General features: G+C 57.6%; 96 protein-coding genes and 1 tRNA gene (1 of these 97 running past the window's edge). 51 read left to right on the forward strand and 46 right to left on the reverse strand.

The window, feature by feature from the left end; all coding sequences use genetic code 11:
- Positions 1–262: 262 nt before the first annotated feature.
- The 5 genes from GAO09_RS07400 to GAO09_RS07420 all read left to right on the forward strand — a co-directional run bounded on the left by GAO09_RS07400 (position 263) and on the right by GAO09_RS07420 (position 7,932).
- A complete protein-coding gene (locus GAO09_RS07400; protein WP_324184975.1) occupies positions 263–1,216 on the forward strand; it encodes a phosphoribosylaminoimidazolesuccinocarboxamide synthase in 954 nt (317 codons plus the stop codon).
- 83 nt (positions 1,217–1,299) lie between these two features.
- Positions 1,300–1,857, forward strand: a complete 558-nt coding sequence (locus tag GAO09_RS07405; RefSeq protein ID WP_153353398.1) for a TetR/AcrR family transcriptional regulator — start codon at positions 1,300–1,302, stop codon at positions 1,855–1,857.
- Between the two features lie 165 nt (positions 1,858–2,022).
- Complete coding sequence (locus GAO09_RS07410) at positions 2,023–3,207, forward strand: efflux RND transporter periplasmic adaptor subunit (RefSeq protein ID WP_153353399.1); 1,185 nt, start codon at positions 2,023–2,025, stop codon at positions 3,205–3,207.
- A gap of 50 nt (positions 3,208–3,257) precedes the next feature.
- A complete protein-coding gene (locus tag GAO09_RS07415; protein ID WP_153353400.1) occupies positions 3,258–6,362 on the forward strand; it encodes an efflux RND transporter permease subunit in 3,105 nt (1,034 codons plus the stop codon).
- Positions 6,363–6,477: 115 nt separating this feature from the next.
- Positions 6,478–7,932 carry an efflux transporter outer membrane subunit gene (locus GAO09_RS07420; RefSeq protein WP_153353401.1) on the forward strand — a complete coding sequence of 485 codons (1,455 nt, stop codon included), beginning with the start codon at positions 6,478–6,480 and terminating at the stop codon, positions 7,930–7,932.
- A gap of 97 nt (positions 7,933–8,029) precedes the next feature.
- Here GAO09_RS07420 and efp read toward each other — a convergent pair whose 3' ends face one another.
- Positions 8,030–8,599, reverse strand: a complete 570-nt coding sequence (gene efp, locus GAO09_RS07425) for an elongation factor P (protein ID WP_153353402.1) — start codon at positions 8,597–8,599, stop codon at positions 8,030–8,032.
- A gap of 152 nt (positions 8,600–8,751) precedes the next feature.
- Here efp and epmA point away from each other — a divergent pair, with 152 nt between their 5' ends.
- The 7 genes from epmA to GAO09_RS07460 all read left to right on the forward strand — a co-directional run bounded on the left by epmA (position 8,752) and on the right by GAO09_RS07460 (position 17,467).
- Positions 8,752–9,816: an EF-P lysine aminoacylase EpmA gene (gene epmA, locus GAO09_RS07430; RefSeq protein WP_153353403.1), complete on the forward strand. Its 1,065-nt coding sequence runs from the start codon at positions 8,752–8,754 to the stop codon at positions 9,814–9,816.
- Positions 9,813–10,859 (forward strand): lysine-2,3-aminomutase-like protein, encoded by a 1,047-nt coding sequence (locus GAO09_RS07435; protein ID WP_324184977.1) that lies wholly within the window; start codon positions 9,813–9,815, stop codon positions 10,857–10,859. Before epmA ends, GAO09_RS07435 begins: the two co-directional genes overlap by 4 nt.
- A gap of 762 nt (positions 10,860–11,621) precedes the next feature.
- Complete coding sequence (locus tag GAO09_RS07440; protein ID WP_153353404.1) at positions 11,622–11,873, forward strand: acyl carrier protein; 252 nt, start codon at positions 11,622–11,624, stop codon at positions 11,871–11,873.
- On the forward strand, positions 11,873–13,054 hold the full coding sequence (locus GAO09_RS07445) for an acyl-CoA dehydrogenase family protein (RefSeq protein ID WP_153353405.1): 1,182 nt from the start codon (positions 11,873–11,875) through the stop codon (positions 13,052–13,054). Before GAO09_RS07440 ends, GAO09_RS07445 begins: the two co-directional genes overlap by 1 nt.
- A 41-nt stretch (positions 13,055–13,095) precedes the next feature.
- Positions 13,096–14,007, forward strand: coding sequence for an amino acid--[acyl-carrier-protein] ligase (locus tag GAO09_RS07450; RefSeq protein WP_153353406.1), 912 nt, complete (start codon positions 13,096–13,098; stop codon positions 14,005–14,007).
- A gap of 1 nt (position 14,008) precedes the next feature.
- Entirely contained in the window at positions 14,009–14,983 is a 975-nt protein-coding gene (locus GAO09_RS07455) for a DUF1839 family protein (protein WP_153353407.1), read from the forward strand.
- Positions 14,984–15,022: 39 nt separating this feature from the next.
- Entirely contained in the window at positions 15,023–17,467 is a 2,445-nt protein-coding gene (locus tag GAO09_RS07460) for a glycosyl hydrolase 2 galactose-binding domain-containing protein (RefSeq protein ID WP_153353408.1), read from the forward strand.
- A gap of 27 nt (positions 17,468–17,494) precedes the next feature.
- Here GAO09_RS07460 and GAO09_RS07465 read toward each other — a convergent pair whose 3' ends face one another.
- On the reverse strand, positions 17,495–19,315 hold the full coding sequence (locus GAO09_RS07465) for an alpha/beta fold hydrolase (protein WP_209018639.1): 1,821 nt from the start codon (positions 19,313–19,315) through the stop codon (positions 17,495–17,497).
- A 286-nt stretch (positions 19,316–19,601) separates the two neighbouring features.
- On the opposite strand from GAO09_RS07465, the gene GAO09_RS07470 reads away from it, so the two are divergent.
- Both GAO09_RS07470 and GAO09_RS07475 read left to right on the forward strand, forming a co-directional pair.
- Positions 19,602–22,229 (forward strand): aminotransferase class III-fold pyridoxal phosphate-dependent enzyme, encoded by a 2,628-nt coding sequence (locus GAO09_RS07470; RefSeq protein ID WP_153353409.1) that lies wholly within the window; start codon positions 19,602–19,604, stop codon positions 22,227–22,229.
- Positions 22,230–22,615: 386 nt separating this feature from the next.
- Positions 22,616–22,813 carry a hypothetical protein gene (locus GAO09_RS07475; RefSeq protein ID WP_153353410.1) on the forward strand — a complete coding sequence of 66 codons (198 nt, stop codon included), beginning with the start codon at positions 22,616–22,618 and terminating at the stop codon, positions 22,811–22,813.
- 116 nt (positions 22,814–22,929) lie between these two features.
- On the opposite strand, the gene GAO09_RS07480 is transcribed toward GAO09_RS07475, so the two are convergent.
- Together GAO09_RS07480 and GAO09_RS07485 are read right to left on the reverse strand one after the other, a co-directional pair.
- A complete protein-coding gene (locus GAO09_RS07480; protein WP_153353411.1) occupies positions 22,930–23,166 on the reverse strand; it encodes an Lrp/AsnC ligand binding domain-containing protein in 237 nt (78 codons plus the stop codon).
- Between the two features lie 66 nt (positions 23,167–23,232).
- Positions 23,233–24,159 (reverse strand): LysR family transcriptional regulator, encoded by a 927-nt coding sequence (locus GAO09_RS07485; protein WP_153353412.1) that lies wholly within the window; start codon positions 24,157–24,159, stop codon positions 23,233–23,235.
- Between the two features lie 99 nt (positions 24,160–24,258).
- On the opposite strand from GAO09_RS07485, the gene GAO09_RS07490 reads away from it, so the two are divergent.
- The 3 genes from GAO09_RS07490 (at position 24,259) to GAO09_RS07500 (ending at position 28,200) form a co-directional block, all read left to right on the forward strand.
- The gene (locus tag GAO09_RS07490; protein WP_153353413.1) at positions 24,259–25,542 is read left to right on the forward strand and encodes an NAD(P)/FAD-dependent oxidoreductase; all 1,284 of its coding nucleotides are present in this window, start codon (positions 24,259–24,261) and stop codon (positions 25,540–25,542) included.
- 112 nt (positions 25,543–25,654) lie between these two features.
- Positions 25,655–27,196, forward strand: a complete 1,542-nt coding sequence (gene amaB, locus GAO09_RS07495) for an L-piperidine-6-carboxylate dehydrogenase (RefSeq protein ID WP_153353414.1) — start codon at positions 25,655–25,657, stop codon at positions 27,194–27,196.
- An 8-nt stretch (positions 27,197–27,204) separates the two neighbouring features.
- Complete coding sequence (locus GAO09_RS07500) at positions 27,205–28,200, forward strand: P1 family peptidase (protein ID WP_153353415.1); 996 nt, start codon at positions 27,205–27,207, stop codon at positions 28,198–28,200.
- Positions 28,201–28,314: 114 nt separating this feature from the next.
- On the opposite strand, the gene GAO09_RS07505 is transcribed toward GAO09_RS07500, so the two are convergent.
- The 9 genes from GAO09_RS07505 to GAO09_RS07545 form a co-directional block, all read right to left on the reverse strand.
- The gene (locus GAO09_RS07505; protein ID WP_153353416.1) at positions 28,315–29,544 is read right to left on the reverse strand and encodes a sensor histidine kinase; all 1,230 of its coding nucleotides are present in this window, start codon (positions 29,542–29,544) and stop codon (positions 28,315–28,317) included.
- Positions 29,545–29,695: 151 nt separating this feature from the next.
- Complete coding sequence (locus tag GAO09_RS07510) at positions 29,696–31,066, reverse strand: APC family permease (RefSeq protein WP_153353417.1); 1,371 nt, start codon at positions 31,064–31,066, stop codon at positions 29,696–29,698.
- Between the two features lie 180 nt (positions 31,067–31,246).
- Positions 31,247–32,401: a glycosyltransferase family protein gene (locus tag GAO09_RS07515; RefSeq protein WP_153353418.1), complete on the reverse strand. Its 1,155-nt coding sequence runs from the start codon at positions 32,399–32,401 to the stop codon at positions 31,247–31,249.
- 1 nt (position 32,402) lies between these two features.
- On the reverse strand, positions 32,403–33,647 hold the full coding sequence (locus tag GAO09_RS07520; RefSeq protein WP_153353419.1) for a glycosyltransferase: 1,245 nt from the start codon (positions 33,645–33,647) through the stop codon (positions 32,403–32,405).
- Positions 33,648–33,655: 8 nt separating this feature from the next.
- Positions 33,656–34,864, reverse strand: coding sequence for a glycosyltransferase family protein (locus GAO09_RS07525; protein WP_153353420.1), 1,209 nt, complete (start codon positions 34,862–34,864; stop codon positions 33,656–33,658).
- A 39-nt stretch (positions 34,865–34,903) separates the two neighbouring features.
- Positions 34,904–36,064: an ABC transporter permease gene (locus GAO09_RS07530; protein ID WP_153353539.1), complete on the reverse strand. Its 1,161-nt coding sequence runs from the start codon at positions 36,062–36,064 to the stop codon at positions 34,904–34,906.
- Between the two features lie 5 nt (positions 36,065–36,069).
- The gene (locus tag GAO09_RS07535) at positions 36,070–37,068 is read right to left on the reverse strand and encodes an ABC transporter permease (RefSeq protein WP_153353421.1); all 999 of its coding nucleotides are present in this window, start codon (positions 37,066–37,068) and stop codon (positions 36,070–36,072) included.
- A complete protein-coding gene (locus GAO09_RS07540) occupies positions 37,068–38,945 on the reverse strand; it encodes an ABC transporter substrate-binding protein (RefSeq protein WP_153353422.1) in 1,878 nt (625 codons plus the stop codon). The genes GAO09_RS07535 and GAO09_RS07540 overlap by 1 nt, the downstream gene beginning before the upstream one ends.
- Positions 38,942–40,873: an ABC transporter ATP-binding protein gene (locus GAO09_RS07545; protein WP_324184980.1), complete on the reverse strand. Its 1,932-nt coding sequence runs from the start codon at positions 40,871–40,873 to the stop codon at positions 38,942–38,944. The genes GAO09_RS07540 and GAO09_RS07545 overlap by 4 nt, the downstream gene beginning before the upstream one ends.
- Positions 40,874–41,082: 209 nt before the next feature.
- Between GAO09_RS07545 and GAO09_RS30330 the strand changes: the two genes are divergently transcribed.
- Positions 41,083–42,054: a glycosyltransferase family 32 protein gene (locus tag GAO09_RS30330; protein WP_153353424.1), complete on the forward strand. Its 972-nt coding sequence runs from the start codon at positions 41,083–41,085 to the stop codon at positions 42,052–42,054.
- On the opposite strand, the gene GAO09_RS07555 is transcribed toward GAO09_RS30330, so the two are convergent.
- Together GAO09_RS07555 and GAO09_RS07560 are read right to left on the reverse strand one after the other, a co-directional pair.
- A complete protein-coding gene (locus GAO09_RS07555; RefSeq protein WP_153353425.1) occupies positions 42,022–42,771 on the reverse strand; it encodes a polysaccharide deacetylase family protein in 750 nt (249 codons plus the stop codon). The two genes, GAO09_RS30330 and GAO09_RS07555, sit on opposite strands and share 33 nt — an antisense overlap.
- Positions 42,768–43,856, reverse strand: a complete 1,089-nt coding sequence (locus tag GAO09_RS07560; protein ID WP_153353426.1) for a glycosyltransferase family 4 protein — start codon at positions 43,854–43,856, stop codon at positions 42,768–42,770. Before GAO09_RS07560 ends, GAO09_RS07555 begins: the two co-directional genes overlap by 4 nt.
- A gap of 198 nt (positions 43,857–44,054) precedes the next feature.
- Between GAO09_RS07560 and GAO09_RS07565 the strand changes: the two genes are divergently transcribed.
- Both GAO09_RS07565 and GAO09_RS07570 read left to right on the forward strand, forming a co-directional pair.
- On the forward strand, positions 44,055–45,365 hold the full coding sequence (locus GAO09_RS07565; protein ID WP_235937981.1) for a nucleotide sugar dehydrogenase: 1,311 nt from the start codon (positions 44,055–44,057) through the stop codon (positions 45,363–45,365).
- Between the two features lie 9 nt (positions 45,366–45,374).
- Positions 45,375–45,857, forward strand: a complete 483-nt coding sequence (locus GAO09_RS07570) for a class I SAM-dependent methyltransferase (protein ID WP_153353428.1) — start codon at positions 45,375–45,377, stop codon at positions 45,855–45,857.
- A 3-nt stretch (positions 45,858–45,860) separates the two neighbouring features.
- Here GAO09_RS07570 and GAO09_RS07575 read toward each other — a convergent pair whose 3' ends face one another.
- The 9 genes from GAO09_RS07575 to GAO09_RS07615 all read right to left on the reverse strand — a co-directional run bounded on the left by GAO09_RS07575 (position 45,861) and on the right by GAO09_RS07615 (position 61,043).
- Positions 45,861–46,322 carry a cyclic nucleotide-binding domain-containing protein gene (locus tag GAO09_RS07575; RefSeq protein ID WP_153353429.1) on the reverse strand — a complete coding sequence of 154 codons (462 nt, stop codon included), beginning with the start codon at positions 46,320–46,322 and terminating at the stop codon, positions 45,861–45,863.
- A 39-nt stretch (positions 46,323–46,361) separates the two neighbouring features.
- Positions 46,362–49,085: an ABC transporter transmembrane domain-containing protein gene (locus GAO09_RS07580; RefSeq protein WP_153353430.1), complete on the reverse strand. Its 2,724-nt coding sequence runs from the start codon at positions 49,083–49,085 to the stop codon at positions 46,362–46,364.
- Positions 49,086–49,252: 167 nt separating this feature from the next.
- A complete protein-coding gene (gene htpG, locus GAO09_RS07585) occupies positions 49,253–51,154 on the reverse strand; it encodes a molecular chaperone HtpG (RefSeq protein WP_153353431.1) in 1,902 nt (633 codons plus the stop codon).
- Between the two features lie 147 nt (positions 51,155–51,301).
- Positions 51,302–53,644 (reverse strand): cellulose synthase, encoded by a 2,343-nt coding sequence (locus tag GAO09_RS07590; protein ID WP_153353540.1) that lies wholly within the window; start codon positions 53,642–53,644, stop codon positions 51,302–51,304.
- Positions 53,641–54,651: a family 8 glycosyl hydrolase gene (locus GAO09_RS07595; RefSeq protein WP_153353541.1), complete on the reverse strand. Its 1,011-nt coding sequence runs from the start codon at positions 54,649–54,651 to the stop codon at positions 53,641–53,643. Before GAO09_RS07595 ends, GAO09_RS07590 begins: the two co-directional genes overlap by 4 nt.
- Positions 54,652–54,701: 50 nt before the next feature.
- The gene (locus GAO09_RS07600) at positions 54,702–57,143 is read right to left on the reverse strand and encodes a cellulose biosynthesis cyclic di-GMP-binding regulatory protein BcsB (RefSeq protein WP_153353542.1); all 2,442 of its coding nucleotides are present in this window, start codon (positions 57,141–57,143) and stop codon (positions 54,702–54,704) included.
- A complete protein-coding gene (gene bcsA, locus GAO09_RS07605; protein WP_153353432.1) occupies positions 57,143–59,344 on the reverse strand; it encodes a UDP-forming cellulose synthase catalytic subunit in 2,202 nt (733 codons plus the stop codon). The genes GAO09_RS07600 and bcsA overlap by 1 nt, the downstream gene beginning before the upstream one ends.
- 66 nt (positions 59,345–59,410) lie before the next feature.
- Complete coding sequence (gene bcsN, locus GAO09_RS07610; protein WP_209018640.1) at positions 59,411–60,370, reverse strand: cellulose biosynthesis protein BcsN; 960 nt, start codon at positions 60,368–60,370, stop codon at positions 59,411–59,413.
- A gap of 166 nt (positions 60,371–60,536) precedes the next feature.
- Positions 60,537–61,043: a TIGR02281 family clan AA aspartic protease gene (locus GAO09_RS07615; protein WP_209018641.1), complete on the reverse strand. Its 507-nt coding sequence runs from the start codon at positions 61,041–61,043 to the stop codon at positions 60,537–60,539.
- A 195-nt stretch (positions 61,044–61,238) separates the two neighbouring features.
- Between GAO09_RS07615 and GAO09_RS07620 the strand changes: the two genes are divergently transcribed.
- Positions 61,239–61,721, forward strand: a complete 483-nt coding sequence (locus tag GAO09_RS07620; protein WP_153353435.1) for a hypothetical protein — start codon at positions 61,239–61,241, stop codon at positions 61,719–61,721.
- Between the two features lie 5 nt (positions 61,722–61,726).
- Here the strand turns inward: GAO09_RS07620 and GAO09_RS07625 are convergent, their stop codons facing one another.
- Both GAO09_RS07625 and GAO09_RS07630 read right to left on the reverse strand, forming a co-directional pair.
- A complete protein-coding gene (locus GAO09_RS07625; RefSeq protein ID WP_235937970.1) occupies positions 61,727–62,914 on the reverse strand; it encodes an aminotransferase in 1,188 nt (395 codons plus the stop codon).
- 93 nt (positions 62,915–63,007) lie between these two features.
- Positions 63,008–64,240: an ROK family transcriptional regulator gene (locus GAO09_RS07630; RefSeq protein ID WP_153353436.1), complete on the reverse strand. Its 1,233-nt coding sequence runs from the start codon at positions 64,238–64,240 to the stop codon at positions 63,008–63,010.
- Between the two features lie 217 nt (positions 64,241–64,457).
- On the opposite strand from GAO09_RS07630, the gene GAO09_RS07635 reads away from it, so the two are divergent.
- The 5 genes from GAO09_RS07635 (at position 64,458) to GAO09_RS07655 (ending at position 69,711) form a co-directional block, all read left to right on the forward strand.
- Positions 64,458–65,483 (forward strand): sugar ABC transporter substrate-binding protein, encoded by a 1,026-nt coding sequence (locus GAO09_RS07635; RefSeq protein ID WP_153353437.1) that lies wholly within the window; start codon positions 64,458–64,460, stop codon positions 65,481–65,483.
- A 96-nt stretch (positions 65,484–65,579) separates the two neighbouring features.
- Entirely contained in the window at positions 65,580–66,659 is a 1,080-nt protein-coding gene (locus tag GAO09_RS07640; RefSeq protein ID WP_153353438.1) for an ABC transporter permease, read from the forward strand.
- A complete protein-coding gene (locus GAO09_RS07645) occupies positions 66,635–67,453 on the forward strand; it encodes an ATP-binding cassette domain-containing protein (RefSeq protein WP_153353439.1) in 819 nt (272 codons plus the stop codon). The genes GAO09_RS07640 and GAO09_RS07645 overlap by 25 nt, the downstream gene beginning before the upstream one ends.
- Complete coding sequence (locus GAO09_RS07650; RefSeq protein ID WP_153353440.1) at positions 67,450–68,073, forward strand: nucleoside triphosphate hydrolase; 624 nt, start codon at positions 67,450–67,452, stop codon at positions 68,071–68,073. The genes GAO09_RS07645 and GAO09_RS07650 overlap by 4 nt, the downstream gene beginning before the upstream one ends.
- Before the next feature lie 132 nt (positions 68,074–68,205).
- On the forward strand, positions 68,206–69,711 hold the full coding sequence (locus GAO09_RS07655) for a DASS family sodium-coupled anion symporter (RefSeq protein ID WP_153353441.1): 1,506 nt from the start codon (positions 68,206–68,208) through the stop codon (positions 69,709–69,711).
- A gap of 97 nt (positions 69,712–69,808) precedes the next feature.
- Here the strand turns inward: GAO09_RS07655 and adhE are convergent, their stop codons facing one another.
- From adhE to GAO09_RS07675, 4 genes are all read right to left on the reverse strand, one after another.
- Entirely contained in the window at positions 69,809–72,463 is a 2,655-nt protein-coding gene (adhE, locus tag GAO09_RS07660) for a bifunctional acetaldehyde-CoA/alcohol dehydrogenase (RefSeq protein WP_153353442.1), read from the reverse strand.
- A gap of 192 nt (positions 72,464–72,655) precedes the next feature.
- A complete protein-coding gene (locus GAO09_RS07665) occupies positions 72,656–73,291 on the reverse strand; it encodes a class I SAM-dependent methyltransferase (protein WP_153353443.1) in 636 nt (211 codons plus the stop codon).
- Between the two features lie 9 nt (positions 73,292–73,300).
- Complete coding sequence (locus GAO09_RS07670; RefSeq protein ID WP_153353444.1) at positions 73,301–73,969, reverse strand: pseudouridine synthase; 669 nt, start codon at positions 73,967–73,969, stop codon at positions 73,301–73,303.
- Between the two features lie 73 nt (positions 73,970–74,042).
- Positions 74,043–74,798: an IclR family transcriptional regulator domain-containing protein gene (locus GAO09_RS07675; RefSeq protein ID WP_324184982.1), complete on the reverse strand. Its 756-nt coding sequence runs from the start codon at positions 74,796–74,798 to the stop codon at positions 74,043–74,045.
- A gap of 146 nt (positions 74,799–74,944) precedes the next feature.
- Between GAO09_RS07675 and GAO09_RS07680 the strand changes: the two genes are divergently transcribed.
- The 4 genes from GAO09_RS07680 (at position 74,945) to GAO09_RS07695 (ending at position 78,218) form a co-directional block, all read left to right on the forward strand.
- Positions 74,945–75,667 carry a 3-oxoacid CoA-transferase subunit A gene (locus GAO09_RS07680; RefSeq protein WP_153353446.1) on the forward strand — a complete coding sequence of 241 codons (723 nt, stop codon included), beginning with the start codon at positions 74,945–74,947 and terminating at the stop codon, positions 75,665–75,667.
- Positions 75,668–75,684: 17 nt separating this feature from the next.
- Positions 75,685–76,362 carry a CoA transferase subunit B gene (locus GAO09_RS07685; protein WP_153353544.1) on the forward strand — a complete coding sequence of 226 codons (678 nt, stop codon included), beginning with the start codon at positions 75,685–75,687 and terminating at the stop codon, positions 76,360–76,362.
- A 57-nt stretch (positions 76,363–76,419) separates the two neighbouring features.
- A complete protein-coding gene (pcaF, locus tag GAO09_RS07690) occupies positions 76,420–77,625 on the forward strand; it encodes a 3-oxoadipyl-CoA thiolase (RefSeq protein ID WP_153353447.1) in 1,206 nt (401 codons plus the stop codon).
- 176 nt (positions 77,626–77,801) lie between these two features.
- On the forward strand, positions 77,802–78,218 hold the full coding sequence (locus tag GAO09_RS07695; RefSeq protein WP_153353448.1) for a MerR family transcriptional regulator: 417 nt from the start codon (positions 77,802–77,804) through the stop codon (positions 78,216–78,218).
- Between the two features lie 57 nt (positions 78,219–78,275).
- Here the strand turns inward: GAO09_RS07695 and GAO09_RS07700 are convergent, their stop codons facing one another.
- From GAO09_RS07700 to GAO09_RS07730, 7 genes are all read right to left on the reverse strand, one after another.
- Positions 78,276–80,561, reverse strand: a complete 2,286-nt coding sequence (locus tag GAO09_RS07700) for a heavy metal translocating P-type ATPase (RefSeq protein WP_153353449.1) — start codon at positions 80,559–80,561, stop codon at positions 78,276–78,278.
- 124 nt (positions 80,562–80,685) lie between these two features.
- Complete coding sequence (locus tag GAO09_RS07705; RefSeq protein ID WP_153353450.1) at positions 80,686–81,495, reverse strand: inositol monophosphatase family protein; 810 nt, start codon at positions 81,493–81,495, stop codon at positions 80,686–80,688.
- A complete protein-coding gene (locus tag GAO09_RS07710; protein ID WP_235937971.1) occupies positions 81,492–82,328 on the reverse strand; it encodes a glycerophosphodiester phosphodiesterase in 837 nt (278 codons plus the stop codon). Before GAO09_RS07710 ends, GAO09_RS07705 begins: the two co-directional genes overlap by 4 nt.
- A 1-nt stretch (position 82,329) precedes the next feature.
- A complete protein-coding gene (locus tag GAO09_RS07715; RefSeq protein ID WP_153353452.1) occupies positions 82,330–83,364 on the reverse strand; it encodes an ABC transporter ATP-binding protein in 1,035 nt (344 codons plus the stop codon).
- Between the two features lie 8 nt (positions 83,365–83,372).
- Positions 83,373–84,197, reverse strand: coding sequence for an ABC transporter permease (locus GAO09_RS07720; protein ID WP_153353453.1), 825 nt, complete (start codon positions 84,195–84,197; stop codon positions 83,373–83,375).
- A 1-nt stretch (position 84,198) separates the two neighbouring features.
- Positions 84,199–85,083, reverse strand: coding sequence for an ABC transporter permease (locus tag GAO09_RS07725; protein WP_324185003.1), 885 nt, complete (start codon positions 85,081–85,083; stop codon positions 84,199–84,201).
- Positions 85,080–86,231 carry an extracellular solute-binding protein gene (locus GAO09_RS07730; RefSeq protein ID WP_153353454.1) on the reverse strand — a complete coding sequence of 384 codons (1,152 nt, stop codon included), beginning with the start codon at positions 86,229–86,231 and terminating at the stop codon, positions 85,080–85,082. Before GAO09_RS07730 ends, GAO09_RS07725 begins: the two co-directional genes overlap by 4 nt.
- Positions 86,232–86,985: 754 nt before the next feature.
- Here GAO09_RS07730 and GAO09_RS07735 point away from each other — a divergent pair.
- The 7 genes from GAO09_RS07735 to GAO09_RS07765 all read left to right on the forward strand — a co-directional run bounded on the left by GAO09_RS07735 (position 86,986) and on the right by GAO09_RS07765 (position 94,385).
- Positions 86,986–88,161: a tyrosine-type recombinase/integrase gene (locus tag GAO09_RS07735; RefSeq protein ID WP_338015055.1), complete on the forward strand. Its 1,176-nt coding sequence runs from the start codon at positions 86,986–86,988 to the stop codon at positions 88,159–88,161.
- Positions 88,124–88,432 (forward strand): hypothetical protein, encoded by a 309-nt coding sequence (locus GAO09_RS07740; protein ID WP_153353456.1) that lies wholly within the window; start codon positions 88,124–88,126, stop codon positions 88,430–88,432. The genes GAO09_RS07735 and GAO09_RS07740 overlap by 38 nt, the downstream gene beginning before the upstream one ends.
- Positions 88,433–88,583: 151 nt before the next feature.
- The gene (locus GAO09_RS07745) at positions 88,584–88,784 is read left to right on the forward strand and encodes a helix-turn-helix transcriptional regulator (protein ID WP_153353457.1); all 201 of its coding nucleotides are present in this window, start codon (positions 88,584–88,586) and stop codon (positions 88,782–88,784) included.
- A gap of 496 nt (positions 88,785–89,280) precedes the next feature.
- Positions 89,281–90,114, forward strand: coding sequence for a bifunctional DNA primase/polymerase (locus GAO09_RS07750; RefSeq protein WP_153353458.1), 834 nt, complete (start codon positions 89,281–89,283; stop codon positions 90,112–90,114).
- The gene (locus tag GAO09_RS07755) at positions 90,111–91,604 is read left to right on the forward strand and encodes a YfjI family protein (protein ID WP_153353459.1); all 1,494 of its coding nucleotides are present in this window, start codon (positions 90,111–90,113) and stop codon (positions 91,602–91,604) included. Before GAO09_RS07750 ends, GAO09_RS07755 begins: the two co-directional genes overlap by 4 nt.
- A gap of 665 nt (positions 91,605–92,269) precedes the next feature.
- Positions 92,270–93,385 (forward strand): DNA cytosine methyltransferase, encoded by a 1,116-nt coding sequence (locus tag GAO09_RS07760; protein WP_153353460.1) that lies wholly within the window; start codon positions 92,270–92,272, stop codon positions 93,383–93,385.
- 202 nt (positions 93,386–93,587) lie between these two features.
- Positions 93,588–94,385 (forward strand): HNH endonuclease, encoded by a 798-nt coding sequence (locus GAO09_RS07765; RefSeq protein WP_235937972.1) that lies wholly within the window; start codon positions 93,588–93,590, stop codon positions 94,383–94,385.
- On the opposite strand, the gene GAO09_RS07770 is transcribed toward GAO09_RS07765, so the two are convergent.
- The 4 genes from GAO09_RS07770 to GAO09_RS07785 form a co-directional block, all read right to left on the reverse strand.
- On the reverse strand, positions 94,331–94,783 hold the full coding sequence (locus GAO09_RS07770; RefSeq protein ID WP_153353462.1) for a DNA mismatch endonuclease Vsr: 453 nt from the start codon (positions 94,781–94,783) through the stop codon (positions 94,331–94,333). The genes GAO09_RS07765 and GAO09_RS07770 overlap by 55 nt on opposite strands.
- Positions 94,762–95,913, reverse strand: a complete 1,152-nt coding sequence (locus tag GAO09_RS07775) for a HEPN domain-containing protein (RefSeq protein ID WP_153353463.1) — start codon at positions 95,911–95,913, stop codon at positions 94,762–94,764. The genes GAO09_RS07770 and GAO09_RS07775 overlap by 22 nt, the downstream gene beginning before the upstream one ends.
- A gap of 2 nt (positions 95,914–95,915) precedes the next feature.
- Entirely contained in the window at positions 95,916–97,100 is a 1,185-nt protein-coding gene (locus tag GAO09_RS07780) for a DUF262 domain-containing protein (RefSeq protein WP_153353464.1), read from the reverse strand.
- Between the two features lie 279 nt (positions 97,101–97,379).
- Positions 97,380–97,469, reverse strand: a tRNA-Ser gene (locus tag GAO09_RS07785).
- A gap of 309 nt (positions 97,470–97,778) precedes the next feature.
- Between GAO09_RS07785 and rplU the strand changes: the two genes are divergently transcribed.
- The 4 genes from rplU (at position 97,779) to GAO09_RS07805 (ending at position 99,732) form a co-directional block, all read left to right on the forward strand.
- Positions 97,779–98,090, forward strand: a complete 312-nt coding sequence (rplU, locus tag GAO09_RS07790; protein ID WP_112730658.1) for a 50S ribosomal protein L21 — start codon at positions 97,779–97,781, stop codon at positions 98,088–98,090.
- A 31-nt stretch (positions 98,091–98,121) separates the two neighbouring features.
- A complete protein-coding gene (rpmA, locus tag GAO09_RS07795) occupies positions 98,122–98,391 on the forward strand; it encodes a 50S ribosomal protein L27 (RefSeq protein ID WP_132278681.1) in 270 nt (89 codons plus the stop codon).
- Between the two features lie 127 nt (positions 98,392–98,518).
- Positions 98,519–99,151: a GNAT family N-acetyltransferase gene (locus GAO09_RS07800; RefSeq protein WP_153353465.1), complete on the forward strand. Its 633-nt coding sequence runs from the start codon at positions 98,519–98,521 to the stop codon at positions 99,149–99,151.
- Positions 99,148–99,732 carry a GNAT family N-acetyltransferase gene (locus GAO09_RS07805; protein WP_153353466.1) on the forward strand — a complete coding sequence of 195 codons (585 nt, stop codon included), beginning with the start codon at positions 99,148–99,150 and terminating at the stop codon, positions 99,730–99,732. The genes GAO09_RS07800 and GAO09_RS07805 overlap by 4 nt, the downstream gene beginning before the upstream one ends.
- Before the next feature lie 31 nt (positions 99,733–99,763).
- Here GAO09_RS07805 and GAO09_RS07810 read toward each other — a convergent pair whose 3' ends face one another.
- Positions 99,764–100,624, reverse strand: a complete 861-nt coding sequence (locus GAO09_RS07810) for an endonuclease/exonuclease/phosphatase family protein (RefSeq protein ID WP_153353467.1) — start codon at positions 100,622–100,624, stop codon at positions 99,764–99,766.
- 75 nt (positions 100,625–100,699) lie between these two features.
- Between GAO09_RS07810 and obgE the strand changes: the two genes are divergently transcribed.
- From obgE to GAO09_RS07860, 10 genes are all read left to right on the forward strand, one after another.
- A complete protein-coding gene (gene obgE / locus GAO09_RS07815) occupies positions 100,700–101,764 on the forward strand; it encodes a GTPase ObgE (RefSeq protein WP_153353468.1) in 1,065 nt (354 codons plus the stop codon).
- Positions 101,761–102,933 (forward strand): glutamate 5-kinase, encoded by a 1,173-nt coding sequence (proB, locus tag GAO09_RS07820; RefSeq protein WP_153353469.1) that lies wholly within the window; start codon positions 101,761–101,763, stop codon positions 102,931–102,933. Before obgE ends, proB begins: the two co-directional genes overlap by 4 nt.
- Positions 102,923–104,206, forward strand: coding sequence for a glutamate-5-semialdehyde dehydrogenase (locus tag GAO09_RS07825; protein ID WP_153353470.1), 1,284 nt, complete (start codon positions 102,923–102,925; stop codon positions 104,204–104,206). The genes proB and GAO09_RS07825 overlap by 11 nt, the downstream gene beginning before the upstream one ends.
- A gap of 42 nt (positions 104,207–104,248) precedes the next feature.
- Positions 104,249–104,842, forward strand: coding sequence for a nicotinate-nucleotide adenylyltransferase (locus GAO09_RS07830; protein WP_209018646.1), 594 nt, complete (start codon positions 104,249–104,251; stop codon positions 104,840–104,842).
- Positions 104,843–104,948: 106 nt separating this feature from the next.
- Positions 104,949–105,395: a ribosome silencing factor gene (rsfS, locus tag GAO09_RS07835; RefSeq protein WP_410768099.1), complete on the forward strand. Its 447-nt coding sequence runs from the start codon at positions 104,949–104,951 to the stop codon at positions 105,393–105,395.
- A gap of 101 nt (positions 105,396–105,496) precedes the next feature.
- Entirely contained in the window at positions 105,497–105,979 is a 483-nt protein-coding gene (gene rlmH / locus GAO09_RS07840) for a 23S rRNA (pseudouridine(1915)-N(3))-methyltransferase RlmH (RefSeq protein ID WP_153353473.1), read from the forward strand.
- 98 nt (positions 105,980–106,077) lie between these two features.
- Positions 106,078–107,508, forward strand: coding sequence for a murein hydrolase activator EnvC family protein (locus tag GAO09_RS07845; protein ID WP_153353474.1), 1,431 nt, complete (start codon positions 106,078–106,080; stop codon positions 107,506–107,508).
- Entirely contained in the window at positions 107,498–108,826 is a 1,329-nt protein-coding gene (locus GAO09_RS07850) for a S41 family peptidase (RefSeq protein WP_153353475.1), read from the forward strand. Before GAO09_RS07845 ends, GAO09_RS07850 begins: the two co-directional genes overlap by 11 nt.
- A gap of 78 nt (positions 108,827–108,904) precedes the next feature.
- Entirely contained in the window at positions 108,905–110,095 is a 1,191-nt protein-coding gene (locus tag GAO09_RS07855) for a divergent polysaccharide deacetylase family protein (protein ID WP_153353476.1), read from the forward strand.
- 11 nt (positions 110,096–110,106) lie between these two features.
- Positions 110,107–110,640 (forward strand): RNA pyrophosphohydrolase, encoded by a 534-nt coding sequence (locus GAO09_RS07860; protein ID WP_153353477.1) that lies wholly within the window; start codon positions 110,107–110,109, stop codon positions 110,638–110,640.
- Between the two features lie 75 nt (positions 110,641–110,715).
- Here the strand turns inward: GAO09_RS07860 and bfr are convergent, their stop codons facing one another.
- The 4 genes from bfr to GAO09_RS07880 form a co-directional block, all read right to left on the reverse strand.
- Positions 110,716–111,201 (reverse strand): bacterioferritin, encoded by a 486-nt coding sequence (gene bfr, locus GAO09_RS07865; RefSeq protein ID WP_112730631.1) that lies wholly within the window; start codon positions 111,199–111,201, stop codon positions 110,716–110,718.
- A complete protein-coding gene (locus GAO09_RS29935; RefSeq protein ID WP_153353478.1) occupies positions 111,167–111,478 on the reverse strand; it encodes a (2Fe-2S)-binding protein in 312 nt (103 codons plus the stop codon). Before GAO09_RS29935 ends, bfr begins: the two co-directional genes overlap by 35 nt.
- Positions 111,479–111,628: 150 nt before the next feature.
- Positions 111,629–115,051: an error-prone DNA polymerase gene (locus GAO09_RS07875; RefSeq protein WP_153353479.1), complete on the reverse strand. Its 3,423-nt coding sequence runs from the start codon at positions 115,049–115,051 to the stop codon at positions 111,629–111,631.
- Positions 115,048–115,343: the final stretch of a Y-family DNA polymerase gene (locus tag GAO09_RS07880; RefSeq protein WP_338015056.1), read on the reverse strand. Its footprint extends 1,204 nt past the window's final position; 296 of the gene's 1,500 nt are visible here — the last part of the coding sequence; its start codon lies beyond the right edge, outside the window; its stop codon occupies positions 115,048–115,050. The genes GAO09_RS07875 and GAO09_RS07880 overlap by 4 nt, the downstream gene beginning before the upstream one ends.

Raw genomic sequence — 115,343 nt, forward strand, 5'->3', positions numbered from 1 at the left:
TCAGTGACCGGGTTATAGTCCCACACACCCGAAAACGTCAATGCCACAATTTCATAAAAATGCAAAAATCAAACAAGTATTTGGATTTAAACGATATAATCGAATTTTTTGGCTTCTGTGATCTGTTGCCATACAATATGTACATATAGGCACCTGTGGTCGTCCCGGCATAGCGAAAATGAGGTACATCGCAGCGTCCTTGTCTCCCGGCGCCAAAACATGCGATAGCGGGCCATCATCATCCTGCAGAAGGTTCTTGCCCGTGCGCGTTCTCAGTGAAGCTCTCATCCCCGAATTGCCGAACCATTATCATGGCAAGGTACGTGAGAATTACGATCTCCCGGATGGCAGCCGCATCATCATCGCCACCGACCGCCTCAGCGCCTTCGATCGCATCATCACCTCCATCCCCGACAAGGGCCACGTGCTGACCCAGACAGCACGTTACTGGTTCGAGGCGACAGCCGATATCTGCCCAAATCACGTGATCGCCTATCCCGACCCGAATGTGGTGGTGGGCAAACGTCTCGACATCCTGCCGGTCGAGATCGTCGTACGTGGTTACCTTGCTGGGACGACCGGTACATCGCTGCTGACACTCTACAAGAAGGGTGAGCGGCAGATGTACGGCCTCGACCTGCCGGACGGACTGCGCGACAACGAAATCCTGCCGACACCGGTCATCACCCCTACCAGCAAGGCTTTTGATGGCGGCCATGACGAACCGCTCACTCCGACAGAAATCGTTGAACGCGGGCTGTTGACGACGCAGCAGTGGCAGACGCTTTCGGACTACGCGCTCGCCCTTTTTGCACGCGGCCAGAAGCTCGCGGCTGAGCGTGGCCTGATCCTGGTCGATACCAAATACGAATTCGGCACCGATGAGAACGGCACGATCATTCTGGCCGACGAAATCCATACACCGGACAGCAGTCGCTATTGGATTGCCGACAGTTACGACGAGGCGTTTCGCAGCGGTACGCGGCCGAAAAGTTTTGACAAGGATTTTGTCCGTGCCTGGGTGGTGGAACGCTGTGATCCCTACAAGGACGACTTGCCTCCGATCCCGACGGAATTGATCGAAGAGACTGCTACGGTCTATCGCATGGCCTATGAAATGATTGCCGGGCAGGCCTTCGTACCGGACACCACAGACGGTCCGGTTCTCGATCGTGTGCGGGAAAATCTGAAAGGTTATTTTCCGAGCGGGTCGTGAACCCTTCGGCGAAAACGAAGACTGAAGAAGGAAATGCCGTGCGCAGGCCAAGGCGGAAGGCAGAGGAAACCCGGGAAGATATCTTGCAGGCGGCCGAAACCCTGTTTCGAGAGCGTGGCATTGCCGGATGCTCGATTGCTGACATCGCCCAGGCACTATCGATGTCGCCTGCCAATATCTTCAAGCATTTCCACTCCAAGCCGGCCTTGGTCGACGCAATCTGCGAGCGCCATATACGCCATCTCGTGGACCGACTGGCGACACTTGACGAACAGGCGCCTGCACCGACCCGCATGGCGCGCGTTGCATGCAACATCATGGAAGCACATCTTCAGGACCTTCGCGAAAATCCGCACCTGTTCGAAATGATCCTGATGGTTTCAAAGGCGAACCTGCCGAGCGCCCTGGTCTATCGCCAGAAGATCGAAGCTCTTTTTGCCGACCTGATTGCTCAAGGCATGGCGGCAGGCACCTATCACTGCAAGAATGCTGATGCCGCAAGCCAAAGTGCTTCGGCAGCCTTTGCCAGCGTTCTTCACCCGGCGATGCTGGCCAATGCCGACCTGAGCGAACTGCATCAACGATGTGACGGCCTTGCCGAACTCGTGAACGCTGCACTGCAAAATCCGTTTGCAAAGTGACGTTTTCTGAATTACGTCACTTTGCAAACGGCAGACAGACAATTTGTTAAAATAATTTAACATTTGGACGAGCGAAACTCGCTTCCGCAGCTCTTTTTGCCGTGCCATCATCGTTTTCCCGCTATCAACGCGGGCTTTGAAAATCATGTCGCCCGGATAAACCCAATGAACCGTCGCAGTCTCTTGCTCCTCACTCTTCCACTGGTCATCGCCGGCTGCAGCGATGCTGGAAACTCGACCGGTCAGGCAGGAAGCACAGCCGAAAAACCGCCATCGCCCGTCAGTATAGTGATCATGAAAAAGCAGGAACAGCCTATCACCCGCGTCCTGCCGGGACGCGCCGTCGCTTTCCAGACCGCTGAAGTGCGCCCGCAGGTGGCTGGCATGATCAAACAGGTCGTTTTCAACGAGGGCAACGAGGTTAAGGCCGGCGATCTGCTCTACAAGATCGAGGACAGCAGCTATGCCGCATCGCTGGCAGAGGCCAATGCGAGCCTTGCAAAGGCCGAAGCAAGTGTGCCGAACGCGCAGGCCAATGTCGTGCGTTATGAAAAACTGGTCAATAGCGGTGCCACCCAGATCGAATTCGACAATGCCAAGGTAACGCTTCTTCAGGCAAAGGCGGATGTCGAACAGGCAAAGGCAGCGCTACAATCCGCCCAGATCAATCTCAGCTATACCGAAATTCGGGCCCCCTTCGACAGCGTGACCGATATTTCCAAGGTCGATGTCGGAAACATCGCCACCGCCAACCAGACGACGGCGCTGACGACACTGCGCCAACTCGACCCGATCTATATCGACCTGACCGAATCCAGCACCAATCTTCTGGAATTGCGCGCAGCAATTGCCGCAGGACGCCTGAAGGGCAATCCCGACCAGGCCGACATGCGCCTGAAGCTGGAGGACGGAACGGATTACAACAAGACCGGCCGACTGGACATGTCGGAACTCGCCGTCAGCGAGACGACCGGTACCTACCAGATCCGCGCCCAGTTCGATAATCCGGACAACCTTATCCTTCCCGGCATGTATGTTCGCGCGACGGTGACGCTGGGTATGGAATCCGGCTACCTTCTTCCGCAGCGCGCTGCGACCCGCAACGCCCGTGGCGAGCTCTCGGCAAAATTCGTGACGGCCGAAAACAAGGTCGAGACCCGACTTTTCCAAAACGCTCAGGTCTCTGGCAATAACTGGCTTGTCGATACCGGCATCAATGAGGGTGACAAGCTGATCGTCGATGGCTTTCAATGGATCGCCGATGGCGCTGCGGTCAAGCCTGTCGAGGCAACAGTGGGTGAGGATGGCCTGGTTGTCGAAGCCGACGCGGCAAAACAGCCGACGCAATAACACGACCGCACCGACTGCATCCGACGATATCGGCTTCCGAGGTTTTCTGAATGGCCAAGTTTTTCATCCGGCGACCGGTTTTCGCCTGGGCAATCGCAATCGTGATCATGCTGGGCGGTGCGCTCGCGATCACCACATTGTCGATCTCGCAATATCCGGACATTGCGCCGACAACGGTGCGCATCAGTTCCAGCTATAACGGCGCGAGCGCGGAAACCGTCGAAAAGTCGGTGACCAGCATCATCGAGGACGGCATGACCGGGCTCGACGATCTCACCTACATGACGTCGTCGTCCTCGACCGGCCGCTCGACGGTGACGTTGACATTCGGCAACTCGATCCTGCCGGATATCGCGCAGGTTCAGGTGCAGAACAAGCTGCAGCTCGTTCAGTCGCAGCTGCCGGATGTCGTTCAGAGCCAAGGCATTTCCGTTTCCCGCTCCACCTCCAGCATCCTTATGGTCGGTGCACTGGTGTCGCGTGACGGCAAGCGCAGTTCCGTCGATCTCGGTGACCTTTTCGCCACCTCGATCGAGGATCAGGTACAGCGCCTGGAAGGTGTCGGCAGCATCAACGTTTTCGGCTCCGGTTACGCCATGCGCGTCTGGCTGGATCCGTTCAAGCTCAACAAATACCAGTTGACTGCCGCCGACGTCACGTCTGCCATCGAGGCGCAGAACACGCAGGTATCGGTCGGCTCGCTCGGCGCGCAGCCTGTGGCCCAAGGCCAGCAGTTGACCGTGACCATGACGGCACAAAGCCAGCTGACCACGGTGGACGATTTCGAACGGATCATTCTGAAAGTCGAGCAGACTGGCGCAAATGTTCGCCTGAGCGATGTCGCGCGTGTCGAGATCGGTCAGGAAAGTTACGGCGGCAGCTCGCGTTACGACGGTTTGCCGTCTGCCGGTTTTGCCGTGAACCTCGCAACCGGCGCCAACGCCATCGATACGGCCGCCCTCGTGAAGGGAGAGCTGACACGCGCCGCGGCAGGCCTGCCAGACGGCGTAGAGATCCAGTATCCGTATGACACGACACCCTTCGTCCAGCTATCGATTGAAAAGGTGGTTCACACGCTGATCGAGGCAATCGTCCTTGTTTTCGTGGTTCTTCTCGTCTTCCTTCAGAATTTCCGCGCCACGCTGATCCCGATGATCGCCGTGCCAGTGGTTCTGCTCGGAACATTCGGCATTCTGGCGCTCACCGGTTATTCCATCAACACGCTGACCATGTTCGCCATGGTACTCGCCATCGGTCTTCTGGTCGATGACGCGATTGTTGTGGTGGAAAATGTCGAGCGCATCATGGACGAGGAAGGACTGTCGCCGCTCGAAGCGACCGAAAAATCGATGGGCGAGATCACCGGTGCTATTATCGGCATCGCGCTGGTCCTGACGGCCGTGTTCATTCCGATGGCGTTTTTCGGTGGTTCGACCGGTGTCATCTATCGCCAGTTTTCAATCACTATCGTATCGGCCATGCTGCTTTCAGCCGTGGTCGCCATCGTGCTGACGCCAGCGCTTTGCGCGACGATGCTGAAGCCGGTCGATCACCATAAAAAACAGCGTGGCATCGGCGCATGGTTCAACCGCAATTTTGACCGCGCCACCAATGGTTACGTCGGCAGTGTCGGTTATCTTCTGAAACGCCCGCTGCGCATGGTGGTGATGTTCGCGCTCGTTGTTGCCGGCTGCGCCTTCCTGTTCGCCCGCATGCCGAGCTCCTTTCTGCCGCAGGAAGATCAGGGCGTGCTGATGACCATCATCCAGACACCGGTCGGCGCGACCACGGAACGCACCGAAGCGGTCGTCAAGCAGGTCGAGCAGTTCTATCTGGGACAGGAAAAGGACAATGTCGAAGCGGTCTTCGGCGCGCTCGGATTCTCTTTCAACGGGACCGGACAAAACAACGCGATCGTCTTCACAAAGCTCAAGGATTTCGATCTGCGCACCGGCACCGGCCAATCGGCCGCCGAGATCATGCACCGTGCCCAGGCGCATTTCCTGACACTGCGGGACGCGCAGGTTTTTGCACTCCTGCCACCGGCCATCCAGGGCCTCGGCAACTCGGCCGGTTTCTCCATGTATCTGGTCGACAGCGGCAATAACGGCAATGAAGCGCTTACTCGCGTTTCGCAGCAGTTGATCCAGGAAACCGGAACCAACGCCTATATCAGCTCGCTTCGCTCCAACAGCCAGCGATCCGAAACACAGCTGAAAATCCTGCTCGATCAGGAAAAGCTTGGCGCCATGGGCGTCGATCTGTCGGCCGTCAACGCCATGCTGGCGACGATCTTTGCCGGGCGTGACGTCAACGATTTCACGCTGAACAACGAGCTGAAACCGGTTTATGTGCAAGGTGACACACCCTACCGCATGCAGCCCACGGATCTCAAATACTGGTATGCCCGCAACACCAATGGCGAGATGGTGCCCTTCTCCACCTTCAGCAAGTTGGACTGGGTGAGCGGTACGCCACAGCTTGCCCGTTACAACGGCACCAGCGCGATTTCGCTCGACGGCGCCTCCAAGCCGGGCGTCAGTACCGGTGAGGCGATGGATGAGATGGAACGCATGGTGGAAGCGCTGCCGGGCGGCTATACCGTGGCGTGGCAGGGCATTTCTTATCAGGAGCGTCTTTCCGGTTCTCAGGCGCCCATGCTTTATGCGCTGTCAATCCTGATCGTTTTCCTGTGCCTTGCAGCACTTTACGAAAGCTGGTCGATCCCGTTCTCGGTTATCCTCGCAGTGCCCGTCGGTGTTCTCGGTGCCGTCGGAGCCGCCGATCTTCTTGGTCAATCGAATGATGTCTATTTCAAGGTTGGTCTTTTGACGACGATCGGCCTGGCAGCCAAAAATGCCATCCTCATTGTCGAGTTTGCAAAAGACCGACAGGAGACGGGCATGGGCCTGTTTGAGTCCACGCTCGAGGCCGCGAAACTGCGTCTGCGGCCAATCATCATGACCTCTCTGGCCTTCATTCTGGGCGTCGTACCCTTGGCAATTGCCACCGGTGCAGGCTCCGCAGCACAGAACGCGATCGGTATTGGCGTGCTCGGGGGTATGCTTTCTGCAACACTCCTCGGAATTTTCTTCGTGCCATCGCTTTTTGTGATCGTCCGGCGGTTATCAAGAGGTAAAAAAACCGTCAATTAACGCAGTGATTTTGAATCGGCGAAGAGTTGTTGCGTCTCGCGCGCTTGCAAGGTTGGCAGGCGAGGCAGGATGGATCGGCAGGAAGCCCCAAGGTTCGTTAGATTAGGAAAAACACATGGTTTCCATTCGCGCAGCAGCTCCCCTGGTCATGCTTCTGCTGTCCGGTTGTGTCGTCGGCCCCGACCACACCGCACCTGAGATAACGCTTCCGTCGAAATTTGCCGAAGGCAAAGCCAAGAGCAATGGCGACGTTTCCACCGACCAGTGGTGGACGGCATTCAACGACACCCGCCTGAACAGCTATGTCAAACAGGGTCTCGACCAGAACCTCGACATCCTGCAGGCCATGGAACGAATCAACCAGGCGGAAGCAGCCGTGGTCAACGCCGGCGCCGGCGGCCTGCCATCGCTCGCGCTCGGCACCAGTGCTGCCCGCGCAGGTTCCAAGGGTTATCGCGGCACGGTACCGCAATCCGTGCCAACCACAACCGTCAATGGCGGACTTGAAGCAGGCTGGCTGCTTGACTTCTTCGGTCTCTATCGTCGCTCGAAGGAAGCAGCAATTGCCCAGCTCGGCGCCGCCGATGCTGCTGTCGACACTGCGCGCCTCTCGCTGCTGTCGCAGGTTGCCGCCGCTTATATCGATGTTCGTTATTATCAGGAAAGCATCGCGCTTGCCCGCGCAAACCTGAAGTCGCGTAACGAGACACTCTCGCTGACCAAGCTTCAGCTGGACGCCGGTGCCGCTTCGCGCCTCGACGTCGTGCAGTCGGAAAGCCAGGTCAACCTGACGCTTGCGACCATTCCAGGTCTTGAAACCCAGTACCGCCAGGCAGCTCACCGCGTTGCAACCCTGCTTGGCATGCCGGCATCCTCGCTGCTCAACGAGCTGCAAAAGGGTGCACGCCAGCCGGTGGCACGCTTCAATGCCCGCGCCGGCGTTCCTGCCGATCTCGTGCGCAACCGTCCGGACATCCGCGCCGCCGAGCGTGAACTCGCTGCTGCTGTCGCCAATATCGGCGTGGCGGAAGCTAATCTTTACCCGAGCATCAGCCTCAGCGGCTCGATCTCGCCGTCATATGTTCGTCGCAATGGCGGATCGGACAGCCATCTTCTGTCCTGGTCGTTCGGACCGACCCTCAATCTGCCGATCTTCGACGGCGGCCAGCTGAGAGCAAACCTCTCGGCCAGCGAATCGTCTGCCCGCGAAGCATACCTCGCCTGGAAGCAGGCAGTTCTCAATGCTGTCGAAGAAGTTGAAAACGCGCTTGCAGCCGTCAGCCGCGCCAGCCGCACGGTTGCCGCCAACCGTGCAACGGTTGCTTCCAGCCAGGAAGCTCTGACGCTTGCCACCGCAAGCTATCGCGATGGCGCGTCTTCGCTGCTCGACGTTCTGGACGCCCAGCGCAACGTTTCCGACGCCCAGACGAGCCTCGCGCAGGCCATTCGCCAGATGGCACAGGATTACGTATCGCTGAGCGTTGCCATGGGTGGCGGTTATGCCTACGGCAAGGCTCCGGTAGATGCCAAGGGCCCGACCATTTACGCGGCCAAGTCGCTCAAGAAATAAGGGTGGTGCGGTTTTCCGCGCCTTTCCTTCAGCCCAAACAAAAAGCCCCGCAACTAGGTTGCGGGGCTTTTTTCATGTCCGTTACGGAAAGCGCCAATCAGTTCTTGGCGCGCTCGACGTAGGAATTGTCTTCAGTTGCGATGACAACGCGGGTGCCGGCATCGATATGCGGCGGAACAGCGGTGCGGATGCCGTTGGAGAGCATGGCCGGCTTGTAGGAAGACGAAGCCGTCTGGCCCTTCACGACCGGTTCGGTCTCGGTGATTTCCAGGATCACGTGCCGTGGCAGCTGCAGTGCAAGCGCGACGCCCTCATGCATGGACAGGATGCAGACCATGCCTTCCTGAAGGTAGGCCTTCTGCTCGCCCATCGTGTCGACATCGACGACGATCTGGTCGTAGTTTTCCGGGTTCATGAAGTGGAAACCTTCACCGTCCTCGTAGAGGAACTGGTGGTTGACGTCTTCGACGAAGGCGCGCTCGACCTGCTCTGTCGTGCGCCAGCGTTCCGACACCTTCACGCCGTCAACGATGCGGCGCATGTTGACCTGGGTAACCGGCGTACCCTTGCCCGGGTGAAAGTTTTCAGCCGTGAGAACGACGTAAAGCTTGCCGTCGACGTCGATGACGTTGCCCTTGCGGACCGATGAGGCGATGACCTTGACCATAAGACTTCCTTGTAACTCGGCCAGCCACGTCGTAGAGGACTGGCGAAATGGCCGTAGTGATGCTTTTCAGGTTTCCTTGGCCGCGCAACTAACGCAAAATCCGCCAAATAGCCAGCCCTTCGTGGAGTGAGCCGCGGCGAAGAGAAACAACCATGACCCGCAATGCAGCCTCCACGTCTCCCTGGTGGACAAAAAGCATCCATGCCGACCGCCGCCCCTTCCTGATCGGACGCAACCGGGTGCAGACGGCGTTGCGCCAGTTTTTCGGCATGCGGGACTTTGTCGAGGTCGATACCGCGACGCTGCAGGTCTCTCCCGGCAACGAGGCGCATCTGCATGCCTTTGCCACGCAGGCACTGACAATCGATGGCAAGGCCAGTTCGCTTTACCTGCACACATCGCCCGAATTTGCCGCCAAAAAGCTGCTTTCCGCCGGCGAGGAGCGCATTTTTACCTTCGCACATGTCTATCGCAACCGCGAACGTGGCCCCCTTCACCACCCCGAATTCACCATGCTGGAATGGTATCGCGTCGGCGAGGCCTATGAGCAGCTGATGGCCGATTGCGCCGACATGCTGAGACTGGCGGCGGAAACGACAGGCACCAGAAAATTTGTTTTTCGTGGCATGGAGTGCGATCCCTTTGCCGAGCCGGAACGGGTGACGCTGGCTGAAGCTTTCCAGCGCTTCGCAGGCATCGATCTGCTCTCTTCCACATCGGCGAGCGGTGAAAACAACCGCGACACGCTGGCGGTGGAATTGCTGCGCGTCGGTTTGCGCGTATCCGAAGACGACAGCTGGGCCGATCTGTTCAGCAAGGTTTTGGTGGAAAAGATCGAGCCGCATCTGGGCAATGGCCGCGCCACCATTCTGTGCGAATACCCGGTTTCCGAGGCCGCCCTTGCTCGTCCCTCGCCGCGCGATCCGCGCGTGGCCGAACGGTTCGAACTATATGCCTGCGGCGTGGAACTGGCCAATGCATTCGGCGAACTGACCGATGCCAGCGAACAGCGCCGCCGTTTCGAGATCGAGATGGCGGAAAAAGCCCGTATTTACGGCGAAACCTACCCGATCGACGAGGATTTTCTCAGCGCGCTTTCTGTCATGCCGGATGCCAGCGGCGCGGCCCTCGGGTTCGACCGGCTGGCCATGCTGGCGACTGGTGCAACGCGTGTGGATCAGGTGATGTGGGCACCGGTTGCGGAGACTTTAGGGTGACCGCCGCACGTTCAATAAAAACGCCCGAGGAACTGGTTGCCGCAGGCCTGATCGAGGCTGACAAGCTCGAGGATGTTCGCGCGGTTGCGAAAGACTATGCGATCGCGCTAACGCCGACCGTGGTGTCGCTGATCGATCGGTCCGACGACAACGATCCGATCGCCCGCCAATACGTGCCAAGTGCAGCGGAATTGGTGACGACACCGGAAGAACGCGAAGACCCGATCGGTGATGCGACCCACAGCCCGGTGAAGGGCATCGTGCATCGCTACCCGGACCGCGTTTTGTTGAAGGCCGTGCATGTCTGCCCGGTCTATTGTCGTTTCTGCTTTCGCCGCGAGATGGTGGGGCCGCAGGGCGACGGCACGCTGGCACCGGACGAACTGGAGGCGGCGCTCGGTTATATCCGAGCCAACACACAGATCTGGGAGGTGATTCTCACCGGCGGCGACCCGCTTGTTCTGTCTCCGCGCCGGCTGGCGGTAATCATGCGCGGGCTGGCGGATATCGAACATGTAAAAATCCTGCGATTTCATACGCGTGTACCCGTTGTCGAGCCGGATCGGATCGACACGGCGCTGATCGAGGCGCTGAAGGAAAGCGGCAAGGTGGTTTATGTGGCCCTGCATGCCAACCATGCGCGAGAAATGACGCCGGAAGCGCGTGCCGCCTGCGCCCGGCTGGTGGATGCCGGTTTTCCGATGGTGAGCCAGACCGTGCTTCTGAAGGGCGTCAACGACGACCCGGTGATGCTTGGCGACCTGATGAAGGCTTTTGTCGAGACGCGGATCAAACCCTATTACCTGCACCATCCTGACCTTGCGCCCGGCACCGGCCATTTCCGCCTCGACATCGAGGAGGGCCAGCGGATCGTTTCGGCCCTGCGTGGAAATATTTCCGGCCTGTGCCAGCCGACTTACGTGCTGGATATTCCCGGCGGCCACGGCAAGGCGGTGATTGGCGAGAATGCGGCAAGGCGTGACGGCGTCTGTTATACGGTGAGCGATTTTCGTGGCGAGACGCATGCTTATCCTCCGAAGTGACAGTTTTGCCTGAAAATACAGGTCTGCGTTCACGCGGCGGCACCCGCCCGTGGCTTGATCCTTCCTGCAATGGCCCGGCTTGACCGGGGGTATTCACTCGGAGAGCCCACGCGAACGCGGAACTTCACTTTAGTTTTAGTCTGTGGCTCCGCGTTCGCGTGGCCTTCGGCGTCTTTTCGGGGCTTCCGGCCCCTACAGGTGCTTCCCTCGCCTCACTGCGTGACTTTGTTCGCGCCCGCCCTTCGGGCGGACCTGCCACTTGCACAGCTAAACCGAACCCGGCATGGCTGCCGGGAGAAGGCTTGATAAGGTCTTGGCATTTTCGCCGCCACCCATGGGTTTCACCTCCCCTGATTTCCCCGCACGTTACGGTTCGACCAAGAGCGCCGGCCCCCGCCTGCCCGCGAACGTCTCGCGAAACACTCCGGCAACGAAGGCAGGTGAAGTATCGCACAGGCTGGAAGTACGGGGATGAACTCGGAGTCAACGTGTTGATATCGTTCAATCGAGGTCTTCAAACGTCCACCGGGTTTGGGGGAGTTCGGCGGATGGTGCTGTTAACGTTGAAGGGCTTGGGTTTGGATCCTCGGGTCATCCTCGGGTTTAACCCGAGGATCCAAACACAAGCAGACGACATTCCCTCAAATTCTACAGAATCCCGCATCCAAGATTTCACCAAAATACTTCGGCGTTCCTTAGTCTTTTTTCTTTAAGTCTCCGAGTATCAATCGATGAACAATTGAATGCGTGGGAGATGTCGAGATGAACGAGACGATTCGCGAACTATTGGGTCGTGTTGGCGGCCTGCCCGTACCGGTGACGGAACTCACTGATGAGGCTGATCTTTATGCCGCCGGCCTTTCTTCTTTCGCGTCCGTGCAGGTCATGCTGGCGATCGAGGAAGCTTTCGATATCGAATTTCCTGACAGCCTGTTGAACCGCAAATCCTTCGCCAGCATCAAGGCGATCGAAGAGACGGTGGCGCAGATCATCAAGAGCCGCGAGGCAGCCTGATGTCTCTCGCTGCACTCGCCACCGACAATACGCTTGCCACCCGCGCGCAACGCGTGGCGGCAGTCGCAGCGGAATTTTCAGACAATGTCGATGCGGAAGGTCGCTTTCCGAAAGAGGCCGTCGATGCCATGAAGGCCGAGCGACTGCTCGGCATTCAGGTGCCGGCTGCCCATGGCGGCGAAAGCGCTTCGCTTCTGGAAATCGCCGAGGTCTGCTCGATCATCGGCCAGGCCTGCGCCTCGAGCGCGATGATTTTTGCCATGCATCACATCAAGCTTTCGAGCTTGGTGGAACATGGCGAGGAAAGCCAGTGGCATCTGGGTTTTATGCAGGAAGTGGCGGGACGCCAGCTGCTTTTGGGATCAGCCACGACTGAAGGCGGGATCGGCGGTAACCTGCGCAATTCGATCTGCGCGATCGAGATCGACGGGGACACCTGCCGCCTGACCAAGGATGCCACCGTGATTTCCTACGGTGCGCAGGCCGACGCCATTCTGATCACCTCGCGCGCCAATGCGGATGCCGCCCCGAGCGATCAGGTGATGACCGTTTTTCGAAAGGGCCAGTATACGCTGGAACAGACCCATGTCTGGGATACGCTCGGAATGCGCGGCACCTGCTCCGACGGTTTTCTGTTCAAGGGCGAGGCGCCGGCCGAACAGGTTTTCCAAAAGCCGTTTGCCGAGATCGCCGCGCAATCCATGCTCGCCACCTGCCACCTTTTGTGGAGCGGCGTGTGGTTCGGCATTGCCGCCGATGCGGTATCGCGGGCGCAATCCTTTGTCCGCGCCGCGGCACGGAAATCGGCCGGTCAGGTTCCGCCCGGTGCGCTGCATCTGGCCGAAGCCTCCAACCTTCTGCAGCTTGTGAAATCCAACCTGCTTTCCGGCATCCGGACCTATGAAGATGCAAAGGCTGACGGCGAAAAACTGTCTTCCATGAGTTTCGCCATCGCCATGAACAATATCAAGATCGCCTCCTCGCAGAGGATCCTCGATATCATCAACAAGGCAATGCTGATCTGCGGCATCATGGGCTACAAAAACGGCACGCCCTATAGTCTTGGCCGGCATTTGCGCGACGCCCATTCGGCGCAGCTGATGATTTCCAATGACCGCATACTCGCCAACTCATCGACCATGCTTCTGGTGCAGAAACCGGATTTCAGCCTGCTGGGCTGAAATCCCATGATCCTTTTCCAACGTTTTTCAGGGGTGACGTGATGGATATGCAGACCTCCTTTCTCGACCGGCTGTTCGATGCCGGCCTGCTGATCGATACCGGTGTCGACGGGCTGTATGGCCGAAGCGGCCAGTTCGAAGAGGTGATTGCCGCCTTCGAACGGCTGATCGACAAGGTCGGCGGTGGCGACGGTGCCGAAGCCATGCGCTTTCCGCCGGGCATGAACCGCGCCTTTTTCGAACAGAGCGGTTACATGAAAAGCTTTCCGCAGCTGGCCGGCACCGTGCATTCCTTCTGCGGCGGCGAACTCGACCACATGAGCCTGCTGAAATGCATGGAAGTGGGCGAGGAAGACTGGACCAAGGACCAGAAGGCCACCGACATCGTGCTCACGCCGGCCGCCTGCTACCCGCTTTATCCGACCGTTGCCCGCCGCGGCAAACTGCCGGCCGGTGGTGCGCTGTTCGATTTGCAGAGCTATTGCTTCCGCCATGAACCTTCCAAGGATCCGGCTCGCCAGCAGTTGTTCCGCATGCGCGAATATATCTGCATGGGCACAGAACAGCACGTGACGGATTTCCGTCAGAGCTGGATGGATCGTGGCGTGGAGATGATGAAGGCCGTCGGTCTGGATGTGACGATCGATGTGGCCAATGATCCTTTCTTTGGCCGTGCCGGCAAGATGATGGTGAACAATCAGCGTGACCAGAACCTGAAATTCGAGCTTCTGATCCCGATCACCTCACCATCAAACCCGACCGCCTGCATGAGCTTCAACTACCATCAGGACAGTTTTGGCCTGAAATGGGGCCTGAACCTTGAAGACGGCAGTGTGGCGCATACGGCATGTGTCGGTTTCGGCCTGGAGCGCATCGCGCTGGCGCTGTTCCACACGCATGGACTGGATGTGAAGGACTGGCCGGAAAGCGTCCGTGCCACGCTTTGGGGTTGAAATGACCTCTGTTTTTCCGCAGATCGACCCGGCCACCTACCCGTCGCATGTCCTGCATGCGACTGACCGCATCTGGCCGGAAACCAATTGTTATGTCGACCTGTGGATCGAGGTGCTTTCGGCCGCCGGCCTGCCACCGGAAGCCATGCTGGGTTTTACGCTGACCCAGGATTTCGAGGGTGACCAGATGACCTTTTTCAAGGTTCCGCTGGAAGACCTAGAAACACTCTACAACGTCCGCGTCACCGAACTGGCGATCTTTGACCGGCCCGAAAACCATGTGCTGGAGCAGATTTCTCGCGGACGGCTTTGCCTGCTGGAAATGGACAGTTTCTATCTGCCCGATACGCGCGGCCTGACCTATGGCAGCGAACACGGCAAGACGACGGTCGCCATCAACCGGCTGGATGTGGCCGGGCGGACGATGGACTATTTCCACAATGGCGGCTTCTTTTCGCTCTCGGGCGACGATTTCGACGGCATCTTTCAGCATCATCTGACGAAAACGGATCCGCCTTTCCTGCCCTATACGGAATTTGCAAAATTCCCGGCCAAAAAGGCTGGTGCGCACCACATTCGCAATGAGGCCGAACGACTTTTGCGCCGACATTTTGCACGGCGGCCGGATAGCAATCCGGTGCAGGCGTTTGCAAACGTGTTTCCGGCACAGGCGGCGGATCTGGCGGAGCGCGAATTCGCATTTTTCCATAAATACGCGTTCAACACGCTAAGACAGCTAGGTGCCAATTTTGAACTCCTGGCCGCACATCTGATCTGGCTTGATCGCGGTGAACAGGCCAGCCATGCGCTGAAGATTGCCGAAACCGCGAAATCCGCGCAGTTCGTTCTGGCACGAGCACTGACCCGCAAAAAATTCGAGCCGCTGGCAACAGTGCTGGAGCCGTCGGCAGAGGCATGGGATCTGCTGATGGCCGGACTTTCGACAGAGCTTGGCGACGCGCGCGTGGCAGCCTAAAACCATGCCTGAAGCTGGCGCGGGAACGGGGATTGGCAAATGAGCGGCAAACGGGTTCCTGGTGACGGCTGGACGCTGATCTTAAGCGATGCCGGCGCCTATGCGGCGCCTGCCGACATCCGGGACGATGCCGAGGGAATTGCCGCACCCGTGCCGGGAACGGTGGCTTCTGCCTTGCGGGATGCGGGACAATTTGATGCCGGCAATCCAACCTCACTGGAAAATGTCGATGCGTGGTATCTCTGCGATCTGACAGAGGAAGCCGGAAAGGCCGTGCTGCACTTTGCCGGGCTTGCTACCATTGCGGAAGTTTATCTGAACGACAATCTGATCCTTGCCTCCACCAGCATGTTCGAGGCGCATGACGTGCCGGCAATGCTGACCGGCACGGACCGGTTGGCGATCTGTTTCCGCGCCATCGGCCCCCATATCAATAAAACCGGCCCGCGCGCCCGCTGGCGGCCCCGCATGATGCGGTCGCAAGGCCTACGGCTGCTGCGCACCACGGCATTGGGTTTCATGCCCGGCTGGTGCCCGGATGTGGTGGCTGTCGGGCCGTGGCGGCCGGTTTCGATTGTTCGCGCAGATGAAACGCCTTCGAATTTTGCCATCAGCGCCACGCTGGGCGACGATGGTGTCGGGATTTTGCGGGTATCATTTGCGGCCAGAACGCCTCCGGACAATCTGCGGCTCGTCTGTAGCGGACGTGAGGTCGGATTGTCTTTTGCGGATGGGCGGCTGCATGCGGAACTGGTTTTGCCGGATATTATGCCATGGTGGCCGCACACGCATGGCGAACCGGCATTGCACGACATCATCCTGAGGGATGAACAGAATGAACGGGTGATTGGCCGCACCGGTTTTCGCTCCATTACGGTGGATCGCGGACACGACGGCAACGATTTTGCCATCAGGATAAACGGCGAGAAGGTTTTCTGCCGTGGCGCCATCTGGACCAATGCCGATATCGTTTCGCTAGCTGGAGAACGCACGGAATACGAGCCATGGCTGAGACTGGCGGCGGATGCCGGTATGAACATGATCCGCATTCCGGGCGTGGCGGCTTACGAGACCAACGAATTCTTCAAACTGTGCGACGAACTGGGCATCATGGTCTGGCAGGACCTGATGTTCGCCAATTTCGATTACCCGGCTAACGATGAATCCCTGTGGGTTCACGTGAAAACGGAAGTCGAGCAATTTCTCACAGCAAACTCAGCCTCGCCGTCACTGGCGATCCTGTGCGGCGGCAGCGAGATGTTCCAGCAGGGTGCGATGATGGGATTGCCGGAACGCGTCTGGAAAGGCTCGCTGGCAACAGATGTTCTGGCTGAGCTGTGCAAGGGTGGACGGCCGGACGTGCCTTACGTGGACAATTCGCCAAGCGGTGGCGCACTGCCATTTTTCCCCAATGCCGGGGTGGCACATTATTATGGTGTTGGCGCATATTGTCGCCCGCTGAGCGATGCGCGGCGAGCGAATGTGCGCTTTGCCGCCGAATGCCTTGCCTTTTCCAACGTGCCCGACACAGGAACGCTTGAGAAACATCTTCCCGTGGCTCCCTCGCATGATCCGCGCTGGAAGGCGCGCGTTCCGCGCGATGCCGGCGCATCCTGGGATTTCGAGGATGTTCGTGATCATTATCTCCAGGAACTCTACGGTTTAGAACCGGCTAAGCTGAGGTATCAGAACCCTGAACGTTATCTCGCCTTCGCTCGCGCAGCGACAGCCGAAGTGATGGAGGCGACTTTTGCCGAATGGCGGCGACCGGGATCGAGTTGTAACGGCGCGCTGGTCTGGACATTACAGGACCTGCTTCCGGGCGCGGGCTGGGGCGTGATCGATGCGACGGGACAGCCTAAATCCGCCTGGCATGCCCTGAAACGGGCATTTCGGCCGATACAGGTCGTGCTGTCCGACGAGGGTACCAATGGGCTGGACGTGCATGTCATTAACGACAGCCCAGTGTCCAGGAGCCTGCATCTGGAAGTCACCTGCCTGCGCGACGGGCGGCAGGTCGTGGTGAGTGGAAAAAGGGCAGTGGTACTCGATGCGAGGCGCAGCATAACGCTGGCTGCCACCGATCTATTGGGCGCGTTTTTCGACACCACCTATGCCTATCGTTTCGGACCACCTTCGCATGACGTGACAGTGGCCCGGTTGAAGGATGCCGAAGGCGGCGACGTTGTCGCCGAGGCCTTTCATTTTCCGTTGGGGCACATGCCCGCGCTGCATGAGGCGACGATCGAGGCAAAGCTTTCCAAAGACAGGGATGGCGCCTGGATCCTGCAGCTTTCCAGCGATCGGCTGGCGCAGTCGATTTCGATCAGTGTCAAGGGTTTTAGGGTCGCAGAAAACGGTTTTCATCTGGCCCCGGCTTTCATGAAACAGGTGGCCCTGTTGCCTGTGGCACGCATGGATCCGGAAAGTGTCCCGAGCGGCTCGGTCACCTTTCTCGGCACCGACCATGTCACTCGTTTTTAAGACCATTGTCGACAGCGACAGGCTGCGTCAGGAGTTCTCAGCGATCTCGGAAGCAGCGACAGGCTGCGTACACATGCCAGGCGGAGAAACGGCAGTGACCGACAATGCCATGTGGCGGATGGCCGACAGATAGGTCTCTCGCGCATAGGCGGGCGTGAGATTGTGATCGGCAGCAGGGATCATCGTCACGGAAACATTGGGAAAATCGGCAAGCCGACCACCGCCCTGACCGAAATAATAATCGAACTCTTCAAGCCCGTAGTCGTTTTCGCTGTAGAGCAACGCCACAGGCTTGTTTTCCCGCTGCAATCGGCAGAACAGTGCCTGCACGGAGCGGCCATGCGGCAGCAGAAAGCGCACACTTCCTGCCGCGCGGTTGCAGATGCGCGCCCAAAGCGCCCTTCCGATATGGGAAAGCGCACTGCCAAAATTGACCTCGCCCCGGAGTAGCCGTTTCACCGTTTCCAGACGCAAGGCGCGCGCACCGTATTCACCGAGGCTACGGCCGGCATTATTGACGGCCTCCTCTACCGAACGACCAGCTTTCCAGCGGAACGTGGCGATATTGACGGCCACGACGCCGGAAATCCTGTCATCGGATTCGGCACATTGCATGGCGATATAGGCACCACTGCAACGACCGGCAGCGATAACCGGCTGCATTTGGCGGGACAGAAGGAAGGTTACCGCTTCCTGCAGGTCGAGATTTTGGCCGGAACCGTAAAGCACCTGTTCCGGTTCACCCGGACGCGGCGGGCTATCACCGGCGTTGGCGGTGTCGAAACGCAAGGAGGCGATGCCGGAACGCGCCAGTTCGCGCGCGACAAGAAGTGTGCTGCGGCCCCAGCCACAATGGCGATCGTAGGCAGAGGTGATGAAGACGACCGCTGCGCCCTGCCGTTCGCCCTTCGGTTCGCACAAGACACCGGAAAGCCGCTGATACTGACCGAAGCGCACCGGCGTTTCACAAAAGCCTTCGCCAACAAGTGCCAAAGCGGGCAATGGCCGAGCGGCCGTGCCGGACAGCAAATTCTTTGTGGAAGGGAGAGATGTTATCCAGGAAACGAGGTTCTCGACGAGGGATTGAGCCGGTTTTGCTGCCAGAGGATTGGAAACCAATCGGTCATAACCTTCGAAATTCTGGCGTGTGACATCCGCACCCAATATTTTCAGATGTGCGGCAAACGCCGCGTCCGCCGGACGATCCGACCGCTCGACAACAAGGCAATGAGAGGCCGGTACGGCCTTGAGGCCAAGCAGATCGACCTTGCGGATTTCGTCTGCAATGGAAGACGGCATCGTAAGGGAGGCAATTGATACTCCCTGTCTGTTTCGCTGCTCGTCGGCAAGGCCAAGGTTTTCATCGACCACCGTTGACCACAACGCCAATTCACGCAGATGCATTCGGCCGGACGTGACCGGTGCCAGAAAGACCATCGCCTCGATATCATCCAGAAGCGGCGCGGCTTCCACCGCCACGATAGCGCCGAGCCCTTGCGTGATGACGGCGATCCTCTGGCAACCGGAAAGGCGGCGCAGTTCGCCTGCCGCCTGCACGAGGCTTTGCGTCCATGCTGTCAGACCCTGCAGATCGCAAGTGCCGTCCAGCGCGTCACCCGTATCGGGATAATCGAAACGCAGACTGGCAATTCCGCGGTCGGACAGTTTTTCCGACATGATTCGCCAGAATTTTCGCGTGCACATTTCTTCCAGCCCCCAAGGGCTGGCAAACAAAACAGCGAGATCAACTGGCTTGGCGTGTTCAGCAGGGGGCGAATAAAGACCAACCGTGCCGGCAAACGTGACAGGCATGGCAGCAGAGCGCGGCAGAACCAGAGGTAGGGTCATTTCAAGTAATCCGTCAGCCGGACAGGCTCTGGAACCATTTCGCGATAGCGGACCTTATAAAACCATCCAGAAAACAGTCAGATCAAGTCCGCATGATCAGAAAATCCTAGCATCCTTACATGCATAAATGCTTAAACTTTACGCGACAGCTTTAGGTTTTGCGATTTGCAAAATCCCGTGGCTATTGCACGTGTAAAAGCGCTGCAACAACAAGGATGAAGTGCAGCCTATGGACGTACGGCCCGAGTGCCCTAATCTTGTCATAGAGTACCTTTCGGAGAGTTGAATGTCCGACCTTCCTGCCGAGACGATCCCCCCAGCTCAGCACAAGGACGAAAGCACGCCTTTAACGACGATCGAACAGATTCTTCGTGAGCATTTCGGCCTATCCGGCAACGCCGAGCCGATTGCAAACGAACCACATGCTTACGTGATCGACAACGGTCATATGCGCTACCGACTGGATGTCAGCGCAGCAGAGAGCGAAGCGGACCTGTCGCTCGAGGCAAAGGTCTTGCGGCATCTCGCCCGAAAGGCTGATGCGCCCGATGCACCCGAACCGGTCGCCGCGCAGAACGGCCAGGATGTCGTGGCTTTAGACGGGAGCGGCAAGGCCATTCGTCTGACCACCATTCAAGACGGGACCGAACTGTCAGAAGCACACAGACTGGATGCCGAAGATATAGCCGGGATCGGCCGACTGGCCGGCGCAACAGCAAAGAGCCTGTCCGATTTCGAAGAGCCGGGACTTGAACGTTCCGTCGATGCGGATCTGAGGCACGCCGGACCGGTTGTGTTGCGGCTTTTGAGCGGTGTCGATGACCACGCAATACGTGATCCGATTGCCAAGGTTCTGGTCACGGCATTGCGGCAGGTCCAGCCGCTTGGCCCCATGCTGCGCATTCAACCGGTGCACCACGACCTGACACTCTCGCGAATGCGAGGCCGAATGACGGAAGACGGCAACTGGCGCGCCGAGGGCATTACGGATGTTGGCGGTGTGGTCAGCGGCTGGCTGGTTGCAAGCCTTGCGGTGACCTGTGCCGACCTTATTGCTCGCGGCGGCGATGACCCTTTCGACATTTTGCCGGCCGTGCGTGCCTTCCACGACATTCATGCGTTGACGGAACCCGAATTGCAGGCCCTGTGGCCGCTGATCATCGCGCGTGCCTGCGTGCTTGCCGCCCAGGCAGAACATGATGCGATTGCCGCTGCAGCAACTGACGGCGACAATGGTGAAATCCACATCTCAGATGGTCACATTGGCAAAAAGGTATTTGCACTGGCGACGGGCGTTCATCCGGCACTGATGGAAGCAGCCATTCTGGATGTGATCGAGTTCGACACGGGCAATCTGGCGATTCTGTCTGAGGACATATGCCGACTGCTACCGGAAATCGATGTCGAACAAATCCGTCTTGTCGATCTGGGCATCGACAGTCCGCTTCTGATTGATGGGAATTGGACCGACCCGGAAATCGACTGGCGGCTGCTGGCCCGGATTTCGTGGGAAACCCACATGGGCGCCACCCGCTATGGCGAATACCGGTTCTCCCGCAGCATCGACGGCCAGGGCGGCGACATTGATAATTTCGCCCTCCATGTGGACATCTGTGTACCGGCCGGCAGTGTGGTGGTGGCGCCGTTTGGCGGCATGCTCAAGGAGGTTGGCCAGCAGCTGGTTCTTGTCGGTCGCGAAGCCACGCTTTATCTCGAAGGTCTTGTCTGCCCGCTGACTGAGGGCATGGCGCTTTTTGCAGAGGATGCGATAGGCTCAGTCGCCGGCGCCGAAGGATCCGTGGGCGGGTTGCGTATCCGGCTCTGCCGCAATCCGGAAATCGTGCCGCCGCTGTTCAGCACCCCTGCGCGCGCCGCCGCGTGGCGCAGGTTATGCCCCTCGCCGTCACAACTTCTGGGTATCGATATCGATGCGCCGCCTGCGAAACGCGGCGAACCGGTGCGGGGCTGGCGGGACAATGTTTATGATGGGACCGGCAAAGCCTCTGTCGATCTTTCCGGCGCAGCCGGAATTGTCGGCCACGGTCATCCGGCGCTGGCCAGCGCCGCTTATCGCCAATGGTCGTTGTTGTCAGGCCAGATCGTTTCCTCCGCCGAACAGCGGTTTCGCGAGCAGTTGCTGAAAACCTTGCCGCAAGGACTGGATGTGATCGCCGCCATTGGCAGTGAACGCGAAATGATGGAATTGGCGCATACCCTTTTGCGAAGTGACGACCGCCAGCCGGGCTTTTTTGACTTGGAAGATGGAATTGCTGAAAATTCCACACCGGCTTTACGCATTGCCGACGAAAGGCTGACGGGTTTTGGCCGTACCGGCCGGCATTTCTGGCAATTCGAGCAGGACGAGGTTTTGCCCGATATAGTGGTAACGGGTAGCATCTTGCCCGGAAAATCGCTGGCGGCCCTGGTGACCAGGGGCGACATGGGCACCGAGGACGAATGCAGGACTGATCTGATCGATGCAGTGGATTATGCGGTGGCGACAGCGGCTCTTGCCGCATTGCGCGATGAAGGGCTTCAGGAGAATGCCAGACTGGTCGGCAACTATCTGCGTTCGGCACTGGAACCACTGACCGGCCGGTATGGCGTTGAACTTCGCGGCGAGGGCTTGGCGATCGCGATGGCCTTCCCCGATTCGGATGCAGGAATCCTGGCCCGAGCTCTGGGCAAGCATGGTTTTGCGATGCCCCAGACTGACGATCCGCAACTCCTTTCTTTACGTCCGCCGCTTTGCCTGGATCGTTCTTCCGCGGAAAAATTTGCGGAAATGCTGTCCATTCTTCTTTCCGAGCGGGAAAAAGCAGGCGGAAAAGACAATGAAAACAGTGCGGCGGATGTTGGTGAAGAGAATGATAAGGACAGTCCCTTGTCCGCCGAGATGACCGTCACTATCTAGATCCAGCTGTCAGAACGGCAATTTTGCGAATGAGATTTCACAAACTTGCCGTGATCCTGTCATCATAAAGAAAAATATTCTAGATAAATTGATTTTCGTTGATCGAAAATGGGTTTCGTCGTAGAGAAGATTCAATACTGGAATTTTTGATTCCAGTTTGATCCTAACGCAACGCCAGAAAGGGAGAGTGACATGCTTATGACTACCGGCACAATCGCCACTCTTAAACCCGGCGTGCGTCGACTTAAACGCGTGGAATGCGTCTCCTCTCCACGCTGTCGAATGTGACGATCACCGTTCACGGTCTTTAAGAAGTCCTCGGTTTTCTGAAATCAAGTCATTTCGCAGTGCTGCTGTGTAGCGCGGTATCTGCTGGAGTCTGCCTAATGCGAAAGCAAGTTATTGAATACGGCGGCGAACCCGTCGGGATTGTCGTGCCGGATGAAAACCGGTTGAAGTTCATCGCTGTGAAATTTCACGTTATTGATCTGGACGAGCAGCGTTTTGGTTCGGCCGATGAAGTGAAAGTCGCCATTCACGACCACCTGGCTCGTTCGCGCGCCGCAAACCCGGCGCATGCATGATCGTGCCAGGCATGATGCAGCCGTGTTGTCGAAAACGCCGGAAATCCGGCCCAAAATCATAAAAGCCGCTCCATGTTGGGCGGCTTTTTTGTTTGGCGCAATTCGGTTCGGCCGAATCAGAACGCCGTAAACGTCATGGTTGTCAGCGAACGCTCGATCCCTGGAATGCAGGCAATCTTCTCGTTGACGAAACGGCCGATCTCTTCGCCTTCCGGCAGGTAGACCTTGGCCAGAAGATCCCAATCACCGCTGGTGGAGTAGAGTTCCGACACCAGTTCGGTCTTGTAGATGGCGTCGGCCACCTCGTAGGTCTTGCCGGGAGTGCAGCGCAGTTGCACGAAAATCGGTTTCATCAAAAACGTCCCATAGGTCAGGCCGCACTTAAGCAGCCAAGGATTGGATGTCCGACTATTGGCCGATCATGCCTCCGTTCGCAAGCGATCCCGTATCTTTGTATCAGCGGCAATCTCCTCTAGCAGCCATGTGCGAAAAGCCGTGAGCGGCGGATAGGAGACACGATCCGGCGGACAGGCGAGATGATAACCGCTCGTCTGCATGCCGCCATTTTCGATGGCCGACACCAGCAGAGCCTGTTCGAGTTCGCGCGCGATCAGGAAACGCGGCAGAAGCGCCACCCCCAGCCCGGCAACCACTGCCTCGACCATCGGGGCGAACTGGTCGAACAACATGCCATGCAGGCTTTCGAACGGCGTGGCGTGGCTGGTGAACCACGTTTCCCACGCGTCAGGCCGCGTATTGAGATGCAGGATCGGTGCGCGCAAAACATCGGTCGGGCCGGAAAGTCCGTGCCGCGTCTTAAAATCCGGGCTGCAGACAGGAACCACATCCTCCTGCAAAAGGAAGGTCAGTTCGGCGCCCGGCCAGTGAGCAGTCCCGAAATGGATGGCGGCATCGAGCGTATCGAAGCGGAAATCGAACGGTTCCAGCCGGGTTATCAGGTTGACCATCATGCCCGGATGTTTTTTCGAAAAACGGCCGATGCGCGGCGTCAGCCAGCGCGCTCCGAAAAACGGCAGGACGGCAAGATTGAGCGTGCCACCGGAGGGATTGGCGCGCAAATTGAGCGAGGCACTGGATATGCGCCGCAATGCCTCACGCACTTCCCGCGCATAAGTATCGCCGGCAAGCGTCAAACGGATCGTCTGGCGCTCGCGCAGGAAAAGTGCTGCGCCGAGCTGGCTTTCGAGCGCCGAAATCTGGCGGCTGACGGCGCTTTGCGTCAGGCCGAGTTCCTTCGCGGCGGCCGTGACGCTGCCGGTGCGGGACGCAGCTTCGAATGCGATCAGCAGCGAGAATGACGGAAAGAAGCGCCTTGGCGGCAGCATGTCATTCCTCCAGCGAATGACGTGTTGAAAACATGTCGATATTCACGGTTAAACTGCGGCTGTAAAGATGGTGGCATCGCGTCAATCGGATATCGCATCATGCTCGACAATCCACGTTCGCACGGCCTTTGGGAAAAGACGGCTCCTGCAGCACCGGTGACGACCCGCCTTGAAGGATTAGAGACGGCGGATGCGGTGATCGTGGGGGGCGGTTACACAGGTCTTTCGGCAGCGTTGCATCTGGCCGAGGCAGGTGCAGGTGTTGTGCTCCTTGAGGCAACCGAGATCGGTTTTGGCGGGGCGGGCCGTAATGTCGGGCTGATCAATGCCGGCATGTGGGTGATGCCTGACGATTTTCCTAAAGAGCTCGGCCCGGTTTACGGCGAACGTGCCCTGACGCTGCTGGGCAACGGGCCGAGGCTGGTGCGCGAAATGATCAGCAAGCACCAGATCGAGTGTGAGCTTGTCGAAAACGGCACGCTGCATATGGCGGTGGGGCCTGAAGGATTGAAGGAACTGGAGGAACGTGCCCGCCAGTGGCAGAGCCGTGGCGCGCCCGTCTCCATTCTCGGTGCCGCCGAAACTGAACGTCGTGTTGGCAGCAGTGCCTATGCCGGCGCCCTTCTGGACATGCGAGCCGGCACACTGCAGCCGCTGGCCTATGCGCGCGGTCTGGCGCATGCGGCGGTGAAGGCAGGCGCAAAACTGTTCACTGGCAGCGCCGTCACATCAGCGGATATAAACGGCGAGAAACATGTGGTGCGCACCGCGCAGGGCGCGGTTTCAGCCGATTGGGTAATCGTCGCCACCGACGCCTACAGCACCGGACCATGGAGCGTGATCCGCAACGAACAGGTGCACTTGCCCTATTTCAACCTCGCAACCAGACCGCTCTCCGATAATATTCTGCGCTCCATCCTGCCTGGCCGTGAAGGCTGCTGGGACACGAAGGAAGTGCTCTCCTCCTTCCGCATGGATCGCGGCGGACGTCTGGTTTTCGGCAGTGTCGGCGCACTGCGCGGCCCGGGGACGGCTGTCCACAAAAGCTGGGCGAAACGTTCGCTGGCACGGCTGTTTCCGCAACTTGGAGATATTGAATTCGAAGCCGAATGGTACGGACAGATCGGCATGACCGACAATGCCCTGCCACGCCTGCATAAATTCGACCGCAATGTCATCGGCTTCTGCGGCTACAACGGCCGCGGCATTGCGCCGGGAACGACTTTTGGCAAGGTTCTGGCCGAGCATGTTCTGGGGCGCATCAGTGAAGCGGACATGCCGCTGCCGATAAGCGATCCGAAACTGCCATCGCTCAGACCGCTGAAGGAAGCCTATTACGAAGCGGGTGCCCAGATCGCCCATTTCGCCGGCGAACGCTTCTGACCGCGACAACAAATATCCTTCACCGCGATTGCCTCAGCCGTCGCCACTTGTACATTGCTCGCAATCACGACGTTCTCGAAAAGAGAGCGCACTCAAAAAACTGGAGACCGACATGACCCTTGCCACACTCGACCTCGCCGCCGACGTGGACCGCATTCTGGCCGATCTCGGCGTGGCAACCTCCCGCTACAAGGGCGGCACTCTGGCCGTTCGCTCTCCCGTCACCGGCAAGGAAATCGGTACGCTGCCGGAGCATTCGGCCATGGATGCCAAGGCCGCAATCGAAAAAGCCCAAACGGCGTTTCTGGCATGGCGCAAGGTGCCCGGCCCCAAGCGCGGTGAACTGATCCGTCTTCTCGGCGAGGAACTACGTTCGGCCAAGAATGCGCTTGGTGAACTCGTTTCGATCGAAGTCGGCAAGGTCACGTCGGAAGGTCTCGGCGAAGTGCAGGAGATGATCGACATCTGCGATTTCGCCGTCGGCCTGTCGCGCCAGCTTTATGGCCTGACCATAGCCACCGAACGCGCCGACCACCGGATGATGGAAACCTGGCATCCGCTCGGTGTCGTCGGCATCATTTCCGCCTTCAACTTTCCAGTCGCCGTCTGGTCATGGAATTCGGCCCTGGCGCTGGTCTGCGGCAATTCCACCGTCTGGAAACCTTCTGAAAAGACACCGCTGACGGCGCTTGCCACACAGGCAATCTTTGAAAAGGCCGTGAAACGCTATCGCGACGCCGGTTACGACGCGCCCGAAAACCTTTCGACGCTTTTGATCGGTGGCCGTGAGATCGGTGAAGTGCTGGTCGATCATGAACAAGTGCCGCTGATTTCCGCCACCGGTTCCACCGCCATGGGCCGGATCGTCGGGCCGCGCGTCGCGCAGCGTTTTGGCCGCTCGATCCTTGAACTCGGCGGCAACAATGCCGCGATCGTCACCCCAACTGCCGATCTGGACCTGACGCTGCGTGGCGTCGCCTTTTCCGCCATGGGCACGGCCGGCCAGCGTTGCACGACGCTGCGTCGGCTATTCGTGCATGACAGCGTTTACGACCAGCTGGTGCCCCGCCTGATCAAGGCTTACCAGTCTGTCACCATCGGCAGTCCGCTGACGGCAGGCAATCTCGTCGGCCCACTGATCGACAAGGCGGCATTCGACAAGATGCAAAGCGCTTTGGATGCCGCACGTACTGCCGGCGGCAATGTTTCGGGTGGCGAGCGGGTTCTCTCCGACGATGCCGCCGACGCTTATTACGTGCGCCCGGCCATCGTGGAAATGCCGGGCCAGACGGGACCGGTTAAGGACGAAACCTTTGCGCCGATCCTCTACGTGATCAGATATTCCGATTTCAACGACGCGATCGACCTGCACAATGACGTGCCGCAAGGCCTTTCGTCCTCGATCTTCACCAACGACATGCGCGAGGCAGAAAGTTTTGTGTCGTCGCAAGGCTCGGATTGCGGCATCGCCAATGTCAATATCGGCCCGTCCGGTGCTGAAATCGGCGGTGCATTCGGTGGTGAAAAGGAAACCGGCGGCGGCCGCGAATCGGGTTCCGACGCCTGGCGCGCCTATATGCGCCGCGCCACCAACACGCTGAACTACGGCCGTACCTTGCCGCTGGCGCAGGGCGTCAAGTTCGACATCGACTGATCGCCCGGATGACCGCAAGTCTGCGCAATCTGCTGACCGATATCGAGGGCGTGGCCGTTGGCCATGCTACTGACCTTGTGCTCGGCTCAGGCGTGACGGCCATCGTTTTCGACAAGCCGGTGATCGCATCCGGCAGCGTTCTGGGCGGTGCGCCGGGCGGGCGAGACACCGCACTTCTCGACCCGTCCATGACCGTCGAGACGGTGGATGCCTTCGTGCTCTCCGGCGGCTCAGCCTTTGGCCTGGATGCCGCTGGCGGCGTCCAGGCGGGTCTTCGCCAAATCGGACGAGGTCTGACGGTCGGCACCACAAAAGTGCCAATCGTGCCGCAGGCGATCCTGATGGATCTGCTCAATGGCGGAAACAAAGACTGGGGTCGGCATTCTCCCTATCGCGATATGGGTTTTCAGGCTTTCGAAGCCGCCAAGTCAGGTGACTTTGCGCTCGGCACGGTCGGTGCCGGAACGGGCGCGACCACCGCCACATTCAAGGGTGGCATCGGTTCAGCAAGCGCCAGAACGAAAGCCGGACACACGGTGGCGGCTTTGGTGGCAGCCAATGCACTGGGATCCGTCACGATCGGCGACAGCCCGCATTTCTGGGCGGCGCCATTCGAGCGGGAAAAAGAATTCGGCGGACTGGGAATGCCCGCCACATTCGATACGGACATGCGCCTGAAGGGTATCAACGTGACGGCGACGACGGTCGGTGTCGTGCTGACAGACGCGGTGCTGACCAAGGCTCAGGCGCACCGACTGTCCATTCTGGCCCATGACGGACTGGCCCGCGCTGTGCTGCCCGCCCACCTGCCCTTTGACGGCGATACGATGTTTGCTGCTGCCACGGCTAAGAAGCCGGTGACGGATGTGGCGGAACTGATGGAGATTTTTCATCTTGCTACGCTGGTGACGGCACGGGCAATTGCGCGCGGCGTATACGAGGCGACTGCGCTGCCCGTGAAAAGTGCGCAGGCGGCGTGGCAGGATCGATTCGGGAAGGACTGATTGTTTCCCGTGGAAACGAACGATGCAACCGCGCTGAATTATCTTGGTTTAACTGCTCAAGCGTTTCACGCCAACGGCAGAAAAGGCAGAGCGTTCTGGAGCCTCGGCCCTGGCTTATTCAGCCCCTTGCAACTCTTCGAGCAGGGCACTGATTTCGCACATTAAACCGGTACTGTTATAGGCAAGCACCACGCCGCCTGAGCCACCCAGGCCGGCACTGATCAATTTCGAGCCAAACCCCTTGCGGTCGGGCGGCACGACCGCCGGCCCTTTGGTTTCCCGCCAGGTCATGCGTAGCGTCTGGCCGAGCCCGCTTCCTTCAATGCGCCAGTTGAGATCGACGCTACCGCCGCCGACCGACAGGGAGCCATGTTTCAAGGCATTGGTGGTCAATTCGTGAAGCAGCAGCGCGACATTCAGCGCGGCTTTCGAGCCGATCTCGACATCCGGACCCTCAAGTCGGATACGACCTCCAACACCCGCACCATTGACCGCAGCATTCGCGACATCGCCAAAAAGAGCAGCCTTCCAGCTGGATTGCAGCAGGATATCATGCGCAGAACTGAGCGCCATCAACCGCTGCTGCAAGGTTTGCCCACGTGCCTGATCGTTGGAGCCTTTCAACGTATGCGAGGTGATGGCCGTGACCATCGCAAACAGGTTCTTCACACGGTGACCGAGTTCCGCAGTCAGAAGCTGCTGAATCTCCTGCGTTTCTCGCAGGGTCGCTACGCTCGCTTCGAGTGCCTTTTCGCGCTCCCGCAAAGCCTCTTCGGCAATTGTGCGCTCCAGCAGATCGGCCGCCTGCCGTGCCAGAATATCCAGCAGGCGGAGGTCGCGTTCCGACGGCTGATGCGGCTGGTCCCAATGTGTTGAAATCATACCAAGAAGAGTGCCATCACGCGCGAGCAGCGGCGTGGTTTGAGCCGAGCGGATACCCGCGCTCCGGAACGCTGCCAAATCGGGTGTGCCCGCAATTTCCTCCCAGCTCTCGAAATCCGGAATGATGGCACGTTGCCCGTATTTCAGTGCCTGAGTGCAACTGCTCAAGGCTTTTGGCGTCACCCACTGCCAGACCGCCCTATCCTCGGCGCTCAACCCGCGTGACACAAGCAAATGAAGACCACTTGCCGCGCCATCCTCGGTTTTTCGCAACAGCTGCATGGTGCCGAATTGCGATTGTGTGATCGATATCGCGGCATCGACAATCTTGCCGTAAAGCGCTTGGCGATCCTGTTCTCCGATCAGATCGACACTGATTGCATGCAGCAATTCGATGTCTGACGTCTCGCTCAGCGAGCCGCTGGCCTGCCTATCCGTGTTGACGATACGAAGGTTGACCATTGAGGACCCATGGAAACTGATTGACCGCACATTTCACACCATAGCCGATATCGCTTTTAGACGATAGACAGCCGCCCATAACGTTCTCGTCGCAAATTTGTTCCGGCGCATCTTCGAGAAACGTGATGTCACAATGGCAGGCAGCCGAGCCTCAAGCAGTTTGCTCCTGTGACTTCATGAAACGTACGGTCGCGAACCACAGCACCACACCAATGGCAAGCAGGATTGCGGCGATCGTATATTGGACCGGCTCGCGGCCGGTCCATGGGCCGACGAGGAAGAGGCAGCTGGCAGTGCCGACAACTGGCAGGAACGTCGGGGTGCGGAAATGTTTGTGGCCGACCTTGTCCTTGCGCAGCACCAGAACCGCGACATTGACGAGGGCGAAGACACCGAGCAGCAACAGCGCAGTGGTGCCGCCAAGCTCCTTTACGCCACCGGCAAACGTAATGAGGCCGACAGCAAGCAGAGTGGTGAAGCCGATGGCGATATAGGGCGTACGGCGCGCCTTGTGGACTTTTCCGAGCGACGCCGGCAGGACGCCTTCGCGGCTCATGCCGTAGATCAGGCGGCTGGCCATCATCATGTTGATCAAGGCCGAATTGGCGACGGCGAACATGGTGATGACGCCAAAAATGCTGATCGGGAAGTTCGGCGCACCGGCCTGAACGACCTTTAGGAGCGGCGTTTCTCCTTCGCCCAGATCGGCAGCGGAGACGAGCGTGATGGCCGAGATGGCAACGAGGATATAGATGACGCCGGTGATGACGAGGCCGCCGAGCAGAACCTTTGGAAAGATGCGGCTGGGCTGTTTACATTCCTCAGCCATGTTGACCGAATCCTCAAATCCGACCATGGCGAAAAATGCGAGAGTGGTGGCGGCCACCACCGACCAGATGACGCCGTGATCACCGGCAGGTTCAAATGTCCAGACACGCGAAACATCGCCCTGGCCATTGCCGATTGCCCAGAAACCGATGCCGATGATGATGAACAGGCCGGTCAGTTCGACCACCGTCAGCAGCACGTTCATCTTCACGCTTTCACCAACACCGCGGAAATTGATGAGAGCGACGGCAGCGATGAAGAAGAGCGCCACGCCGGTGACGCCATATGCACCGAAATCGAACCCGGTGGCGGCGGTGAAATTGGACGCGAAGGCGCGTGATGCAGTCGAAGCTGAAGTGATGCCCGATGACATGACCGCAAAAGCGACGATGAAGGTGAGGAAGTGGACGCCAAAAGCCTTGTGCGTATAAAGCGCGGCGCCGGCGGCCTGCGGATATTTGGTGACGAGCTCGAGATAGCTGCAGGCTGTGACAAGCGCCACGGCAAAGGCAATCAGGAAGGGCAGCCAGACAACACCACCTACTTCCGCCGCGACCTGACCGGTGAGCGCATAGATACCGGTGCCGAGAATATCGCCGACGATGAAAAGCAGCAGCAGGCCGGGGCCGATCATGCGATTGAGTTCGGTTTTCGGCTCGGCCGAATCATCCGGCTTGGTCACGGGTGTGGTCATCGGGCGTCCTCCTCCAGCGTCGATCACGCTCAACGCCGAGAAGGGGCGGAGGTTCCGGAATTGCGAAAGCGCAAGCTGAGAAGGTTAAGGGTTTGAAAGGTTTGAGCCGAGAGAGGCGTTTTGACGGTTCCTCGGCTACAGAATGGCTGCCCCATTCCAAAGAGCAGATGCTGAAAAAAATCAGCTTCGCCGCGCCGCCAGAAGCCCGTGTAAAACCCGCGCCGTTTCCTTTGCGCCATCCATGCGGATATCGATAGAGGATGGTGGCGGCAGCTTCAAAGCTTCGGCAATCGCCGCCGACATGCTTTCCCTTGATAGCGACGCTTCTTCCACCACGGCCGCCAGGCCCATCGCCTTCAACTTTTCCGCACGCTCCGTCTGCTCCGTTTCGCCACCGGTGGCGAAGGGAACAAGGAGCAAGCGGCAGGACGTCTGGAGAAGATCGCCCACCGTATTGTAGCCAGCCTGCGAGATGGAGAGCGTTGCGGCCGCAAGAAGGTTCGGAAAATCCGGGCGAAAGCGGAACAATGCGATATTGTCCGCCGTGTTTCCGGCGAGGCGGTCGAAATCCGCCTGCGGCAGGTTGGGACCAGTAATAACGCACCATTTCAGCTCGGGATCGAAATCGGCAGATGCCGCCACAGCCGCTTCCATCAGCGCCGCGCCAACCACGCCGCCACCAGCGGACACGACGATATCGTAACGTTCCTCAGACGGCTTGGGCGCCGGCGGCGCGACCATGCCGGTATAGATGACCCGATCAGCAATCTCATCTGCGAGCGGGAACGTGTCCTCTATGCGAGCAAAAGTCGGGTCACCGTGGACGAGCACGTGGTCGAAATGGTTTTGCACCAGGTCGACAGTTTCCCGATCGCGACCGGGTTTGCGGTTTTCCTGCAGGATATCGCGCACCGAGGCGCAGACGATCGGGCGCGGATTGGCAGCATTTATGGCATCCAGCAGCGGCAGAAGCTCGAATCGAACCTGACGGCGACCGAACGGAAAGGCTTCGGTGATCACCACATCCGGCTGGATACGATGGAAGGCATCGAGCAGCATTTTGGTGCGGGTTTCTTCAAAAGCCTTGTCGACCGGCGTGCCATCCACCTGTGCCAGACCGGCAAATTCCACACCCGTTGCGACTGGCGGCAATTCGATGTGATCGATGCCTGGCCCCGGAAAGCCTTTGACCGGCAGACCACCGGTCACCAGCGTAACGGCAAAACCATCCTCCACCAGAGCCCTTGCGATGCGGCTGGCGCGAGCGAGATGGCCGATGCCGAGCAGGTGCTGGACATAAAAAAAGACGCGTGGCTGACGGTTAGCGGTTGTCATATCAGGCCTTTCCGCGATGAGCGGCAAACAACGTCTCGAGCTGGCGAATGCTGGCGCGGTGATCGAATTCGTGGCGCACGCGATGTTCGGCGGCAGCGCCCAGACGCTGGCGCAATGCCGGGTCACGGATCATCCGTTCGAGGGCAGCGGCCAGCGCCGCTGCATCTTCCGGCGGCACGAGCAGTCCGTTTTCGCCATCGACAAACAGTTCGGAAATACCGGCCTGGGCAGTGGCCACGCAGGCCATGCGCTGGCTGGCGGCTTCGACCAGAACATTCGGCAGGCCATCACGATCGCCATCATCGGTGATACGAGAGGCAAGCGCAAAGACGTCGCTATTGCGATCGTGTTCCAGCACTTCCACCTGGGCCATGGCGCCGAACCATTCGATGCGATCGGTCAGGCCAAGCTTTTCCGCCTGTGCCTTCAGGGCCAGCAGCTGTTCTCCGCCGCCGATATGGCGGAACCGCCAGTGCAGATCTTTCGGCAGAAGCGCCAGAGCGTTGAGAAGCGTGTCGTAACCCTTCTTTTTCACGGCGCGGCCGACGGAAAGAATAATGGCCGGATCATCGGCGGAAGAACCATCCCGGACATTCTGTTTTCCGGCAAAAACCGGGAAACGATCGAGATCGAGGCCGTGATAGCTGAGGTTGACGATACCGTCGCGGCCGGCCAGTTCAGTCAGGTGATCGAAGCCGGCGCGGGTGCAGGTGACGGCCCAGTTGGCTTGCTCAAGTTTTCCCTGCAGATCCCAGGCGGGAGAGGTCCAGATATCCTTGGCATGGGCCGAGACAGACCATGGAATATTGGCGATCATGCCCGCATAGGCACCGACCGAGGCCGGTGTGTGGATGAAATGCACATAAAGCCAATCGGCATCCGCCGGCCACTCGGCCACCAGCACGGCAGCCTGACCGAACCGGCGAAAACGGTTGCGAGAGAAATCGCGAGACAGGTCTGAGAAGAACTGGCGCAATGCCTTGCCGAAACCGGGTTTACGCGCAGCCTTGGCGAGCGAGCACAGAACCCGAAGCGGTTCCTCGTGCAGATATTCCGGCAGGTATTTGACCGGTGCACGGATCTCGTCATGGATGGGATGACGTTTCTTGTCGGTGGGACGACGCATGGAAAACAGTTCCAGCGACAACCCGGCCCGTTCCAGCCCCAAGAGTTCCTGCGCGATAAATGTTTCCGAAAGGCGCGGATAGCCCTTCAGGATGACGACGATCTTCTTCAATTCCGGCATGGGAGGGTTCAGCCCTGCACGACCGTGAGATGATCACCATCACGGCGCTTCATCCAGTCGCCGACCATGGACGAGATATGGGCAAGCCCCTCAAGCCTGAGGCTTGGATCGCCGGCAGAAGGTGCAGGCTGGTCAAGAAGCGTTCGCAACGCCTGCGCCATACGCTTGGGATCGGCCGATTCCTCCGGCAGCAGCATGGTGACGAGGCCAAGCTCGGTGGCGCGCTGGGCACGAATCAATTGCTCTTCGCGCGGTTGGGTGCGTGGCACGATCAGCGCCGGTTTGTCGAAGGAGAGGATTTCGCAATAGGTGTTGTAACCGCCCATGGCGACGACGGCCTTGGCATTGGCGACCAGATCTTCCATGCGGTTGTCGAATTCGATCACCTCGAGCGGACCGACACGCGCGGCGGCTTCCTGCAGCCGGTGGCGCTGTTCCGCCGGCATATAGGGACCAAGAACAATCAGTGCCTTTTGCGTGAAGGTCGGATCGGCTTCGTAACCGGCAATGACTTCCTGAACGAGATCGGCGCCATCACCGCCGCCACCTGTAGTGACGAGAATGTAATCGCCCTTCTGGCGGTGATCGGACTGCACGCCCTCGCCGACGGCGCGTTGCAGAAAGCCGACGAAACTCATTTTCGAGCGGACATTCTGTGGCGCATCGAGGCCGACCAGCGGATCATAGAACTCAGGTGGGCCATAAACCCAGATATCGTCGTAATACTGGCCGATCTTGCGCATCACATCGTTGCGCTGCCATTCCTTGTCGAGCAGATGCGGTGCATCCATGACTTCGCGCAGGCCGAGAACCAGCTTTGTGCCGCGGGTTTTCAGGTAAGCCAGCGTATCCTCGACCTCACCGCGCAGACCGAGCGGCTCCTTGTCGATGATAAAAATGTCGGGATCGAAGGTTTCGGCCGTGTGACGAATGATCGACTGGCGCATCTTCAGGGTTTCCTGAAGATCGATATGCTGGTCCATCGACGTGTATTCGCCGTTGCGCAGCTTGATGACGGAAGGGATCTTCACGAAATCGACGCGCGCGCGATAATCGAAGGCGCCGGCGATCGTGGCGCCGGAAATGATCAGTACGTTGAGGCCACGATAATCCTCGACCAGCGAATGGGCGATGGCGCGACAGCGGCGCAGATGGCCGAGTCCGAATGTGTCATGGCTGTACATGAGGATGCGAGCGTTATCGAGACGGCGCGTCATGTGGGTCTTTCGTTACAGATAATACGAATGCGTTGCTTGTCACTTGTAGGGATCGGCTGCGTCGCGCAAGCCGTCTCCCAGAAAGTTGAATGCCAGGATCACTACGATGACCGGGATAACCGGGAAGAGGAGCCATGGGTAGAGGGCAATCACGTTAACCGTCCGCGCTTCCGTGAGCAAGACACCCCAGCTTGTGATCGGTGCACGCAGACCAAGTCCAAGGAAGCTTAGCGTGGTTTCTCCGAGGATCATGCCGGGGATGGCGAGCGTGGCGCTGGCGATCAGATGTGACATGAAGCCGGGCACGAGATGGCGACCGATGATGCGCGTCTTGCTCGCCCCCATCAGCTGCGCGGCAAGGACATAGTCCTCCTCGCGCAGGGAAAAAAGCTTTGAGCGAACCGCTCTCGCCAAGCCCGTCCAATCCAACAGGCCGAGGATGAACGTGATGCCGAGATAGATCAGGAGCGGGCTCCAGGTGAGCGGCATGATGGCGGCAAGCGCCAGCCATAATGGGATGCTGGGGATGGACTGCAAGACCTCGATGATGCGCTGGACGATGAGATCGAACACGCCGCCGCGATAACCGGCAAGGCCACCGATCACAATACCGAGAATGAAGCTGGTGGTGATGCCGAGCAGACCGATCGTGAGGGAGATGCGCGCGCCATAAAGAATGCGTGAGAGCACATCGCGACCGAGGCGATCGGTGCCGAGCAGGAAGAAATCGCCACCTTCTGCCGGGCAGACGAGGTGACGGTCGGCGCCGAACAGGCCCCAGAAATGGTAGTCATCTCCCTTGCAGAAGAAACGCAGCGGCTGGACGATGTTGGTGTCGCTATAAACACGCTTCAGCGTCGTCATATCGAGCTGCATATGCTGCTTGTAAACGAAAGGACCGACGAAATCGCCTTCATGAAAGAGATGCACCGATTGCGGCGGCGAATAGATGCTGTCGATATTGCGGGTATGCAGGTTATAGGGCGCCAGAAACTCGACGATGATGATCGACAGATAGGCGAAAGCCAACAGAATGCCGGAGATCAGAGCCAGCCGGTGACGCTTGAACCGCCACCACATAAGGCGCAGCTGCGAGGCCTCCGTATAGGCGCTGGAGCTGGCTGCCGCTTCGGTTGCGTAAGGATCGAACGGCGCCGTCGAGACGTAATGGTCGAGCGGCTGGCCGCTTTGCGGGAGCATAGGCTTCACTTGGTGGCCCCTCCCTTGAGACGGATGCGCGGATCAAACAGTGCCAGTGCGATATCCGAAACCAGCACGCCGATAACCGTCAGGAAGGCCAAAAACATCAGGAAGGAACCAGCGAGATACATGTCCTGGCTCTGCAGGGCCTTGATCAGCATCGGGCCGGTGGTTTCCAGCGAAAGAACGACGGCGGTGATTTCCGCGCCTGAGATGATCGATGGCAGGATGGAGCCGATATCCGAGATGAAGAAGTTGAGCGACATGCGCAGCGGATATTTGACCAGCACCTTCATCGGATGCAGGCCTTTTGCTCGCGCCGTCATGACATATTGCTTCTGCAACTCGTCGAGCAGGTTGGCGCGCAGACGGCGTACCATCGAGGCCGTTCCGGCCGTACCGATGATGATGACCGGGATCCAGAGATGCTCCAGGATCGACCAAAACTTGTCCCAGCTCATCGGCTGGTTGAGATATTTCTGATCCATCAGATGGCCGATCGTGGTGCCGAACCACATATTGGCGAAATACATCAGGATCAGCGCAAAGATGAAGTTCGGCACGGCGATGCCGATAAGGCCGAACAGCGTCAGCCCATAGTCACCCCAGCTATACTGGCGGGTGGCCGAATAGACGCCGATCGGGAAGGCGATGATCCATGTGAGCGCGATGGTGACGAAAGACACCAGAACCGTCAGCCACAACCGATCGCCTACAACTTCGCTGACCGGCAGGCGGTATTCGAAGGAATACCCGAAATCACCGACGAGCATGCCACCGACCCAGTTGAGGTAACGGATCGGAATCGGCTTGTCGTAACCGTAACGCGCCCGCAGCTCCTCGATCTCCTGCAGATCGGCCTTTTCGCCGATGGCCCGCAGTTCCTCGATATAGCTTTCGAAATAATCGCCTGGCGGCAATTCGATAATGGTGAAGACCAGCATCGAAATCAGAAGCAGGGTCGGGATCATCACCAGGATGCGCCAGAGAATGTAACGCAGCATCAGGCACTCTCCCCGAACCAGAACGTATCCGGCATATAGACACCGAGATAGGAATAGGGATCGAAACAGAACAGCCCACGCGAAGGCATGTTGCGTAACCTCGACGAACTGACCACCGGCTGCAACGCCGCATTGACGATGCCAATGGTGAAAACCTGCTGCGTAAAGATCGATAGCATCTTGTGCCAGATCTCCTCGCGCTCGCTGGTCTCGCCACTGCGGCGCCATTCCTTCAGGAGGTCGAGCAACTGTTTCGCTTCCGGCATGTCGGGCGGATTGCCATCTCCGCCGCCGGAAAGATAATTCAGACCCCAGTTCGGCCAAAACACCTGATCGTCCGAGGTCGGCGCCAGTTCCTGCGGTGACATATCGGCGGTGGGCACGCCGTTATCCAGCCCCTGCCAGACGGACATGATCGTGTCGCCGCCACGAATGCGGCGTCTGAACAATTCCCTTTGCGTGGCTCTCGTATGGATCGCGATGCCAATCTTGAAGAGATGATCGGCGACCAGTTCCAACACATCGCTTTCGAAGGAATCTTCACCGGCGGATTCGATGGTGATGTGGGCAACGCGACCATCAGATAGAAGCCGCAGGCCTTTTTCGTTGCGCCGATCGAGCCCCAATTCATCGAGCAGACGGTTTGCGGTTTCCGGATCGTAGGCAGCATAGGCCTGCGCATATTCAGGACGATAAAGCCGGCTCTCCGGCAAAACCGCATTGGCGCTTTCCTTGGCGATGCCGTAAAATACCGCTTTGTTGATTTCGCTGCGATCGATCGCCAACGACAATGCACGCCGGAACCGAACATCCCAGAACAGCTTGCGCCAGACCTCGTCCTTGCAGTTGAGATTGGGCATCAGCGCGATGCGCGAGCCCTGCGTTCGTTTCCACAGATTGACGTGAACCGGAAAGCGCTTTTCCGAGCTTTTCAGGAATGTGTAATCGGCAAAATCGATATTAGCTATCTGCAGCTCGCTTTCGCCTGAACCGGCCTTGGCGGCGATCAGACCCGGCGAACTGACATTGAGCACGAATTTTTCAATGTACGGCAATTGCACGCCGTTTTCATCGACCCGATGGAAATGCGGATTGCGCTCGAAGATGAATTGCTGCGCCGGCGGCTTGGTGCGCGGGCACCAAGGCTCCAGCGTCGGCAGGTCGGGATTTTCCGGCCGCACGGTACGCCCCATGAACTGGTGCAGGGACGACCAGTCATCGACACGGTTCTTCTTGATCAGTTTTGCCAGCATGTCCGCATCCTGATATTTCGGATGGAACTGCTTCATGTAGGCTGACGGCATCATCAGCCTTGTGGGCGAAGGGGCAGCCTGTTGCGCCAGGAAATCCGGATTGGGCTTATCCCAGGAATAGCGCACTGTGCGTTCATCGAGGATTTCGAAACGCGGTTCCGCGCCATCGACCTTCAATTCGGCTGGCACACCGCCACGATGCAGTTCCTTGTTCTGGAACATGTCCTCCCAGACATAGCGGAAATCCTCCGCCGTGAACGGGCTGCCATCCGACCAACGATGTCCTTCTCGCAGATGGAAGGTGAAAACCTGCGAATGCTCGACCTCGTATTTCTCCAACAGGTCCGGCAGGGGATTGAGGTGTTCGTCGTAGCCGATCAGCCGCGCATAACCGTTAATGGGCATCAGGCGAATATCGCGCTGGCCGCCGATCAGCATGCGTGCCGTGCCGCCCTGTTTTCCGGGTTCGCGGCCGAGTGCTGCCAGATTGATGACGCGTGCTGCTTTGGGTGGGCCGGGCGGGACGGAGGATGCCGCAATATTGGCCTCTGTCTCCGCGGCCCGCGCGAAGGGCACGGCAGCGGAAGACGCAAGAAGTGACAACAGGGTACGGCGGGTGATCATTGCCGCAACTCCCTTGCCGACAACTCCTGGGCCCTCAAATCCCTGGCATCGACACTGCGCTGTGCAAGCACAAAATGCCCCTCGCCGAGATCGGCATGGGCAAGACTTTCCGGTCGATCTTCATCATCGAACGGCGCATCCCATTTCGGGCGCCTCAAGGCGCTGCCCACTGTCGCGTAATCGAGCGGGCGATCAAGATCCGGATAAGGGACGGCGGCCAGCAGTTTTTTAGTATAGGGATGAACCGGGCAGCGCATGATCGTTTCGACCGGGCCGATCTCAACGATGCGGCCAGCATACATGACGGCGACCCGATCGGCCATGTAGTTCACCACCGCGAGATTGTGCGAGATGAACAGGTAAGTGAGGCCGAGTTCCTTCTTGAGGTCCTTCAGGAGATTGAGGATCTGCGCCTGGATCGACACATCGAGTGCCGAGACCGGCTCGTCGCAGATCAGCAACTCAGGGCCAAGAGCCAAGGCACGCGCAATGCCGATACGCTGGCGCTGGCCACCGGAAAAACTGTGCGGGTAGCGGCTGAGTGCACTGCGCTCCAGCCCGATGGCGCTGGTGAGTGCCTCAACGATGCGGGTGCGTTTTTCGGCGTCACCCTTTTCGTGGATCTGCAAGGGCTCGCCAATGATGTTGCGCACCGTCATGCGCGGCGAAAGCGATGAAACGGGATCCTGAAACACCATCTGCACCTTTCGGCGCAGAATTTTGAGATCGTCTTTTTCGGCGTGCAGAACATCGACGGGACCTTCGGCACCATTGAAGATCACGGAACCCGTATCCGCACTCAGCCCGCGCATCAAAATCTTGCTGAGCGTGGTCTTGCCGCAGCCGCTTTCACCGACAAGGCCGAGGCTTTCGCCACGCATGATATCGAAGCTGACATCGTTGACCGCCAAGGTTTTTTCCGGCGTACCGAGGCCGAAGAAACCAGAACGGCGAGCGGTGAACGACTTGCTGACATTGCGCACCGACAAGAGAATATCGGAACGGGGGCGCATCGGATCGGGCTCGGCTGCTGCCTTTTTCTTGGCCAGCATGCGACTACCATCGACGCCGATGTCGCGCAGCGGCTTGAGGCGCTCGCTTGGCTGCATGTCGAAATGCGGAACGGCGGCCATCAGGCCCTTGAGATAGGGATGTTGCGGATTGCGGAAAATCTCGTCGACCGGACCGGCCTCCATGACCTCGCCGCGATAAACCACCACGACCTCGTCGGCGAGATTGGCGACCACACCGAGATCATGGGTGATCAGCAGCATGGCCATGTCGAAACGCGACTGCAGATCCTTCAGAAGCTTGATGATCTGTGCCTGAATGGTGACATCGAGTGCTGTCGTCGGCTCGTCCGCGATCAGCAACGCCGGCCGGCAAATCAGCGCCATGGCGATCATCGCGCGCTGACGCATGCCACCGGAAAGCTCGAACGGATACATGCCAAACACCTTGTTCGGCTTGGCAAAGCCGACAAGGCCGAGCATTTCGATGATGCGTTCATGCCGTTCTGCCGGAGACAGGATCGTATGGGTCTTCAGCGCTTCCTCGATCTGGTTGCCGATCGTATGCAGCGGCGAAAAGGACACCATCGGCTCCTGAAAGATCATGCCGATGCGATTGCCACGGATCGACCGGATCTTTCGACCGTCATGCGGCAAAGCAAGGAGATCGATCGGCCCCTCCGTGCCGGCCGGATCGTTGAACAGCACATTGCCGCCGATCTGTGCCGAAGCGGATTCGATATCCATGATCGTACGGCCGAAAACGGATTTTCCGGAACCGGATTCGCCGACAAGCGCGGTAACCTTGCCGGGCGAAATGCGCAGGCTGAAATTGCGGATCGCCTCGATACGTCCGCCGTAGAACGGGAACGACACGCTCAGATTTTCGGCACGCAGCAAATCGTGGCGTTCGGTCACTGTTTTATCCTGATACCCCGTAGGATTCATGGGGATGATGACTGGTGTAGTATGCGCTTCAGGCAGCCTATAGCACGCAGGCTTACTCTGTCCATGTAACAGAAATCGCAAAACAACAGTTGGTTCCCGGCGATTGAAAGCGTTTGACCGTCGGGCAGCAAACATCGTAGCCGCAATAGCATGAAACGCGGCAACTGGAGCGTGATGACGTGAGTATCGGCCAGGATGAAAAGGCGGCATTGCAGATTGCAAGATCGCTGATCGCGGAAAAGCGTTTCGCCGAGGCGCGGGATGCACTCGAAGAGATGCGGTCAGCTCTGACGCCGCAATCGGTGACGACACTTGGGCCGCTGACGCAGCTGGGCATGCCACGCAAACTGCATTCTGCCTTTTTGAAGCTAGCCAAGGCAGAAGGAGACGCGGTCGCTCGTATCGGTCTGCAATATCATCTCGTGCCGGAAGCAGAGCGGATGACACGGCATTTCCGCATCGACGAGGCTGCACGGCGAAACATGGCGGCCATGAACGGCAGGCCCGTGCCTCGAACCATTCACCAGATCTGGATCGGCTTGATGCCGGTTCCGGTGGCGACAGTGGCATGGCAAAAGCACGCTGAAGCGACCGGTTATGGGTACAGGCTGTGGCGCGAGGACGATATCCGCGCCATCGGCGTCTACGACAATGCGGTGTTCCGCGCCTTTCTCGATGACGGTGATTTTCCCGGCGCCGTCGATGTGGCGCGCTACCTGATCCTCGCCCGGGAGGGTGGCATCTATCTCGACTGCGACTGGTACCCGGCGCGCATGGATATCGGTTTCGATGCCTTTCTGCCGCTGGTTGGCCTCTCGGCGCTTGCCGAGCAGACGCCACGTAGTTTGGGCAGCGACAGCCTGCTTCTGACAAACTCCTTCATCGCCGCGCCGCCAAAACATCCACTCTTCGATATTCTCGTTGATGCGTTACCGGGGGTGATGGCCGAACTGCCGGGCGCACCCGCCTGGTGGGCCACTGGACCGGTGATATTTACGCTTCTGGCGCGGCTATGCGCAGTGACCGTGCCGGATAGCGGCTTCGTGGCCGCCAACCTGCAGCAACAGGCGCCGATGGCGGACGTTCTGGATGCGGTCAAAAAGGCCGAAGGTGGTGCCTCAAGCTTCTTGATCGGCTGGAAAAGCTGGTGAAGCCAGAATGTCCGCGGCGGACCGCCAGCGGCAACCCGAATGACTGGCCGTCAGGCCAAAAAGGCGATCGAGGAAATCGGCAACCACATCGTCATGCACGAGATGATGGGTGAGCATGCCGATCGCCCCACCCGGTCGGCAAAGCGCCGCCGTTTCGGCAAACAGCAGATCGGGATCGCGACCGCCCCGGGTTCCGTGCCAGTCGATGACATCGACATGGGTGTTGAGCATCGGCACTGCGGCGGGTTTTTCCGGCCCGAAGGTGGAGAGCGAGTTGAAACCAAGCCCCGGCAACCGTTCGATCACGGCCGGATCAATACGGTTCCACGGCGGCACCAGCATGGGAAACAGCCGTTTTTCGTGAAGACGGGTGAGTTTTTCCAGTCCTTCTCGAAGCTGTCCCTCGATCACCTCGATCGGCCGATCGAGCCCCAGTTCACGCTTCTTCTCAGCCGCTGGCGCATGATTTTCATGCGACCAGCCATGTACCGTGACCAGCACATCCGGCTCGCTTTCCAGACGTTTTGCCAGTGCCTCGCCGGTATGGGCGGGAATGACGGCAAGCGTTACCGGCATTTTTTGGCGCGCGGCAGCCCCGAGAAAAGCATCCAGCGCTTCCGTCGGCTCGATACAATCATCATCTCGCAGCCACAGATCGACATATTCGCCGTTTGAAGCGAGCCTATCCAGCGTTTCGATCAACAGTCGTTCGGTCATCGCAAACATTCCAGATGGGTTTTCAGTATGGTTTCAAGGCGACGGGCGGCACCATCCAGCGAGCGTTCGGTGAGGACAAAATCTCTGGCCGCGCCTGCCATGGCGGTTCGCGTGCCGTCATTCACCAGCAACTGACGGATGGCTGCTGAATAAGCCACGACGTCGCCCGGGACGGTCAAAATTCCGGTACGGCCATGTTCAACGACTTCCGGCACGCCGGCGATGCTTTCAGCCACGACGGGCAAGCCGGCAGCCTGCGCTTCTAGATAGGCCAGCCCGTAGGCTTCGCCATGGCCGGGCCAGAGATAGACCGCGCCCGAGGCCAGCACGCCGCCAACATCATCCGCCGACAACTGGCCGTGCCAGGTGATACGATCGGTTCCGAATCCGGCAAACAATGTTTTCACTTCGTCGCGGGCTGGCCCATCACCGATGATCAAAAGTCTCCAGGGCAGGTCGTCCAGCGGCTCAAGTGCGGCAGCAAGGGCGGTATAACTGCTGAGCTTGTCACCCGGACGCATCATCGCCACCGTCACGAGATGGAATGGTTCTGGTTTTGGAGCCTGCGCGGAAAATGCCGCGGTATCTATGAACGGTGGGAGATGTTCCAGTCTCGCACTGGTTACCGATTGTCGAATGCCATCGAGATCACGCCGGGTGAAGCCGATGTTCACGGATGCGAACTGCAACGCATCAGCCAAAAGATCCTGATGCGCCTGCCAGCCCTGCCCATTACGACGCTGCGAATAAGAGGCTTCTGCCGTGACATAAACCACGCCATGCGCCTTGCAGAGCGTCGGGCCGAGGAGGTCCGGCGACTTGTAGTAAGGGTGATAACAGAACCACAGATCCGGTGCGCCGTCCCGGCGCCAGTCCGCATCGATTCGTTCGATTTCACCTGCAGCTTCCTTCTGCAACTGCGGAAGATTGTCCGGCTGTGCGGAAAAGGAGCGAAATTCAGACGCGATCTCGACTTCGTGACCGCTGCGGCGCAAGGCCTCGATCAGCAGCCGCGCCATCAGGCGGTCGCCGGATGGAACCGGGTGGTTGGGCGACTTCAGCGGCGCATGGAAGGCTATTTTCATGGAAAAAGGCATAGCCGCCGAGCCGAGCCGGATGCAAGCCTCATTGCCCTGAACGAGTGTGAGGCAGAGGCCAACGACCGGCTTGCGTCACACTCGTCCCTTGACAGTTCGGCCCGACACACTCAACTGAAGGACATCGAAATTCAGGTTCCTTTCCCCGTGACCAGCACTCCATCTGCCCTTCCGGCCTCCACCCTTCTGGCTGCCATTCAATCCAAATCTGCCCGCGCCGGCGTCATCGGCCTCGGTTATGTCGGCCTGCCGCTGGCCATGACCATGGCGCGCGCCGGCTATCGCGTCACCGGCTTCGATATCGATCCGGGGAAAATGGTGGCGATCGAAGCAGGCAAGAGTTACATCGAGGCGGTGCCGGACCATATTCTTGCGGGCGAGACGGCGGCCGGTCGGTTTTCTGCAACGACCGACTTTTCCCAATTGAGCGATTGCGACGTGATTGCCATCTGCGTGCCGACGCCGCTGACGCATCATCGCGACCCCGATCTCTCCTTCGTGGAAAAGACCTGCGAAAAGATTGCCGAAACGCTGCGCCCCGGCCAGTTGATTGTTCTCGAATCCACTACCTATCCCGGCACGACCGACGAGGTGATGAAACCGATCCTCGAAAAATCCGGCCTGCGTTCAGGCGAGGATTTTTTCATCGGTTATTCGCCGGAACGCGAAGATCCCGGCAATCGCGAGTTCGAAACCTCAACCATTCCGAAAATCGTCGCTGGCGATGGCGAAGCGGCAACCGGGATGATGCAGGCCTTTTACGGCGCCGTGGTGAAGACGGTGGTGCCCGTGGCCTCGACGGCCACAGCTGAGGCCGTGAAACTGACGGAAAACATCTTTCGCGCCGTCAACATCGCCCTCGTCAACGAATTGAAGGTCGTCTACGAGGCGATGGGGATCGACGTCTGGGACGTGATCGACGCGGCCAAGACCAAGCCGTTCGGTTATATGCCGTTTTACCCGGGACCCGGTCTCGGCGGCCACTGCATTCCGATTGATCCCTTCTATCTGACCTGGAAATCGCGGGAATACGACCAGCCGACCCGTTTCATTGAGCTTGCCGGCGAGATCAATACCGCCATGCCGCGCCACGTGATCACGCGGCTTGCGGAAGCACTGGACATCAAGGCCGGCAAAGCGCTCAGCCGTTCGAAAATCCTGATCCTCGGCCTTTCTTACAAAAAAAACGTTCCTGATATCAGGGAAAGCCCTTCGCTGAAGCTGATGGAGATCATCCTCGAACGTGGCGGCGATTTCGATTATTACGATCCCTTTGTCGGCGAAATTCCGCAGACGCGGGAATACGGCCATCTGCGCGGTCGCACATCGATCGAGTGGAACGAAGTGACCATCCGCAGCTATGACGCTGTGCTGGTTGCCACCGACCATGACGACGTGGACTATCAGGCACTCACCGAATGGTCACCCTTGATCATCGATACACGTAACGTCTTTGGACGCCGCGCCATCGCAGCCGAGCACATCGTCAAAGCATAGGGATTTTTCATGAGCCGCCTCGACAGCTTCATCAACCGTATGTCTGCTCAGCGTGACATCCTCAATCATGTTCGGGATGTGCTCGATCTTCCGGACGGTGCCGTGCTAGAAGTGGGCCTCGGCAATGGCCGTACCTACAGCCATCTGCGCGAAAACTTTTCAGATCGTCGCGTCGTGGCATTTGACCGTCAGTTCGCGGCTCACAAGACGCTTGCGCCGGCAGCTGGTGATTTCATCGAGGGAGAAATCCGCGAAACCGGCCAGACTTTCGTCGGAACGAAGGCTGCGCTGGTGCATGCCGATATCGGCACCGGTTATGCGGACAAGGACGCCATCACCCTGCAATGGTTGCCGGACATGGTGGCAGGCATGCTAGCTGAAGGCGGCGCGGCCGTCAGCGGCCTTCCGCTATCGCATCCCCAATTGGAAGAACTTCCACGTCTGCCGAGCGTGGAAGAAGGCCGTTATTTTTATTACCGCAAGACGGCTTGAGGATCAGTTGACCAACTGGCGTTGACCGGCGCGGGTGCGATCAAGTTCGCTGGTCGTACGATGCAGCTGCTCGGCAAATGCACGGGTCACTTCACGCGTAACGCCTGGATCGATCAGGACTTTGGAGAAGGCGTCCTTGCAGATTTTCAAGGCTTCGACCGGAGTCGTAGTGCGCACGGTCGCAGTACGGACGCCATCACACAGAAGGCACACTTCGCCGACGATGCAATCGCCCTTGACATCACCAATCTTCACTTCGCCGTCCGGGGCTTCCATGATGATATCGGCGCTGCCGCTCAAAAGCACATAGGCGCAATCGCCAGCATCACCCTGATGAAAGAGTTCCTGGTTGGCGTCATAACTGACCCTGCTGGATGCGAAGGCCAGCAACTTGAGACGACACGGATCCACCTTCGCAAAGTAAGGTATCCGGCGCAAAAGCTGTACTTCTTCCTTCAGTAACATCGTTGTCACCACCGCTCAGCTGTGCTTGGCAACCCTCTCCTAGGCTACCAGCGTCTTGAATATACCACTTTCCTGCTCGAGAGTCTCGAATGTTCCATCATCTGCGATCGAGCCTCTGTCGAAGACCACCACCCTCTTGAACAAACGAGCGAGGGAAGTGTTCGAAAGTACCCATATAATCGCAGGATCATGATCCTGTTCCTTTAGAAAATCTACTACGTTTTTAACGATCTCGTTTTGGACACGTCGATCAAGGCCCGGCAATGCCCTGTTGAAAACGTAGAAATCCGATCTGCGGATTAGTGAGCGCGCCACATTCAGCTTCTGGCGCTGCACCAATGTCAGGCGCCGGCCACCAGCACCGATATCAAATTCCAGTCCCACGCCAAGGAAACTGGCATACAGATCTTTTTCATGCATCACACCGGACGCGACCGCACGAATTTGTTCCCCTGCATCGGCGATACGATGACTGAGTTTGCCGAACAGAATGTTTTCGCGCAGGCTGGCAAGCGCGATATAGCGATGCGGATCGTAACGTTCAATAAGCCCGGCAAGATGCGCCGGTAACTTGTCGTGCAGCAGATCGCGCGCCTTGACGATTTTTTCCGATAGCTCCGGCGTGAGAAGGCCGAAACGATACCGCAGCTCCACATAGTTGAAACTCAAACGCAGCATCGCATGCAGTTCATCACGGTTCGGTCGAACGCCTTCCGGGCGTTCCTTGAAGCGAAGCAGCAACTGTTCGTAGACATCGATTTCATCGGCTGTCAGCGTAATCATCTGCTGGAAGAACGGGTGATCCTCCGGCAGGCTGCCAAAGATATCGACAAGGTTTTCAGCGATTGCCGTTCCCATGTCGAACAAAGGCTCCAGAAGCGATGCCGATCTCAGAACATCGTAGAAATAGTCGCTGTCGAGCAGCGAATTTTCGCTACCCACACCGGGTCGCATGGTGCCGAACAGAAGATTTTCACCGACACTCGCCTCGATATTGTAACGATCGGGCTCGAAAAACACGACAAGGTGCGACAGCCCCTTGGCCGCAAGCGTCGAGCGAAGCGCATGGCGCATATCGACAATACGAGCAGCCAGATCGGTATGGACTTCAGGATCGAATGTCGAATGAAGAGCAAGGTCCATGATGTCGGACGTAAGCTGAACAGCATCGAGCGCCGCCAGCAGCGAGTTCTTGAGGTCATCTTTCTGGCCGTTACGGACGGAGGTGGTGTTACGATCCAGCCATTCGGCATTGAGATCATAGTCCACATTGCCGGCCATTCGCGCCTCATGCATCTCCCACCGCCGATGCGTGGCGTCGCGGCCCGTATAGGTCGTGGTCGATAGGGGCGCATGCCTCAGGCCATAAAGAAGATTGTCCTTCAATGTGCCGTGGAAGAAATAGCTGTCGGCGCCCGAATAGGAAATGGCTCGTCCAGAAACAGATTCCGGCAATTCGAGCAGATCCGTTTCCTGAAGAGTGATCTTGCCTGCAACGGGCCAAACGACACGGCCAAAGGCTTCAGCAAGAGCTTCGCCACCGCTGCCCATGTTGTCGATAATGGCAATGGTTTCGCCGCGTTCGAACTTGACGGACACACCCTCCGCAACGCGCGCGCCACTCTGATCCTCGATCGTGACGTTGACAGCCGCAAGCGGCGAAAAGGCCTTGTCTTCCGATTTCGGCGCCAGCGTATGAATAGCCGGCGCAATCAGCATTGGCGCCTCGAACTCTTCCAGCACCTGTTCGTATTTGACCTGCACGTCCTGACGTGCCTGATCCCAGTCGATCAGTTCCTTCAGCGGGCCCGGCAGATCCTTGTAGGCATTGATGACGGCGATCAACTGGCCAACGTCGAGGCTACCGCGCAATGTCAGATAACCGCCAATCGAATAAAACAGGAATGGCGTCAGCTGTGAGAGGAAGTTGTTGACGAACTTGACGAGAAATTTCCACTGGTAAAGATCGTAGCGAATCTTGAAGATATGACCGAGACGATGGGAAACATCCGCCCGCTCGTAGTTCGAGGTATCGAAGGCGTGGATGGTGCTGATGCCCTCGACGATCTCGCTGACCTTGCCGGCAAAATGACGGGCCGTGACCTGTCGCTGGCGGCCGAGTTCGATCAGGCGATGACGCATTTTCGGGATGATGCCGACCTGAATGGCCACCATGGTTGCAGCGATCATGCCCAGCCAGAAATTCTGCACCATGATAAAGAAAAGCGCCGCGATCGCCTGACCGCCGAGCATGGCGGGCTGAACAAATGCATCCCCGGTAAAGCCACCGAAAGGCTCGACCTCGTCCTTGACCATGCTCGACACCTCAGCGGCATGGACCCTCTTCAGGTAACTTGGCGGAAAACGCAGGATGCGGTCGACAAGCTGATAGCGAATGCGGCGCAGAAGGCGTTCTCCGAGCCGGCCCTTGAAAGTGTTGATGTAATATTTGAAGAGCCCGTTGATGATCACCAGCAGCAGGAAAACGCCCGACAACGCGCCCAGCGTCTCCAAACGGTCAAGCGAGATGCCGTCGAACTGGAAAATCGTGCCTAACCACGGCAGCGTGACGGCAAAATCCATGTAGGCTTGGGTCGCACCTTCGCTCTCGAAGCCGCCACCCTGGATCGGGCCGTTGATGATCTGCTTCGGCAAATCGAAGGCAAGGAAATACGGCACCATGGACGCCGCCACGATGGTCAAGATGAACAGCTGCTGCCGTCGTGTGTGTCTCCAGATGTAACGGAGAAGGCTTTTTTCCATGGGATGCCGTCAAAGGGACGGCGGGTGCACGTCCATGTCTCTACATGTTTTCAGGCGCTGTATATAAACATCCGAATATGTGGCTGCAAATCGCCTCACGCATTGCAGCCATCACCATTTATCACCCTTTCACGGTCTTGTCGTGTGGCAAGGCCGCACCAGCACGCTTATCGCAAAGCGCGTTCGAAAACGCGCTGAAGCCGTTCTGCAAAGGCGCGTGGCTCTTCCGGCTTGTCGCCGTCGAGGATACGGGCCTGATCGAGAAGAAGAAGCACCGCATCCTCGCGCAAAACCTGATCATCCGTTTTTGCAGCAATAGCCTGGACAAGACTGTGATCCGCGTTGATTTCCAGAACAGGACGGCTTGCACCCTCGATACGACCGGCCCCGTGAAGAATTTTTTCCAGCTGGCGATCATAACCGCCTTCGGACGCAACAAGGCAAACGGCACTTTCGGTCAGTCGATCCGAGACCCGCACATCCGAGACGGCATCGGTCAGTCGCAGCTTGGCAAATGCGATAAGCTCATCAAGGACGGCTGTCGTTTCAGGCCGCTTTTCCTGCACTTCGCCTTCCGGCTTGGAGAATTGCGAAAGATCGGTCGCACCTTGTGTGATCGACTTGAACGATTTGCCTTCGAATTCCGGTGCGTTCATCACCCAGAAGCTGTCGATCGAGTCCGTCAGCAGGAGAACCTCGATCCCCCGTGCGCGAAAACCTTCGAGCTGCGGTGAAGCGCGTAACTGATCAGGGTTGCCTCCGGTGAGATAATAGATCGTTTTCTGTTCGTCCTTAGCATCACGCACGTAATCGGCGAGTGAACGAAAGGCTTCGCCGCTTGTCGTGGTGCGGAAGCGGGACAGAGCAAGCAACTGAGAACGCCGCTCGAAATCCTCGTAAATGCCTTCCTTCAGAACTGGTCCAAAATTTTCCCAGAGCTTTGCAAACCCGTCCGCATCACTTTCGGCAAGCTTTTCGATCGCCGTCAGGACGCGGCTGGTGACGCCTTTGCGGATAGCAGAAAGGATCGGACTTTCCTGGATCATCTCTCGAGACATGTTGAGCGGCAGGTCCGACGTATCGACCAGGCCACGCACGAACCGGAGGTAACGCGGCACGAGATCGGCATCGTCCGTGATGAAGACGCGCTTCACATAAAGTTTCATCCGGCCCTTGCGGTCCGGGTCGAACATGTCGAACGGCTGCGAGCCGGGCACAAAAGCCAGCGTCGTGTATTCGTGGCGACCTTCTGCGCGAAAATGCACATTGAGCGCCGGCTCATCATACTGGCCGGACAGACTGCGGTAGAAATCGGTATATTCCTCTGCGGAAATCTCGCTTTTGGAACGTGTCCATAAAGCGCTACCGTCGGTAACGCGGACTGCTTCGGCGCCGGGTTTTTCGACGAGCATGATCGGCACAGGCACGTGACCAGACTGATCCTTGATGATTTTCTCAATCGTCCAGCGTGAAGTATAGGTGCCGGCATCATCGAGCAGATGCAGCGTGATGCGGGTGCCGCGCGCGGGAGCGTCAACGGGTTCCACAGCATCGATTGCGTAGCTGCCCTTACCGTCGGACGACCAGCGCCAGGCCTCGCTGCTGCCGGCACGGCGGGAAACGACATCCACCTTTTCGGCTACCATGAAGCACGAATAGAAGCCGACGCCGAACTGGCCGATCAGCTGCGTATCATTATAGTTCTTTTCCGATTTTGCAGCTTCGATGCGCTCCATGAAGGCCCGGGTACCGGACCGGGCAATGGTGCCGAGCGCTTCGATCATCTCGGCGCGGCTCATGCCGATGCCGTTATCCTCGATGGTCAGCCGCTTCCCTTCCTCGTCCAGCGTCAGGGTGATGCGATTTTCGCCATCGCCGCCGGCAAGCGACGGGTTGGTAATCGCCTCATAACGCAGCTTTTCGCAAGCATCCGCAGCATTGGAGATCAGTTCGCGCAGAAAAACGTTACGGTCGGAATAGACCGAATGCACCATCATATGGAGCAACCGGGCGACATCGGCCTCGAATGCGTGGTTTTCGACAGAGTTTTCTGCTGCGACTTCGGTCATGTTTCCTCGCGTCTCGAACGGGATATCGCACCATCCACCAAAGCAAAGGGAGCGGGTCAATTACCAGCAAGATAGGAAGCGGGAAAACACAAAACCAGAGCGGGAAGCACGCAATCGCAACTGCGCGTCGCATTGGGTCATAAAGGCTCAGTAATCGTTGTTGCGAGCGGCCCGGACATCGGCAAGGCCGCGCAGAGCATCACGATTTCCGGTTTGCGCCGCAGCCTCGAAGACTTGCATGGCATCACCGTATCGCTTGATATTGAGATAGGCGTAACCGCGCATGACCATTAGGTCGACCCGCTCCGTTTCCAGCTGTGCGCGTTGGTCCAGGAACAGCAGAGCATCACGATAACGGGCGGCATCAAAGGCGGCCGTCGCCCGGTTGGACAGGATCGCCACCTGCAGTTCAGAGGCGCGTTTGCGGGCAAGCGGCGCCTGGGTTGCCGCCACTGCCGCATTGTCCGTCAGGCCGACACGCAGATACGCCAGCGACTGGCCGTAGGCTGCATCCTCCCGCACCTCGCCCGATCCGCGCTTCAGGGCGACACCAAAAGCATCCGCCGCTTCCATAGGGCGGTTCAGCTCCATCAGGCACCAGCCACGTGACAGGGCGGCACCAGGCGCAAGACCTTCGGGATCGATGGTTGTCGTGCAGCCGCGCTCTGTTCGCACACCCCTCGAAGGGCTGGCAGCAGGCGCAGATCTTCTCACCGGTGCCGTCAATGTCTGTTGAACGCGTGCCGGGGCATAGGTCGGCAGAGTGGGCGGCCGTTGTGTTGTGATCACCTGTGGGGCATTCGCATTCACGGCTGGCTGGCTCGCATATTGCTGAGCAGGCGACTGGACGGCCTGTTGATTTACCCCCGTTTGGACGCCCGCCTGCGCGATCCGCTGTGCGGCCAAGGTCTCCTCGGTCGTTTCACCAAGATTGGCGATACGCACAGAGCGGCCCTGCCACTGGCTCTGAACAGCCGCAACGCCGGCTCGATCGTTCAACTGGTTGCGCGCCAGAACGAGACCATAGGCCGAGGGTTCGTCATCCGGTTTCCAGGAGAGCGCTGTTTCGAACCAGCGGGCTGCTGTCTGCGGCTGGTTGAAATTGCGGGCATACCAGCCAAACTGCTGCGCCGAAGCCGCATCCTTGGCCTCGATCACCTCGGCAGCAATGCGCTGAAGTACCGGTTCGGTCAGAACGGGCGGCGGCATAACGGCCAAAAGATTGGCCGTGGCGGCCATATAGGTATCCTTGGAATTTGTGGAATCGTCGCGCCAGCGATACATCACATCCTCCGCTTCCTGCGGAGATTTTTTCGCGATCAGGCACAGGGCCAGCCCCTGCGAAGCCGAGGCGGAATCCTCTCGATCGCGCGCCATGCGGAACCATTTTTCAGCCGCATCCGTGTCGTCACGACGCAGGCGATACCAGCCGACAAGAAGCGCGTCTGATGCCAGCTTGCCTTCGTCTGCGAGTTTTTCGACGCGTTCTACGTAGGTTTCAGCAATCCGTATTTCGGTATTTTCGTTCGCCTCTGCAACAAAACGGCGCGACAAGTCATCACGAAGACCGTCGAACTCACCAGATCCGTCTTCGTTGCGATGTTCAGACGACAGGAGATCCTGCATGCCCGCATAGTCAAGCACGGCCGACGCCTTCTGTACCGTCGCCAGCCGCTCCTGCGGATTGGTGCAATTCTTCAGAACGTAGTTATAGGCATCCCTTGCCCGCCCGTCCCGTTCGGTTTCGGCAAAGGCTTCGGCGATGCGCCAAAGGACATCGACTTCCGCGCAGGTCAGAAGCGCCGACGTTCCAGCGCCTATCTCGACCACTGTCTGATACTGCTTGAGATCGGACGCATTGATGAGGCGAGCACGTGCCTCGGCAACGTCGAGGCGCTCAAGCAGATCAGCCGGCGGCTGCCATGCCGTGTCAGTGGCGCGACGATCGGCAATCGCTTTGCGCAACTCTGCAAAACGGCCATCGGCATAAAGACGCCACATGCCCTCGAGCTGCGAATCGCCATTCTGCGGCACAGCGAGTGGATCGGTCGGCGGCGTCCAATCCGGATAAAGCGCGCGAAGCCGGGAAATTTCCGCCTGCAGACGGGCCTGATCGTTTCGGGCCGCGAAATAACGGAGCGCGCTTTCATCGACTTGGGGGCGGCTGCTCTGCGACGAACCGGCAGCCGGTGAGGTCACTGGTGGCTGAACAGGAGTCTGAGCCGGCAAACCCGTGTCCGCCTGGGTCAGTTGCAGGGGCGCTTCGGTGGTCGATCCGGTAGGACCGGAATGCATGTCGACATCGTGTGGTACAACAGGCTGGCCATCCGGCCCGCGAACACGACCCATTACCATGAGCTTCGGCGCCGGATCGTTCAAAGCGCTATCGGCAGAGGAAAAACGGTCGCGCAAGGCGTAAGGGTCGTTCAGCCCGTAGACGGCTACCGCCACGGCCATCACTGCCACTGTTGCTGCAAGAACCTTTCTCATAGGCATTCCGGATGCTTCTCTGCAATGAAGGCCATACCCAACAAATGGAGCGTGGACGGATAATAAAGAACGGGTTCGAATCGGCGAACATCGTCCGCCAGTTTCTTACCATCTACCACACAGGCAGTAAGCTGATGAACGAGACGATAGCCGGGATCAGACAAGGTTTCCTTGACGTCACCGGTGACGACATCGAACGTGCCTGTCGCACCCGGTGAAACCGTGGTCGCATCGGCAAGCCAGGTGAGCAAAGCACGATCGGTTATGCCGGCACGCACGAGATAAAGTGGAACACGCACGGCATTATAACCATATTCCGGTGCAAACCCTTCGGCCGGCTTGGGTTGACGCGCGAGACTGACCCAATCGGCCGGCAGATGACGTGGGCCGAACCGCATTGCCCGTAGAAGCAGCTGCCCGTCGTCTGCGAGTTTTTGCCAACGGTCGGATGGGGCGAGCATGTTCATGATCGGCAGCGCTTCATAAACCCAGTAGGACGGATTGACGATCGGCCCATCCTCGCGGTCGCCCGCCCCGAAACCTTCAATACCCGGCAAGAGCACGGTGCGACCGGCATGATCGATCACCGCATTCTTCAACAGACTGCGGGCAATGATCCGCGCAGCGGACGTGTAGTCCGACCTGTTCCATGCGGCACCGCCAAGCGCCAGACCGTAGGCGATCAGGAGGTCGCCATCGGAAGCGTTGTTGGTATCAATCACATGCGGCTTTGCATCCGGATCCCATTTCCAGACGGCAAGACCATCATCCCGCAACAGAAGCTCGGTGCGGGTGAAAGACCAAATTTTTTCGAAATCGGCGGGATCATTGGCAAGATAAGCGAGGATCAGGCCATACCCCTGACCTTCACTGTGGCTGATATTGCCATTGCCGTTGTCGATGATACGTCCGTTGCCATCCAGGAACTTCGCCTTGTAGGCGTCCCATTCCGCTGCTGGTACGCCAGCTGCCCGCGCAATGTTCGGCACGCTACCGCAGAAAAACATCGCGGCGGCCACAAAAACGGCTGCACAGGTCAGAGACGGGCGCAACAAATTCACTTTCGCCTCCCAAGATTGGACAGAAGCGCCGCGGTGGCGATGCCGACCAGGAATGTCATCGCGGCAAACAGCGCCGCAAAATAAAGCACGTTGGTAGACAACCAGTTGGCGGCGATCAGGCGGTAGTTACGCACGGACGTATCGGTCGGAGGCACGAATGAAAAACCTTCAACCGCGACATTATCGACCCTGCCTGTTCTGGACGAATAGGTGGTTACGCGACCAGTGATCCGTGGCCAAAACTCCTGAGCGGCCATGACCCGTGTTCCATCGACAAGATCATCGGACGAAGGCGCTGTTACCACGGTCCAGGTCCCGTTACCGGCCGGGCTCACACCCTGCGCGATCATGAAAGTTGCCGCATTGGACGGTGCGAAAGGTTCATCATTGCCCGGCAACAGGCGGAAAGAGCGCAGCGAAATATCAAAATTGCGCTGCATCCATTCCTGGAATACAGAAATTTGACCATTCCAGTTGCCTCCGCTGACGCGATCACGCCATTGGTCGAACACTTCGCCGGTATTCACGTTTTCGGTCGTGGCGCCCGCTGTCGGCCGCCACGCCGCCTGACTTGTGGTCGCAATATTGACCTGCGACAACACGGGTACCGGCATCTGCGTGATCGAGCCGACAAAGATTGCGTCGCGATCGCCGGCCGCATTGGCCGACGCAATGGGTTCGATGGCGAGGGGCCGCCCGGCCGCCAGTGCCATGCGTGAAAGCAACGTGGCGGTGGCCGATAATGTGTCGCGATCGATGCGATCCAGAAAAAGTGGCGTTGCGTCGTTGCCGCGGCTGTATGGATAACCGGTGCCGACCGTGCTTGAAAGATCTGGGCGCTGTCCGATACGGGCGAAATCCGGCATCTGGAATTCCGAGGTATCGAACAGTGCGAAGCGCGGTGTTGTCGAGGCGGACGCACCGGGTGCACAAACCTCGTCTTCCTCCGTCCGCAACACCGTTTCCATTTCCACCGTGTTCACACCCGGCTTGAAATGCCGCATCGTGACACGGATCGGCAAATGCCGCAAAATTCCGCCGCCCGATGTGGTGATCGGCACAGTGGATGCAATGTTTCCATTAACATAGACATTGATCTGGCTGCCCGGCAACACCGCCTGCGAATAGGCGGCATCAAGCAGAATGGTCGCCTCGCCATAACCTTGCGCATAAAAATCGGCGGGCACACCGACCGTGAAGCCGGAGCGGACCCGGCGACCGGAAAATTCCAAAGTCTCCATTCCCAACTGCGAGAAGCTGAGATTGGCGTTTGAAAACAGCATCGGCGCATCCGGTGCCGACCAGCGCTGGGTGGAAATCACGTTGCGCTGGACACTAAGCGGCCGATCCACTGGTGAAACGACTGAATCAACAGCTGAAGCGATCGACTGCCAACTCGGCCCACTGACCACGAAAACCGGCTGGCCGGTGCGGCGATCATCGACAAAGGTAGCGATCGGCGCACTAACGGCCGCTGGCGGCAAATCGGGGAAAACCGGCCGTAACTCATCCGCCGTTCCCACAAGAACAGTAAGCTTGCCGGACGAGGATGGCGCGAGGCGATCGGTCTGGAATTCGAACTTCTGGCTGGGCATGCCACTTAGGATCGAAAGGCCCTGCGTCAGGCGCAAAACCGGCTTGAGCGTCATCGGCTCATCCAGCGAAGGCACGACCATGTTGAAAGTTGTCGCGCCCGTTTCATCTACGCCAACTGTGCGCAACGCATCGGTATTCGACAGCCGTGTCGCCAACGAACCGTTGAACGTCAAATAGGTGTTTGCCGGATCGATGTTCGACCAGAGGTCATATGTCGAGGCAATGGAGCAATCGGTGCGGTGGCGCTGGTCGGCACGCATGGTGACGACATTGACCCCCTGCTGCAAAAGCCCGGCCGGTACGGCAAAGGAAACCTGCGCAGGATTTTCCGACGCCGCGACCTGCTGTTGGCCGATCACACGATTATTGACGAGAATCGTAATCTGCGACCCTTCCGGCGCAACCACCACGGCATTCTGGTAACCGAGGTTGAGACGTGCCGGACTGGCCGCCTGTTCCGGCGTCACATAGATGGACCATGAATGCCGGTCATGCTCACCTTCCAGAACCATCGATGAAGCGGGAATGATATAACGCCGAAATACCTGCGACGCGGCCTGCCCTGTCGATGAGACCCGGCTCGGCGGAGATGTCTGTCCCTGTTGTCTTGCAGGTGGGGGCGCGGCCTGTGCGGGCACTTGAGCGGAACCAGGTACCGATTGTTGCGGCATCGTCGGCGCAGGCAGCGGGCTGTTATCCTGGCGCGGCTGAGGTGATACGGCGGTTGGCGCTGGAGTTGTCGCGGCGGGGCGTTCGCCGGACATATCGAAACCTGCAGACTGCGCAAAGGCGCAGCTTGCGGTCAAAAGCGTGAGGGTGGCGGCAAGGCAAGTCTTGCGCATCAATTTTTTGCTCCCGCCGTATCTTGCGCATTGGCATCCTTCTGAGGAGAGCGGCCACTACGGAAGAAATAAACGAGTCCACGGCTGGTCTGGTAAAGTGCCAGACCGACAAACCAGATCGTGCCACGGATGATCCCGGGATTGTAGCGCCGCGATTCCTGGAACTGCGACCACTGCGACGAATTGGCGAAAATAAGATCGGCGATCATGCGGTGATCCTGAGCCGATTTCGGCACGTACTGGCAGCCGACTGTGGTGATATCACCGGCTGCCTGCGCGTTGCGGACCACGACCGGCAGCGTGACCATCTCGCCACCGCTATGGGGCTGGAAACGCACTTCACCGCTCGCGTCCTTGATCATACCGGCCGCACGGCGATTGAAAACGTTGATACGCGCACCGTGAACCGACACGTCCTCGATCGAGGCGGCATACCATTCTTCATCAACCCGGAACTCGCAGCGCCGGTTGATACGCACACGGCGTGAGGCTGCCTGCTCCCCACGCTCGGATACGACGCCCAAGGCACAGCCAGCCATAAGCAGGTTGATGAGGTTCCAGCCGCCTACAACCAGCGTCACATCGGCTTTGTAGGGCTCGGCATAAATTTTGTAGATGGTGATCAGAAGGGCAATGACCTGCACCGCGAAGATGACGAAGAAGGGTCGACTGATTTCCGAAAGCCTGCTCGTCGCAATCGATTCGTCCTTGGCGGTGACCTTGAACGTCGGTTTCCTCGGATTGATCATGACCGACACGACAGCCGGCAGGAGATGCACGGTCTGCACATATTCATAGAGTTCGGAAATCCATGGCCAGCGGAACGATCCGTAGAGATAGTTCTGCATCATCAGGTTCACGAACATGTAGGCCAGCGTATAGGCCAGAAACTCACCGCCTGAAGCCGTGAAAATTTCCAGATCGAAAAACAGGTAGAAAAGCGGTGCGAACAGGAAGATCGTACGTGGGAACGGGAACATCCAGAATAGGGTCGAGGACATGTAACAGAAGCGCTGCGCCATCGACAGGCCGCGCTTCAACGGCGGGAAACGGAAACGCAGGATCTGCATCATGCCCTGCGCCCAGCGTGAGCGCTGGCCGATGAAGCTGGCAAACGTGGCCGGCTGCAGACCCGCGATCAGCGGTTTGTCGACATAGATGCTGTGCCAGCCGGTGCTGTGTAGCTCGAGCGCCGTTTCGCAATCCTCGGTGATGCTGATGCCGCTGAACCCGTTGGTGGTTTCGAGCGCGCGCCGGCTGAGGAGGGCTGCCGAACCGCAGAAGAAGGCGGCATTCCACTTGTCGAGGCCACGCTGGATGATGCCGTAGAACATCTCGTTCTCGCTAGGCATCTTGTCGAACGTGCTGAGGTTTCGTTCGAGCGGGTCCGGATTGATGAAGAAATGTGGCGTCTGCACGAGAAAGAGCTTTTCGTCTTCCTCGAAATAACCGACCGTTTCCTTCAGGAAATCGCGTGCCGGCGCGTGGTCGGCATCGAAAACGGCGATCAGTTCACCGCTGGAATGCTGCATGCCATTGTTGAGATTGCCGGCCTTGGCATGCTCGTTGCGCTCGCGTGTCAGGTAATTGACGCCAAGATCCTCGCAGAGCTGTTTCAGCTCCTTGTGACGCGCCATCGCCTCCTGGGCTTCCAGAAGTTTTGGCGAGTTGCGCTTCTGCACCGTACCGCCATCGTCAAGCAGCCAGATATGCAGCTTGTCGGCCGGGTAATCCATGCTTGAGGCAGCAGCCAGCGTATTGGCGAGCAGGGTCGCATCTTCATTGTAGGACGGCACGAACACGTCCACATGCGGAAAATGTTCAAGCTTGGAGGCGCGGGACGGACGCGGCGGCAAGGGTGTCGCGACGACGAAAAGGCTCAAGCCCAGCATCATCACGTTATACATTTCCGCCAGATAAAGCAGGAAGCCGGGAATGAAGTTTTCCAGCTGGTTGATCGGCGGCAGCGTGCTTGTCGTGCGCCAGTAGACGTAGCGCAATACGATGGCGGTGCCGAAGGCAAGCGCTATCAGGCGCCAGGTCCCCTCACCCTTCAGGATCTTGATGATGGCCATGACGGAAAGCGCACAGATGCTGGCAATCAACTGCGTCTGGAGATTGACCGGAAGCGTGATGAGGGCAATGACCGCGGTGACGACGACGATCCAGACGATGACGCTGCGAATCTGGTGAATGGGCATTTCAGAACTCCCCGCACCGCGCTGGCGCATCATCATCAATCGGATCCGTCTGCGTCATCGGGCCTATCATCGGCAGGCGACGCTGCCACCGACACAATCCGGGGTCGGGACCCTTATCGTATTCGGACTTTGATCCCTCGGCCGGTCTGTCGTCGGTGTTGCACCGCTTGCCGATGGCGGCGGAGGTACGAGTGGGCCGGTGGGCGCACTCGACACCATCGGCGCCGCATCGCGTGGCACCGGCCGGACTGCTGCCCCGCGTGGTCGCGATGGCACGGCAGAGATGCGGCGAACCACCGGCTTCGGGTCATAACCGAGAGGGGCAGCGTAATGTTCGACCGCCGCAGCGGCCGGATAGACGGGATGACCGGGCCGGCCAAGATTCGGATCGACACGATCCTCCCGACCGTAGGGGTTCCATTGCCAGCCGTTGAACGTACCGTTGATCGTATAGCCGTACATGTTCGCCAGCAGAGCCTGCTCCGATTGCTCCGCATCGCAGAGCCTCAGACGCATCTGGATGATGCCGAGGTTATGAAGCGTGTTGCGTGCATCGGTGCTGGAGCGGATCTGTTGCCAGCCGTAGACGCAGGTATCGCCGGTGCGGCTTCTGCCCACGGCGTAACTGAACGGGCCGTAATTGTTCTGCAGATAAGTCTGTGTCCGGGCCATGGCGATACCCGGCATTGCACTGCGCATTTCCCGAATGACAGCGGCATCCGTCAGGCGAGCGGAAGACAAGGTCTTGTCGGTATTGACGCCTTCCATTGCGGGGCCGACAAACTTTATCTTGATCGAATTCTGGCCGGGCACGGAAGATTGTGTACGCAGCGCGATATCCTGCTCGATACCATTGCGATACCGCCGCTCAACAACGGCAACAACTGCGGGGCCACCAGGTGGAGGGAAGACCAAAGCTTCCGTGGCCGAAACGGTCCGTGTCGGCTGAAAGCGGGTAACGCCGGCAGAAGAGCTGCACCCCGTCAAGGCAGCCATCAGCAAAACTGTCGTTGCAATCGATTTCATAAAGGTGCCGCAAGTTGAAAAACTCATTCCCACGCGGCGCCAATCAAAGCTGATTCGCAAGTGCAGCGCGGCAAATATTAGCTTTTTAGTAACCTATTTGTTAATCGATCGTTAATGCTATTCCCAGAAAAGATCACCCAACCGACAGATTGGCGGAAATAACCGGTCATTTCACGAGGCTCATTGCGTCTCCGTCGACGGTATAGGAGGAGAGCCGGCCCAAAAAGCTGACCCCGATCAATGCCGACGGCAACGCATCACCGGCAACGACAAGGGCATCAACTTCACTTATTGAGACGTCACCGATTGACAGATCGGAAAGTGTCACGCGTGCCGCCTTGATATCTCCGCCCGCAGTGGCGACCGTATGGTCATAGACAAGGTCATTTGGCCGGATACCGATATCGCGGACCATGCCCTCGTTGAGCGCGACAAATGTTGCACCATTATCAACAATGCCGTCGATGACACGGCCGTTGACAGTGAATCGGCCCGTGAAATGGCCATCAGGCCCGGCAACAAGGATGGCACGTCCGACATGTTTCAAGGGCTGCAATGGCAACGCAAGCTGAGATGTCGACGACATCGTCTTCTCGACGGAGACCAGCATGGCCGGCGCCTGAGAGACGGCAAATACAACAAGGCTTGCCGACACGACAATTCGTGCAAGCATGGCAAGGAATCCTTCCTTTAGATCCCGCATCATGCAGGTCTTTAAATCGGCCTTAGAATGCAAAGGTTAAGAAAACATTGCGGCACTTCAGTCGAGGATTTCACCTGCCATGCGGCTCCGTGCGAGCCACCGGAACAATTTCCATTTCGCAATAAATCGCCCTAAGGGAAGCCGATAAACACGCACGGAGCATATATGTCGAAGACACGCAAGCGGCAGTCCCCGGCCGGACAGCAGCTGAAAAAGGAGTTTCCAGATATTTATGCAGAGCTTGTTGCCGGACGGATACCGTCGCTGAAAAAGGCACTCGTGAAGGCTGGCATCATGACCAAACCGACCCCGGTCGAAAAACTTCTGAAGGCATGGGGAAAAGCCAATGCCGCGGAACGGGATCATTTTCTGACGCAGATCGGCGCCAATCGAACCATTTTGGACGACCACGCCAGCACAGACGAAACCGAAAGGCGGCTGATTGCCAACGGTCGCTATCTGCTGCCACACACCGTGCGTCAGATTGAGGCCATTATGAAGTCACGCCATCTTTTACCTGCGCAGGTCATGAACGAGGCCGGCTTTCCCTCCGAGGGACGATCGCTGACGAGAGCGCTTGCCAAAAATGCCAGCCTCAGACTGGTTGTCATCGCAGCGCTTGATGATTGGCTCAGAAACCAGGGGTAAGGTGCTCAGGCGCCTGCGACAGGCAGCCGCCCTGCCAAAGACTTGATGGCATCGACGCCAACGTTGGCGAAGGCGGCGCGGACAAAAGCCTGCTGGTTTTCGCCGAAACACGTGCCGGGCAGCATCAGGATACCGTGCTCCGCAGCCATCCAGCGGGTCACGTCCATGGCATCGCGACCACCGAACGGATGACGCAGATAGGCGAAATAGGCCCCGATCGAGACAATCGACCAACCATCCCGTCTATCGATGACGGTCTGAAAAGCCTGCCTCCGCTCATCGATAATCACGGTGTTGCCTTGCCGCCATTCGTTGAGAGTCGGAAGCGCCTCAGCCACCGCATGCTGGGCCGGTCGCGGGGCGCAGATCTGCAGATTGTCCATCACCTTCTGCAGCTGCGCCATCACCTTGTTCCCGCAGACGATGGCACCAAGCCGATGGCCCGGGATGCAGAAGACTTTTGAGAAACTATAGAGATGGATGAAGCCATCGCGCCAACCGGTTTTGGAAAACAGGGCGTGGGGCGGGCCGGAAGCGGCGGGCAAGAAATCGCGATAGGTTTCGTCAGTTATGACGAAGATGCCGCACGCATGGCATAAATCGTAAAGCGCATCCAAAAAGTCAGGAAGATAGACGGCGCCGGTCGGATTGTTGGGGGTCACCACGAAAACCGCACGTGTGCGCGAGGTAACGGCGGCTTCCACCGCTTCGATCGGCGGCACGAAACCGGCCTTTGGATCGGCATCCACGACCTTTACGTCCACGCCGAGCATACGCAGGGTCATTTCGTGATTGAAATAATAGGGTCGGATGAGAATGACCTCATCCCCCGGACGCAGCAAAGCCAGCGCCACGGCAAAAAAGGCCTGATTGCCGCCGGCCGTGATCTGCACATCCTCGGCAGATACATCGGCCTGATAGGCAAGATTGAGATCGGCCGCAAAAGCGTTGCGCAGAACCGCTTCGCCTTGAATCTGGCCGTAACCGCAAAGGTCGGCCCGGCTCGCCGTTTCGCCCAGCCAGCGCAACAGATCGGGGTGGGGGGCATAACCGGGAACAGCCTGCGACAGATCAACGACCGGTCCTGCAGCGCCGCCATAGGATTTGAGGCTTGCCTGCACGGCCGGGATGGGTGGCGGCGCCATCTGTTCGACCCATGGATTGAAGGCGAGCGGCGCAGGCATGTCGTTCATGGTTTCCCCTTTTTTGTTGACCTCATCCAGGTCAGCTGCGCGACAACCATCATCCGCGAGCTTTTCCAACCTGCAACGACATAATTGAAAGCCTCAAGTCTCGCTGACATTTTTGAGGAGGACGGACTGATCTGTCAGGTAACGCGCAAAGATCGGCAGGCTGGCGCCACCGATGGCACGCGCCTGCGAACCGACCTTGCCCTCGATGATGTCGGGAATGACGACGCCGCGCAGGTCGAGCCGTGCCACGGCTTCGAGCGTTGCGGTGACGATACGCTTCCTGACCCAGGCCGGAAAACCGCCATCGATGACGGCGGCACCGAAGTCGATGATCGAGGCCGCTGCCACGATGGCCTGCGCCAATGCAGCCGCCGTCGCCTGAATCCAAAGCTCCAGCGGCTCGCCGAAATCAACCCATTCATCGGCGGAGTACCAGAGCGGCTGCGAATCGATGCCACGTTCGCGCAGCATGTTTTCCAGAACGAAAATCGAGGCGATATCGAGGAGCTGACGGTTTTCGCCATCCTTGCCGCGCACTGGAAGCGGACCGACGGCACCCGCCGTACCGGTTCGACCGGAAAAGATGCTGGAATTCAAAACGATACCGCCACCGATGAACGAGCCGATAAACAGGTAGATGAAATCCGGGTAGGTGGGTCCGACACCAAAGACCAGTTCGGCACCGCAGGCACTGGTGGCATCGTTCTGGAGATAGACCGGATGCGCAACGCGGGCCGCCACTTCGGCCTGCAGGTCAAAACCGTGCCAGACCTCCATGGCGCCTGATGGTGCGCCGATCTCATCGGCCCAGTTCCACAGTTCGAATGGCGCGGCGATGCCGATGCCGGCAATGCGCGCCTGTTCCTCCGCGCTCATCTGCTGTTCGATATCGGCTAGGCCGTTGGTGATGATCCGCAGAATTTCCTGCGGCAGCGGATAGGCATAGGTCTCGTGATAACGCTTGCGGACATTGCCGACAAAATCCATCAGCACCAGATCGGCACTGCGGCGACCGATTTTCACTCCGAAGGACAGGACCGCATCGGGATTGAGCCGCATCGGCACCGATGGCTGGCCGACACGGCCGCGCAACGGCTCGCCGCGTAAAAGCAAACCATCTTTTTCCAGCGCTCGCATGATGACCGAGGCCGTCTGCGCCGACAGGCCGCTCAGCCGAGTGATATCCGCCTTTGACAACGCGCCATGCAGACGCACCTGCGACAGAACGAGCCGCTCGTTATAAGCGCGCACCCGCGTCTGGTTGGAGCCACCGGAAAAACCGGCGGAAGAAGCAGGCCCGGCAAGCGGGCCATCGGTGATCGACATCCAGCACCTCCCTTTGCCTTCGCTCTTTCACGCCGAACGCAGCATGACAAGATGGAATAAATAATTCAATCGGAATTAATTATTGACAGCCGGTTTTGTTTTGCGATTATGCAAATCGCGAGAATGCAGGATGTCTGGAGGAGGCATTTGGCTCAATCCGGCCTGCATTCACACCAAACCCGTCCGTTTCCGCGGACTTCGTCTCTGGGAGGAGATCATGAAAAAATCCGTATTGTCCCTGTCGTTCGGGGCGCTGGCGCTTGGCGTCGTGTTTGCAGCACCGGCACAGGCCGCCGACGTATCTGCCTGCCTGATCACCAAGACTGATACCAACCCCTTCTTCGTGAAGATGAAGGAAGGCGCGACCGCCAAGGCCAAGGAACTTGGCGTCACACTGAAATCCTATGCCGGCAAGATCGACGGTGACAGTGAAAGCCAGGTGGCTGCGATCGAGACCTGCATCGCCGACGGCGCCAAGGGCATTCTGATCACCGCTTCCGACACCAAAGGCATCGTGCCGAACCTTAAAAAGGCCCGTGACGCCGGCCTGCTGGTGATCGCGCTCGACACGCCGCTGGAGCCGATCGACGCTGCCGACATGACCTTCGCCACGGACAACCTGCTCGCCGGCAAGCTGATCGGCCAGTGGGCCAAGGATACGCTGGGCGACAAGGCCAAGGACGCTAAGGTAGCTTTCCTCGACCTCACCCCTTCACAGCCTTCCGTCGATATTCTGCGCGATCAGGGTTTCATGATCGGCTTCGGCATCGACCCGAAGGATCCGAACAAGATTGGTGACGAGGACGATGCCCGTATCGTTGGCCACGACATCACCAACGGCAACGAAGAAGGCGGCCGCACGGCCATGGAAAACCTTCTCCAGAAAGACCCGACCATCAACGTCGTCCACACGATCAACGAACCGGCCGCTGCCGGCGCCTATGAAGCGCTAAAGTCGGTCGGCCGCGAAAAGGACGTACTGATCGTTTCGGTCGACGGTGGTTGCCCTGGCGTCAAGAACGTTGCCGATGGCGCGATCGGCGCCACCTCGCAGCAATACCCTTTGCAGATGGCGGCCCTTGGCATCGAGGCGATCAAGAAGTTTGCCGATACCGGCGAAAAGCCGAAGCCGACCGATGGCAAGAACTTCTTCGATACCGGTGTGACGCTGGTCACCGACAAGCCTGTGCCGTCGATCAAGTCGATCGACACCAAGGAAGGCCTTGGAAAGTGCTGGGGTTAAGCCTCTAGCCAGATTTTGCGGGCCGGTGAAAACGCTTCATCGGCCCGCAATGGCAACTCGGCCTGAGCCGGGAACACGACAAAGCGGGAGGATTTCATGAGCGAGCCAGTGGCAAGCACACCGCATAACGACTACGAAAAAGTGCTCAAGGACAGTTCGAAGGATGTTGCGTCCTTTGACAGCGACAAACCGTCCGCCCTTCACAAATTTCGCCATTTCCTGCATTCCAACCCGTCCGCCGTGTCGCTAATCGTGCTGGTGGTTTCGCTCTTCGTGTTCGGGCTGACGCTTGGCGGAAAATTCTTCTCCGCCTTTTCGCTGACGCTGATCCTGCAGCAGGTGGCGATCACCGGTATCGTGGGGGCGGCCCAGTCGCTGGTCATCATGACCGCCGGCATCGATCTTTCGGTCGGCGCGATCATGGTCCTGTCTTCGGTGGTGATGGGTCAGTTCAGTTTTCGTTACGGCCTGCCGCCGGAACTTGCCATTCTCTGTGGCTTTATCACCGGCGCGCTTTGCGGCTTCATCAACGGCGTACTGATCGCCAAGGTCAAGCTGCCGCCCTTCATCGTCACCCTCGGCATGTGGCAGATCGTTCTTGCCAGCAACTTTCTCTATTCGGCCAACGAGACGATCCGTTCCCAGGAAATCGAAACCAATGCGCCGATCCTCCAATTTTTCGGCGAAACCTTTAAGTTCGGCGGAGCGGTTTTCACCTATGGCGTCATCGCCATGATCCTGCTGGTAGCGGTACTTTGGTACGTTCTCAACCACACCGCTTGGGGGCGCCATCTTTATGCAGTTGGCGATGATCCGGAAGCGGCAGACCTTTCCGGCGTCAACGTGCAGCGCATGCTGATCTCCGTCTACGTCATCTCCGGTGTCATTTGTGCACTGGCAGGCTGGGCACTGATCGGCCGTATCGGCTCCGTTTCACCAACTGCCGGCCAGTTCGCCAATATCGAATCGATCACCGCCGTGGTGATCGGCGGCATATCTCTGTTCGGTGGACGCGGCTCCATTCTCGGCATGATGTTCGGGGCATTGATCGTCGGCGTCTTCTCACTCGGCCTGCGCCTGCTCGGCACCGACGTGCAATGGACCTATCTCTTGATCGGCGTCCTCATCATCGTCGCCGTTGCCGCCGACCAATGGATCAGAAAGGCTTCACGCTGATGCCCCAGGAAAACATCCAGACCAGAAAACCCATCCTGACCGGTCGCAACCTCGTCAAGCGTTACGGTCGCGTCACCGCCATCGACAATGCCGATTTCGATCTCTATCCCGGCGAAATCCTCGCCGTGATCGGCGACAACGGCGCCGGTAAATCCTCGCTGATCAAGGCGATTTCCGGGGCCATCCGACCCGACGAGGGCGAAATCCGCATGGACGGCGAACTAGTGCATTTCGCTTCGCCGATCGAGGCCCGCAAGGCCGGCATCGAAACCGTTTACCAGAACCTTGCACTGTCACCAGCACTCTCGATTGCCGACAACATGTTTCTCGGCCGCGAAATCCGAAAACCCGGCTTCATGGGCAAGGTCTTGCGAAAACTCGACCATGGCGCGATGGAAAAGATGGCGCGAGACAAGCTTTCCGAGCTTGGTCTGATGACCATCCAGAACATCAATCAGGCGGTGGAAACACTTTCGGGTGGCCAGCGTCAGGGCGTGGCAGTGGCGCGCGCAGCTGCTTTCGGCTCAAAAGTCATCATTCTTGATGAACCGACGGCAGCACTTGGCGTCAAGGAAAGCCGGCGTGTGCTGGAGCTAATCCTCGACGTGCGCTCACGCGGCATTCCGATCGTGCTGATCTCCCACAACATGCCGCATGTGTTCGAGATCGCCGACCGCATTCATATCCACCGGCTGGGCAAGCGACTGACAGTCATCAATCCAAAAGACTATACGATGTCGGATGCCGTCGCCTTCATGACCGGCGCAAAGGTGCCGGAGCCGATTGCCGCATGACACCGACCACCGAGGATATCGCCCGCACAATCATTGACCGTGCGGGCGACAGACAACGCTTTCTGGTAGCGATCGCGGGTCCGCCGGGTGCTGGCAAATCGACGCTGGCGGATGAGCTGGCCGCCGCATTGAAGGTTCTCGGCGAAAGCGCCGAAGTCCTGCCTATGGATGGTTTTCACATGGATGATGCCATCCTGCGTGAAAAAGGCCTGCTCGCACGCAAAGGCGCTCCGGACACATTTGATGTTCGCGGCTTTGTCGATATCGTTGGCGCCGTGAAAGCAGCCGAGGGCGAAGTGCTTGTTCCTGTGTTCGACCGCTCGCGCGAGATCGCTATTGCTGCGGCCCGGATCGTTGATCAGCCGACCCGTTTCGTGCTGGTGGAAGGCAATTATCTGCTTCTTGACCGTAAGCCTTGGTCCGCGCTCGAGGGCCAGTTTGACTATTCCGTCCTGATTTCGCCACCCGTCCCGGTGCTGGAGGCAAGATTGATGAAGCGATGGCTGGATCTCGGGTTCACCGAAGCAGCGGCCCGTACAAAAACCGAAGACAATGACCTGCAGAATGGCGCTCTGGTGCGAGACCACAGTCGACCGGCCGACTGCGTGCTAACGGCCTGAATGATTTCGTCGAACAACGCAATTGCGTTTTGCTCTTGATCAACATCAAGAATGTGCCGCGCGAAAAATGCAATCAGTCCGGTGGGAGGACGTGAGGCGGGGACCGCCCCGCAATGTCCAGAGGACACTGCAATGCCCACCAAACTGACTGATGCCCTGAACTATTTCAAAGAGGCGGTGCCGTTCCGGATCGTTCCGGCGATCGTCACCACCGTCTTTCTTTTGACCCTTCTCGCCATTCCCGCCCCATCAGGTCTGGATGAAAACGGCTGGGTGATGCTGGCGATTTTTCTGACGACCATTCTCGCCATCATCCTGAAGGTCATGTCGATCGGGGTCATGGCCATCATGGCGATCGTCATCGTTTCGCTGGCGCAGGTCACCTCGCCGAATTCGAAAGGTGCGGTTGCCGATGCGCTGAGCAGCTTTGCCAACCCGTTGATCTGGCTGATCGTCATCGCCGTGCTGATTTCGCTCGGCCTGAAGAAGACCGGGCTGGGACGCCGGATCGGGCTTTATTTCATCGCCCTGCTTGGCAAACGTACACTCGGCATCGGTTATGGTCTGGTGTTCTGCGAACTGGTTCTGGCGCCGTTTACGCCCAGCAACACAGCGCGTGGCGGCGGCATCATTCATCCGATCATGAAATCGATCGCCAACGCCTTTGACTCGGATCCGGCCAAGGGGACGCAGGGCCGTGTCGGCACCTATCTGGCGCTTGTGAACTATCACGCCAACCCGATCTCGTCGGCCATGTTCGTGACGGCGACGGCACCAAACCCGCTGGTGCTGGAGTATGTTGTCAAAGCAACCGGCAGCACGATCCATCTCACCTGGGTCACCTGGGCGCTTGCCATGTTCATTCCCGGCGTCATTGCCATGCTTGTCATGCCGCTGGTGCTTTATGTCCTTTCGCCGCCGGAACTGAAGAAGACCCCCGATGCCGTCACCTATGCCCGTAAGGAACTGAGTGACATGGGCCCGGTCTCAACAAAGGAATGGGTGATGGTTGCCACGTTCGCCCTGCTGCTTCTGCTGTGGGCAAACGTGCCGGCCATGATTTTTGGCCCTGCCTTCACGCTCGATCCGACGGTTGTCGCATTGATCGGCCTGTTCACGTTGCTGATCACCGGCACGATCGACTGGAACGATGTGCTGGGTGAAAAGAGTGCCTGGGATACGCTGGTCTGGTTCGGCGCGCTGGTTATGATGGCCGACCAGCTCAACAAGCTTGGCGTCATAGGCTGGTTCTCGAACGGCATGAAGGATGCAATCACCGCTGCAGACCTCAGTTGGCAGCTTGCCGCCGCCGTGCTCGTGCTTGTCTTCACCTTCTCGCATTACATGTTTGCCAGCACGACCGCGCATGTCAGCGCCATGATGCTCGCCTTCCTCACCGTCGGCGTCATGCTCATCCCGGCAGAATATCACGGCATCTTCATCCTGATGATGGCCGCCGGATCGGCTGTCATGATGACACTCACCCATTATGCCACCGGCACCTCGCCGATCATTTTTGGCAGCGGTTACGTGACCATGGGCAAATGGTGGGGAGTCGGTTTCGTGATGTGCGTCATCAACCTTGCCATCTTCGCCGTCATCGGCGGCATCTGGTGGAAGGTTCTGGGTTACTGGTAAGCGCCAGCACGCTCTTGCCGTGATCAACGCTGGAGCGTGAATAGAAAAAGGGGCGACTGCGAAAACCGCAGCCGCCCTTTTCCTGTGCTGATTTCTCTTATGCTTTGGCCTTGAGCGCGACGACGGTGGGTCCTTTTGCCGGCTTTTCGTCCTCGCCTTCGACATAGGGGCGGCCGTAATAGCTGGCGAGCAGAACCTGCCTGATCTCGCCGATCAGAGGATAACGCGGATTGGCACCAGTGCACTGGTCGTCAAAAGCCATCTCCGCCAGCTTGTCCACCTGCGCCAGAAAGTCCGCTTCCGCCACCCCTGCCGCCTGGATGGAGGCGGGAATATCGAGATCCCGTTTCAACTGTTCCAGCCATAACAGCAGTTTTTCGACCGACTCGGCGTCGTTCTTGCCGCCCAACTCCAGATGACGGGCAATTTCCGCATAACGGCACAAGGCTTTCGGCCGGTCATACTGGCTGAACGCCGTCTGCTTGGTCGGATTATCGACCGCGTTGTAACGAACGACATTGGAGATCAGCAGGGCGTTGGCCAGACCATGCGGCAGATGGAATTCGGCGCCGATCTTATGCGCCATCGAATGGCAGACACCGAGGAAGGCATTGGCAAAGGCAATGCCGGCAAGCGTGGAGGCATTGTGAACCTGCTCTCGCGCCTTCGGGTCTTGCGCTCCGTTCTTGTAGGCGGATGGCAGATAGTTCTTGAGCAGTTTCAGCGCCTGCAATCCCTGACCATCGGTATATTCATTGGCCATGATCGAAACGTAGGATTCCAGCGCATGTGTGACAGCATCGATGCCGCCATGGGCCGTCAGCGATTTCGGCATGTCCATCACCAGATTGGCATCTACGATCGCCATATGCGGTGTCAGTTCATAGTCTGCGATCGGATATTTGACGCCCGTAACCTCGTCGGTCACGACTGCAAACGGCGTGACTTCCGAACCGGTGCCCGATGTCGTCGGAATGGCGACGAACATCGCCTTGCCGCCAAGTTTCGGGAAACGGTATATGCGCTTGCGAATATCCATGAAGCGCAGTGCCAGATCGGCAAACTCCACCTCGGGATGTTCGTACATCACCCACATGATTTTTGCGGCATCCATCGGCGAGCCGCCGCCGAAGGCGAGGATCAGGTCCGGCTGAAAGGCATTGGCCAGCGCCACGCTCTTGCGTACGACCGCAAGTGTCGGATCGGCACTGACTTCGAAGAAGACTTCTACTTCTAAACCGAGTCCCTTCAGCATCCGCACTGTGTCGTTAACATTGCCGTTTTCGAACAGAAAACGGTCGGTAACGATCAGGCAGCGTTTCCTGTCCTTCAGGTCATCCAGTGCGAAGGGAAGGCTGCCCCGGCGGAAATAGATCGAAGGCGGCAGCTTGTGCCACAGCATGTTTTCCGCACGCATGGCGACTGTCTTCTTGTTGATCAAATGCTGCGGACCGACATTTTCCGAAATCGAATTGCCGCCCCATGAACCGCAGCCCAATGTGAGCGACGGCGCCAGCCGGAAATTGTAGAGGTCGCCGATGCCGCCTTGCGAAGCCGGCGAATTGATCAGGATACGCGCCGTCTTCATCTTCGCGCCAAAGGCTGTCACGCGCTCGGGCTGAAGATCCTGATCGGTATAAAGCACGCTGGTATGGCCGATGCCGCCAAGCGCTACCAGCGCTTCCGCCTTCTCGCAGGCATCGTCAAAGTTCTTGGCCTTGTACATGGCAAGTGTCGGCGAAAGCTTTTCGTGGGCGAAAGCCTCGCTTTCATCGGTGGCCTCCACCTCGGCGATCAGCACCTTGGTGTCGTTTGGCACTTGAAAACCTGCCATGTCGGCAATTTTTCGCGCGGACTGGCCGACGATGCCGGCATTAAGTGAGCCATTCTTGAGGATCAGATCCTTGACCGCGCCGGCTTCGTTGCTGGACAGGACATAACCGCCATGGCTGCGGAAACGCTCACGCACGGCATTGTAGACCTGATCGACAACGATGACCGATTGCTCAGAGGCGCAGATGACGCCGTTATCAAAGGTCTTCGACATCAGGATCGAGGCAACCGCCCGTTTGATATCGGCAAACTCGTCGATCACCGCAGGCGTATTGCCAGCACCGACACCAATAGCCGGCTTGCCCGACGAATAGGCCGCCTTCACCATGCCGGGGCCGCCGGTTGCGAGGATCAGGTTGATATCCGCATGCCCCATCAGCGCATTGGAAAGCTCGACGCTCGGTTCATCGATCCAGCCGATGATGTCTTTTGGCGCGCCGGCCTTCACTGCGGCCTCAAGAACCAGCCGCGCCGCCTCGCATGTCGAGCATTTGGCACGCGGGTGAGGAGAAAAGATGATGCCGTTGCGGGTTTTGAGCGCGATCAATGCCTTGAAAATGGCGGTCGAGGTCGGATTGGTGGTCGGCACGATCGCGCAGATCAGGCCGATCGGTTCGGCAATGGTCTGGATACCGTATTCTGGCTCTTCGGAAAGCACGCCGCAGGTGCGGTCGTCCTTGTATTTGTTGTAAATATATTCGGAAGCGAAGTGGTTTTTCACCACCTTGTCCTCCATCACGCCCATGCCGGTTTCCTCAACCGCCATCTTGGCGAGAGGAATACGCGAATTGGCGATGGCCAAAGCCGCGCTCCTGAAAATTTCGTCCACCTGCTCCTGGGAAAAGCCGGCATAGATTTTCTGGGCAGCCGTTACCCGGGCAACAAGTTCATTGAGCTTTACGAGAGAATTGATCGACATGATGGTTCATTCCCGCTGTCATTGAGGCGCATCCTTGACGGGAAATCTGAACCTGAATGAAACCGGCCGCCTTGATCTAGGTCGACTTTGCAATCTCCCACAAAGGCGCCAAGGCAACCATTTTGCGGCATGATGGAAAATGACAACGAGATGAGCCGTTGAACATTCGCGACGTTTTTCAGCAGACGGTTTTTATGTCGGGGAAACGGAAGGCCCGATCTTCGCATTGACGAACACGTCGTATCGCGTGCTTTTGCCAGTAATCTGATGAGACGGTTTACGCACGCCCGGCATTGGATCGGCCCGTAGCGGCCATTTCAGCACGACACGGTTTTGAGCCGCCTCAAGTGCTACCTGCAAAAGTCTTGCTGAATCGGGATCAGTACCGACGATATCCCGGATCAGTCGCATTTCCTTCTTCACCAACGCCGTTTTGTCACGCGGTGGATGCATGGGATCTATCAGAACCACCTGCGGGTTCAATTGTGGCAGCAGATCGCAGGAATCACCCTGGATCAATGTCATGCGCGCGACGGTTTCCGCATGGCGCCCACCTTCCGCCCGCGCCCGCTCCAGCCCCTCGGCCAGCAGCGCATGCATGATTTCGGAACGCTCGATCAGCGTCACACGCGCACCGAGCGCAGCCAGAAAAAATGCATCCCGGCCGAGACCAGCCGTGGCATCGACAATATCGGGCGTGACACCGCTCGAAAAACCCGCAGCTTTCGCCAGGGGTTGGCCACGTCCCTCGCCCGACCGAAAACGATGGCCGACAGCACCGCCGACAAAATCGACAACAAGGGACGATTTTTCGAATTTTTGTGCCATCGTTCAGTCTCAAAAGGGTACGGGAGCAGTGAAGGTGACATCCGAACCGTTCGGATGTCGGAAGGTCAATTGCTCGGCATGGAGCAAAAGGCGGTCTGCAGCCGAAAGCGCGTCGCCATCAGCATAAAACTCATCTCCAAGGATGACATGGCCGATCGCCTTCATATGCACGCGCAACTGATGCGTTCGGCCGGTCATGGGAAACAGCCGCAGCCGTGTCGTATTTTCACGGTACTCGATCACCTGCCAGCGTGTTTGCGCCGGCTTACCGTGCTCACTGTCCACCCGGTGCCGCGGCTTGTTGTCGGGGTCGATGGCCAAAGGCAGGTCGATCATGCCTTCCGCATCCGCCACCCGTCCCCAAACCTCCGCCACATAGGATTTTTCCGTGCTGCGCGCCTCGAATTGGGCGGCAACAAAAGCATGGGCCTTGCGATTGCGCGACATCAGAACGACGCCGGATGTATCCTTGTCCAGCCGGTGAACGATTAACGCTTTCGGATACTCTTTTTGCACCCGCGTCAGCAGACTGTCCGATAGCGCAGGGTGGCGACCGGGTACAGACAAGAGACCGCTTGGCTTGTCGAAAACAAGAAAATCCGCATCGCTATGAATCAGAGAAACATAGGGATCCATAGGCGGATGATAAATCGGAGCGATGTCTGAAAACGCGTTCATGGCAATCGTCTAGCATAATTCCTGCCACGCGGGAGGTTTTTGCAAACGGCTTTCGCGCTGTAACCGCGCTCGATCACATCAACGAAATCCGGAGCCTTTCAGCCGCGTCCGTCAGCAAGGGCAGCACTTCCTCGATCATCTGCGTCAGAGACATATGGGCCGCAGGCGCTCCAACATTCAAAGCGGCGATCGTTTCGCCACGCCTGTTTTTCAGCGGCACCGCGATCGAGCGTAATCCGAGTTCCAGTTCCTGATCAATCACCGCATAACCCTGCTGCCTGACGCGACCGAGCTCCACGATGATCTCGTCGATATCCGTCAAAGTACGATCGGTATTGGCCCGCAGTGCTGTCCTTGCCAGCAGTTGGCGCACCGGTTCGTCTGCCATGGCGGCGAGCAGCACCCGTCCCATGGAAGAACAATAAGCCGGCAAACGACTGCCGGGCGTGAGATTGATCGACATGACGCGTCGCTGCGATGCGCGTGCGATATAGACAACCTGGATGTCATCGAGCACCGAGGCTGACGAGCTTTGGCCCGTTTTTTCAGCCAGATGATCGAGATGCGGTTGCAGCAATGCTGGCAGGGGCGTTGCCGACAAATAGGCATGTCCAAGACGCAGGATACGCGGTGTCAGCGAAAAAAACTTGCCGTCGTAATCGGCATACTGAAGCTCCACCAGTGTCAGTAGAGACCGCCGCACGGTGGCACGGTCGAGTCCTGTCTTCTTTGCGACTTCGGCAATAGAAAGGCGTCGGTCACCGTCTTCAAATGCCTCGATGACGCGCAGGCCTTTAGCAAAACCGTTGACGAAATCCGTTTCCTTCACCAGCCATCACCCCTTGCCAGATTTGTGCGATATACAAACAAAAATCAATTAACGCACATAATACGTTGCTGCAAGAGATACGATCGGCTCTATTGGGTATTGAGGAGATGCTGACGACAGTCAGCCCAAGGTGAGGAACAGGCTTCATGGACAAGAGATCGGCGAATGCCGCTGAGGCTATCTCCGCCATCGAGGATGGCGCGGTGGTGATGATCGGCGGTTTTGGCGGCTCAGGCGCGCCGATTGAACTCATTCATGCATTGATCGACAAGCGGCCTAGAAATCTCACCGTGATCAATAACAATGCCGGTAACGGCAGGATCGGCATTGCCGCGATGATCGATGCGGGCATGGTCGCCAAGATGATCTGTTCATTCCCGAAATCATCCGATCCTCGCGCTTTTACCGAGAAATATCTTGCCGGCGAAATCGCGCTGGAACTGGTACCGCAGGGCACGCTAGCCGAACGGATCCGCGCAGGCGGCGCCGGCATTCCGGCCTTCTATACGCCGACCGCATACGGAACAGAACTGGCCGAAGGCAAGCCGATTGCCGAGTTCGATGGCCGCCCTTACGTTCAGGAGCGTTGGCTGAAAGCCGATTTCGCGATCATCAAGGCCGATAGCGGAGATACGCACGGCAATCTTACCTACAACAAGGCCGCGCGTAACTTTAACCCGTTGATGTGCATGGCCGCAGCACGGACGATCGTTCAGGTTTCCAGATTGGTCGAGGCCGGCGGCATCGATCCGGAGCATGTCGTCACACCGGGAATTTTCGTCGATCGACTGGTGCAGGTGCCGAACCCGCAGCAGGAAGAGGCAATGATCCGCGCCGGCATGCAATATGAGGGAGGAATTTACCCATGAGTTCCGCACTTCCCACCATGACGGAGGATGCAAAACTTTCCAGCGCCCAGATGGCGTGGAGGGCAGCGCAGGATATTCGGGATGGCGCCTATGTGAACCTCGGTATCGGCTTTCCTGAAATGGTCGCGCGTTATCAGCCACCGGGCCGTCAGGCGATTTTTCACACTGAAAACGGCATCCTGGACTTTGGCGATGCACCAGAACCAGGCAAGGAAGATTGGGACCTGATCAACGCCGGCAAGAAAGCTGTGACACTGAAACCGGGTGCCGCTTTTTTCCACCACGCCGACAGTTTTGCCATGGTACGCGGCGGACATCTCGATGTGGCGATCCTCGGCGCGCTGCAAGTGTCGGAACACGGCGATCTCGCCAACTGGCGGGTCGGCTCGAAAGGTGTTCCGGCTGTCGGCGGCGCGATGGATCTGGTGCATGGCGCCAAACAGGTCTGCGTCATCACCGAGCATGTCACCAAGACCGGTGAACCCAAGCTTGTCGAAAAATGCACGTTTCCATTGACCGGTGTCGCGTGCATTACCCGGATTTATACCAGTTTTGCCGTTATCGACATTACGGCAGGTCGTTTCGTGCTGCGCGAAAAACTGCCCGGCATGAGCATGGAGCAGTTGCAGGCGCAGACTGGCGCAAAACTTCATATCGAAGAGCCGGTCGGCGATCTCGTCACGCCCGCCCTTTGAATTTGCGACACCGCGCATCGTGTTAGAGTTCGGTCCCGTTGTGCCGAGGAGGATTTCATGACTGATGCATTCATCTGCGATTACATCCGCACTCCGATCGGCCGTTTCGGCGGTTCACTATCCTCAGTGCGGGCCGATGATCTTGGAGCCATCCCGCTCAAGGCATTGATGGAGCGCAACGCTTCGATCGATTGGGATGCGGTTGGTGATGTCATTTATGGCTGCGCCAACCAGGCCGGTGAAGACAATCGCAATGTTGCCCGCATGTCGCTTTTGCTGGCCGGTCTGCCGGTGTCCGTCACCGGCACCACGATCAACCGGCTGTGCGGTTCCGGCATGGATGCCGTTATCACCGCCGCCCGTGCCATCAAAGCCGGCGAGGCGGAACTGATGATTGCCGGCGGGGTGGAAAGCATGAGCCGCGCGCCCTTTGTGATGCCGAAGGCCGAGACCGCCTTTTCGCGCAATGCGGAGATATATGACACGACGATAGGCTGGCGTTTCGCCAACCCGCGCATGCAAAAGCAATACGGCATCGATTCCATGCCGGAAACCGGCGAAAACGTTGCCGAAGACTACCATATATCTCGTGAAGATCAGGACGTGTTCGCGCTTCGTTCCCAGAGCAAGGCGGCCGCGGCGCAGGAAAACGGTCGCCTGGCACGGGAAATCACCGCTGTGACCATTCCGCAGCGCAAGGGCGATCCGGTCCTTGTGTCAAAAGATGAGCATCCTCGCGCCACTACGATCGAGGCATTGGCAAAACTCGGTACCCCGTTCAGACAGGCAGGCGGCACGGTGACGGCCGGTAATGCCTCGGGCGTGAACGATGGTGCCGCCGCCCTGATTGTTGCTTCGGAAGCCGCCGCAAGGAAATTTGGCCTCACGCCCATCGCGCGTATCATGGCCGGAGCCACGGCCGGCGTTGCGCCCCGAGTCATGGGCATCGGCCCGGCACCCGCCTCGAAAAAGCTGATGGCACTGCTTAACATGCGGCAAGAGCAGTTCAATGTGATCGAACTCAACGAAGCCTTTGCCTCGCAGGGTCTGGCGACCTTGCGTGAACTTGGCATTGCCGACGACGACACCCGCGTCAACATCAACGGCGGCGCGATCGCGCTTGGGCACCCGCTCGGCATGTCAGGCACCCGCATTACCGGCACCGCCTCACTCGAACTGTCGCTTAGCGGTGGCCGCTACGCGCTTGCCACGATGTGCATCGGTGTCGGGCAGGGTATTGCGGTGGCACTCGAGCGTGTCTGACGCAATCAGCGCAAGGCCACTCTCCCCGCTCAGTCACTCGCTCACTCGCTGGCTGACTGGCTGGCCGAAAAAGCCTTGGTTTCAAAGCGGAGCGACAATCCCTATATTGGCTGAATAAGCGGGAGGGGCGCTGCCAGCCGCTTGAATGTCTTGAATGCGGTGGCAAGGAGGCTTTGATGCTGACGATTGGCGATTTATCCAAGACGACCGGCGTCAAGGTACCGACCATCCGCTATTACGAGCAGATGGGGCTTCTGTCCCACAGCGAACGATCAGAGGGAAACCAGCGGCGATATTCGAAGGGGGAGCGCGAGCGCCTTTCCTTCATCAAGCACGCACGCGAACTGGGATTGACGATCGATGCCATCAGGGAACTGATCGATCTCAGCCAGCATCCGGAAAAACCTTGTGCCGAAGCCGACCGGATTGCCGCCCAACAGCTGTTCACGGTTCGTGAAAAAATCGAACGGCTGAAGAAGCTGGAAGTGGAACTGGAACGGATCACAACCCATTGCCACAGCAATCATGTCCGCGATTGCTACGTCATTCAGGCACTCGCAAACCACGATCTTTGCTCGACCGATCACGAATGAGAATGTTTGGAGGCGGACGCAAAAAGCGCCCACCTCAATGCGTTTCAATATAGTGGATTACTTGATCGGCTTCAGCAGGCGCAGGGCATTCATCGTCACCAGCACCGTTGCGCCGGTATCGGCAAGAATGGCAGGCCACAGGCCGGTTATACCGATAATAGTGGTGACAAGAAAAACGGCCTTCAAACCGAGCGCGATCGCGATGTTCTGGAAAATGTTGCGCATCGTGCGCTTCGACAGATCGATCATGAGCGCGACATCGCCGACACGACCATGGAGCACGGCGGCATCGGCCGTCTCGAGCGCCACATCGGTGCCGCCCCCCATGGCAATGCCGATATCGGCGGCGGCAAGCGCCGGGGCATCGTTGATGCCATCACCGATCTTGCCAACCACATGACCTTCTTTCTTTAAGTCGACAACGATACGCTGCTTGTCCTCCGGCATCAGTTCAGCCCGAACTTCGATACCCAATTGAGCACCGACGGCCGTGGCTGTCCGTTTGTTGTCGCCGGTCAGCATCACCGTCTTCAACCCGGCATCGGTGAGGGTCTTCAAGCCCGCTATCGCGTCGGCGCGCGGCTCGTCGCGCATGGCAATAGCGCCCGCCAAGACCTCACCGATGATCAAGACCGAAACGGTCTTTCCATCATCGTTGAGCGACGAGATTGAACGGGTATGCGCAGCGGACAGGGCCACACGCTCGGCTGCGGCATTCAGTGAACCGAGAAATATCTCGGTGCCATCGATGATGGCCGTCACACCTTTGCCGCCGAGTGCCCTTGCTGCCATTGCCGGCAACAGGTCGATACCGTCTTCGTCGGCCTTTTCCAGAATAGCGAGCGCCAGCGGATGGCTCGACCCTGCCTCCAGAGACGCCGCGTAACGCAACACGTCTTCTCCCTTGCGGCCAAAGGGCAGAATATCCGTCACGACAGGCTTGCCAGCCGTCAATGTCCCGGTTTTGTCAAAAGCGACCGCCGTGAGCTTGCCGAGCCCCTCGAGCACGGCGCCCCCTTTCATTAGCAGGCCGCGACGCGCACCGGCCGAGAGCGCTGCGGCGATCGCCGCCGGTGTCGATATCACTAGAGCGCAGGGGCAACCGATCAAAAGGATGGCGAGCCCCTTGTAGGTCCATTCGCTCCAGTCACCATCGGCAAACAACGGCGGCAATACCGCGACCAGCGCAGCAACAGCGACGACGCCTGGCGTGTAATATCGAGAGAAACGATCGATGAAACGTTCGGTTGGCGCCTTGGATTCCTGCGCCTCCTCGACGAGACGGACGACGCGAGCGATCGTATTGTCTTCGGCTGCAGCGGTGACACGCACACGAAGCGCCGCATCACCGTTGACGGTACCGGCAAACACCGGGTCGTCGACACTCTTTTGCACCGGCACGCTCTCGCCCGTCACTGGCGCCTCATCGATCGCACTTTCACCCGAAACGATGACACCATCCGCAGAAACACGATCGCCGGGACGCACGAGAATGATCGCGCCTACGGCCAAACTTTCCGCCGGAACCTCGCGGGTCTTGCCATCGATTTCAAGCAATGCCGTTTTCGGCACCAACGCGGCAAGCGATCGTATGCTGTCGCGCGCTCGGCCAGCGGCGACACCTTCCAGAAGTTCACCGACGAGAAACAGGAATACCACGGCCGCCGCTTCTTCCGAGGCATTGATGATCAGCGCGCCAACGGCTGCGATCGTCATTAACATCTCGATCGAAAACGGGGTCCCCATACGTGCCGCCATGATGGCCCGGCGTGCGATCGGAATGAGCCCGACCATCATGGCCAGAATGAAGGCGTAGGTTGCCACCGCCGGAACGAGGTGGCCGACACCATAGGCCGCCACCAGCGCCGCACCGGCCATGATCGTCAGCCGCCCTTTGCGACTTTTCCACCAGGGGCCGCCGCCGGTCCCATGATCATGCCCGTGAAGGTTTGCGTCGCCTTGGGAATAATCATGATGCTCGTGTCTATGACCATGGTCGCCGTTGCAGGCATGCCCGTCATGTATCGTGGCATGGTCGTGCTGCCCGTGATCATTGTGCGAGCAGTCGGGGCCGTGAACATGGTGCCCATGAGCCGGCACATCAACGGCGGCCAACTGGCCCCTTGGTGAAATGGGTTTGGCACCATAGCCGAGCCCGGAAAGGGTTTTGCCCACGGCATCGAGATCGCTACCATTGTGCATCACCGTCATGGTGCCGGCTGTGACCGATACGGAAACATCGGTCACGCCCGGCATGCGCCTGATGGCCTTGTCGATTTTGGCTGCGCAAGACGCGCAGTCCATGCCTTCGACGCGGAAACGGGTTTGGACGGTATTGCTCATCGAATGATCCTCTTGGCACTTGGATCATTCCTACGACCTCTAGTAACTAGAGGTGCAAGACCGAAATTAGAATTTTCTCACGCAGCACGAAACGTGAAAAACGAAGGCACCGAGTGATGGACGATCACACAGCGTTTTTGGGTGGTGCTTTTTCGAGATGTTCCATCAGGTAGGCATGGGTGGCCGCATTGGCGACGATCAGCGTGCCGGTCCGCTCATAGACGTCGGGACCGCGCCCCCACCAATCGGTCACGATACCGCCTGCCTCCTGCACCAGCAGAATACCGGCGGCCGTATCGATGAAACCGGTCTCTTCGTAATATCCGGTAAGCCTGCCGCAGGCGACATAGGCGCAGGAATTGGCCGCACTGCCGACAATACGAACCGCGCCGATGCGCGCACGGATTTCGTCCAGACGCTGATAGGCCCCCGGATGCAGCGACAGGTTGGGAGTGGGAAGGCCCGTGCCCACGCACATCAGCGCGACATCCGTTGAAGCGCTGACCTGAAGCCGGACACCATTGAGATAAGCCCCCTCGCCCTTGATTGCCGTAAACATCTCGTCCGATACAGGATTGTAGATGAGACCGCACATGGTTTCATTGCCGCGACGCAACGAAATGGTGATCGTATAATGTTGGCCATAGATAAAATTGGTGGTGCCATCAATCGGGTCTACCAGCCAACGATGGTCATCATCCGCACCATCGACCGGTGCAAATTCTTCGCCGGTGAGCCCCCAGGGATAGCGGCTTAGCAGGCGTTCCCGGATCAGCGTCTCGGACTCCTTGTCGGCATCCGAAACGAAATCCCCCGGCCCCTTGACGCCGATTTCGATATCACGAAAACGCTTGAAGTGCTCAAGCGTGAGGGCGCCTGCTTCACGGGCGGTTGCGACCATGTGGTCGAGAATGTTGCTGTAGTTGACTGTCATGAACTGAGGGCCTTGGCTAACCCTTCCGGGTCATCTGTGGTGATCTGGTCGACCTTGAGCCTCAGCAGGCGATCGATCCGAACGATGGTTTCGGGAGTGATGTGATTGATCGTCCAGGCATCGACCTTGCGACCGGCTGCATGGACAGGTTCAATGATGTCGACGCCTGCATCGGCCGCTGAAAGAATGATGTCCCAGGCGAGGTAGATCATCTTGGCATCGGGCGCCTTGGAAAGGGCCTGCTCGATGAAGGAACGGTAGTCACCGGTCGCCTTCAATCGCGCCAGGCTTTCGCCATAACAGGGATCGTAACCGGTAGCGATGCCAGGCGCAGCCTTCGCGAGCGCCGCAATGGCGTCAAAATCGCCTCCTGAGAGGATCAGCGATCCGATGATCGGCGCAACGCTTTTTCCAAAATTGGCGATCACCTGCGAGTTGAGCGCGGAAAAGCCTTCCTTGAAATCGAGCTGCAGCAGGGCATCGGGATGCGCGCCCTCCCTGGCCAAGAGCCCGCAGAGATCTTCCAGCAATAGGACCTTGTCGGCAATCGGCTCACCATCATTGCCACGCAAATGCATTTCACGTAGCGCGGCCGCATTGGTATCGCGCACCTTGCCACTGCCTGTGGTTTCCCGCTGAAGCGTCAGATCGTGCAGCACTGCACAACCTTCATTCCCATGGATGACGAGATCGATTTCCACACTGGCACCAACCTGCATCGCTTCGATGATGCGTTCACCGGTAAAGACGGGATCGCTCAGGCGGCGGCGGCCACGATGCCATTTGATCGAGGTGCGGTGCCCATCGCGATCAAGGTGAAGAGGTGCGTTCACATCAGCTCCGATAAATCTGCTGGTTGTCGCGATAGGCAGCGATGGCGCGTGGGAAAACGTCTACCCCCTGTCCCGCGCGGAACAGATCGGGATGGGCCACCATCGATTTCAGTCGCGTGCCATCGGCAAGATCAAGATCGACCAGACCGTGCGAACCATAGTCGGTCACACGGTGCACACTTGCCTTTGGAGTGTCCGACGCAGTGACATCCAGTGATTCCGGACGGATGGCAAGCGTGGCTGGGCCGTCAGGCACCTGCAACTGGACTGTAAGGTCGGAGCGCATGAAATATCCATTACGGACTTCTCCATCGATCAGGTTCATGCTGCCGATAAAACCGGCAACAAATGGCGTTTTCGGATCGCGATAAACCACATCGGGACGGTCGATCTGTTCCGTCTTACCGTTTGCCATGACGACGATACGGTCAGCCATGGAAAGGGCTTCGTCCTGACCGTGGGTGACGAACAGGGTGGTGATGCCGAGACGCTGCTGGATGTCGCGCACCTCTTCCCGAAGGCGCTCGCGCAAATGCTGGTCGAGGCTGGCAAAGGGTTCGTCAAGAAGCAGGATCTTGGGCTCCAACACCAGAGAACGAGCAAGCGCCACACGCTGCTGCTGGCCACCGGACAACTGCGTGGTCATGCGATCCCCATAACCGGCGAGACCAACCAGATCGAGCACGGCCTCGACCTTATCCCTGATCTCAGCCGCCGGCATCCGCCGTAGTTTTAGACCGAAAGCAAGATTCTTGAAAACGTTCATGTGGGTCCAGAGCGCATGGCTCTGAAACACCATGCCCGTCGGACGACGCTCGGGGGGCAGATGGGTTACATCTTCGCCATCAATGGTGATGGACCCGCTGGTCGGCTGCTCGAAACCGCCAACCATGCGCAACAGAGTGGATTTTCCGGAACCGGAAGGCCCAAGAAGGCAGACAAGTTCACCATCTGCAACATCAAGCGAAAAACTGTCGACAGCCTTGGCGCCAGCCGAAAAGGTCTTGGTGACCTCAGCGATATGAAGAACGGACATGATGTTTCCTAACCGCCGAAACCGCGAGCAAAAGCTCCGCCGCCGATGACACGGCGGGCGAACATGAGGGCAATAAACGAGGGCACCCAGAGAAGGACGGATAATACGGCCCCGAACTGGATGACCATCTGGTTGTTGATGAAACTGATCATCAGCACCGGCATCGTGCGAATACCGGGAGCCCCGATAAGCCATGCTCCCTCTGTCTCATAGAATGTCCCGACAAAACTCAGCAGTACGGCAGCAGCAATTGTCGGCCCTGCCTGCGGCAGGGTAACAGACCAGAACACACGAAACGGACCGGCTCCGACATCGCGGGCGGCCTCCTCCATGCGTCGATCGACGGACTGAAAAGCCGCGACCGGAATCCAGATCATGAACATCAATGTGCCGACCAACTGAATCAGAACGACGCCCCAGAAGGTTCCGATAAGATCGAGTTGCAGGAAGATGGCGGCGATCGCCACCAGGAGCCCGAACTTCGGAAAGGCATGACCGGCAAGAAATGAGAAGAACAGAATGTTGCGGCCCGGAAAATTCATCCGGGCAAATGCATAGGCAGCAGGAAGGCAGATCAGGGCCGACAGTAAAGTCACGACCGTCGTCAATTGCAGACTCAGCATCAACGCATTCCAGACATCGGCACGACCGAGCGTTTGCGCCCAAAACCGAAAGCCGAATTGCTGCGGAATGACGTTCGGATAACGCCACACTTCGGTGAAAGCCCAGGTGCCGACGACAAGCAAAGGCCCGACGATGGCAATCGTCAGAAGCCCGGCAAAGAAGATACCCAGCCAATCGATGCGACCACGCGCAGTCGTCATTGTACTCATTCTATTTCTCCCGACTGCGCGCGACCGAACGCACATAAAACAGCCCGAACACGATACAGAAGCCGAAGGCGATCACGGCCTGCGTCATCGCTCCGACCGGGTCCTGCACCTCACGTAAAGTGCGCTGCATGAAGGGACCAAGCATTTCAGGCGAGGCCGGACCAAGCAGATAAGGCAATGTAAAGGAGGAGAAGATGCCAAGGACCGAAAAAGAAAGCGCCACAAGGATGGAGTTGGATATCCGCGGCAGGATGATGTGCCAAAACACCTGCACGGCGTTGGCGCCCACGTCGCGCGCAGCTTCTATGGACTGGTTGGCGACGCTGCCAAGACCCGCAAGCAGGATCAGAACCGTCAAGGGAATATTATCCCAGACAAGGCCGATAACCGGCCCCCAAGGCGTCAGGTAGGGCGTGCGGATTTTCGGCAGATCCACAGCGTTGAAAAGAATATCCACCATGCCGTTCGGGCCGAGCACCCGGATGAAGGCGAATGCAAGGATAATCGAGGGCACGAACATCGGGAAAATCGCAAGCGCCTGCACATAAGCTGCCAATCGACCGCGGGAGAAACGCAAATACAGCGCTATCGGCAGGCAAATCATCAATAGCAGGATGGCGCAGACCAGGGTCGTCCACAGCGTTATGGACAAATTATCGAGACTATAGCTGTCGGAAAAAAAGAAAGCATAACTCGACAGGTCGAAGCCCATCTCGCCGCTTTTATCCTTACGCCAGACGGTGCGGCTGATTGCATTGATGGCCGGCCAGATCACCAGCCAGATCACCAGGAAAACAGGAATGGCGACAAACAGGAGACCGATGGGCCTCCTGCTTTCTGCTGTGTCTACGAGCGGACGAACCGCCTGTTTAGTCGCCTCACTCACGACTTGCGATCGATGCTCGGCGCAACGTTGCGATACCAGCCATCGTTGATGGCGGCTTCCCACTTTCCGCCGGGAAAGGTCGGAATCGATTGGGGAATGATGTCGGCGAATTTTTCACGCAGTTCAGGAGAGATGTGACCCCAAGACACACCCGGGAACCCGCCGAGTTCCGTCAGAATGGCTCCCTGCATTTCTTCCGAGAGAATAAAATCGGCCAGCTTGAGGGCTGCATCACGATTTGCGCCATTATCCAGCACAACTGCCCGCGAAAAATTGCCGCAAAGCGCCAGATCCTGCAATTGCACCAATCCGGTTTCCGCCGGCAGCACTCCCTGATCGATTGCCTGCAGCACCTGGTCAGACCATACCGGGATCATCGTCACAACGCCTTGCGAGAGGAGTTGCACGGACTGGGTATTGCCGGAGGAATAAGCTCCCTTATCATAAAGCGACGGTGCGATATCGGCCAGCAGTTTCCAGGCCTTGCCGAGCGCCTCATCGCCGAATTCCTGAGTGTAGTTGCTGACGGTGAAAGCGTTCGGATCACGGCCATTCGCTTCATGGATAGCGCGACGAACAAAATTTCCGCCGGAGCCACCCTTGTCGGGGCGATTGTAGACAAACTGACCTGGATTGGCCTTGATCCAGGCAACCAGATCGGCCCAGTTTTTCGGCACATCGGCCGGCTTCAGCTTCGTTTTGTCATAAGCGAGCAGAACCTGACTGCCACGATAGGGAAGACTGTAATCGCTCTGGATCGCGAGCGGATTGACGCGGGCATAGTTGGACAGACCTGCCTTTGCCATATTCACGTAGATGCCAGCCTCAATGGCGCCTGCAGGCAACAACGGATCGGAATGCTCGAAATAGTCCGCTTGAGGATCAGTTCCGGTCTGCTTGGCAGCGATAGCACGCTCGGCAATTGCAATAATGCCGGCATTGTCGCCTGCATCAACAAGATTAAGCTTGATGCCGGCATTGGCAGCCTCGAAAGCCGGCTTGACGGTATTGGCCCAGAAATCGAGCACATTGGTATCGGACCCCGTATACCAGTCAATCGTGCCCTTGGCAGCGAAGCTCATACGAGGCGCAATCATCATACCAGCGGCAGCGCCAGCGGCGGACATCACAAAGGTGCGGCGTTTCATAATTGTCTCCGGTTAAGTCGGCTCGTGATTGGCCAAGCGCCGCTCCAATCGCAAGGCGACGCCATCCGGCAGACATACACACGCGTGCATGAACCCACCGAAACGGAGACGGTTCTATTTCGGGTTCATAACGTCTTCATGACAAGAAAGAACGTGATCGCGCGTGCAAAGCATTGCAAACCAACGCGTCCCGCATCACCTCAAGCGCCCGGACGGCAGCCCCGAATAAAACCAGCGCCCAATTCAGGTATGCCTTCCAGATTTCACTGAAACAGATGCTCTGCTTTATCGAGAGCGAAGGAAGCGAAAGATAGAATTGCTACCAAACGCATAATCCCCCAGTTACCGCGCCTATGCCGCCCACTCTCGGTGATTGTTAAAGCTATGCTTTTCAGGAGAAACCAGCTTACGCGTACTCTAGCCCGTATCGCTGTACCGCAATGATCGATTGGTCCGGCACCAACACGCGCGCCAGCAAGGAAACTCAATCATTCAAGAGGAAACGTTTTCCCAAATCGGAAACGTAGAGAGGAATGATGATCATAGCATGAGAAGGGTAAATTATGGCGGAGAGGGTGTCCGCTTGGATCACTTCCAAGAACTTCTGGTGAGTTTCAGTAACGCATTAACCATAATGGATTTTTCTTTCGCCACTGACTAGACAGGCCTGGTGGGCTCCAGCACGTTCCAACTTGTATTTGTGGGTAGGAACGTGGGTATGCGGTCGATTAATAAGCTCTCAGCTCAGCGCGTTATGAAGGAAGTGAAGCCAGGTCGGTATGGTGATGGCGGCGGTCTATGGCTGCAAGTTTCACAGTCAGGTACCAAAGCCTGGATCTTCCGTTTCATGAAAAACGGACGAGCGCGCCAAATGGGACTCGGGAGTACTGAAACATTTTCTTTAAAGGAAGCCCGTGAACGAGCGCGAGACGCACGGAAATTGTTGTCTGATGGCTACGATCCCATTGAGAGCCGACAAGCCACAAAGAACGCAGAGGTATCCGATAAGCGTGGGATAACTTTCAACGAGGCAGCATCTAGATATATCAAGGCTCATAGCCCTGGCTGGCGTAACACGAAGCACGCGGCTCAATGGCAAAGTTCGCTAAGCACCTACGCAAACAAAACCATAGGCGACGTGGACGTAGCGCAGATTGACACCTCCCACGTCGTCACTATCCTCGAACCGATTTGGACAACGAAAACAGAGACTGCTAGCAGGCTTCGTGGTCGTATTGAGAGTGTCCTTGATTGGGCCACCGCGCGAACGTTTCGAGAAGGCGAAAATCCTGCTCGTTGGCGTGGCCACCTTGATAAGCTCCTAGCTGCACGCAACAAAGTTTCAAGGGTAAAGCATCACGGTGCGTTACCCTACGCCTCGGCACCGGAATTCTTCAGAAAACTAAGGGTGCTCGAACATCAATCCGCACGCGCTCTCGAATTTACCATTCTTACCGCAGCGAGGACAGGGGAAGCGCTCGGCGCGCGGTGGACAGAGTTCGACCTAGAAGCTGGCATATGGGTGGTACCGGGCGAACGCATGAAGTCGGCTCGTAACCATAGGGTGCCGCTATCAAAACAGACGGTCGAAATGCTAGTCGCGCAACCTCGATTGGGAGACTACGTATTTGCGGGCGCGCGGAGAAATCAGCCACTCTCTAATATGGCTATGCTGCAGTTATTGCGTGGGATGCACGGGACAGAGGGCTTAACCGTTCACGGCTTCCGCTCGACATTTCGAGATTGGGCAGCCGAGACAACAAATTTTCCCCGCGACGTGGCCGAAGCTGCACTCGCGCACGTGATCGGGGACAAAACCGAGGCGGCGTATCGACGAGGCGACGCTCTCCAGAAACGTCGGCACATGATGCAAGATTGGGCAAACTTTTGCAGTGAATCAGCTCCAGCAGGTTGTGACCAAAGTGTATAAAGGCAGACGTTACGAGTCAGTGGACAACTTTCAGCCTGATCCTGGCAAGATCAGGAAGCGCGGTGCGCGCCCTCACCCAGACGAGACTATTATTGCGGAGGTAAAAAACCTTCAGGTCACGTTAAACGTCAGTAGGCATCACGCTATTATGGATATCGGCCGGAAAAAATTCGAAGGCGCATCAAACAAGGAAAACAAGCTCGAAGCCTTCAGAATTCGCATCGAACGAAAAATGACGAGAGCGAATAAGAAATATTTGTCGGCCGATTAAATAACTTACCTAGACAGACGATCCTCGACTAACGGATCAACAAAAACCATGTCAAAACGGTGACAATTGACGGAATTACGACCGTAGTCACCGGCAATATTTCGTGGCTACCCTGGAACCGAATAAAACTAATAGGCTCCAGGAGAATCCAATGATTACAAATCACAGATTTTTACGTCTAAACCAAGTTAGAGAACTGACTGGGCTTCCCACTTCGACACTGTACGACCTCATGCAAAAGAGCCGGTTCCCAAGGCCAATCAAGCTTAGTGCTCGTTCAGTTGCATGGCTGGCGTGCGATATTGAAGAGTGGCAAGAGCGCCTTATTCAGCAGGGGAGCAAGGCACTCTGATGCTGAGTTTCGATACTCTGATCGCCTCAGCGCATTCAATCCAGCCCGAGGCTTCGCATCTCTTCATTGGCTCCCATTCCGTAGCCAACACCGTGACCAGGCTAGGACTGACGCGAGTCATCACTCCAGATACAAGCGACCCTATCTACCAAGCGGACCAGGCCTACTTCGCCGGGCGGCCAGGGCGTTGCACGCTAATCCGAAATGATACATGCCCAGCGACGGCGCGCACACACACTCGGAACCCTCCGCCACAACTGTGGGTACTAGTCATTGGGTTGACCCACAGCATCCACTTATCGATGCCAGTCTGGCGCGGAACGCCCTGCTTTCTCACTGAAACGCTTCAGCTCGGGGCTGATGAATGCCATGCGCCTGTATACGCCAAAGCGGCGGCGGACGTGGAAATCTCGTTGTTGTTAAAAAAGTGCATCGCGAACGAAGGTCGCGACTGGACTGATTGGAAAAACTACACCTGGAGCATTGAGAGAAGCGCATGGACAGGCTGACCCGCACTTCAATGCTAGGGCTTGCGCAGATGTATTCAACACAGACAGCTCTCGTGTTCCCATGCGGTAATGGCGGCACCAACGTAAAGAGACCTCTGGTCGCAGGAGGCCACCTTAGCGCAACCAACGACATATACCGTGTTAACGCGCTGTGGAGCGCAGGTAACAGTGAGGCGTTAGTGGGACTGCCGTGCAGCGCAAACCATATCATTGTGGTTGATTGCGATCGGCACGGCGATGGCGATGGTGTTGACTGTATCGAGCGACTTTTTCAAATCAACAACTTCAACGCAATCCGGCATGTACCCGTCGTTGCAACGCCAAACGCAGGACGTCATTACTATTTTGAGTCGCCTCCCGATCACCAGCGTTTGAAGGGAAAACTAGGCCCGGCCATCGATATCAAGTTGAATGGGTATGTTATCGCACCAGGCTCCATAATGCGGGACGGGAGGGAGTACAGCCTTCTTAATGGAGTGCCGTCTGATTTAGCAGCGGCAATAAAGCACAGAGCCCTACCCCCGCTGCCGATTTGGCTGCACCAAATGATTACGGTTCAGGAAGCCAATGCATCGTCAACTATGAGTGCGAACTACAATGTATACGCTCGCCTCAAAGGATTGGTCTGTAAAGTAGCCACCGCACCGGAGGGCGAGCGTAACGCGACTCTATTCTGGGCAGCTTGCCGAATGAGCGAGATGGTCGTCAAACGGGAGCTTCCCAGAGAGGACGCGATCGCGCTTCTGGACAAAGCTGGAGCGTATGCAGGTCTCTCGCAGAGAGACGTTGCTGCAACTATACGGAGCGGTTTCTCGCGATGAACGATGCAGCATATTCATTTGTTCTCTCGCACGCGATGCCGGAGGACAAAAAGCCTCTTTATCGACAAGTGCCTCCCGCCGCCCCATTTCCAGTGGATGCACTTGGCCCACTCGCGGCAGCTTGCAGTGCGATACAGGAGTTGACGCAAGCACCTGCGGCTTTGGTAGGACAATCGGTCCTCGCCGCTGCCACGTTAGCCGTACAAGCTCAGCGCGACGTGGACCTTCCAGGCGCAGGGCGCCGTCCTCTGACCGGCATCTTCATTACAATCGCAGAGAGTGGCGAGCGCAAAACATCCGTCGATAAACTTGCATTGCAAGGGGTTAGGGAAATCGAACGTCAATGGGCAGGGGATGCCGCGAGACAATGGGCAAACTACGTCAACGAGCGAAAAGCATGGGAAACAGTACGAAAATCCGCCGAAAAGAAACACGGTGATGACATGTCGGCGCTGACCACCGCACTAGCGGCGACAGGTCCAGAACCCGTCCCGCCTCCCCATCCTATGCTCATACTTGAAGACTTCACCTCTGAGGCATTGACAATGCATCTAGCAGGCGCCCGTCCATTTGCCGGTATATTCTCTTCCGAAGGCGGCATTCTCGTCGGCGGAGCTGCCTTTACCGACGATAATAACATGAAGACCGGTGCATTGCTTAATCTGCTGTGGGATGGCGAACCGATACGGCGCACCAGGGTTGGCACCGGGCAAACATACCTTCCAGGCAGGAGATGCAGCGTTCATATAATGCTGCAGCAAGTCGTTGCAGACAAACTATTCGGGGATCCAGTCCTCGAAGGGAATGGCCTAACCGCGCGGATGCTTACCGTCGCGCCGCAATCGACAATAGGGACACGCTTTTTCCGCGAACATACTTCCAGTGCCGAAGGCGAGCTTCAACATTTTAACTCGCGCATAATGCAATTATTATCTCGCGACGTTACAAAGCATCCCGATACCGGAGCCCTTGAGCCTTCGACCATCTGGCTTAGTCAAGACGCTAAGACCGCCTACATTAGCTTTCATGACGTGTGCGAGCGAGAGATAAGATCTGACGGTTCTCTTTCGGAGATCAGAGGTTTTGGCGCAAAACTTGCCGAACAAGCGGGGCGAATCGCAGCAATCTTGACGCTCTATCACGATCCCGACGCACACGAGGTTTCATTAACCGCGATGCAATGCGGAATTAATCTCGCTACATTTTATGCAAACGAAGCTCTCCGCATTCGGAACTCCTCCGCGATATCCAACGATCTTCGCTTGGCCGCGGAATTGATCGAATGGTGGCGACGATTGCAGCGACAGCAGTTACATCTCGCTTTGGTTTATCAACATGGTCCAAAGAGGATTAGAGACGCTAAGACTGCGCGACGCATTCTTGGGGTGCTGATTGACAATGGGCAAATCACGCAGCTTACAGCTGGCTCTATCGTAGATGGCAAAGCTCGGAAAGAAGCGTATCAGCTAAACGTTGATCCTCGCGATTAGCCTGGTTAGCCCTCTCCCTAGCATCCCGCGTCTATCTTCTACTTTTTTTTCTGGGTTCTCACGCGAGCTGCTAATCAGGCTAATCTAACAAAAGCGGACGTTCCATCCGCCAAAATCGCTTGATTCTAGTCACAAAACGTTGTCCCTGGAAATCGTACCCACAAAATAACCCACATTAGAGACGTGTTAGGTGCCATGATGCCCAGAAGTAGTCGTGCCAATATACCCGCACTGCAGCAAGCTAGCACGCGCATCGGTAATGAATCAGCGCTTCTCGACGGAGTAGACGGTAGAACGAACGGCGCCCGCCGCTTCAAAGAGATTTTCACGCGACTGTCAACCGAACTAACTCAACTAAAGCGCCGACAGACAACCGTGGAGTCACTAATTCTCATGCGCGCTTCGTTTCTCGTCATCTGGTGCGAGAAGCAAGAGGCAAAACTGGCGTCTGGTGAAGACGTAGACGTAGGAGCATATGTCACGACTTCGAACACGCTTCGGAAACTTCTCGCGGACGTGGAATTGCTAAGGGAGAAGTAGGTCGTAACCCGGCTAAGCATTGACGCCATCGGTGGAGACTTGACATTTGTTCTCCATTTGGCCTTCCCGAACTGCTCGCCATCTGTCAGACTGAGTCAAGTGCTTCGCATATTTGGGATTGACTGATGAATTACCGAATCGCTGACTTGTTTTGCGGTGCTGGCGGAATGACGCTCGGCTTCGTCGATAACCGATTCGGTGGCGGATTTGATTCGGTCTTCGCACTGGACAATGACAAATCCTCCGCAGCAACACACCGTACTAACTTCGGCGGTGAGTCGCTATGCGAAAACATTGAAACTTGGATTAGCGAGGCTGACGTTCCGAAAGTAGACGTCGTCGTCGGCGGACCGCCTTGTCAGGGATTTAGCTTACTTAACAAACGGCGTACCGGAGACGAGCGACGCGCTCTGTGGGAACCATATCTCCTGGCAGTGAAGGAAAGCGGTGCACGTATTTTCGTTATGGAGAACGTTGCTGAGCTTTACCGTTCACCTGAGCTGGATGACATCCGCGCTAGGGCAGAGTCGCTAGGCTTCAAAACGTCTGCATGGGTACTGAATACCGCTAATTACGGTGTCGCACAGACCCGAAAGCGCACTATCGTCATAGGTTGGGACAGCGTCAAAGTGCCAAATGGCGTTGGGATGCCTACTCAGACGCACCGCGATCCGTCTATTGTCGTCGCCTCTGACAGAAATCTTACACCCTGGCTAACGGTCAAAGACGCATTCAAAGGATTGCCAGCAGACACAGTCGGGATAGACATCGGTGACGGCTCCCCGCTTGATCTTCACTTCGGCAGAAGTCCAACGACGCTCAGCCAGAAACGCTACAGGGTCGTCCCACCCGGCGGCAACCGCTTCGATCTTCAACGAAACGCACCCGAACTAACACCCGATTGCTGGATACGTAAGACATCAGGTGGCACAGACTTGTTTGGACGCCTCTGGTGGGATCGCCCCTCGGTGACAATTCGGACAGAGTTCTTCAAACCTGAAAAAGGCCGATATTTGCACCCTGAAGAACATCGGCCGATAAGTCACCGCGAGGCAGCTCGATTGATGGGCTTTCCCGACGATTTTCGTTTTTCGGGTTCGAAAGTGGATATCGCAAGGCAGATCGGAAACGCAGTTCCACCTCCGTTCGCTGGGGCGATTGCTCGCTCAGTTAAAGAGGCGCTTGATGCAGTAAAGATGTTGGATAGCAAAATCGATGGCGCGACGTCGGAAGCTGCATAGCGAACCAGAGAAAGCTCTTGCCGAGCTTCAGACTCTTCTCGATGATTTCTCTAGCTGGCTATCAGACCCAGATCTACGGGCAAAGGTTAGGGCTTTAATCCCAGCAATACACAAAATTCGCGAGGTTGGAGTAATCCTCCAAACTGGCGCCGCGCAGCTATCTGCGCGCATGCGAATTCTCAACTACTTACAGGCTTATCCGTTGACCGTAATTGACGGCGATGAGCTGATGGTGGTCTCCGGCATTCAGGACTACCCGCGCCGAGTTCGTGAGCTTCGCGTACAGCTCGGTTGGCAAATCAGCAGTGGCGCCACATTCAAAGATATGGCGAACGATCTTTCCAGAACGGGGAATCTGGAAGATCTCGCCGCGATAGAAGCCGCTCTTGGACGAGATCCACTCACGTTAAGGACGGATCAATACGTTCTCCTATCGCTCGAGGAAGACAGAGAAGCAGCCCATAGATGGAACAACTTAAACGAGATTCGGCGAAGCAAGGCTTCGGTACAGGACAAACTGCTTCGATACATGCTGAAAAACATCGGCAGGCCTGTGTTAGGCGAAGAACTTCGCTATCTCGCAGGTGACCGCAACGAATGGCCGAGACGGATGCGAGAATTGAGAACGGAAGGAGGTTGGTCGATAGCGACCAAGATGAGCGGACGTCCGGATCTGAATGTCGGGACTTACGTACTTGAAACTGGTGAACCAGCACCCGAGCACGATCGACATATCCCGGATGCTGTGCGGGTAGATGTGCTCATACGTGACAAATACCGTTGCCAGTGGCCCGAGTGTGGATGGGAACGCGGAATGGCCGCTCCGAATGACCCACGAAAACTGCTGGAGCTTCACCACGTCGTGCACCATCGCGACAAGGGAACAAACACAACCGGCAACTTGATAACACTTTGCAATACGCACCACGACTTGGTTCACAAGGATCAGTCAGCGGCAAAGGTTGTTGAGACAATCTTAGCTGAAGCGCACGCGCGCTGACGCTCTAAAAACTGTTGCAGTCTGCAGATACTATCCGTTAGTTCGCATTCCCATATAATAAAAACGTGCCACCCTTGCCGCCTTAAAGATTCTTCATTGATTTGGTCGCGCTGCTTATTGCTATTGAGCTTGGCAATCCATTTCTCTTTATTCGATTTCGGAAGAGTGGTCCCTTTTCGGCAGTCGTGCCCGTGCCAGAAGCACCCGTGCACGAAGATCGCACACTTGAACTTCTTCAGAACAATGTCTGGTTTGCCCGGCAAATCTTTCGAGTGAATGCGAAACCGGAATCCGCTTGCGAATAGGGCACGCCGAACCGCGATCTCCGGCCGAGTATTCTTCGCTTTGATCCTGGACATAAGCGCGGACCGATCCGCTATCGATAGTTTGTCTGCCATCTCAGATATCGTCTCTGACTTCTGGCAATCGTCGGCTTGCTTGCAGAGACTGCCTCCTCATGGGTATCAGGTAACGGCGGATCGCTTGATACAGTTGCTGTAGCGGCCTCAAGTGCATAAATTATAGCGTTCTTTTTACCAGGCGCGTCGAGAAGCATTCCAAGTTCTGTCGCAGTTGTGAAATCAACGGACTCTTGTGGAACGCTGTCCAATTGAAGACTGCTTACACGTCGTTCGAGGCAGTAATTATCGCCACACAGGTAGATGGTGTCTCCTACGGCGAACCGACCGAGCATCAAACCTATAGCGACACTCCCATTTTTCATGCTTTCGGACACCTTACCCCTTTCCGTGGCATGTTTGTAAGGCTTCAGCGTGAACAGACCAGCTAGCTGCACTCGTTCCGCCAGCGCCTCACATACTGCGCTGATAAAGTCACAGAACTCCAGATGGACGTTCAAATGAAGCAAGTCGCTTATGTCGATCGTACCGTGGGCAGCGTCATTACGGAATTTGATCAGTTCGGCCATCTGACTTTCAGCCGTACCGGTTAGCCTGTCACCGGCAGCGAAAAACTCTTTGACTCTCCGATGGTTCTCGATCCACGATTGAACACCTTCGATACCGCAAGCATTCATAAATCGATTCAACTCAGGCAACCGCAAGTTTTGCTCCTGCATGAGCATTGCTTTTGGTTCCAGTGAGTATTCAAGTCCTCCGAGAGCGCTGTTGTATGTGCCGATCAACTGCGAAAGATCGATGTCCGCGAAGCGCGCCCTATCCTTTTTGTCGAGTATTTTCGCGAGACCCTGCCTGTAGGAGGACTTAATTGCATCGGGTAGATCCATGAAAGGCATCCTCCCCTGCAACAGGCTTAAATGCTCGCGTATCATTTCGTGCGCAAATTGCTCGTAGATAGCATAAATTCGCGTCACTGCTGCACAGTGATCTATTATCCTCCACTCTACGCTGGAAGGGGCATCAGCTGGAGCGATTACTTGAATGCTAGCGCCATTCGGCTTCTTCGGTGTCTCGTCGAGAACAAGCGTTCGAAGGTTGTCGGATGTCCGAATGTGCTTCGCAAGCGCGCCAATCGCCTCGTGCGTCCGGCTGAGGTAAGCGTTGTACATGCTTAGGCCAATATATCGCGCAGCATCGCCCGATAAAGGTCAATTCTGTCCTTTAAATCCTGCTTCGTGTTAGCGCGTCCGGTAAAAGCGCCATCTGGATGCCTTATGAAAAGGCGCTTTGTAGCCTTGAGAACGTCAGACTTACGTTCAACAAGTTGAGATCCGTAGCGCAAAACTTCTGACAGACCGATCATAACGGCATCTTGGAACGCGCGATGAGGTTTGGTATCCCACGCTTCACGCTCAGGAGAATACGGCCTGAAAATGCGTTGACCGTAAATGTCTAATGCAAGGCTAAGCGTCTTTTCGTAGAGCTCGGAAAGCTGCGCCACATCGCCACGAGAAAACTTAGCCGCGCGCCTCATGTAGAGATCAAGAAACCCCTGCATTCCGTTACGATAGTGGTCCGCGTGCCGAAGCGCAAAGAACCTGAGAACTACCTCTGCGTCGCCCATTTTTGCGAAGAACGGATCAGAGACGAGTGTGGTATTTGCTTCAATTTCATTTTCGACCCAACGCGGCAAGCCCCACACGCTGCGGAACTCATCGGTACGAGTTATTTGATGGATCATATCGTTGAATTCGCCGCGATAAAGTGCGTTTCTGATTTCCTGCCTCTCCAGCTTGATCCCGCCGGTATTGAGACGATCGAAAACAGTCTCGCGAAGAAGCGAGGCTTCCTCCTCGCTCCCAGTTGATTCCTTGAGTAGGACAATCGAAGTTATTGAGCGCCGGTCAATGCCTGCGCGAATCTTGTCAGGTAGGGTGCTATAATAGCGACCGTTAAGCTCGGGCCATGTTTCTAAGCCGCGGAGCTTTAAGGTATTGGCGTAAAAGTCACGAAGAGCGGTAATCCGCTGTTGACCATCCATTACCTCGTAAGAGTTGAAGTCACGTTCATAGAGAAATACTGGAGGAACCGGTATGTTCATCACAAACGATTCAATCAGCAAACTCTGCGTCCGGACGTCCCACCGCGGACGCCGTTGATAAAACGGGCGAAGATCCATGTAATCAGGATCCTTCAACTGATTAACAAACCCCGGCAGTTTCTCTCGGTTGGATTCGATTACGATGCGCCCTTCACCTCTGACGTAACGCTCGTTGATTGCCCTATCATCAGGGCGCTCGGAACGCTCAGCTGCGTCGTCCGTCCACATGGTTTGTTCATCTGGTGAAAAGGGCATTAGTTATTCCTTTTAGAGATCAGCGCTTCATGTATCACTGACCAGAACAAGATGTGCACAAATGCGTCCGTGTCTGCAAGCACGCGCCCCCAACAAGCGGTCGCTAACTCCACGACCGCAGTTATCAAGACAAAATTACCGACTATAGCGACTTGAGGAACAACCAGCGCGTAGTGAATTCATCACCAACCAGCCCGCATAACAATTGTGGGTAGGCTTGATGGTAACGCTTGCTCGAAACAATAAATATAAACTATTTCAGCATCTTGCAGCGGTAAATGGCGGAGAGGGTGGGATTCGAACCCACGATACGGTTGCCCGTATGCCGCATTTCGAGTGCGGTGCTTTCGACCACTCAGCCACCTCTCCGCTTGAGCATGATGACGCGTTGGTCAGCGCGACGCGGTTCATAGCGATGAAAATCCGGACTGGCAAGAGGCCAAAAGAAACTCTTTGTAGATAGTCACCTTGACAGTTTTTTGACTCTCACGTATTCCCGCACGCAATTAGGCGTGGAAAGCTTTCCTCGCCTCTTTGTTTGTGTGGATTTGGCCTTAACGCTGCCTCACAGATTTCACCGGCGGGCCCTTTGAGCAATCTCAGAAGTCTGCCATTCCGACTGACAAAAAGACGGCCGCCTTTCGGGGAAGAGCCGGAACGAACATGAAAGGATAAATAATGTTCGCAGTCATCAAGACCGGCGGTAAGCAGTACCGCGTGGCCGCCAACGACGTGCTCACCATCGAAAAGCTGGAAGCCGAAGCTGGTGCAGTTGTAGAATTCAACGAAATCCTGGTCGTCGGCGTTGGCGCCGATGCCAAGTTCGGTGCGCCTTTCGTAGCCGGCGCCATCGTCAAGGCTGAAGTCGTTGAACATAACCGTGGCAAGAAGGTTCTGTCCTTCAAGAAGCGTCGCCGTCAGAATTCCAAGCGTATTCGCGGTCATCGCCAGCATCACACGGTTGTTCGTATCACCGACATCGTCGCTTAATCGGGTTTCGTAGGTTTAAAGGAGAACTCCCATGGCACATAAAAAAGCTGGCGGTTCATCGCGTAACGGTCGCGATTCTAACTCCAAGCGCCTTGGCGTGAAGAAGTTCGGTGGCGAAGTCGTCATCGCAGGCAACATTATCGTGCGCCAGCGCGGTACGCAGTGGCATCCGGGCGCCAATGTCGGCCTCGGCAAGGACCACACCATTTTTGCGCTTACCGCCGGCAACGTGAACTACCGTACGAAGGCTAACGGCCGCGTATACGTGTCCGTGATGCCGAAAGCCGAAGCCGCAGAATAAAGCCGGCAAGCGTTAGCAACCGGCGTCTCATCGACCCGGTTGAATGTTAAAGGTTCAGTCAAAGAAAAGGGGAGATGGGGCACCACCCACCTCCCCTTTTTCTTTACCCTCACGAAGGAGACTGAACATGCAAGGCGAATTGTTGAGGAGCAGCCAATCAAGGCTGCCCGAAGAGCGGCCAAGGCCCGACCGGCTGAGAAGCAGTTGCCCCGTCTTATTGTCGCAAAGGCTCGTTCTGCGCGCGCCTCACGAAGAAGACATCGACGCACTTGCCCATCTCGCCAACAATGCGAATATTGCGACCATGGTCGCCCGCATGCCGCACCCCTACACGGCCAAAGACGCCGCGGACTTTGTGCGACGTACGAAAGATGGCGTGATTGGCAAATGCGTCTATGCCATTACCCACGCCGATAACGGCAAGTTCCTTGGCTGCTGCGCGCTCGAACCGCAGGAAGACCCCGCCACGCTGGAAATCGGCTACTGGCTGGGAGAACCCTATTGGAACCAAGGGATTGCCACCGAAGCGGCACATGCATTGATCGACATGGCTTTCCGAACCCGCGACATCGACCAGATCGATGCGCGTTGCCGAGTGACCAACATCCCTTCACGTCGCGTCATCCAGAAATGCGGTTTTCAGTTCCAGGGATCCGGCATGGTCGGTTCGCTGGCGCTCGGCGGCATGGTACCGGTTGAATGGTATAGGCTCGACCGCAAGACCTGGATGTCGCTCAGAAGCTGGGGAGAAATGCGATGATCGCTTCGCCCAGCGAAAAGCAGACCGTGCGTACCGACATGGGCCCTTGCCCGGTTGTCCGCACGCCGCGCCTCCTGTTGCGGCCTCACACGCTGGAAGATGCCGGCGCAATTGCCGCCTCGCTTGCCGATTTTTCCGTGTCGCGCATGCTGGCGCGCGTGCCCGCACCTTTCCATCGGCAGGATGCCGTGGACTGGCTGAAAAGCCAGGCGAACAGCAAGCTGCCCGACTGGAACTTTGCCATCTGCGATACCGATGGGAGCCATATCGGCGCCGTCAGCATCGAACTCAGGCATGGCCAATGGCATCTTGGTTACTGGCTGAACCGCAGTGCCTGGAACAGGGGCCTGATGACCGAGGCCGCGGGTGCTGCGCTGAAAGCGTTTTTTGAACGCACGCCGGAATCGGCGATACATTCCGGCATGTTTTCCGACAATCCGGGATCGCTTCGTGTCCAGCAGAAGCTCGGCTTTGCGATTACCGGGTGCCGCGATATGTTTTCCGTCGCGCGCAATACGATGGTCATGCATATCGACACGATCATCACAGCGCAGGATTTTGTCCTGACCGTCAGAAAATGACATGCCGGGGCGGGAAACCGCCCCGGACGCCTCAATCGATTTCGAGCCAGACGGGAAAATGGTCCGATCCCTTGGCGTCCATATCGACAAACACATCCTGAACACGGGGAAACAGCTGGTGATTGATAAAACAGTAATCGAGATGCGCCTTCTGCGGTCCTTCCGGCGGCTCGATCCAGCTGTAACAATCGGGCGCCAGGCGACCGAAACGCGCCAGTACGTCAACCGGCTGGTTGGCACGAAGGGAGCGTCCGTAAAAATGGTCGGCATGTCCGACCATGGCAATGTATTCCGGCGTTTCGGGCTCCATGTTGAAATCGCCCATCACCACAAAGTCCTGCGGCAGCGGCAGTTCGGGAAATTTTCTGGATGCGGCCCCCGTCAGCGAACCTCCTTCCGCCACGAAGTTCAGCACACGCTCCTTGAGGAACGCGATCTGGGCAATGCGTTCATCGGGCGAAACATGATCGAGATGCACCGAGTAGGCGCGGATGGCACCACCCGGCCCATCGATGACGGCCTCGACGGCGCTGCGCTGCAGGTTGAGTTGCTCACTACTGTGCGTGCGCGGCAACAACAGATGGCGCGTCGCGAGGATGGGCCAGCGCGACAGGATCATGTTACCGAACTGAAAACGTCTTTCCCTTCGCCGGCCGTTTTCGACCACGAAATCAAAGAGGACGTCGCAACCGGCACCGTAAGACATGAAGAAATCGGGAAACAGGTCCTGCAGGGCGGCAACCATGTCGACGTGATCGTTTTCCGGCGAGTTGCGCGTGACCTCCTGCAGGGCGATCACATCGGCCCCGGCAAGGCTTGTCGCGATGCGTTGAAGGTCGAAACGACCGTCCAGACCAAAACCATACTGGATGTTATAGCTGACGAACTTCATGATATTCTTTGACCTCAGCCCCTATGGGCGATATCCAAACCGAAAACCGACTATCAGACAAGTGACGGCAAAAAGATGAAATTTCTCGACGAGGCAAAAGTATACATTCGCTCAGGCGACGGCGGCGCCGGCGCTGTCTCGTTCCGACGGGAAAAATTCGTCGAATTCGGCGGACCGGACGGCGGCGATGGCGGCCGTGGTGGCGATGTGTGGGTCGAGGCCGTCAATGGACTCAACACGCTGATCGATTTCCGTTTCCAGCAGCATTTCAAGGCCCATACCGGTATTCACGGCATGGGCCGCAACCGCACAGGCGCCAATGGCGGTGAAGTCACCTTGAAGGTGCCGGTCGGCACTCAGATCTTCGAGGAAGACAACGAGACCCTGATCACCGACCTGACGCGTGAAGGCCAGCGTTTCCGGCTTGCCAAGGGCGGCAATGGCGGTTTCGGCAATTCGCACTTCAAGACGGCCACAAATCAAGCGCCAAACTGGGCCAACCCTGGACTTGAAGGTGAAGAAAAGACAGTCTGGCTGCGGCTGAAGCTGATTGCTGATGCCGGTCTCGTCGGCCTTCCGAATGCCGGCAAGTCGACGTTTCTGGCATCCGTTACCCGTGCACGGCCAAAAATCGCCAACTATCCATTTACGACGCTGCATCCGAACCTTGGTGTTGCCACCATCGACGGCCGCGAATTCGTGCTGGCCGACATTCCAGGCCTGATCGAAGGTGCGCATGAAGGTGTGGGCATCGGTGACCGGTTCCTCGGGCACGTCGAGCGTACCCGCGTTCTGCTGCACCTCGTTTCCTCGATGGAGGAAAATGTCGGAAAATCCTACAAGACCGTAAAGACCGAGCTGGAAGCCTATGGCGGCGGCCTGATCGACAAGCCTGTCATCGTAGCCTTGTCGCAGATCGACATCCTTGATGAGACGGAACTGAAGAAGAAGGCCAAGGAGCTTGAAAAGGCATCCGGCCAGAAGCCGTTCCTGATTTCGGCCATTACCGGCAAGGGCATGACAGAGGTTCTGCGTGCGCTGCGCGATGTCATCGTCAAGGCCAGCGGCACGGGCGAGACGGCGCTTCCGGATCGCTCCACCCCGGTCAAGGAAGACAGCGACGAGGACGCCGACGAATGAGTGTCGGCCGCAAATCGCTGAGCAGCCATCGGCGTATCGTCATCAAGATCGGCTCGGCCCTTCTTGTCGATCGCGGCACGGGATTGAAATCGCGCTGGCTCGATGCGGTTTGCGCCGATATTGCGGCCTTGAGGGCGGGGGGCACGGAAGTGCTTGTCGTGTCTTCCGGCGCGATCGCGCTGGGCCGCACGGTTCTGGGCCTGCCCGCCGGGGCGCTGAAACTTGAAGAGAGCCAGGCGGCGGCAGCCGTTGGCCAGATCGCTTTGGCGCGCGCCTGGTCGGAAAGCTTGTCGCGCGACAATATCGTTGCAGGCCAGATTCTTCTGACCCTTGGTGACACGGAGGAACGCCGCCGTTATCTCAACGCCCGCGCGACGTTGAAACAGCTGATGAAAATGGGCGCGGTGCCGATCATCAATGAAAACGATACGGTCGCCACCTCCGAAATTCGCTATGGCGACAATGACCGGCTGGCCGCCCGCGTCGCCACCATGGCTGGTGCCGACCTTCTGGTCCTGCTCTCCGATATCGACGGGCTTTATACGGCGCCGCCGCATGTCGATCCGCAGGCGCAGTTCCTGAGTGAAATTGCCGAAATCACGCCCGAAATCGAGGCGATGGCCGGTGGTGCCGCGTCCGAGCTTTCGCGTGGCGGCATGCGCACCAAGATTGATGCCGGCAAGATCGCGACAACGGCCGGCTGCGCCATGATCATCGCATCGGGCAAGCCGGACCATCCGCTGCGCGCCATCGAGGATGGTGCGCGCTCGTCATGGTTTGCTCCGGCAAAGACCCCGGTCAATGCCCGCAAGACCTGGATTGCCGGCCATCTGCAAGCCAGCGGCGAACTGCATGTGGATGCCGGTGCGGAAAACGCACTGCACGGCGGCAAGAGCCTGCTGCCGGCCGGTGTTCGCAAGATCAGCGGCCAGTTCAGCCGCGGCGATACGGTGGCGATCATCGGGGCTAATGGCCGCGAGATTGCCCGTGGCCTTGCCAGTTATGACGCCGACGAGGCGCGGCAGATTGCCGGCCGCAAATCCGGCGAGATCGAAAGCATTCTCGGCTATGCAGGCCGCGCCGCCATGGTGCATCGCGACGATCTCGTCGTGACCGGCCATCTTGCCACCGACGATGCGAAAGTGCGGGAGGATGCCCATGCTGGATAAGATTTCAGGAGCGGCAGATATTACTGCCATGATGGACGCCATTGGCCGAAATGCCAAAAGTGCCGCGCGCGCACTTGCCACCGCCTCGACCGAGGCCAAGAACGCCGCCCTTTACGCCATGGCCGATGCCATTCTGGCCGCAAAGGACGAATTGCTGGCTGCCAATGCAGCCGACCTGAAAAACATCGAAGGCAAGGGACTGCTGCCCTCCTTCATCGATCGCCTGACGTTGACAGACAAGAGCATCGACGGCATGGCACAGGGCCTGCGCGAGATCGCCGAGTTCAAGGATCCTGTGGGCGAAGTGATCGCTGCCTGGGATCGCCCCAACGGCCTGCAGATTGAACGCGTACGCACGCCGCTCGGTGTCATCGGCGTCATTTACGAGAGCCGTCCGAACGTCACCGCCGATGCCGGCGCACTGTGCCTGAAGGCCGGCAACGCCGTGATCCTGCGCGGCGGTTCGGATTCCGCGCTTTCATCGCAGGCGATCCATGCCTGCCTGGTGGAGGGGCTAAAGTCAGCCGGGCTTCCAGAGCATGCGATCCAGCTTATTCCGACCACCGATCGTGCCGCCGTCGGCGCAATGCTTTCCGGCCTTGATGGCGCGATCGACGTGATTGTGCCGCGCGGCGGCAAAAGCCTTGTCGCACGGGTGCAGAACGAGGCGCGCGTGCCGGTGTTTGCCCACCTCGAAGGCCTTTGCCATATCTATGTGGACGCGTCTGCCGATCTGGACATGGCCAAAAAGATCGTCGTGAATGCGAAAATGCGGCGCACCGGTGTGTGCGGTGCCGCCGAAACATTGCTGGTTGACAAGGCCGCTGCCGGCACAGTGCTGGCGACACTGGTAGGCGACTTGAAAACAGCCGGCTGCGAAGTGCGCGGTTCTACCGATGTGCTCTCCCAAATTCCCGGTCTTGTTCCGGCAACCGAAGAGGACTGGAGCACGGAATATCTCGATGCCGTCATTTCGGTCAGACTGGTGGACGGTATTTCCGGGGCCATCGACCATATCGGCACCTATTCCTCGCACCACACAGAAGCAGTGATTGCCGAAAATCCGGCCGTGGTGGCGCGCTTCTTCAACGAAATCGATTCGGCCATTCTCCTGCATAACGCCTCAACCCAGTTTGCCGATGGCGGCGAGTTCGGCATGGGCGGCGAAATCGGCATTTCGACCGGCAAGATGCATGCCCGTGGCCCGGTCGGCGTAGAGCAGCTGACATCCTTCAAATACCGTGTGCACGGCACCGGCCAGACAAGGCCCTGATCGCTGGTGGAGGGGGAGACAGTCGATCGCCGTTACCTGCGCATGCCGCATGTCGAGCGCGGCATGACCGTTGGCCTGTTCGGCGGTTCCTTCAATCCGCCGCATGAAGGACATCTGCTTGTTGCGGAAATCGCCATGCGCCGGCTGGCACTCGATAATCTCTGGTGGATGGTAACGCCCGGCAATCCGCTAAAAAGCCGGTCGGAACTCACTTCTCTTTCCGACCGGATTGCCGCGAGCGAAAAGCTGATAGACGATCCGCGCATCAAGGTAACAGCATTCGAGCAGGCATTCGACACCCGCTTTACCGCCGATACGGTGGCGCATGTCGCTACGCGCAATCCCGGCATCCGCTTCGTTTGGATCATGGGCGCGGACAGCCTGAAGACGTTTCACCTCTGGCAGAACTGGCGTCAGATCGTTGCCACCTTCCCTATCGCCGTTATCGACCGGCCTGGCGCAACACTTTCCTTCCTGTCTTCAACGATGGCGCGCGCTTACGATCACGCGCGTATCGATGAAGAAGACGCGGCTGGGCTTGCCCTGCGGCCAGCGCCGGCATGGACTTTCCTGCACGATCGCCGCTCATCCATCAGTTCCACGCAACTGCGTGCAAAGGCACGACAGAAAACGTGAACGGCGTGATCGCCTTATGGTCGCAATCCAATAGCATCGCTCTTGAAAGATTAGACATTCGATGCCACCTTCAATCTTGCGGGTCCCTCAGATCAGGGATTCGCGAGTGCCTGTTTTGTCTTGGACGAAAGGAAAAACCCTGACAACAGTACACGCCAAGGGAAAGACCCAGCGTCTCCTCCCGACGAGCACGGACCGCGGCGCCGAAGCTGCTCATCGTGCTCTCGAACTGGTCCTCGCCAGCCTTGAGGACTCAAAAGCCGAAGATATCGTCACCATCGACATTGCCGGAAAATCGGCGCTGGGAGACCACATGGTGGTTGTCTCCGGGCGATCGAGCCGCCATGTCTCGGCGATCACCGACCATCTTGTTTCCGATCTCAAGGACGAAGGCTACGGCGGCGCCCGTGTCGAAGGCCAGGAAACCGGTGACTGGGTGTTGATTGACACCGGTGACATCATCATCCATGTGTTCCGCCCTGAAATCCGCGAGTTCTATAATCTCGAGAGAATGTGGGCAGAACCGGATTATGAGGAAAACACATTGCATTGACGCGTCCCAGCTTTCGGGCTGAACCGACGATGCGCATCCCTTACCCACGTCGCCGGCCGAGCCGATTGCGTGGGACGGGAGAACATGGCGGTTTTTGAAGGATGCGAATAAGCCTCTTTGCCGTGGGACGGTTGAAAACCGGCCCTGAAAAGGAACTTGCGTCCCGTTATGTCGACAGGATGGCCAAGGCCGGCCCGGCAGTCGGGTTGGAATTTGCACGCGTTGTGGAAGTGGCGGAAAGCCGCGCTTCCAACGCTGACACCCGCAAGCGCGAGGAAGCCGTCATGCTGGAAAAGGCGATGCCGGAAGGCAGCGTGCTGATCATTCTCGACGAGCGCGGAAAATCCATGGACAGCGAAGCATTCGCGGCCCTGATTGGCCGGTTTCGCGATCAGGGCAAACGCGACTGCATGCTGGCGATCGGCGGCGCCGATGGCCATGATGCGTCGTCCCGTGACCGGGCCGATGCCGTGGTCAATTTCGGCGCCATGACCTGGCCGCATCAATTGGTGCGCATTCTGCTGGCCGAACAACTTTATCGCGCCGTCACTATTCTGTCCGGCCATCCCTATCATCGCGTCTAGATTCATTCCGTTTGGATTGGCACGGATAATGTTCCCTGTGGCGCAGCGGGCCGAATCTGCTTATTATCGGACAATCCGGCAGAGATTCGCGGGACGGAATGAAGAGATCGACATGGATTGGGCTGACTGCAGCGCTGCCGGCAACGGCGGCGGTTTTTGCGTTTTCCGCAGCCGCAGTCCTGCCTCCAACAGCCTCCATTGCTCAGGAAGATGTCGTAGGTTCCGAGCAACCAGAAACGGCACCTGTGTCAGCGCCGGGAACGCCCGACGCCGCCTCAGTCGAACTGCAGCAAAAGCGAGATGAGACGCGCAATGAACTCGAGGAACTGACCCGCTCCATCGACATCTCCTCGGAGAAGGCGCGCCTGATCGAAGAAAATATTGCGGCACTTGAGAAGAGCACGGCCAGTCTGAGACAGGCGCTGATCGATTCCGCTAGCCGGCGCAAGGAACTGGAAGCGCAGATTCTTGCCAGCGAAGAAAAGATTGCGCAGCTCGGTGTTCGTCAGGATGCCATCAAGAAATCCCTGCATGACCGCCGCGCCATTCTGGCGGAAGTTCTGGCCGCTCTCCAGCGCATGGGACGCAGCCCGCCGCCCGCCCTGCTCGTCACGCCGGAAGATGCCCTTGGGTCCGTCCGCAGCGCTATCCTGCTCGGTGCTGTCGTTCCCGGTATGCGCAAGCAAGCAACCGCACTCGTGAATGACCTTGGGGCATTGGCCTCGCTTCAAAAAGACGCAACGACGGAAAAGACACGCGTGTCCGAAACGATCACTGCAAGTCTTGAAGAAGACAAGCGTATGCAGCTGCTGATGGCCGAAAACGACAAGCAGAGCCAGACGGGTGCTGCGGACCTCGCAGCAGAACAGCAACGCACGGACGAGCTGGCATCACGTGCCGAAAGCCTGAGTAGCCTGATCGAATCCCTGGAAAACGATATCACCTCGATCCGCGACGCCGCTGAAAGGGCCCGCCTTGAGGAAGAGCGCCAGAAACAGCTGAGTGCCGAAGAACGCGAAAAAGCCCGGCAACTAGCCGAAAGCGGCGTGCCCGACAAAAACCGCATTGCGCCCGCATATCCGTTTTCCAGTCTGAAACAGAAGCTGGAGCTGCCGGTAGCCGGCGATATTCTACGTTCCTGGGATGATCCTGATGGTACAGGCCACCCGGCCCGAGGCATGACGGTCGCCTCCGGTCCGAAGGCAGTGGTGACGGCACCGGCCGATGGTCTGGTCGTATTTGCCGGCGCGTTCAGAAGCTACGGCCAAATGGTGATTCTCAATGCTGGCGATGGTTATCACGTGGTTATGACCGGCATGAACACCGTAAACGTGCGACAAGGCAAATTCGTATTTGCAGGTGAGCCTATCGCCCTGATGGGTGAAAAAAGAGTGGCAAGCGCAACAGCGTTGGCGCTGGAAACAGATCGCCCAACGCTTTACATTGAATTCAGAAAAGATGGCAGCCCGGTCGATTCGGCACCGTGGTGGGTCAAAAAGGACACTGGAAGGGCACGCAATGATTCGTAGGGCTTCTCTTGTCATCGTTGGCGCACTGATGGGTGCGACCGCGATGAGCGTGATCTATTCAGCCGGCGTTCCGGCTCAGGCAGCCGGTTCCTCGACCTATCGTGAACTGTCGGTTTTCGGTGATGTCTTCGAACGCGTGCGGGCCCAGTATGTCACGCCGCCGGACGAAGAAAAGCTGGTCGAAAACGCCATCAACGGCATGCTGACATCACTCGATCCGCATTCCAGCTTCATGAATGCCAGGGATGCCGACGACATGCGCACCCAGACCCGGGGCGAGTTCGGCGGTCTCGGCATCGAAGTGACGATGGAAAACGAGCTGGTCAAGGTCATTACCCCGATCGATGATACACCGGCATCCAAGGCCGGCGTTCTGGCCGGCGACTTCATTTCCGAGATCGATGGCGCGCCGGTGCGCGGCCTGAAGCTGGAAGACGCAGTCGAAAAGATGCGCGGCCCGATCAACACGCCGATCAAGCTGACGATCATCCGTCAGGGCGCAGACAAGCCACTCGATATCACCGTCGTTCGTGACACGATCGCCGTCCAGGCAGTCAAGTCGCGTGTGGAAGGTGATGTCGGTTATGTCCGCGTTATCTCCTTCACCGAAAAGACCTATGAGGGCTTGGAAAAGGCAATCAAGAAGATCAAGGCGGATGTCCCTGCTGACAAGCTGAAGGGCTATGTTCTTGACCTTCGCCTCAACCCGGGCGGTCTTCTTGATCAGGCCATTAACGTCTCCGACGCGTTCCTGGAGCGCGGTGAAGTCGTCTCGACCCGCGGCCGTAACGCCGAAGAAACCCGCCGCTTCAACGCCAGCGCTGGCGACCTGACCGATGGCAAGCCCGTCATCGTTCTCGTCAACGGCGGTTCGGCGTCTGCTTCGGAGATCGTTGCTGGCGCCTTGCAGGACCTGAAGCGCGCCACCGTTGTTGGTACCCGTTCCTTCGGCAAGGGTTCCGTTCAGACCATCATTCCGCTTGGCGAAGCCGGCGCGTTGCGCCTGACGACCGCGCTTTATTACACGCCGTCCGGCAAGTCGATCCAGGGAACCGGCATCGAGCCGGACATAAAAGTCGAGCAGCCACTGCCGGAGGAACTGCAGGGCAAGGTGAAAGCTGAAGGTGAATCCAGCCTGCGCGGCCACATTACCGGCCAGAGCGAAACGGAAGAAGGTTCCGGTTCTTCGGCTTACGTACCGCCGGAAACCAAAGATGACATTCAGTTGAACTATGCGCTTGACCTGTTGCGTGGCAACAAGACGGATGCCGCCTTTCCGCCACATCAGGACAAAGCTGCCGCTGCCGTGAAGCCGTAATCACAACAATATACGAGTGAAACCGGTCCGTTCTTCGGGCCGGTTTTCTTTTAGACAACATTTCAGGACTGATGAGCATTGGGGACTGATCTTCACGCACCGCTTGGACGGAATAACGAAGCGCGTTTGCGGCGTTCGAGAAGAATATCAGTTGGTGTCATTTTTGGTTTGCTGGTTGGTGCAGGGGTTTTCGGTTTTTCCTTTTACGCCATGCGTCCGGACCCTGCCCTTCAAAAGACCGAGGTGGCGAAGAATAACGCGTCGCCTGACGTGACTTCAGATGAGCGTATATCGACATCACCCTCAGCAGCGAGCAAGGATTTAACGCGATCCGGACCCAATGGCGGCGCCACAATTCAGCGCACGCAAACGGACAATGGGCAGGTCGTCACCACATATTCTCCCAAGCAACGTGATGGTAACGGCCCGCTGATCATTGAGGCACAACGCGTCGGTCAGGACGAGCGCGTGGCAGCGATACCGAACGAGGATCTCATTGAAGATACATCGGAAGGCCGCTTACCAATTGTCGGCCCTGATGGTCTGCGACCAATGGAACAATATGCACGCCCATGGTCCGGTGCGCGCGGAACGCGTATTGCCATCGTCGTCGGTGGCCTTGGTCTCAGCCAGACTGGCACCCAGAATGCCATTCGAACGCTGCCAGGAGAAATTACGCTTGCCTTCGCGGCGACCGGCAATAGTCTACCGCGTTGGATGCAGGAGGCGCGCCGCAAAGGCCATGAAATTCTCGTTCAGCTTCCGATGGAACCTTTCGATTATCCGGGTAGCAATCCTGGCGCTTCCACCTTGGTTACGCAAGCGAATGTGAAAGAGAACATTGCGAACCTGCATGAGGCGATGGCCAAGATCACGAATTATACGGGCGTGATGAATTATCTCGGTGGGCGTTTTCTTTCCGATGCCGATGCACTTGAGCCTGTGCTTCGTGACATTGCCGGTCGCGGGTTGCTGTTCATTGATGATGGTTCCTCTGCGCAATCGCTGACCGAAAAGATAGCAAAGCCGTTGCAGCTTCCTCATGCTTTCGCAGACCTGACGCTGGATGCTCAGCTCGACAAGTTGGAGATTCTGAAGAAGCTGGACGAACTCGAGCGCATTGCCCAACGAAAGGGCTTTGCTATCGGCTCGGCATCGGCTTTCGACGAGAGCATCGAAGCCATTCAGCAATGGGTGGGTGAAGTGAACAATCGCGGCATTGAGATTGTCGGCGTCTCCGCCGTCGTCAACGATCCGGCGCATCCTTGAACGGAAAAGCAATGAGCAAAACCAAAAAGCCCGTATCCGCTGAAAGCCTGCCCTACCGACCCTGTGTCGGCATCATGGTTCTCAATCGGGAAGGCCTGGTCTGGGTCGGCCGTCGGCTATCCGAAAACAATTCCGAATCCGACGGTTCCCCGCAGCTATGGCAAATGCCGCAAGGCGGCATCGACAGGGGAGAAGACGTACTTGTTGCTGCCCGCCGCGAGCTTTTCGAGGAAACCGGCATGTGCTCGGTAACCTTGCTTGCTGAGGCGAAAGATTGGATCAATTACGATCTGCCGCCACATCTGATCGGCATTGGTCTGAAGGGCAAATATCGCGGGCAGACGCAACGCTGGTTTGCCTTTCGTTTTGATGGCGACGAGAGCGAGATCAACATCGAGGAGCCGCCATCCGGCCAGCATCAGGAATTCGATGCCTGGAACTGGAAGCCGATGGCCGAGCTGCCTGACCTGATCGTGCCTTTCAAGCGTGAGGTCTATCGCAAGGTGGTTGCCGAGTTTGCTCATCTTGCGGGCAAATCAGCCTGAAAAGATGAAGCAGCACACAAAATGAAAACGCCGGCAGCCAAAACTGCCGGCGTTTTTTAAGCGATGAATTCTCGTTTATTCTGCCGTGTCGGCGGAATCGGCGTTGAGCTGGCCGTATTTCGCTTCACCGATCTTGCCGAGGAGTTCCAGCTGTGTTTCGAGGAAATCGATGTGACCTTCTTCGTCCATCAACAGTTCTTCGAAAAGCTTCATGGAGACATAATCCCCGGCGGCGTGACAGATGTCTCGGGATTCCTTGTAAGCCTTGCGGGCATCGTATTCGCCGGCAAGATCTGCTTCCAGAACTTCCTTGACGTTCTGGCCGATGCGCAGGGGCGCAAGCGTCTGCAGATTGGGATGACCTTCGAGGAAGATGATGCGAGCAACCAGCTTGTCCGCGTGGTTCATTTCCTCGATCGACTCGGCACGTTCCTTCTTGGCGAGCTTGGTGTAACCCCAGTCCTCAAGAAGACGATAATGTACCCAGTATTGATTGACGGCGCCGAGTTCGAGGAAAAGAGCCTCGTTAAGCCGCTCGATGACCTTTTTGTCGCCTTTCAATGTCCGCTCTCCTGTTTTCTTCGTGGAGTTGTTTCAGGCGGGACATATAATCAACTACTTCCGCTTCCGTCGAGTGGCGACGGGCATGGTAGTCCTCGGTCGTGCGGATAATAAGGTCGACGACATTCGGAAAACAGCCGCAACAGCGACCGCGTTTGGCCATGGAATGATAGACCTTGACTGGAACTATAAGCTGCCAACAGTCCTCATCAAGCAATGCGGTGATGGCATCGCGAATTTCGGTGTCGGTAATGTAATTGCAGCTGCAGACGAGCATTTTCGGGTCGATCCAGAAACATGACCTAGCTTATCCGCTTTCTTTCCCAAACAAGGGGACAAATGTCAAGAAAATGAATCAATTCGCTAATATGCAGATTTCGCAAAGCGCCTGTTTTCCGCTTTATACGTGCCAAAAAAATTTACGTGATCAATGAAAATTCCGCCCTTTTGGCATGACGCGAGCCGTATCAAGCCCCTGTTCGGCATCCGTCGTGGCGCCACCAGAATATGAATGCTGGTCTTTCCGTGATTGGCGAGGATCGTGTCGCGGGCCATTCAAGACTTCATCTGCGCGTTCAAGAACGGCAAAACGGCGAACCTCCGTTTGCAGCAGGCCCAGCATCGGTGTCAGATCCTCGATATGATCGACGACTGTATGGATGACGCCGCTCTGGCTCTGCAGCCGACCGAAAATCTTGACCAGACGCGCGCCCATGACCACCGGCCTGTATTTCTCAAAGACCTTTGGCCACACGATCGCATTGGCAACGCCTGTTTCGTCTTCCAGCGTCATGAAGATCACGCCCTTTGCCGAGCCCGGCCGCTGCCGCACCAGAACGAGACCGGCAATCGTGATCTTTCGGCCATTGCGGACATTCAAAAGATCGACACTGCGGCAGACATTCATCGCCTGCAGGCGATCCCGCAGGAATGAAACCGGATGCGCTTTAAGCGACAGCGACAGCGCACGATAATCCTCGATAACCTCCTCGCCTGGCAACATTTCAGGCAACTGCGTTTTGGGCTCTTCCTGCAGATCGAGATGCGCGACCTGATCGAACAATGGCAGCTTTTCCGCAGCACTTCTGGCATCCAGCGCGCGCACCGCCCAGAGAGCTTCACGACGCGACAGACCGAGCGAGCGAAAGGCATCCGCATCGGCCAGCTTTTCGACATCGGCTTTATCCAGCCCTGATCGCAGCCAGAGATCACGAACAGAGTGATACCTCTCTCCGCGGTTGGCGATCAGCTTTTCGCGCATGGCCTTTTCCGACAAGCCTTTGACCTGCCGAAAACCGAGCCTCACGGCATGTCTCGTCAAGATCACCTCACGCATTTCGGCATGCCGGCGATCGATACGCCAACGGTCGAACTGCGCTTGCCTCAGGCTACTGTCCCAATCGGAATGATTGACATCGACCGGCAGCACCTCGACGCCATGTTCGCGCGCATCCCGCACAAGCTGCGACGGCGCATAAAAACCCATGGGCTGGGAATTGAGCAGAGCCGCGCAGAAGACATCCGGATAAAAGGCCTTGATCCAGGACGAGACGTAAACGAGCAGGGCAAAGGAGGCCGCATGGCTTTCCGGAAAACCGTATTCGGCAAACCCTTCAATCTGTTTGAAACAGCTTTCGGCAAATTCGAGGGGATAGTTGTTCTCAAGCATGCCTTTGATCATGTCCTGCTTGAACGAATTGACACGGCCCGAACGTTTGAAGGTTGCCATTGATCTGCGCAGAGCATCGGCCTTGGCAGGCGTGAACCCGGCAGCAGTGATCGCAATCTGCATCGCCTGTTCCTGAAACAACGGAATGCCAAGCGTCCGCTCTAAAACCTTTTCAAGTTCGGGACTTGGATACGTGATTGGACGCTTATGCCGTAAATCTTCCCGGCGTTTCAGATAGGGATGCACCATATTGCCTTGGATCGGCCCCGGTCGAACGATCGCGACTTCAACAACGAGATCGTAAAACACCCGTGGGCGTAGCCGCGGCAGCATGCTCATTTGCGCCCGGCTTTCGATCTGGAACACACCAATCGTATCGGCACGGCAGATCATGTCGTAAACTTCCGGACGATTGCCTGCATTCAATCCGGCAAGTGTTTCCTCTCTCCCATAATGCTGGCGCATCAGTTCAAAAGCCTTGCGCAGACAGGTCAGCATGCCAAGCGCCAGAACATCGATCTTCAGAAGTTTCAGCGTATCGAGATCGTCCTTATCCCATTCGATCATGTAACGGCCCGGCATCGCCGTCGGCATGATCGGAACAACCTCGTCCAGACGGTCCCGGGTAATCAGGAAACCACCGACATGCTGGGTCAAGTGCCGCGGAAAACCCATCAGTTCCCGGGCGTATTTCATCACCTTGAGCGTCGTCTTGTCCTTGAGATCCAGCCCAGCCGCCTTGGCATCGCGATCCGTGACACCTTCATCCGACCAGCCCCAGACCGTGCTGGACAAGGCTGCCTGAACATCTTCCGAAAGACCAAAGGCCTTTGCGACCTCACGCCCGGCCATGCGTGTCCGGTAACTGGTGACCGCCGCCGTCAGACCGGCATGGCGAAAGCCGTAATGCTTGTAGATATACTGGATAACCTCTTCGCGGCGTTCGTGCTCGAAATCGACATCGATATCTGGCGGTTCATTGCGCTCCGTGGAGATGAACCGCTCGAACAGGAGCGTCGAGTTTCGGGGGTCGACTTCAGTAATTCCAAGACAATAACAGACACAGGAATTGGCAGCGGATCCTCGGCCCTGGCACAGGATTTTCAAAACTTTGCGGGCATGCCAGACAATATGCCGAACCGTCAGAAAGTAAGGTTCGTACTCCATCTCTCGTATCAGACCGAGTTCATTGCGGATCGCTTGGTCTACCTTTGGCGGGATACCGTCGGCAAAACGCTCTTTCGCTCCCTCCCACGTCAGCCGCGCCAACGTTTCTGCCGGCGTCTCACCGGGAACGCCCTCATCCGGATAATTGTGTTGAAGCTCGTCCAGCGAGAATTTCAGCGCGCCGAAAAACCGCTCTGTATTGGCGATCGCCTGCGGATAATTGCGAAGAATACGCGCCATCTCACGCCCATGTTTCAGATGCTTTTCGGCATTCGGGGCAAGGCGAAAACCGGCATCTGCAACCGTTACATGCTCACGGATTGCCGTCACCACATCAGATAGAGGCTTTCGCTCAGGTAGATGATAAAGCGGCTGATTGGTTGCTATCAGCGGAATCTCGGTGCGATTAGCAACACCTGCAAGCGTGGCCAGGGTGATAGCATCCCTGCCATCGTAACCTGGCGACAAAGCCAGATAGACGGCCTTGCCGAAACGCCCCTTCAGAAGACCAAGCACGCTTTCCAGCTTTTCAAGCTTCTGGCTTTCGAACTGACAGACAGGATCGGCAACGACGGCAAGCATCATCTCCGCACCCCATTCCAGCATATCCCATTCCTCCAGAATGCAGCTGCCTTTTGTCGTTCTCAGATTACCGCGGCTGAGCATCCGGCAGAGATTGGCCCAGCCTTGACGATTGCAGGGATAGGCGAGAATGTCTGGCGTCTCGTCCGAAAACACCAACCGGGCACCTGGCTGGAATGTGGAAGGAAAAGGCATTTCGACCTCATTTTCCTTCACGCCTTCCTTTTTCTGGCGTTCATGGATTTCGCGCATTTCACGCAGATAATTGTGAGCACGAACCACGCCAGCGACGGAATTGCGATCAGCAATGCCGATGCCTGACAGGTTGAGCGCTCCTGCCACGAACATCATTTCCTCCGGCCGGGCAGCCCCTTCAAGAAAGGAAAAATTGGTACGCGCACCGATCTCGAAAAAGCGAGGTTCGGTGCTCATGCAAAAAGACCATGCATGAACCAATGCTGTTGCGCGTCGCGCTCATAAAGGCCCTTTCGAAAGATCCAGAACCTATAGCCGGCAGTCGATTCCAGCCGAAAATAATCCCGTGTCGCAGCCGCTTCATCATCCAGCCACCATTCGGGACTGAGGCGTTCAGGCCCCTCCGCCCGCGCCACTTGATGTGTGAGACGGCGCCAGCGAAAGCGTGTCGGAGGCCCGTCCGGAATTTCGGCGGCAAAACTTTCCAGCGGTTCCGGCACACGAAAAAGCCTGACAGGTCTTTCGCTGC

Source organism: Endobacterium cereale, assembly GCF_009617585.1.
GTDB classification, from domain to species: domain Bacteria; phylum Pseudomonadota; class Alphaproteobacteria; order Rhizobiales; family Rhizobiaceae; genus Neorhizobium; species Neorhizobium cereale.

What these genes read in the sequence shown, in the direction of transcription:
- GAO09_RS07410 (WP_153353399.1), top strand. Translation starts at nt 2,023, where the DNA reads ATGAACCGTCGCAGTCTCTTGCTCCTCACTCTTCCACTGGTCATCGCC.
- GAO09_RS07415 (WP_153353400.1), top strand. Translation starts at nt 3,258, where the DNA reads ATGGCCAAGTTTTTCATCCGGCGACCGGTTTTCGCCTGGGCAATCGCA.
- GAO09_RS07420 (WP_153353401.1), top strand. Translation starts at nt 6,478, where the DNA reads ATGGTTTCCATTCGCGCAGCAGCTCCCCTGGTCATGCTTCTGCTGTCC.
- efp (WP_153353402.1), bottom strand. Translation starts at nt 8,599, where the DNA reads ATGGTCAAGGTCATCGCCTCATCGGTCCGCAAGGGCAACGTCATCGAC.
- epmA (WP_153353403.1), top strand. Translation starts at nt 8,752, where the DNA reads ATGACCCGCAATGCAGCCTCCACGTCTCCCTGGTGGACAAAAAGCATC.
- GAO09_RS07440 (WP_153353404.1), top strand. Translation starts at nt 11,622, where the DNA reads ATGAACGAGACGATTCGCGAACTATTGGGTCGTGTTGGCGGCCTGCCC.
- GAO09_RS07445 (WP_153353405.1), top strand. Translation starts at nt 11,873, where the DNA reads ATGTCTCTCGCTGCACTCGCCACCGACAATACGCTTGCCACCCGCGCG.
- GAO09_RS07450 (WP_153353406.1), top strand. Translation starts at nt 13,096, where the DNA reads ATGGATATGCAGACCTCCTTTCTCGACCGGCTGTTCGATGCCGGCCTG.
- GAO09_RS07455 (WP_153353407.1), top strand. Translation starts at nt 14,009, where the DNA reads ATGACCTCTGTTTTTCCGCAGATCGACCCGGCCACCTACCCGTCGCAT.
- GAO09_RS07460 (WP_153353408.1), top strand. Translation starts at nt 15,023, where the DNA reads ATGAGCGGCAAACGGGTTCCTGGTGACGGCTGGACGCTGATCTTAAGC.
- GAO09_RS07465 (WP_209018639.1), bottom strand. Translation starts at nt 19,315, where the DNA reads ATGACCCTACCTCTGGTTCTGCCGCGCTCTGCTGCCATGCCTGTCACG.
- GAO09_RS07470 (WP_153353409.1), top strand. Translation starts at nt 19,602, where the DNA reads ATGTCCGACCTTCCTGCCGAGACGATCCCCCCAGCTCAGCACAAGGAC.
- GAO09_RS07475 (WP_153353410.1), top strand. Translation starts at nt 22,616, where the DNA reads ATGCGAAAGCAAGTTATTGAATACGGCGGCGAACCCGTCGGGATTGTC.
- GAO09_RS07480 (WP_153353411.1), bottom strand. Translation starts at nt 23,166, where the DNA reads ATGAAACCGATTTTCGTGCAACTGCGCTGCACTCCCGGCAAGACCTAC.
- GAO09_RS07485 (WP_153353412.1), bottom strand. Translation starts at nt 24,159, where the DNA reads ATGCTGCCGCCAAGGCGCTTCTTTCCGTCATTCTCGCTGCTGATCGCA.
- GAO09_RS07490 (WP_153353413.1), top strand. Translation starts at nt 24,259, where the DNA reads ATGCTCGACAATCCACGTTCGCACGGCCTTTGGGAAAAGACGGCTCCT.
- amaB (WP_153353414.1), top strand. Translation starts at nt 25,655, where the DNA reads ATGACCCTTGCCACACTCGACCTCGCCGCCGACGTGGACCGCATTCTG.
- GAO09_RS07500 (WP_153353415.1), top strand. Translation starts at nt 27,205, where the DNA reads ATGACCGCAAGTCTGCGCAATCTGCTGACCGATATCGAGGGCGTGGCC.
- GAO09_RS07505 (WP_153353416.1), bottom strand. Translation starts at nt 29,544, where the DNA reads ATGGTCAACCTTCGTATCGTCAACACGGATAGGCAGGCCAGCGGCTCG.
- GAO09_RS07510 (WP_153353417.1), bottom strand. Translation starts at nt 31,066, where the DNA reads ATGACCACACCCGTGACCAAGCCGGATGATTCGGCCGAGCCGAAAACC.
- GAO09_RS07515 (WP_153353418.1), bottom strand. Translation starts at nt 32,401, where the DNA reads ATGACAACCGCTAACCGTCAGCCACGCGTCTTTTTTTATGTCCAGCAC.
- GAO09_RS07520 (WP_153353419.1), bottom strand. Translation starts at nt 33,647, where the DNA reads ATGCCGGAATTGAAGAAGATCGTCGTCATCCTGAAGGGCTATCCGCGC.
- GAO09_RS07525 (WP_153353420.1), bottom strand. Translation starts at nt 34,864, where the DNA reads ATGACGCGCCGTCTCGATAACGCTCGCATCCTCATGTACAGCCATGAC.
- GAO09_RS07530 (WP_153353539.1), bottom strand. Translation starts at nt 36,064, where the DNA reads ATGCTCCCGCAAAGCGGCCAGCCGCTCGACCATTACGTCTCGACGGCG.
- GAO09_RS07535 (WP_153353421.1), bottom strand. Translation starts at nt 37,068, where the DNA reads ATGCTGCGTTACATTCTCTGGCGCATCCTGGTGATGATCCCGACCCTG.
- GAO09_RS07540 (WP_153353422.1), bottom strand. Translation starts at nt 38,945, where the DNA reads ATGATCACCCGCCGTACCCTGTTGTCACTTCTTGCGTCTTCCGCTGCC.
- GAO09_RS07555 (WP_153353425.1), bottom strand. Translation starts at nt 42,771, where the DNA reads ATGACCGAACGACTGTTGATCGAAACGCTGGATAGGCTCGCTTCAAAC.
- GAO09_RS07560 (WP_153353426.1), bottom strand. Translation starts at nt 43,856, where the DNA reads ATGAAAATAGCCTTCCATGCGCCGCTGAAGTCGCCCAACCACCCGGTT.
- GAO09_RS07570 (WP_153353428.1), top strand. Translation starts at nt 45,375, where the DNA reads ATGAGCCGCCTCGACAGCTTCATCAACCGTATGTCTGCTCAGCGTGAC.
- GAO09_RS07575 (WP_153353429.1), bottom strand. Translation starts at nt 46,322, where the DNA reads ATGTTACTGAAGGAAGAAGTACAGCTTTTGCGCCGGATACCTTACTTT.
- GAO09_RS07580 (WP_153353430.1), bottom strand. Translation starts at nt 49,085, where the DNA reads ATGGAAAAAAGCCTTCTCCGTTACATCTGGAGACACACACGACGGCAG.
- htpG (WP_153353431.1), bottom strand. Translation starts at nt 51,154, where the DNA reads ATGACCGAAGTCGCAGCAGAAAACTCTGTCGAAAACCACGCATTCGAG.
- GAO09_RS07590 (WP_153353540.1), bottom strand. Translation starts at nt 53,644, where the DNA reads ATGAGAAAGGTTCTTGCAGCAACAGTGGCAGTGATGGCCGTGGCGGTA.
- GAO09_RS07595 (WP_153353541.1), bottom strand. Translation starts at nt 54,651, where the DNA reads ATGTTTTTCTGCGGTAGCGTGCCGAACATTGCGCGGGCAGCTGGCGTA.
- GAO09_RS07600 (WP_153353542.1), bottom strand. Translation starts at nt 57,143, where the DNA reads ATGCGCAAGACTTGCCTTGCCGCCACCCTCACGCTTTTGACCGCAAGC.
- bcsA (WP_153353432.1), bottom strand. Translation starts at nt 59,344, where the DNA reads ATGCCCATTCACCAGATTCGCAGCGTCATCGTCTGGATCGTCGTCGTC.
- bcsN (WP_209018640.1), bottom strand. Translation starts at nt 60,370, where the DNA reads ATGAAATCGATTGCAACGACAGTTTTGCTGATGGCTGCCTTGACGGGG.
- GAO09_RS07615 (WP_209018641.1), bottom strand. Translation starts at nt 61,043, where the DNA reads ATGCTTGCACGAATTGTCGTGTCGGCAAGCCTTGTTGTATTTGCCGTC.
- GAO09_RS07620 (WP_153353435.1), top strand. Translation starts at nt 61,239, where the DNA reads ATGTCGAAGACACGCAAGCGGCAGTCCCCGGCCGGACAGCAGCTGAAA.
- GAO09_RS07625 (WP_235937970.1), bottom strand. Translation starts at nt 62,914, where the DNA reads ATGAACGACATGCCTGCGCCGCTCGCCTTCAATCCATGGGTCGAACAG.
- GAO09_RS07630 (WP_153353436.1), bottom strand. Translation starts at nt 64,240, where the DNA reads ATGTCGATCACCGATGGCCCGCTTGCCGGGCCTGCTTCTTCCGCCGGT.
- GAO09_RS07635 (WP_153353437.1), top strand. Translation starts at nt 64,458, where the DNA reads ATGAAAAAATCCGTATTGTCCCTGTCGTTCGGGGCGCTGGCGCTTGGC.
- GAO09_RS07640 (WP_153353438.1), top strand. Translation starts at nt 65,580, where the DNA reads ATGAGCGAGCCAGTGGCAAGCACACCGCATAACGACTACGAAAAAGTG.
- GAO09_RS07645 (WP_153353439.1), top strand. Translation starts at nt 66,635, where the DNA reads ATGGATCAGAAAGGCTTCACGCTGATGCCCCAGGAAAACATCCAGACC.
- GAO09_RS07650 (WP_153353440.1), top strand. Translation starts at nt 67,450, where the DNA reads ATGACACCGACCACCGAGGATATCGCCCGCACAATCATTGACCGTGCG.
- GAO09_RS07655 (WP_153353441.1), top strand. Translation starts at nt 68,206, where the DNA reads ATGCCCACCAAACTGACTGATGCCCTGAACTATTTCAAAGAGGCGGTG.
- adhE (WP_153353442.1), bottom strand. Translation starts at nt 72,463, where the DNA reads ATGTCGATCAATTCTCTCGTAAAGCTCAATGAACTTGTTGCCCGGGTA.
- GAO09_RS07665 (WP_153353443.1), bottom strand. Translation starts at nt 73,291, where the DNA reads ATGGCACAAAAATTCGAAAAATCGTCCCTTGTTGTCGATTTTGTCGGC.
- GAO09_RS07670 (WP_153353444.1), bottom strand. Translation starts at nt 73,969, where the DNA reads ATGAACGCGTTTTCAGACATCGCTCCGATTTATCATCCGCCTATGGAT.
- GAO09_RS07680 (WP_153353446.1), top strand. Translation starts at nt 74,945, where the DNA reads ATGGACAAGAGATCGGCGAATGCCGCTGAGGCTATCTCCGCCATCGAG.
- GAO09_RS07685 (WP_153353544.1), top strand. Translation starts at nt 75,685, where the DNA reads ATGACGGAGGATGCAAAACTTTCCAGCGCCCAGATGGCGTGGAGGGCA.
- pcaF (WP_153353447.1), top strand. Translation starts at nt 76,420, where the DNA reads ATGACTGATGCATTCATCTGCGATTACATCCGCACTCCGATCGGCCGT.
- GAO09_RS07695 (WP_153353448.1), top strand. Translation starts at nt 77,802, where the DNA reads ATGCTGACGATTGGCGATTTATCCAAGACGACCGGCGTCAAGGTACCG.
- GAO09_RS07700 (WP_153353449.1), bottom strand. Translation starts at nt 80,561, where the DNA reads ATGAGCAATACCGTCCAAACCCGTTTCCGCGTCGAAGGCATGGACTGC.
- GAO09_RS07705 (WP_153353450.1), bottom strand. Translation starts at nt 81,495, where the DNA reads ATGACAGTCAACTACAGCAACATTCTCGACCACATGGTCGCAACCGCC.
- GAO09_RS07715 (WP_153353452.1), bottom strand. Translation starts at nt 83,364, where the DNA reads ATGTCCGTTCTTCATATCGCTGAGGTCACCAAGACCTTTTCGGCTGGC.
- GAO09_RS07720 (WP_153353453.1), bottom strand. Translation starts at nt 84,197, where the DNA reads ATGAGTACAATGACGACTGCGCGTGGTCGCATCGATTGGCTGGGTATC.
- GAO09_RS07730 (WP_153353454.1), bottom strand. Translation starts at nt 86,231, where the DNA reads ATGAAACGCCGCACCTTTGTGATGTCCGCCGCTGGCGCTGCCGCTGGT.
- GAO09_RS07735 (WP_338015055.1), top strand. Translation starts at nt 86,986, where the DNA reads ATGAAGGAAGTGAAGCCAGGTCGGTATGGTGATGGCGGCGGTCTATGG.
- GAO09_RS07745 (WP_153353457.1), top strand. Translation starts at nt 88,584, where the DNA reads ATGATTACAAATCACAGATTTTTACGTCTAAACCAAGTTAGAGAACTG.
- GAO09_RS07750 (WP_153353458.1), top strand. Translation starts at nt 89,281, where the DNA reads ATGGACAGGCTGACCCGCACTTCAATGCTAGGGCTTGCGCAGATGTAT.
- GAO09_RS07755 (WP_153353459.1), top strand. Translation starts at nt 90,111, where the DNA reads ATGAACGATGCAGCATATTCATTTGTTCTCTCGCACGCGATGCCGGAG.
- GAO09_RS07760 (WP_153353460.1), top strand. Translation starts at nt 92,270, where the DNA reads ATGAATTACCGAATCGCTGACTTGTTTTGCGGTGCTGGCGGAATGACG.
- GAO09_RS07770 (WP_153353462.1), bottom strand. Translation starts at nt 94,783, where the DNA reads ATGGCAGACAAACTATCGATAGCGGATCGGTCCGCGCTTATGTCCAGG.
- GAO09_RS07775 (WP_153353463.1), bottom strand. Translation starts at nt 95,913, where the DNA reads ATGTACAACGCTTACCTCAGCCGGACGCACGAGGCGATTGGCGCGCTT.
- GAO09_RS07780 (WP_153353464.1), bottom strand. Translation starts at nt 97,100, where the DNA reads ATGCCCTTTTCACCAGATGAACAAACCATGTGGACGGACGACGCAGCT.
- rplU (WP_112730658.1), top strand. Translation starts at nt 97,779, where the DNA reads ATGTTCGCAGTCATCAAGACCGGCGGTAAGCAGTACCGCGTGGCCGCC.
- rpmA (WP_132278681.1), top strand. Translation starts at nt 98,122, where the DNA reads ATGGCACATAAAAAAGCTGGCGGTTCATCGCGTAACGGTCGCGATTCT.
- GAO09_RS07800 (WP_153353465.1), top strand. Translation starts at nt 98,519, where the DNA reads ATGCAAGGCGAATTGTTGAGGAGCAGCCAATCAAGGCTGCCCGAAGAG.
- GAO09_RS07805 (WP_153353466.1), top strand. Translation starts at nt 99,148, where the DNA reads ATGATCGCTTCGCCCAGCGAAAAGCAGACCGTGCGTACCGACATGGGC.
- GAO09_RS07810 (WP_153353467.1), bottom strand. Translation starts at nt 100,624, where the DNA reads ATGAAGTTCGTCAGCTATAACATCCAGTATGGTTTTGGTCTGGACGGT.
- obgE (WP_153353468.1), top strand. Translation starts at nt 100,700, where the DNA reads ATGAAATTTCTCGACGAGGCAAAAGTATACATTCGCTCAGGCGACGGC.
- proB (WP_153353469.1), top strand. Translation starts at nt 101,761, where the DNA reads ATGAGTGTCGGCCGCAAATCGCTGAGCAGCCATCGGCGTATCGTCATC.
- GAO09_RS07825 (WP_153353470.1), top strand. Translation starts at nt 102,923, where the DNA reads ATGCTGGATAAGATTTCAGGAGCGGCAGATATTACTGCCATGATGGAC.
- GAO09_RS07830 (WP_209018646.1), top strand. Translation starts at nt 104,249, where the DNA reads ATGCCGCATGTCGAGCGCGGCATGACCGTTGGCCTGTTCGGCGGTTCC.
- rlmH (WP_153353473.1), top strand. Translation starts at nt 105,497, where the DNA reads ATGCGAATAAGCCTCTTTGCCGTGGGACGGTTGAAAACCGGCCCTGAA.
- GAO09_RS07845 (WP_153353474.1), top strand. Translation starts at nt 106,078, where the DNA reads ATGAAGAGATCGACATGGATTGGGCTGACTGCAGCGCTGCCGGCAACG.
- GAO09_RS07850 (WP_153353475.1), top strand. Translation starts at nt 107,498, where the DNA reads ATGATTCGTAGGGCTTCTCTTGTCATCGTTGGCGCACTGATGGGTGCG.
- GAO09_RS07860 (WP_153353477.1), top strand. Translation starts at nt 110,107, where the DNA reads ATGAGCAAAACCAAAAAGCCCGTATCCGCTGAAAGCCTGCCCTACCGA.
- GAO09_RS29935 (WP_153353478.1), bottom strand. Translation starts at nt 111,478, where the DNA reads ATGCTCGTCTGCAGCTGCAATTACATTACCGACACCGAAATTCGCGAT.
- GAO09_RS07875 (WP_153353479.1), bottom strand. Translation starts at nt 115,051, where the DNA reads ATGAGCACCGAACCTCGCTTTTTCGAGATCGGTGCGCGTACCAATTTT.